The sequence below is a fragment of the Rhizobium sp. BK313 genome (genome assembly GCF_014193655.1).
Taxonomy (GTDB): Bacteria; Pseudomonadota; Alphaproteobacteria; order Rhizobiales; family Rhizobiaceae; genus Rhizobium.
Genome location: NZ_JACHZQ010000007.1, coordinates 341,234 through 427,416 on the forward strand (window position 1 = coordinate 341,234; position 86,183 = coordinate 427,416).

At 60.0% G+C, this 86,183-nt stretch carries 88 protein-coding genes, 1 tRNA gene and 1 other RNA gene (1 of these 90 cut by a window edge); 55 read left to right on the top strand and 35 right to left on the bottom strand.

The annotated features are described in order from the left end of the window. The 3 genes in view from FHT86_RS29985 to FHT86_RS29995 are tightly spaced (at most 22 nt apart) and all read left to right on the top strand, a layout consistent with a single transcriptional unit that may run on beyond the window. A protein-coding gene (locus FHT86_RS29985) for a chemotaxis protein CheW (RefSeq protein ID WP_183868963.1) crosses the window boundary here: on the top strand, window positions 1-470 show its 3' portion. It extends 28 nt beyond the left edge of the window; only the last 470 of its 498 coding nucleotides appear in the window; its start codon lies beyond the left edge, outside the window; the stop codon is at window positions 468-470. A 22-nt stretch (window positions 471-492) separates the two neighbouring features. Then, on the top strand, window positions 493-1,350 hold the full coding sequence (locus FHT86_RS29990) for a protein-glutamate O-methyltransferase CheR (protein ID WP_133710547.1): 858 nt from the start codon (window positions 493-495) through the stop codon (window positions 1,348-1,350). Between the two features lie 11 nt (window positions 1,351-1,361). Next, window positions 1,362-2,453, top strand: a complete 1,092-nt coding sequence (locus tag FHT86_RS29995) for a chemotaxis response regulator protein-glutamate methylesterase (RefSeq protein ID WP_133710548.1) — start codon at window positions 1,362-1,364, stop codon at window positions 2,451-2,453. On the opposite strand, the gene FHT86_RS30000 is transcribed toward FHT86_RS29995, so the two are convergent. From FHT86_RS30000 to FHT86_RS30010, 3 genes are all read right to left on the bottom strand, one after another. Continuing rightward, a complete protein-coding gene (locus FHT86_RS30000) occupies window positions 2,450-3,184 on the bottom strand; it encodes a 3-oxoacyl-ACP reductase family protein (protein WP_133710549.1) in 735 nt (244 codons plus the stop codon). The two genes, FHT86_RS29995 and FHT86_RS30000, sit on opposite strands and share 4 nt — an antisense overlap. Before the next feature lie 75 nt (window positions 3,185-3,259). Further along, on the bottom strand, window positions 3,260-3,838 hold the full coding sequence (locus FHT86_RS30005; RefSeq protein ID WP_133710550.1) for a TetR/AcrR family transcriptional regulator: 579 nt from the start codon (window positions 3,836-3,838) through the stop codon (window positions 3,260-3,262). Between the two features lie 143 nt (window positions 3,839-3,981). Then, the gene (locus tag FHT86_RS30010) at window positions 3,982-4,764 is read right to left on the bottom strand and encodes an alpha/beta fold hydrolase (protein ID WP_133710551.1); all 783 of its coding nucleotides are present in this window, start codon (window positions 4,762-4,764) and stop codon (window positions 3,982-3,984) included. 205 nt (window positions 4,765-4,969) lie between these two features. Here FHT86_RS30010 and FHT86_RS30015 point away from each other — a divergent pair, with 205 nt between their 5' ends. From FHT86_RS30015 to FHT86_RS30035, 5 genes are all read left to right on the top strand, one after another. Beyond that, on the top strand, window positions 4,970-5,521 hold the full coding sequence (locus tag FHT86_RS30015) for a sigma-70 family RNA polymerase sigma factor (protein WP_246779727.1): 552 nt from the start codon (window positions 4,970-4,972) through the stop codon (window positions 5,519-5,521). A 23-nt stretch (window positions 5,522-5,544) separates the two neighbouring features. Continuing rightward, window positions 5,545-6,165 carry an NrsF family protein gene (locus FHT86_RS30020; protein ID WP_246779728.1) on the top strand — a complete coding sequence of 207 codons (621 nt, stop codon included), beginning with the start codon at window positions 5,545-5,547 and terminating at the stop codon, window positions 6,163-6,165. A gap of 195 nt (window positions 6,166-6,360) precedes the next feature. Further along, complete coding sequence (locus FHT86_RS30025; protein WP_133710554.1) at window positions 6,361-7,161, top strand: inositol monophosphatase family protein; 801 nt, start codon at window positions 6,361-6,363, stop codon at window positions 7,159-7,161. 133 nt (window positions 7,162-7,294) lie between these two features. Then, window positions 7,295-8,344 (top strand): flagellar motor protein MotA, encoded by a 1,050-nt coding sequence (locus tag FHT86_RS30030; protein WP_133710555.1) that lies wholly within the window; start codon window positions 7,295-7,297, stop codon window positions 8,342-8,344. Between the two features lie 3 nt (window positions 8,345-8,347). Beyond that, window positions 8,348-9,379, top strand: coding sequence for a peptidoglycan -binding protein (locus tag FHT86_RS30035; RefSeq protein WP_133710556.1), 1,032 nt, complete (start codon window positions 8,348-8,350; stop codon window positions 9,377-9,379). Window positions 9,380-9,382: 3 nt separating this feature from the next. Here FHT86_RS30035 and FHT86_RS30040 read toward each other — a convergent pair whose 3' ends face one another. The 4 genes from FHT86_RS30040 to FHT86_RS30055 form a co-directional block, all read right to left on the bottom strand. Then, complete coding sequence (locus FHT86_RS30040; protein ID WP_133710557.1) at window positions 9,383-10,630, bottom strand: RNA polymerase sigma factor; 1,248 nt, start codon at window positions 10,628-10,630, stop codon at window positions 9,383-9,385. Between the two features lie 7 nt (window positions 10,631-10,637). Continuing rightward, window positions 10,638-10,976: a YciI family protein gene (locus FHT86_RS30045; RefSeq protein WP_133710558.1), complete on the bottom strand. Its 339-nt coding sequence runs from the start codon at window positions 10,974-10,976 to the stop codon at window positions 10,638-10,640. Between the two features lie 251 nt (window positions 10,977-11,227). Then, entirely contained in the window at window positions 11,228-11,416 is a 189-nt protein-coding gene (locus FHT86_RS30050; protein WP_133710559.1) for a YegP family protein, read from the bottom strand. Window positions 11,417-11,524: 108 nt separating this feature from the next. Next, window positions 11,525-13,345 carry an ABC transporter transmembrane domain-containing protein gene (locus tag FHT86_RS30055; protein WP_409527631.1) on the bottom strand — a complete coding sequence of 607 codons (1,821 nt, stop codon included), beginning with the start codon at window positions 13,343-13,345 and terminating at the stop codon, window positions 11,525-11,527. A 175-nt stretch (window positions 13,346-13,520) separates the two neighbouring features. Here FHT86_RS30055 and rpmE point away from each other — a divergent pair, with 175 nt between their 5' ends. After that, window positions 13,521-13,742, top strand: a complete 222-nt coding sequence (gene rpmE / locus FHT86_RS30060; RefSeq protein ID WP_104824196.1) for a 50S ribosomal protein L31 — start codon at window positions 13,521-13,523, stop codon at window positions 13,740-13,742. A 66-nt stretch (window positions 13,743-13,808) separates the two neighbouring features. On the opposite strand, the gene FHT86_RS30065 is transcribed toward rpmE, so the two are convergent. Together FHT86_RS30065 and FHT86_RS30070 are read right to left on the bottom strand one after the other, a co-directional pair. Further along, window positions 13,809-14,177 carry a nuclear transport factor 2 family protein gene (locus FHT86_RS30065; RefSeq protein ID WP_133710561.1) on the bottom strand — a complete coding sequence of 123 codons (369 nt, stop codon included), beginning with the start codon at window positions 14,175-14,177 and terminating at the stop codon, window positions 13,809-13,811. A 110-nt stretch (window positions 14,178-14,287) separates the two neighbouring features. Continuing rightward, window positions 14,288-14,803, bottom strand: a complete 516-nt coding sequence (locus FHT86_RS30070; RefSeq protein ID WP_133710562.1) for a DUF1465 family protein — start codon at window positions 14,801-14,803, stop codon at window positions 14,288-14,290. Between FHT86_RS30070 and FHT86_RS30075 the strand changes: the two genes are divergently transcribed. Then, the gene (locus FHT86_RS30075) at window positions 14,781-15,014 is read left to right on the top strand and encodes a hypothetical protein (protein ID WP_133710563.1); all 234 of its coding nucleotides are present in this window, start codon (window positions 14,781-14,783) and stop codon (window positions 15,012-15,014) included. The two genes, FHT86_RS30070 and FHT86_RS30075, sit on opposite strands and share 23 nt — an antisense overlap. A 157-nt stretch (window positions 15,015-15,171) precedes the next feature. Here FHT86_RS30075 and FHT86_RS30080 read toward each other — a convergent pair whose 3' ends face one another. Then, entirely contained in the window at window positions 15,172-15,363 is a 192-nt protein-coding gene (locus FHT86_RS30080) for a DUF1192 domain-containing protein (RefSeq protein WP_133710564.1), read from the bottom strand. A gap of 43 nt (window positions 15,364-15,406) precedes the next feature. Continuing rightward, the gene (locus tag FHT86_RS30085) at window positions 15,407-16,681 is read right to left on the bottom strand and encodes an MFS transporter (RefSeq protein WP_133710565.1); all 1,275 of its coding nucleotides are present in this window, start codon (window positions 16,679-16,681) and stop codon (window positions 15,407-15,409) included. A 154-nt stretch (window positions 16,682-16,835) separates the two neighbouring features. Between FHT86_RS30085 and FHT86_RS30090 the strand changes: the two genes are divergently transcribed. Continuing rightward, window positions 16,836-17,069: a hypothetical protein gene (locus FHT86_RS30090; protein ID WP_133710566.1), complete on the top strand. Its 234-nt coding sequence runs from the start codon at window positions 16,836-16,838 to the stop codon at window positions 17,067-17,069. A 45-nt stretch (window positions 17,070-17,114) separates the two neighbouring features. On the opposite strand, the gene FHT86_RS30095 is transcribed toward FHT86_RS30090, so the two are convergent. The 7 genes from FHT86_RS30095 to tkt all read right to left on the bottom strand — a co-directional run bounded on the left by FHT86_RS30095 (window position 17,115) and on the right by tkt (window position 26,615). After that, the gene (locus FHT86_RS30095; RefSeq protein WP_133710567.1) at window positions 17,115-18,032 is read right to left on the bottom strand and encodes a PhzF family phenazine biosynthesis protein; all 918 of its coding nucleotides are present in this window, start codon (window positions 18,030-18,032) and stop codon (window positions 17,115-17,117) included. 245 nt (window positions 18,033-18,277) lie between these two features. Continuing rightward, the gene (locus tag FHT86_RS30100; RefSeq protein WP_133710568.1) at window positions 18,278-19,300 is read right to left on the bottom strand and encodes a class I fructose-bisphosphate aldolase; all 1,023 of its coding nucleotides are present in this window, start codon (window positions 19,298-19,300) and stop codon (window positions 18,278-18,280) included. Window positions 19,301-19,509: 209 nt separating this feature from the next. After that, on the bottom strand, window positions 19,510-20,712 hold the full coding sequence (locus tag FHT86_RS30105) for a phosphoglycerate kinase (protein ID WP_133710569.1): 1,203 nt from the start codon (window positions 20,710-20,712) through the stop codon (window positions 19,510-19,512). A gap of 72 nt (window positions 20,713-20,784) precedes the next feature. Continuing rightward, the gene (locus tag FHT86_RS30110) at window positions 20,785-22,635 is read right to left on the bottom strand and encodes a potassium/proton antiporter (RefSeq protein ID WP_133710570.1); all 1,851 of its coding nucleotides are present in this window, start codon (window positions 22,633-22,635) and stop codon (window positions 20,785-20,787) included. Window positions 22,636-22,970: 335 nt separating this feature from the next. Next, a complete protein-coding gene (locus FHT86_RS30115; protein ID WP_133710571.1) occupies window positions 22,971-23,555 on the bottom strand; it encodes a putative glycolipid-binding domain-containing protein in 585 nt (194 codons plus the stop codon). A gap of 2 nt (window positions 23,556-23,557) precedes the next feature. Then, complete coding sequence (gene gap, locus FHT86_RS30120) at window positions 23,558-24,568, bottom strand: type I glyceraldehyde-3-phosphate dehydrogenase (protein ID WP_133710572.1); 1,011 nt, start codon at window positions 24,566-24,568, stop codon at window positions 23,558-23,560. Window positions 24,569-24,632: 64 nt separating this feature from the next. Beyond that, window positions 24,633-26,615, bottom strand: coding sequence for a transketolase (tkt, locus tag FHT86_RS30125; protein ID WP_133710573.1), 1,983 nt, complete (start codon window positions 26,613-26,615; stop codon window positions 24,633-24,635). 401 nt (window positions 26,616-27,016) lie between these two features. Here tkt and FHT86_RS30130 point away from each other — a divergent pair, with 401 nt between their 5' ends. The 3 genes from FHT86_RS30130 to ssrS all read left to right on the top strand — a co-directional run bounded on the left by FHT86_RS30130 (window position 27,017) and on the right by ssrS (window position 27,950). Further along, window positions 27,017-27,292 carry a DUF4164 domain-containing protein gene (locus FHT86_RS30130; RefSeq protein ID WP_104825195.1) on the top strand — a complete coding sequence of 92 codons (276 nt, stop codon included), beginning with the start codon at window positions 27,017-27,019 and terminating at the stop codon, window positions 27,290-27,292. 49 nt (window positions 27,293-27,341) lie between these two features. Beyond that, a complete protein-coding gene (locus FHT86_RS30135; RefSeq protein WP_133710574.1) occupies window positions 27,342-27,719 on the top strand; it encodes a cell division protein ZapA in 378 nt (125 codons plus the stop codon). A gap of 72 nt (window positions 27,720-27,791) precedes the next feature. Beyond that, window positions 27,792-27,950, top strand: a non-coding RNA gene (ssrS, locus tag FHT86_RS30140) — 6S RNA. Window positions 27,951-28,025: 75 nt separating this feature from the next. Here the strand turns inward: ssrS and FHT86_RS30145 are convergent. After that, window positions 28,026-29,825, bottom strand: a complete 1,800-nt coding sequence (locus FHT86_RS30145) for a chloride channel protein (protein ID WP_133710575.1) — start codon at window positions 29,823-29,825, stop codon at window positions 28,026-28,028. A gap of 122 nt (window positions 29,826-29,947) precedes the next feature. Here FHT86_RS30145 and FHT86_RS30150 point away from each other — a divergent pair, with 122 nt between their 5' ends. After that, entirely contained in the window at window positions 29,948-30,385 is a 438-nt protein-coding gene (locus FHT86_RS30150; protein ID WP_409527629.1) for a MarR family winged helix-turn-helix transcriptional regulator, read from the top strand. A 42-nt stretch (window positions 30,386-30,427) separates the two neighbouring features. Here the strand turns inward: FHT86_RS30150 and FHT86_RS30155 are convergent, their stop codons facing one another. Next, window positions 30,428-31,144, bottom strand: a complete 717-nt coding sequence (locus tag FHT86_RS30155) for an SDR family oxidoreductase (protein WP_133710576.1) — start codon at window positions 31,142-31,144, stop codon at window positions 30,428-30,430. Window positions 31,145-31,192: 48 nt separating this feature from the next. After that, entirely contained in the window at window positions 31,193-32,011 is an 819-nt protein-coding gene (locus FHT86_RS30160) for an SDR family NAD(P)-dependent oxidoreductase (protein WP_133710648.1), read from the bottom strand. Window positions 32,012-32,112: 101 nt separating this feature from the next. On the opposite strand from FHT86_RS30160, the gene FHT86_RS30165 reads away from it, so the two are divergent. Continuing rightward, window positions 32,113-32,976: a helix-turn-helix transcriptional regulator gene (locus FHT86_RS30165; protein WP_133710577.1), complete on the top strand. Its 864-nt coding sequence runs from the start codon at window positions 32,113-32,115 to the stop codon at window positions 32,974-32,976. A 9-nt stretch (window positions 32,977-32,985) separates the two neighbouring features. Here the strand turns inward: FHT86_RS30165 and FHT86_RS30170 are convergent, their stop codons facing one another. Together FHT86_RS30170 and FHT86_RS30175 are read right to left on the bottom strand one after the other, a co-directional pair. Beyond that, window positions 32,986-33,963: an NAD-dependent epimerase/dehydratase family protein gene (locus FHT86_RS30170; RefSeq protein WP_133710578.1), complete on the bottom strand. Its 978-nt coding sequence runs from the start codon at window positions 33,961-33,963 to the stop codon at window positions 32,986-32,988. Window positions 33,964-34,049: 86 nt separating this feature from the next. After that, window positions 34,050-34,373, bottom strand: coding sequence for an ArsR/SmtB family transcription factor (locus tag FHT86_RS30175; RefSeq protein ID WP_133710579.1), 324 nt, complete (start codon window positions 34,371-34,373; stop codon window positions 34,050-34,052). A gap of 73 nt (window positions 34,374-34,446) precedes the next feature. On the opposite strand from FHT86_RS30175, the gene FHT86_RS30180 reads away from it, so the two are divergent. Beyond that, window positions 34,447-34,929 (top strand): SRPBCC domain-containing protein, encoded by a 483-nt coding sequence (locus tag FHT86_RS30180; RefSeq protein WP_133710580.1) that lies wholly within the window; start codon window positions 34,447-34,449, stop codon window positions 34,927-34,929. Window positions 34,930-34,939: 10 nt separating this feature from the next. Here the strand turns inward: FHT86_RS30180 and FHT86_RS30185 are convergent, their stop codons facing one another. Next, complete coding sequence (locus tag FHT86_RS30185) at window positions 34,940-36,193, bottom strand: MFS transporter (protein ID WP_133710581.1); 1,254 nt, start codon at window positions 36,191-36,193, stop codon at window positions 34,940-34,942. A gap of 96 nt (window positions 36,194-36,289) precedes the next feature. On the opposite strand from FHT86_RS30185, the gene FHT86_RS30190 reads away from it, so the two are divergent. The 8 genes from FHT86_RS30190 (at window position 36,290) to FHT86_RS30225 (ending at window position 45,311) form a co-directional block, all read left to right on the top strand. Then, window positions 36,290-36,757: a winged helix-turn-helix transcriptional regulator gene (locus FHT86_RS30190; RefSeq protein WP_208116687.1), complete on the top strand. Its 468-nt coding sequence runs from the start codon at window positions 36,290-36,292 to the stop codon at window positions 36,755-36,757. Window positions 36,758-37,050: 293 nt separating this feature from the next. Further along, window positions 37,051-39,660, top strand: a complete 2,610-nt coding sequence (gene mprF, locus FHT86_RS30195; protein WP_133710582.1) for a bifunctional lysylphosphatidylglycerol flippase/synthetase MprF — start codon at window positions 37,051-37,053, stop codon at window positions 39,658-39,660. Continuing rightward, window positions 39,657-41,054: an AcvB/VirJ family lysyl-phosphatidylglycerol hydrolase gene (locus tag FHT86_RS30200; protein ID WP_133710583.1), complete on the top strand. Its 1,398-nt coding sequence runs from the start codon at window positions 39,657-39,659 to the stop codon at window positions 41,052-41,054. The genes mprF and FHT86_RS30200 overlap by 4 nt, the downstream gene beginning before the upstream one ends. Window positions 41,055-41,226: 172 nt before the next feature. Beyond that, window positions 41,227-41,904 (top strand): HAD-IA family hydrolase, encoded by a 678-nt coding sequence (locus tag FHT86_RS30205; protein ID WP_409527630.1) that lies wholly within the window; start codon window positions 41,227-41,229, stop codon window positions 41,902-41,904. A gap of 104 nt (window positions 41,905-42,008) precedes the next feature. Continuing rightward, on the top strand, window positions 42,009-42,596 hold the full coding sequence (locus FHT86_RS30210) for a 5-formyltetrahydrofolate cyclo-ligase (RefSeq protein ID WP_133710584.1): 588 nt from the start codon (window positions 42,009-42,011) through the stop codon (window positions 42,594-42,596). A 3-nt stretch (window positions 42,597-42,599) separates the two neighbouring features. Continuing rightward, the gene (locus tag FHT86_RS30215; RefSeq protein ID WP_133710585.1) at window positions 42,600-43,424 is read left to right on the top strand and encodes a TIGR00282 family metallophosphoesterase; all 825 of its coding nucleotides are present in this window, start codon (window positions 42,600-42,602) and stop codon (window positions 43,422-43,424) included. 126 nt (window positions 43,425-43,550) lie between these two features. Continuing rightward, window positions 43,551-44,393: an MBL fold metallo-hydrolase gene (locus FHT86_RS30220; RefSeq protein WP_133710586.1), complete on the top strand. Its 843-nt coding sequence runs from the start codon at window positions 43,551-43,553 to the stop codon at window positions 44,391-44,393. Window positions 44,394-44,564: 171 nt separating this feature from the next. Beyond that, the gene (locus tag FHT86_RS30225; RefSeq protein WP_133710587.1) at window positions 44,565-45,311 is read left to right on the top strand and encodes a YebC/PmpR family DNA-binding transcriptional regulator; all 747 of its coding nucleotides are present in this window, start codon (window positions 44,565-44,567) and stop codon (window positions 45,309-45,311) included. 66 nt (window positions 45,312-45,377) lie between these two features. Here FHT86_RS30225 and FHT86_RS30230 read toward each other — a convergent pair whose 3' ends face one another. Further along, on the bottom strand, window positions 45,378-46,376 hold the full coding sequence (locus FHT86_RS30230) for an LLM class flavin-dependent oxidoreductase (protein ID WP_133710588.1): 999 nt from the start codon (window positions 46,374-46,376) through the stop codon (window positions 45,378-45,380). Between the two features lie 192 nt (window positions 46,377-46,568). Here FHT86_RS30230 and ruvC point away from each other — a divergent pair, with 192 nt between their 5' ends. The 8 genes from ruvC to FHT86_RS30270 all read left to right on the top strand — a co-directional run bounded on the left by ruvC (window position 46,569) and on the right by FHT86_RS30270 (window position 51,634). Next, on the top strand, window positions 46,569-47,081 hold the full coding sequence (ruvC, locus tag FHT86_RS30235) for a crossover junction endodeoxyribonuclease RuvC (protein WP_133710589.1): 513 nt from the start codon (window positions 46,569-46,571) through the stop codon (window positions 47,079-47,081). Between the two features lie 55 nt (window positions 47,082-47,136). Continuing rightward, window positions 47,137-47,400, top strand: coding sequence for an AbrB/MazE/SpoVT family DNA-binding domain-containing protein (locus tag FHT86_RS30240; protein WP_133710590.1), 264 nt, complete (start codon window positions 47,137-47,139; stop codon window positions 47,398-47,400). Continuing rightward, the gene (locus FHT86_RS30245; RefSeq protein ID WP_133710591.1) at window positions 47,378-47,797 is read left to right on the top strand and encodes a type II toxin-antitoxin system VapC family toxin; all 420 of its coding nucleotides are present in this window, start codon (window positions 47,378-47,380) and stop codon (window positions 47,795-47,797) included. Before FHT86_RS30240 ends, FHT86_RS30245 begins: the two co-directional genes overlap by 23 nt. Window positions 47,798-47,809: 12 nt before the next feature. Then, window positions 47,810-48,424: a Holliday junction branch migration protein RuvA gene (gene ruvA / locus FHT86_RS30250; protein ID WP_133710592.1), complete on the top strand. Its 615-nt coding sequence runs from the start codon at window positions 47,810-47,812 to the stop codon at window positions 48,422-48,424. Window positions 48,425-48,596: 172 nt separating this feature from the next. Further along, window positions 48,597-49,640: a Holliday junction branch migration DNA helicase RuvB gene (gene ruvB / locus FHT86_RS30255; protein ID WP_133710593.1), complete on the top strand. Its 1,044-nt coding sequence runs from the start codon at window positions 48,597-48,599 to the stop codon at window positions 49,638-49,640. Continuing rightward, window positions 49,637-50,539: a metallophosphoesterase gene (locus tag FHT86_RS30260; RefSeq protein WP_133710594.1), complete on the top strand. Its 903-nt coding sequence runs from the start codon at window positions 49,637-49,639 to the stop codon at window positions 50,537-50,539. Before ruvB ends, FHT86_RS30260 begins: the two co-directional genes overlap by 4 nt. Window positions 50,540-50,543: 4 nt before the next feature. Beyond that, on the top strand, window positions 50,544-51,053 hold the full coding sequence (locus tag FHT86_RS30265) for an NUDIX hydrolase (RefSeq protein ID WP_133710595.1): 510 nt from the start codon (window positions 50,544-50,546) through the stop codon (window positions 51,051-51,053). Window positions 51,054-51,070: 17 nt separating this feature from the next. Continuing rightward, window positions 51,071-51,634: a DinB family protein gene (locus FHT86_RS30270; RefSeq protein WP_133710596.1), complete on the top strand. Its 564-nt coding sequence runs from the start codon at window positions 51,071-51,073 to the stop codon at window positions 51,632-51,634. On the opposite strand, the gene FHT86_RS30275 is transcribed toward FHT86_RS30270, so the two are convergent. Genes FHT86_RS30275 through FHT86_RS30285 form a run of 3 tightly spaced genes read right to left on the bottom strand, consistent with a single transcriptional unit; the run spans window position 51,603 to window position 54,615 of the window. Next, window positions 51,603-52,535, bottom strand: coding sequence for an NAD(P)-dependent oxidoreductase (locus tag FHT86_RS30275; RefSeq protein ID WP_133710597.1), 933 nt, complete (start codon window positions 52,533-52,535; stop codon window positions 51,603-51,605). The genes FHT86_RS30270 and FHT86_RS30275 overlap by 32 nt on opposite strands. Continuing rightward, complete coding sequence (locus tag FHT86_RS30280; RefSeq protein WP_246779734.1) at window positions 52,532-53,395, bottom strand: glycosyltransferase; 864 nt, start codon at window positions 53,393-53,395, stop codon at window positions 52,532-52,534. Before FHT86_RS30280 ends, FHT86_RS30275 begins: the two co-directional genes overlap by 4 nt. Then, the gene (locus FHT86_RS30285; RefSeq protein ID WP_133710599.1) at window positions 53,395-54,615 is read right to left on the bottom strand and encodes an NAD-dependent epimerase/dehydratase family protein; all 1,221 of its coding nucleotides are present in this window, start codon (window positions 54,613-54,615) and stop codon (window positions 53,395-53,397) included. The genes FHT86_RS30280 and FHT86_RS30285 overlap by 1 nt, the downstream gene beginning before the upstream one ends. A 137-nt stretch (window positions 54,616-54,752) precedes the next feature. On the opposite strand from FHT86_RS30285, the gene ybgC reads away from it, so the two are divergent. The 12 genes from ybgC to glmM all read left to right on the top strand — a co-directional run bounded on the left by ybgC (window position 54,753) and on the right by glmM (window position 67,504). Beyond that, window positions 54,753-55,208 carry a tol-pal system-associated acyl-CoA thioesterase gene (ybgC, locus tag FHT86_RS30290; protein WP_133710600.1) on the top strand — a complete coding sequence of 152 codons (456 nt, stop codon included), beginning with the start codon at window positions 54,753-54,755 and terminating at the stop codon, window positions 55,206-55,208. A 422-nt stretch (window positions 55,209-55,630) separates the two neighbouring features. Next, window positions 55,631-56,353: a protein TolQ gene (tolQ, locus tag FHT86_RS30295; RefSeq protein ID WP_133710601.1), complete on the top strand. Its 723-nt coding sequence runs from the start codon at window positions 55,631-55,633 to the stop codon at window positions 56,351-56,353. A gap of 27 nt (window positions 56,354-56,380) precedes the next feature. Next, window positions 56,381-56,839 carry a protein TolR gene (gene tolR / locus FHT86_RS30300; protein WP_133710602.1) on the top strand — a complete coding sequence of 153 codons (459 nt, stop codon included), beginning with the start codon at window positions 56,381-56,383 and terminating at the stop codon, window positions 56,837-56,839. Between the two features lie 9 nt (window positions 56,840-56,848). Continuing rightward, window positions 56,849-58,192 carry a hypothetical protein gene (locus tag FHT86_RS30305; protein WP_133710603.1) on the top strand — a complete coding sequence of 448 codons (1,344 nt, stop codon included), beginning with the start codon at window positions 56,849-56,851 and terminating at the stop codon, window positions 58,190-58,192. Window positions 58,193-58,209: 17 nt separating this feature from the next. Then, a complete protein-coding gene (locus FHT86_RS30310; RefSeq protein WP_133710604.1) occupies window positions 58,210-58,617 on the top strand; it encodes a hypothetical protein in 408 nt (135 codons plus the stop codon). Between the two features lie 20 nt (window positions 58,618-58,637). Next, complete coding sequence (gene tolB / locus FHT86_RS30315; RefSeq protein ID WP_133710605.1) at window positions 58,638-59,942, top strand: Tol-Pal system beta propeller repeat protein TolB; 1,305 nt, start codon at window positions 58,638-58,640, stop codon at window positions 59,940-59,942. 153 nt (window positions 59,943-60,095) lie between these two features. Next, window positions 60,096-60,629 carry a peptidoglycan-associated lipoprotein Pal gene (gene pal, locus FHT86_RS30320; RefSeq protein WP_133710606.1) on the top strand — a complete coding sequence of 178 codons (534 nt, stop codon included), beginning with the start codon at window positions 60,096-60,098 and terminating at the stop codon, window positions 60,627-60,629. A 161-nt stretch (window positions 60,630-60,790) separates the two neighbouring features. Continuing rightward, window positions 60,791-61,858, top strand: a complete 1,068-nt coding sequence (gene ybgF, locus FHT86_RS30325) for a tol-pal system protein YbgF (RefSeq protein WP_133710607.1) — start codon at window positions 60,791-60,793, stop codon at window positions 61,856-61,858. Between the two features lie 5 nt (window positions 61,859-61,863). Then, complete coding sequence (tilS, locus tag FHT86_RS30330) at window positions 61,864-63,189, top strand: tRNA lysidine(34) synthetase TilS (protein WP_133710608.1); 1,326 nt, start codon at window positions 61,864-61,866, stop codon at window positions 63,187-63,189. Between the two features lie 124 nt (window positions 63,190-63,313). Then, the gene (gene ftsH, locus FHT86_RS30335) at window positions 63,314-65,257 is read left to right on the top strand and encodes an ATP-dependent zinc metalloprotease FtsH (protein WP_133710609.1); all 1,944 of its coding nucleotides are present in this window, start codon (window positions 63,314-63,316) and stop codon (window positions 65,255-65,257) included. A gap of 202 nt (window positions 65,258-65,459) precedes the next feature. Beyond that, window positions 65,460-65,684, top strand: a complete 225-nt coding sequence (locus FHT86_RS38235; protein WP_133710610.1) for a GDCCVxC domain-containing (seleno)protein — start codon at window positions 65,460-65,462, stop codon at window positions 65,682-65,684. A 467-nt stretch (window positions 65,685-66,151) separates the two neighbouring features. Further along, window positions 66,152-67,504: a phosphoglucosamine mutase gene (gene glmM, locus FHT86_RS30340; RefSeq protein WP_133710611.1), complete on the top strand. Its 1,353-nt coding sequence runs from the start codon at window positions 66,152-66,154 to the stop codon at window positions 67,502-67,504. A gap of 188 nt (window positions 67,505-67,692) precedes the next feature. On the opposite strand, the gene FHT86_RS30345 is transcribed toward glmM, so the two are convergent. Then, window positions 67,693-68,247 carry an SH3 domain-containing protein gene (locus FHT86_RS30345; protein ID WP_133710612.1) on the bottom strand — a complete coding sequence of 185 codons (555 nt, stop codon included), beginning with the start codon at window positions 68,245-68,247 and terminating at the stop codon, window positions 67,693-67,695. Window positions 68,248-68,569: 322 nt separating this feature from the next. Here FHT86_RS30345 and FHT86_RS30350 point away from each other — a divergent pair, with 322 nt between their 5' ends. Next, window positions 68,570-69,424, top strand: a complete 855-nt coding sequence (locus FHT86_RS30350; RefSeq protein ID WP_133710613.1) for an outer membrane protein — start codon at window positions 68,570-68,572, stop codon at window positions 69,422-69,424. A 251-nt stretch (window positions 69,425-69,675) separates the two neighbouring features. Then, window positions 69,676-70,506, top strand: a complete 831-nt coding sequence (locus FHT86_RS30355) for an outer membrane protein (RefSeq protein ID WP_183868965.1) — start codon at window positions 69,676-69,678, stop codon at window positions 70,504-70,506. 9 nt (window positions 70,507-70,515) lie between these two features. On the opposite strand, the gene FHT86_RS30360 is transcribed toward FHT86_RS30355, so the two are convergent. After that, window positions 70,516-71,310 (bottom strand): glycosyltransferase family 25 protein, encoded by a 795-nt coding sequence (locus FHT86_RS30360; RefSeq protein WP_246779729.1) that lies wholly within the window; start codon window positions 71,308-71,310, stop codon window positions 70,516-70,518. A 259-nt stretch (window positions 71,311-71,569) separates the two neighbouring features. Here FHT86_RS30360 and FHT86_RS30365 point away from each other — a divergent pair, with 259 nt between their 5' ends. The 8 genes from FHT86_RS30365 to FHT86_RS30400 all read left to right on the top strand — a co-directional run bounded on the left by FHT86_RS30365 (window position 71,570) and on the right by FHT86_RS30400 (window position 79,001). Continuing rightward, the gene (locus tag FHT86_RS30365) at window positions 71,570-72,748 is read left to right on the top strand and encodes a phosphoserine transaminase (protein WP_133710615.1); all 1,179 of its coding nucleotides are present in this window, start codon (window positions 71,570-71,572) and stop codon (window positions 72,746-72,748) included. Between the two features lie 147 nt (window positions 72,749-72,895). Next, on the top strand, window positions 72,896-74,491 hold the full coding sequence (gene serA, locus FHT86_RS30370; RefSeq protein ID WP_133710616.1) for a phosphoglycerate dehydrogenase: 1,596 nt from the start codon (window positions 72,896-72,898) through the stop codon (window positions 74,489-74,491). Window positions 74,492-74,717: 226 nt separating this feature from the next. Beyond that, entirely contained in the window at window positions 74,718-75,362 is a 645-nt protein-coding gene (locus FHT86_RS30375; protein ID WP_133710652.1) for a lysophospholipid acyltransferase family protein, read from the top strand. Beyond that, window positions 75,359-76,306 carry a phosphatidate cytidylyltransferase gene (locus tag FHT86_RS30380; protein ID WP_133710617.1) on the top strand — a complete coding sequence of 316 codons (948 nt, stop codon included), beginning with the start codon at window positions 75,359-75,361 and terminating at the stop codon, window positions 76,304-76,306. Before FHT86_RS30375 ends, FHT86_RS30380 begins: the two co-directional genes overlap by 4 nt. After that, complete coding sequence (locus tag FHT86_RS30385) at window positions 76,306-76,692, top strand: hypothetical protein (RefSeq protein WP_133710618.1); 387 nt, start codon at window positions 76,306-76,308, stop codon at window positions 76,690-76,692. The genes FHT86_RS30380 and FHT86_RS30385 overlap by 1 nt, the downstream gene beginning before the upstream one ends. Before the next feature lie 4 nt (window positions 76,693-76,696). Continuing rightward, window positions 76,697-77,347, top strand: coding sequence for a CDP-alcohol phosphatidyltransferase family protein (locus FHT86_RS30390; RefSeq protein WP_133710619.1), 651 nt, complete (start codon window positions 76,697-76,699; stop codon window positions 77,345-77,347). A 212-nt stretch (window positions 77,348-77,559) separates the two neighbouring features. Next, entirely contained in the window at window positions 77,560-78,759 is a 1,200-nt protein-coding gene (gene mnmA, locus FHT86_RS30395; RefSeq protein WP_133710620.1) for a tRNA 2-thiouridine(34) synthase MnmA, read from the top strand. Between the two features lie 165 nt (window positions 78,760-78,924). Further along, window positions 78,925-79,001, top strand: a tRNA-Met gene (locus FHT86_RS30400). A 198-nt stretch (window positions 79,002-79,199) separates the two neighbouring features. Here FHT86_RS30400 and FHT86_RS30405 read toward each other — a convergent pair. From FHT86_RS30405 to FHT86_RS30425, 5 genes are all read right to left on the bottom strand, one after another. Continuing rightward, window positions 79,200-80,885, bottom strand: a complete 1,686-nt coding sequence (locus FHT86_RS30405; protein WP_133710621.1) for an arylsulfatase — start codon at window positions 80,883-80,885, stop codon at window positions 79,200-79,202. 589 nt (window positions 80,886-81,474) lie between these two features. Then, window positions 81,475-81,705 carry a hypothetical protein gene (locus tag FHT86_RS30410; protein WP_133710622.1) on the bottom strand — a complete coding sequence of 77 codons (231 nt, stop codon included), beginning with the start codon at window positions 81,703-81,705 and terminating at the stop codon, window positions 81,475-81,477. 458 nt (window positions 81,706-82,163) lie between these two features. Continuing rightward, the gene (locus FHT86_RS30415; protein ID WP_133710623.1) at window positions 82,164-83,414 is read right to left on the bottom strand and encodes a hypothetical protein; all 1,251 of its coding nucleotides are present in this window, start codon (window positions 83,412-83,414) and stop codon (window positions 82,164-82,166) included. 34 nt (window positions 83,415-83,448) lie between these two features. After that, the gene (locus FHT86_RS30420) at window positions 83,449-85,503 is read right to left on the bottom strand and encodes a glycosyl transferase (RefSeq protein WP_133710624.1); all 2,055 of its coding nucleotides are present in this window, start codon (window positions 85,501-85,503) and stop codon (window positions 83,449-83,451) included. Window positions 85,504-85,835: 332 nt separating this feature from the next. Then, window positions 85,836-86,183: hypothetical protein (locus FHT86_RS30425; RefSeq protein WP_166656958.1), on the bottom strand; the 348-nt coding region annotated here is incomplete at its 5' end.

An 86,183-nucleotide genomic window follows, 5' to 3' on the forward strand; every position in this document is an offset into this window, starting at 1 on the left:
CGCAATTCGTCACTTTCAGCCTCGGCGAGGAGGTCTTCGCCGTACCGGTCGAAGTGGTTCGAGAAATCCTCGACTACGCCGAGGCTTTCAAGATCCCAAACGGGCCGGATTACCTGCTCGGCCTGCGCGATGTGCGCGGGCAGGGTGTGCCGACCATCGATCTCAGGCTGAAGCTCGGTCTCTCCAAGACTGTGCCGACCTCGCACACCCGCGTGTTGGTGCTGGATATTCCGATCGAGGCCAAGGTGTTGACGCTCGGCCTCGTCGCCGATCGCGTCTTCGAAGTCACGCCCTTCCGGCGTGACCAGATCGAAGCGGCGCCCGATATCGGCGTTCGCTGGCGTTCCGACTACATCGCCGGCGTCGTGCGCCGGGAGAACGGTTTCGTCGTGATCGTCGATCTCGCTCGCCTGCTGTCGCGGGAAGACACTGTCGCGCTCGATCCGCATCGCGCCGGTTATGCTGCATAGAAATTCGTAAGGGAGTGGATGAATGGGAACTGCTGCCGTTCAGGAGAGTCAAAGCATCGGTGACCGCATCAGCAAGCGGAATTTCGAGAAGCTGTCGCGCTTCATCTATGATTACAGCGGCATCAAGATGCCGTCGACAAAGCTGACGATGTTGGAGGGGCGGCTGCGCCGCCGCCTGCGCGCCACCAGCATTACATCATTCGACGACTATTGCGATTTCCTGTTCAACCATGGCGGCCTCGAGCAGGAGTCCGTTTATCTCATCGATGCGGTCACCACCAACAAGACCGATTTCTTCCGCGAGGCCAAACACTTCGAATTCATGCAAGCCGTGGCCTTGCCGGTGCTGATGCGCGCCGGCCATCGTCGCCTGCGCGCCTGGAGCGCTGCCTGCTCGACCGGAGCGGAGCCCTATTCGATGGCGATGGTGATGGAGGAGTTTTCCGAGAGTGAAGGCGGTATCGATTATGCGATCCTGGCTACCGATCTCAGTACCGACGTGCTGCAATCGGCCAGGAACGGCATCTATACAGACGAGATGGTCTCGCCGGTCCCCGCCGAGCTCAAGCGCAAATATGTGATGACCGCCAAAGTCCCAGGTAAACGCGAGGTGCGCATCACGCCGCGGCTGCGCTCGAAGATCGGCTTCGGCCGGATGAACCTGATGGATGAGAAATATCAGGTGGGCGATGCCATGCACATCATCTTCTGCCGTAACGTCCTCATTTATTTCGACAAGCAGACGCAAGCCGGCGTCCTTTCGCGTCTCTGCGATTGTCTGGTATCCGGCGGCTATATGTTCATCGGCCACTCGGAATCGATCACCGGTTTCGACTTACCGCTGAAACAGGTTTCCAACACTGTCTTCCAGCGACTCTAGGGCAGGTAATCATGCCAAAGAAAATCCGCGTCTTGATCATCGATGACTCCGCTAGCGTGCGTCAGACGCTCGCCGCGCTGTTGTCGGATGACCCCGAAATCGAAGTGATGGGGGTGGCGACCGACCCCTTCATGGCCGCCCGCAAGATCCAGGAGGAGATACCCGACGTCATTACGCTGGATGTCGAGATGCCGCGCATGGACGGCATCACTTTCCTGCGCAAGCTGATGTCGCAGCGGCCTATCCCTGTCGTCATGTGCTCGTCGCTGACGGAGGCAGGTTCGGAGACACTACTGCAGGCGCTGGAGGCCGGCGCAGTGGATATAATCCAGAAGCCGCGGATCGGTGCTGCCGATTATCTGGCCGATGAGGCGATGCGCATCCGCGAAGTGGTCAAGAGTGCATCACATGCTCGGCTGCCGAATATCCGGCGCGCTGAAGCGCGCTCTGCATCCGCTTCGGGACCGGCCAAGAAGCTGACAGCGGATGCGATGCTGCCGCCGCCGACCGGCCGTGCCATGGCGAAGACGACGGAGATGGTGGTCTGCGTCGGCGCCTCGACAGGCGGCACCGAGGCGCTGCGCGAGATGCTGGAAGCGCTGCCCGCCAACGCGCCGGGCATGGTCATCGTCCAGCATATGCCGGAAAAGTTCACCGCTGCCTTTGCCAAGCGGCTCAACAGCCTTTGCGAAGTGGAAGTGAAGGAAGCGGCCGACGGCGACCCGGTTTTGCGCGGCCACGTGCTGATCGCCCCCGGTGACAACCACATGCTGCTGGAGCGGCAGGGTGCCCGTTACCATGTGGCTGTTAAGACCGGGCCGTTGGTATCGCGCCACCGGCCCTCCGTCGATGTGCTCTTCCGCTCGGCGGCGCGGGCGGCAGGATCGAATGCCATGGGTGTCATCATGACCGGCATGGGCGATGACGGCGCACGCGGCATGTTCGAGATGAAGCAGGCCGGCGCTTTTACGGTTGCCCAGGACGAGGCGACCTCCGTCGTTTTCGGCATGCCGAAGGAGGCGATCGCCCGCGGCGGCGTCGATCGTGTCGTACCTCTCGAACAGATCGCCCGCGAGATCCTGATGGCGCAGCAGAAATTCTAGGCCAGATAACCGCCGTCGATTGTCAGGGCTGAGCCAGTAATGAAGGCGGCCTCCGGGCTACAGAGATAGGCGACAAGGGCGGCAATTTCGGTGTCCTTGCCCAGCCGACCAACAGGCAAGAGCGGCTTCAACATCTCGCCTCCACCGACAGTCATACCGCTCTCGGTCGGACCGGGTTGGATAGTGTTGGCGGTGATGCCGCGCGGGCTCAAGTCGCGGGCAAGGCCACGGGTCATGGCGGCGACGGCGCCCTTGGTGGCGCTGTAAACCGATGCTCCCGGAAAACCGCTGCGGTCGCCGGCGACGCTGCCAATGGTGATGATGCGCCCGCCCTCGCTCATATGCTTGGTGGCCGCCTGTGCGGCGACAAAGACGGCGCGGACGTTGACGGCGAACATGCGGTCGAAATCGGCGAGATCGTAGTTCTCGACCGTCTCGCGGATCAGAATTCCGGCATTGTTGACGAGGATATCGAGGCCGCCGAAATGCTCGGCAGTCCTGGCGACGGCGGAGCGCACGGCATCCGGATCGGCGCTGTCGGCCTTGATGGCGATGACTTCGCCACCGGACGCCTCGAGATCACGCGCCAGCGCTTCCGCCTTATCCGGCGAAGCCGAATAGGTGAAGGCCACTTTGGCCCCATCGGCGCTCAGGCGGCGGACGATGGCGGCTCCGATGCTGCGTGAGCCGCCGGTGACGAGGGCAACCTGGTTGCTGAGGGATTGGGACATGATATTCCTTTCACTATTTTGGACTGACTAATCTAGAATTTGGCATGCTAAAAACCGGAGAAGCGGCGAGCAGCTTCACGTCAGGCTTTTTAGAGCCATATGGGCAATGGCGGTGAGCGTTTCGGGGGAGGCGCCGTTGCGGGCGCTGACTTTCATGCCGGAAAGCGTAGCGCCAAGGAAATGGACGGCAGCCATAATGTCGAGGTCGGCGGCAAAGTCACCGCTGGCGATGCCGGCCTTGATGACACTTTCGAGAGAAGAGGAGAGGATGCGCGAGGCTTCGTCGGTCAGTGTTGCAACCTCGGCGTCGGCGCGGCCGAATTCGCAGATGGCGCTAACACCGAGGCAACCACGGCTCGCTTCGCTCTCCGGACGAGCCGCAAAGGCGACGAGCGCGGCTTCGATGCTCCCTAATGCCGAACGGTCTCCCTTGAGGTCCGCCACGATGCGGGCGAGGCTATCGGCATTGTATCGCCTAAGCGCTTCGAGATAGAGGCTGCGCTTGTCGCCGAAGGTGTCATACATGCTCTGCCGGCTGATCTTCATGGCCTTCAGCAGGTGGTCCGTCGACGTGCCTTCGTATCCATGGTCGGAGAAGACCCGGATAGCGGCGCCCAGCGCCTCGTCGCGTTCGAATTCCTTGTGTCGTGCCATACGGGCGTTGTAGCGATTTCGGACTGATCAGTCCAGAAAAAGTTTGAGGCTGTTTCAGAAGATGGATTTGAAGGTGACATCCGATGGCCGAAGCTTTGCCGACCATCGGATTGTCAAAATACGCCTACGAAAACCGCTGCGGTTCACTTCTTCACGGAGTAACCCGCGGCTGCGAGGATCATGTTGGCGATTTCGCGCGGGTGAGAGATCAGCGAGACGTGGCTCGAGTTGAGTTCCTCGGTCGTCGCGTTCATGCGCTTGGCGAGGAAATGCTCCAGCTCGGGTGATGTCGTGCGGTCGTTCTTGGAGATGGCGTACCAGCTCGGCTTGGTCTTCCATGCGGCCTGAGTGGTGCGCGAGGCAAACAGCGTGTCCGAGATCCGTCCCTGCACGGCATAAAGCGCCCGAGCCTTTGCGGGTTTGAGATCGCCGGCGAAGTCATGAACGAACGCGTCTTCGCTGAGTTGTGCGAAGCCGCCGGAATGAACGAGACCCTTGCTGGCCGGCGGGGTCGGGAATTTGGCGGCGAGCGCGGTATAGTCCTCGCCGGCATCAGGTGCGCGGGCTGCGACATAAACGAGAGCGCTGACCTTGGGATCGACACCGGTCTCGCTGATGACCATGCCGGCATAGGAGTGGCCGACGAGCACGGTCGGGCCGTCCTGCAGCGCCAGGACACGCTTCGTGGCAGCGACATCATCGGCAAAGGAGGTCAGCGGGTTCTGCACCGAGGTGACATGCAGGCCGGCGCGCTGCAGGATCGGGATCACTTCGGACCAGCTCGATCCATCGGCATAGGCGCCATGGACGAGGACGACATTGTGTGCTTTGACCGGTGCGGCGGTTGCGGCGAAGCTTGTTTGGGCGGCGAAGGTCGCTGCGAACAAGGCAGCTGCGGCGACGGCAAATCTCTGTAGCGTTTTCATGGGTCGGTTTCCGTGGTCGAGTTTCGGGAGGAAGCATGGTGCTTCTAAGGCTCAATTCGACCGGCTCTGGTGCAGCGCAACATCATCACGGAAACGTGTTCGCGTTTCGCGCGCAATGATAAAAATCTGCGTTGGACTGTAACAAATGCGTTTTGGCGGCGAATAGACACGTATGGAATCGCGCGAAGATATTTGGGCCAATGCCATGAAGGCCGAGCGTCGAGGAGACGCCGCCGCCTATGAATGGCTGCTGGGCGATATTGCGAAATTGCTGCGCGTGCTGGTCCGCGGGCGGCTGTCACGGCTCGGCATGAGCGCGCATGAGACGGAAGATATCGTCCAGGAAGTATTGATCGGCCTGCACACGATGCGGCACCGATGGGACGCAGATCGTGCCTTTATGCCCTGGCTCCATGCCATCGTGCGTTACAAGCTGACCGATGCGATGCGACGTCGGCGGCGGGAAGCACGTTATCGCTACGACCTGACGCTGGAAGAATGGTCCAATGTAGTCGAAGCGCCGCGCGAAGATGCCGACCGTGCGCTTATCGATCTGGATCGTCATTTGGGCGGCCTCTCCTCCGGTCAACGCACCGTCGTCCAGGCGCTGACGATTGAAGGCGCATCGGTGCGCGAGACAGCCGAGAAACTCCAGACCAGTGAAGGCGCGGTGCGGGTGACGCTGCACCGGGCACTGCAACGCCTGGCCTCTGTCGCCGGCGTTGCTCCACCCAAACCAAGCAAGGGCAAGCTATGAAAACGGCAGGCGATACGGACCTCATGATCCGAAATCTGGCTGGTGAGGCCGGGGCAGGGCAGGCACGTTCCTCTCCCTCCTTTGAAAGCACTCTGTTGCTTGCGACGATCCTTTCCCTTGCCTGCGCGATAGCCTTGGTGTTCGCCACGTTCGGCTTTCAGCCTGAACTCCAGGCGACTTTGGTCAGCGCGCCGTTTCACCACAAGATCGTCAGCATGCTGACGCTTGCCGGCGGCGGCATCTTTGTCGTGCGCTATGCCGGCAAGCCCGGCTCCGGCGCGCTTGCGCTTGCCACAGTATTGCCGGGACTGGCGCTGCTGTTGATCGGTGCGATCTCGGATACGTCGGGTTTCCCGTTGATGGGCCGGTCCGATATCTCCGTCCCAAGCTGCGTGACGGCCATGGTTTTGCTGTCGCTTGCGCCGCTGGCGCTGATCATCGGCGTCCTGAAGACTGGTGTTACGACACGTCCGGCCATGGCTGGTGCTACGGCCGGTGTCCTTGCCGGCGCGCTTGGCGCCGCCGCCTATGCCTTTGTCTGTAAGAATGACGGTGGGTTATTCGTGGCGGTCTGGTACAGCGTCGCGATTGCGATCGTGATGGGTTTCGGCGCGCTTGTCGGCAGACGCGTACTGGCGTGGTGATGGGTTTGTCCCTCAACGAAGTGAGCCAAACACTTCGGCTTGATGAGAAAACTAGGCCTTCCGGCTCACTGTACTTGAAATTCCCCTGATTTTGTGGTCTTGAGGCCGCCAATCTTTATTGCGCTGCCGATCCCGCTCCGCCGGGGCCTATTTTCGGGTCCGGTCAGCGCCTCCTATTTTACCCAAGGAAGCCCGATGGCCCGTTCTGCTCTTCTCAATGTCATGGTTCAGGCTGCCCTCAAGGCAGGCAAGTCGCTCAGCCGCGATTTCGGCGAAGTGCAGAACCTGCAGGTTTCGGTGAAGGGACCGGGCGATTTCGTCAGCCAGGCCGATCTCAAGGCGCAGAAGATCATCCATGACGAGCTGCTGAAAGCGCGGCCGACCTATGGCTTCCTTGGTGAAGAGAGCGAAGAGATCAAGGGCACCGACGGCGCGCATCGCTGGATCGTCGATCCGCTCGATGGCACGACCAACTTCCTGCACGGTATTCCGATGTTCTCCGTGTCGATCGCGTTGGAGCGCAATGGCGAGATCGTCGCCGGCGTCGTCTTCAATCCGGCAACGGATGAGCTCTATACTGCCGAGCGCGGCGGTGGCGCCTTCCTAAACGACCGCCGCCTGCGTGTTGCCTCGCGCCGCGTGCTGTCGGATTGCGTCATCGGCTGCGGCGTTCCGCATCTCGGACGCGGCAATCACGGCAAGTTCCTGGTCGAGCTGCGCCATGTCATGGGCGAAGTCGCCGGCATCCGCCGTGTCGGTTCGGCGGCACTCGATCTTGCCTATGTCGCCGCCGGCCGTTTCGACGGCTTCTGGGAATTGGGCCTGTCGCCGTGGGACATGGCGGCGGGTATCCTGCTGGTGCGCGAAGCCGGCGGTTTCGTCTCGGATTTCGACGGCGGCACCGATATGCTCGGCACCAGTTCGATCATCTGCGGCAATGAGCATATTCAAAAGGCGCTTGCCGAGGTCATCAAGCGGCCGATCCCGACGAAATAAGGATCGTCTTTTGCCGATTACCCAGCGGCGAAACAGGCTGTTGCCAAAGGGTGTTTTGTGTTTTCCGTCTCTTCAATTCGGCACAATGTTGCTCTAGTCTCCGCCTACGGAAAATCCGGAGGCTAAGCGTGCGATGGAAAATGTAAACCTGGGGGATCTGGGGTCGACCGACAATGTGTCGGGCAGCTATACCTACAAGCTCTCCAGCCCAATGGCCTTCTTTTGGACGATGATTCTTTTCCTCGTCATCGTCGGTTTTATCGTGGCGATCCTGTTTCGCCAGGCTCAAGTCGCCTTCTTGCACAATCCCGGCCTCAATGGATTGATCCTTGGCGTGCTGGCCGTCGGCATTCTGCTGGTCTTCAATCATGTCCTGATGCTCAGGCCGGAAGTCCGCTGGTTCAACCATTTCCGCGCTGTCGGCAATGCTGCCGACAAGGTCGGGCGCAATCCGCGGCTTCTGGCACCGATGCGGGCGCTGATCGGCAACCGTCGCGGCATGCAACTGTCGACGGCGACGCTGCGCTCGATCCTCGATTCCATCGCCACCCGTCTCGACGAGTCGCGCGACACTTCGCGTTATCTCATCGGCCTGCTCGTCTTCCTCGGCCTGCTTGGCACTTTCTGGGGTCTGATCGGCACGATCGGATCGATCAACGACGTCATCCAGAGCCTCGACGTCGGTTCCGGCGATACTGGCGACATTCTTGGTGCGCTTAAAACCGGCCTGTCCGGTCCGCTGGTCGGCATGGGCACGGCATTCTCGTCCTCACTGCTCGGCCTCTCCGGCTCGTTGATTCTCGGTTTTCTCGATCTGCAGGCCGGCCGCGCACAGAACCGCTTCTACACCGAACTGGAAAACTGGCTTTCCTCCGTTACCGATGTCGGTTCGGATATCGCTCCCGTCATGGAAGGTGCCAGCGGCGCATCCTCCGAGGATGTGCGTGTGCTTTCGGAATATCTGCGCAAGATTGCTGAAGAGGGCGGTGGCGGCCAACGCTCGGTGACGGCAATGGCGAACCTCGCCGAGGGCATTCAGGGCCTGGTCAAGAACATGCGCAACGAACAACAGATGCTGCGCGATTGGATCGAAGCGCAGCAGGAAGAGGCGAAATCGATGCGCCGGACGCTCGATCGCCTCGCCGACCGCATCAGCCATACCGAGAAGACCGGGAGCAAGTAAATCATGGCGCTCGCACGAAACAGTCGCCATAAGAGAACGGTCGACTATTGGCCGGGATTCGTCGATGCGCTCTCCACGCTGTTGATGGCCATCATGTTCCTGCTGACGGTGTTCGTCGTCGGCCAGTTCATCCTAAGCCGCGAAATTTCCGGCCGCGACGAGGTACTGAATCGCCTCAACAGCCAGATCAACGAATTGACGCAGGCATTGGCACTCGAAAAGAGCGGCAAGCAGGATTTGGAGGATTCCGTCGCCAACCTGCAGGCGTCGCTTTCGGTGGCAGAGGGCGACCGCTCGCGTCTGCAGGCGCTGCTCGACGCCGGTTCCGGCAACAGTCAGGCCGCGCAACAGCGGGTCGGCACGCTGACGCAGCAGCTTGACGAGCAGAAGCAGGCGAGCGCCCGCGCCCTCAGCCAGGTCGATCTTCTCAACCAGCAGATTGCCGCGCTCCGCAGCCAGATCGCTGCTGTCGAGGCCGCTTTGCAGGCGTCGGAGGAAAAGGATCAGACATCGCAGGTGAAGATCGCTGATCTTGGCCGGCGGCTGAATGTGGCATTGGCGCAGCGCGTGCAGGAGCTGAACCGTTATCGTTCCGACTTCTTCGGGCGACTGCGCGAAATCCTTTCCGACCGCGACAATATCCGCATCGTCGGCGACCGCTTCGTCTTCCAGTCGGAAGTGCTGTTCCCTTCCGGTGCGGCTGATCTCAATCCGGACGGTCAGGCGGAGATGGCCAAGCTTGCCGCCGCGCTGATCGATCTTTCCAAGGAAATTCCGCCCGAGATCAACTGGGTGCTGCGCGTCGACGGGCACACGGACAATGTGCCGCTTTCGGGCAATGGCCGCTATCCTGACAACTGGGCGCTGTCGTCCGCCCGCGCCATTGCCGTCGTCAAGTTCCTGATTGCCCACGGCGTTCCTGCCGACCGGCTCGTCGCTGCCGGATTCGGCGAGTTCCAGCCGATTGCTCCCGGCGACACGCCGGAAGCGCGTGCCACCAACCGTCGCATCGAGCTGAAGCTGACGGAGAAATAATCCTCAGCTTCTATCGGCCAGAACCGTATCGAGGCGGGCCTGCAGGAATTCGCGGACGACGGAACTGTCGCTGAGCCCGATCGCCGTCCGATAAGCCGTGACGGCGCTCTCCGCTTCTCCGGCTTCTGCCAGCAGATGAGCGCGAACGGCCCAATAAGGCTGATAGCTGAGGATATCGCGCTCGACCATCTGGTTCAGATGGTGCAATCCGGCGGTTGCCCCTTGCGCCCGCCCGATAACGGCGGCTTGGCTGACGCGCGCCCCGACTGTTGGCTTCATCAGCACGAGTGCATCGTAGAGTGTCACGAGCGCCGTCCAGTCGGTAGCTCCGGAGCGCCGCCGCTCGGTGTGAACGGACTGGATCGCGGCCTGACATTGGAATGAGCCGAAGCGGTCGAAAGCGCCCGCCTGCCGCAGCAGGCCGTCAGCTTCAGCGATCATGATGGCGTTCCAGCGCGCAGTGTCCTGCTCGTCGAGCGGCACATACCGTCCATCTGCATTCCGGCGGGCGGTGCGGCGGGCTTCGCAGTAAAGCATCAAAGACAGCAATCCGATCGCCTCCGGCTCCTGTGGCATGGTGGCGTGCAGGGCGCGGCCGAGCCAGATGGCTTCGTCTGCCAGTGAATTGCGCTTGCCATCTTCACCATCGAGACCGTCCCAGCCGAGGCCATAGGCCGCATAGACCGCTGAGAGCACGCTGGTCAGCCGCTCCGGCAGCACCGAACGGTCGGGAACGGTGAAGGGAATATGCGCCTCGCGGATCTTGATCTTAGCCCGAACCAGTCGCTGGCTCATGGTCTCCGGCGAAACAATGAAAGCTTGCGATATGGTCCTGGCATCAATGCCGAGAACCGTCTGCAGCATCAGCGGCGTATGCACGGACTTGTCGATGGCCGGATGGGTGCAGGTGAACAGCAGCTTCAGTCGCTCGTCGGGGAAAGCGGGGCCATCCGCATTCATGCGCTCCTCCGCCTCCTCGAATGCGAGGGCGATCGTATCGCGGGCGGCTGCCTTGACGTTTGCATGTCTTGCGGCGCTGTAAAGATTTCGCCGCGCCGCGACCAATAACCAGGCCTCCGGATTATCAGGAATGCCCCGCTCCGGCCAAGCATTCAGCGCGGTCGCAAGTGCCTCGGACAGCGCATCCTCGGCTGCCGGGACGTCGCCCGAGCGCGCTGCGAGAAAGGCGATCAACTTGCCGTAGGATTGGCGCGCCACGCGTTCGGTGGCGCGTCCAACGTCATGGTTCATGGCCATCTCACATTTGCAGGCGTGGCCGCACTTCGACTGAGCCATCCTTGGAAACCGGCACGCGCACGGCCCATTCCAGAGCCGCATCGAGATTCGGCACATCGATCAGATAGAAACCGCCGAGTTGCTCCTTGCCTTCCGGAAAGGGACCGTCTTGCACATCGTGGTCTTCGCCGCGACGGCGGACGACTGTTGCGGTTTCCGGTGGGGTCAGTCCGGCGCCGCCGGTCATGATGCCGGCCTGGACGAGCGCCTGCGTATAGGCGATCCAGCTGTTCTTGTAGGTGGGATCCTCGCGCCGCTTAAAGTCGTCGGCCGATTCACGGATGATCAAGGCATACTGCATGGGATAACTCCTGCTGGCTTGTTGGCGGTAATCCGGGCCGGACGCTGCATCTAAAGAGCAAACGCTAAAATGTGCAACGCCGCCGGCGAAGCGGCTTCATGCCGTTCCGATACAATGAGCCGCGAGCGAGGCCGATTTCGACAGGCTGGTGCAGATTTTTCGAATTTTTTTGACGTGCAAACTAAAACGGCCAGCACGCCAGAGGGCGGCCGGCCGTAGAAGGCTGTGCAACAGACGCTCGACGCGAAGTCTTAGGCGGTAGCGGTGGTCTGGTCGTCGATGGCGGCGCCGCCAACGTGAGCTTTGATCGATTCAATGGCATGCAGCGCCGAAGCCTTCGCCTTGTAGCCTTCGGAGGCGAACATGGTTTCGCCGTTCGAGGCCTTGAACCGGAAGCGGAATTCGCCACCCTTGTCCTTATAGACTTCAAATTTATACATGGTTCCCGTCTCCTAGAATCGCGTCAGTGCGAGATAACGTCGGAAATCTAGCTCAACTTTAAAGTTATTTCCACCTGTTGTATTCCGCATGTCTTGGTCAATCTGTCGTTATTTGACGGCAAGCATACGATCCTCGATACCGGCGTCGAATTGCAGCCGCGCCAGCTTGGCGTAGATGCCGCCGTGATGGATCAGGCTCTGATGCGTGCCTTCTTCGACGATACGGCCCTGATCGAGTACCAGGATGCGGTCGGCCTTCAACACGGTCGCCAGACGATGGGCGATGACGAGGGTGGTGCGCGTTTCCATGAGACCATCGAGTGCCTTCTGCACCAAGGTCTCGCTCTCGGCGTCGAGCGCCGATGTCGCTTCGTCGAGCAGCAGGATCGGCGCGTTCTTCAAGATGGCGCGGGCGATGGCGATCCGCTGACGCTGGCCGCCGGAAAGGGTGATGCCACGCTCGCCGACGTGCGTGTCGTAACCCTGATCCAGGCGCGAAATGAACTCATCCGCCTGAGCGGCGATAGCGGCGGCGCGAACCTCGTCACGCGAGGCTCCGGGACGACCAAAACCAATATTGTCGTGGATTGAGGCGGCAAAAATCGTCGTGTCCTGCGGCACGATGGCGATGCGGTCGCGCAATGCCTCTGGTGACACACGGCGGGCGTCGATGCCATCGATGGCGACGCTACCCTGTTGCGGATCGTAGAAGCGCAAGAGCAGCGAAAAGACCGTGCTCTTGCCGGCACCGGAAGGGCCGACGATCGCCACCGTCTCGCCCGGCTTGACGGAAAGCGACAGGCCATGCAGTGCGGATCTTCCAGGTCGCGACGGATAGGAAAAATGCACGTCGGAGAATTCCACCCGACCCTGCGACGGCTGGGGAAGGGGCAACGGATCGGAGGGAGCGGCGATCGGCGAGACCTCAGCCAGAAGTTCGCTCAAGCGATCGGCCGCGCCGGCGGCTTGCGATAGCTCGCCCCAGACTTCCGACAGCGAACCGAGCGACGTGCCGGCGATCACGGAGTAAAGGAGGAATTGACCGAGCGTTCCCGCCGACATCGTACCGGCGAGCACATTCTGTGCACCGACCCAGAGCACCGCGACGATACTGCCGAAAACCATGGTGATGGCAAAGCCGGTCAGGAGCGAGCGGGATTTGATCGCGGCGCGCGCAGCCTGATAGGCATCCTCGACCGCGGCGCCATAACGCTGCGCGGCGGCGGCCTCGCCATTATAGGCCTGGATGGTGCGGCTGGCAGCGATGGTTTCATTGGCATAGGCGGACGCGTTGGCGAGTGTATCCTGCGCTGCGCGTGAGCGCTTACGCACCGAGCGGCCGAAGCTGACGAGCGGCAGCACGATGATCGGGATGGCGATCAGCACGATGCTCGACAGCTTGGGGCTGGTGAAGATCATCATAACCACGGCGCCGAGACAGAGGATGAGATTGCGCAGCGCCACCGAAGCCGTCGCGCCGACGGCGGACTTGATCTGCGTGGTATCGGCCGTCAGCCGCGACACGATCTCGCCGGATTGATTGACATCGAAGAAGGAAGGCGACAGCCGCGTCACATGGTCGAAGACCTCGCGGCGCATGTCCGAGACGATGCGCTCGCCAATGGTGATGACAAAATAATAGCGTAACGCGCTCGCCGCCGCGAGGACGACGGCCATGACCATGATCGCGGCGAAATAGCTGTCAATGAGCCCACGATCGGACTGATCGAAGCCGTGGTCGATCATGCGCCGGACGGCAAGCGGCAAGGCGAGCGAGGTGGCGGCGGCAATCACCAAGGCGATAAGCGCGCCCAACACCATGCCGCGATAACGCCTGAGATAGGGTGCCAGCCGCCCAAGCGGCCGAATGGATCTGCGTTTTTTGTCGTCTGCCTGGTCCGTCTCTGACAAGTCGTCTCCAATCCCCATATCAGCAAGGGACTTCGCTTTTTCGCCCCTTGTTATCCTTGCTGCCTTCATGTATAGGCACGCCATCTTAATTGGAAGCCGTGGCCTCAATCGGACTGCGGCTTCATTTATTCAATCGGTTCGGTTGCCGCAATGGCTTGCGACAAATGGACCCTGGCATGACAGGAAGATTGTTATGAAGGCCAACATCCATCCCGACTACCACACCATCAAGGTGGTCATGACCGACGGCACCGAATACGAAACCCGCTCGACCTGGGGTTCGGAAGGCGCCGTCATGAACCTCGAAATCGACAGCAAGTCGCATCCGGCCTGGACCGGCGGCAATCAGCAGCTCATGGACCGCGGCGGCCGCGTTTCCAAGTTCAACAAGCGCTTCGGTGGTCTCGGCATCTAATCGCTTCGCGATCTGGTGTTTTGAAAGAGCCCGGTTTTGCCGGGCTTTTTGTTGTCTTATCTCCGCCTATTGCGGGAAGTGGCTTAGATGCTCGTGGACGATCTTCCACTTGTCTGCTTCCCTCCGGAGAACCGTCGTTCCCCGGCCTTTGCCTTCGAATGCCTTGCCATCCCATAGACCCTTCCAATGGAAGGCGTAGATGCAGCTGGCGGCATCATCGCTCACAGCAACCCATCGAAGGTTCTCGAGCCAATAGACTTCGTCTTGAACTTTTCGCCAGGTTCTTTCGAATGCAGCTCTGATTTCGTCCATGCCGTAGTGGCTACCATCGGAAAACCAGAACACAGCGTCGTCCGCTATGAGCGGCGCCAACTCGTCGAAACTACGCAATTTGATCTTAGTTTCGTAAAGATCCAGCACATCTTCAGGACGCATCATCACCTCGCAAAGATGGGGTCACCACAATAGTTGTTTTTCTGTGCAAACACAAAACCGGCCGTACAGGATACGACCGGTTCAGCGCGTCAGCCGTCAGGCTATCGAATTCAGTTGTTCCCAAACGCCGTCTGCAGCAGGCTGAGCTGCGCTTTGACGCTGTTCTGGTTGTCTGGAACGATCGAGGCTTCCGTCGGGCGATAAATTTCGCGGTCGAGCAGGGCGACGCGGTTCTGAAGGCGCAGCGAGCGCTCGACGAGGTCGCGGAAGGCTTCCGGCAGGTCGTTCCAGCCGGGTGCTGTGCGGTCGACGGTGAAGCCGTCGAGGCGAACCTTGTTCTTTTCGGCCAATACCTGATCGCGCGACATTTCGCCGTTGTTGACGGCGCGCTGCAGCAGCAGCCACGATGCCATCTGCATTAGGCGAGTGGTCAGCCGCATGGATTCGGCGGCATAGAGTACGGAGGCCATGCGCGGCAAAACCTTGGATGCTGCCCGGCCCTGGCCGTCGAGATAACCCGCGGTTTCCTCGACCAGCGACATACCTTCGGAGTAGAGCGTCCTGAACTGGGCCGACGAAGCTGCGTGGCCAGCAAAGCTGATCGTGTTCAATCCAAGTTCCGACATCGAAGAAATCCCTGCTTCACGCAACACTTTTGTTCAGGAAAAGCCGGTCAAGTCCAGAAGAACTCTCGGCGTCCGTTCTTATGACTTCAAGATGGTGGTTTTAACTGAAATTCGCAAGGCGATTCTTAAGAAAGGGTTAATCTCCACAGTTTCCTCGGAAGCGCCACATCAGGGCGAAAAAGAAGAGCCGCAAAAGCGGCTCTCAAGGTAAAACAGGGAGAAAAATCAGACCAATTCGCCAAGTGGAGGAACTGTCTGAGTCCAGAGCGAATCTGGATGCTCGTAGTAATATGTCGTAAAGCTTAATATTCTGTTGAGCGCGCCTCAATCTGTACTTCAATCGCACAAAATTTGCGCTGATGGCAGGCTCAGGAGCGGAACAGGTTTTCGGCGGCCTTGCGGCCGGATGCCTTGGTGGCGATCTCAGCCTCCAGCCGGGCGATCTCTGCCTGCATCAACGCGATGCGCGCCTTCAGTTCGTCTACCGAAAGCAGTGACAAGTCGCTGCCGATCTCATGGGCGGACGGCTTCTTGGGGCGGTCGTCGTCGAAAATGCTCATTTTGTCTCCTCCTTGTCACCCCCGGCCCGTCGCTCCTTGGGGCTCATGTTCCGTAATTTACCGTTGCATCGTCTTTTTTCGAAGTCTCGCTGCGCGCCAGCGACATGCTTTCCGGCGTGATCATCTGCGCATTGGCCGACGGCATCGTCGTGTAGGCATCGCGATCGCTCGCGGGCTTGGCGGCGCGCTGGCGGCTGCGGAAGATCGCGTAGGTCGTGATCAGTACATGGGCGACCGCAGTGACGAAGAACAGCGAGTAGGGCCCGATGGCCGACATGACCGGACCGCCGAGCGTCGGACCAATGATCGTGCCGATACCATAAAGCAGCAACAAGCCACCGGAGACTTTGACGTAATCCTCGGGTGCAGCGAAGTCGTTGGCGTGGGCGACGGTGATCGGATAGAGCGTGTTGGCGACTGCACCATAGATGATCACCATGCCGATCAGGAAATAGGGGCCGCTCGGCTGCAGCAGGAAGAGCAGCAGGCCGTCGAAGGCAGCGATCGCGGCCATGCCGGCCAGCACATAGCGGCGGTCGATACGGTCGGAAAGGCGGCCGGCCGGAAACTGCATCACGGCGCCGGCGAAGATGGTCGAGCTCATCATAAGGGCGATATTGCCGTCAGAGAGACCGGCATTGGCGCCGAAGACAGCGCCGAGCGTGCCATAGGCGCCGTTGGCGATGCCGACCAAGAGGATCCCGATGGAGGCGACCGGCGAATTGCGATAGAGCGCCTTTAGATCCAGGCGAACGGCCTTCAGCGGCTGCGGCGAAGCGGCGGTCGACAACGTCGTCGGCAGCATGGCGATGCAATAGCAGATGCCGCAGCACATGAAGAGGATGGGGGTGTGGATGTCGGCGAAGGGGATCATCATCTGGCCGGCGACGGCGCCGATCAGTGTGATACCGATATAGAGCGAGAAGATCGCGCCACGGCTTTCATTCGTCGCACGCTCGTTGAGCCAGCTTTCAATGATCATCGAGGTGCCGGCGGTGCAGAAGCCCGTAACGGCGCGCAGCAGCACCCACCAGGTGGCGTCGACGACGATGCCGGTCAGAAGCGCGATGACGGCGATGACGGAGATGAATCCGGAAAAGGCGCGGACATGGCCGATGCGCCGGACCAGTTTCGGCGCCGTCAGGCAGCCGAGCACGAAACCTGTCGCCCAGGTCGTGCCAAGCAGGCCGAGTGTCGTCGTGGCATAGCCTTCGGCTGTGCCACGCACCGGTAGAAGCAGGCTGTGCAGGCCATTGCCTGTGAATAGGAAGAGCGTACCGAAAAGCAGGGCAAGAACGGGTAATATATTTCTTCTCATGATCCCCACTTTCATTCGGCTCTGCTTAAAGAACCGATAAGGCAGGAACGAGTCCTGCCAGTTTTCGCTATTGATTGTGCCCCGGATTGCCGTTATCGGCGTGTAGAAACAGTCTGTTGGCGCGGAAAAATGTCCGTCCTATGACGATTAGAGCATGATCGCGAAAACTGCGCAGTGGTTTTTGAATGAGGTCATGCTCACTCTTGCGCAAACGGGGAAAAATACCGTGACAAAAGTGATCGCGGTGCTGCTGTTGCTTGCCATGGCGGTGCAAATCATCAAGCCGCTGGGGCTGCCCGGCCTGAAACGGCGTGCTGATTTCTGGAAGATCGCCGTCATTGCTTTCGCAATCTGGACGATCGCGCTTGTCATCAATGAGACATTTTAGCAAACGACGCCGAAGGCGAACTTTTCGGAAAGCCCTACGTGTCGTCTAAAATGTGACTTCGCCGCGCATGACGCTGACGCAACGGCCGGAAAGGAAGACGTCGGTGACGGAGCCGGCGGACTTCTTGACTTCGAGGCCGATCAGGCTGCGCCGGCCCATTTCGACACCCTGTTCGATGGTGACCTCTACCTCTGTGTCGGCTGCGGGCAGCAGTGAGGTGAGGTAGGCGCCGAGAGCGGCGGAGGCGCTGCCGGTTGCCGGATCTTCATTGATATTGTCCAGCGGCGCGAACATGCGGGCGCGGATGTGCCGGGGTTTTTCGGCCGAGCGCGTGTAGAGGAACAGCGAAAAGCCGGTCTTGTCTTCCTTATGGTGAGCGGCCGCCTCCGCGAAGACGGCGGCATTCGGCCGGGCTTTGCCCAGTGTTTCGAGACCGTCCACTTCAGCGAAGGCGAAGGGCAGACCGACGGAGGCGAATGTCGGGGCATGCGTCGTGTGAAGGATGGAAACGGGATCGATCTGAACGCAGCCGGCGACAAGCTTGTCGGCGATGGTGCCGCCGACTTGCAACTTGCCGGGTACTCGTATCTTCGCACCGCTGACTTCATTGCCATCGCGCAGAAGCTGCGCATCTACCAGCCCAGCCTGCTCTTCGAAGATCAGTCTGTCGCCCGGTGTCGTTCCGAAGATATCCGTTTGCCGGCCAAGCACGAAAGCCGTGCCGACATTGGGATGGCCGGCAAACGGGATTTCCGTGGTCGGAGTGAAGATGCGAACGCGCGCCGTATTGTCGGGATTTTCCGGCGGAAGAACGAAGGTCACCTCGGAATAATTGAACTCCGTCGCGATCTTCTGCATCGCTGCGTCACTTAAACCGCGGGCATCGGGAATAACGGCGAGCGGGTTGCCGGCGAAGCGTTCGGTGGTGAAGACATCGGTGGTGATGTAGGCAACGGTGCTCATGGCGGCTCCTGCGAATTTGGAGAAAACGATCAGGATATAGCCGGAGGATGCTCACGGCCGGAAGCTCGAACTTGTGCGGGTGACAAGTTGGAAGTGGCCGCATATGCGAGGTCTTCCTGCCCTTGGCGCGGCGAACCGCATCCGTCGCCTTTCACAAACAACAACCACAGCAGACAGACTCTAAATACAAAAAAGCCCCGACCATATCGTGATCGGGGCTTGCAATTAACTCAAGCTACCAGAAATCAGGCGGCCTTTTCGCTGTCCTTGGTCCAGCTACCCTTGGCGGCGAGGTAGTTCATCTCGGCGCGGTGGGCGAAGGCGCGCTGGCCGGCGGCGACGTTTTCCGCCTTACCGCCCCACGCCTTCAGCGAAGCGTCCTGCAGGGCGCGGCCGTAGGAGAAGGTAACATGCCAGGGGAGGTCATAGCCGTTGATGGCGGAGAGATGCGCGGTCGCTTCCTCCGGCGTCTGGCCGCCGGAGAGGAAGGCGATGCCGGGAACGGCGGAAGGAACGGTTTCCTTCAACACCTTGACGGTGTACTCGGCGACCTGCTCGACCGATGCCTTGCGCACCTTTTTGCCGTCGATGACCATGCTCGGCTTCAGTATCATGCCTTCGAGGTTGATGCGGGCTTCCGCGAGCTCCTGGAAGACGATCTGCAGCGTCCAGCGGGTCACTTCCTCGCTGCGGGCGAGGTCATGCGTGCCGGGTTCGCCATCCATCAGCACTTCGGGTTCGACGATCGGTACGATCTTCGCCTGCTGGCAAAGCGCGGCGTAGCGGGCCAGCGCATGGGCGTTGGCCTTCACTGAGCCAAAGGTCGGCAGCTTGTCGGAGACGGCGATGACGCCGCGCCACTTGGCGAAGCGGGCGCCGGCGTCATAATATTTCGCCAAGCGGTCAGCGAGGCCGTCGAGGCCCTCGGTGACGGTTTCACCCGGGAAGCCGGCCATCGGCTTGGCGCCGGTGTCGACCTTGATGCCGGGAATACCGCCGGCGGCTCGGATAATGTCGACCAAGGGGGTACCGTCGACAGCCTTCTGGAAAAGGGTTTCCTCATAAAGGATCGCGCCGGAGATATACTTCTTCATCGCGTCGTCCGAACGGAAGAGCATTTCGCGATAGTCGCGCCGGCTCTCTTCGGTGGAAGCGAGACCGATCGTGTCGAAGCGCTTCTTGATCGTGGCGGTGGATTCATCAGCCGCCAGCAGGCCCTTGCCATCGGCAACCATCTTTACGGCAATGTCTTCAAGTCGTTCGCTCATTTTTGTTCTCCAAGGCGATTTTGGTCAGCGAGAGGATGATATAGATCGGCGATAACAGAAGTGTATAAAGACGGAAATGGCCAGCTAAATTATTGAAACGATTGAAATGATTTCAACCGTTTGAAAGTTTGGACTATCATTTTACCATTCAGTGGAAAGCTGCGAAAGTCCGGTCGTCGCAGCTCTCCCATTGTGTCTGACGCGACTTCCTACTTCCCTGCATGGAGAACGGCGACGCCCGGCAGAACCTTGCCTTCCATCCATTCAAGGAAGGCACCGCCAGCCGTCGAGACGTAGGTGAAATCGTCCGCCACGCCGGCATGGTTAAGCGCGGAAACGGTGTCGCCACCACCGGCAACCGAAGTCAGCTTGCCGGCCTTGGTGCATTCGGCGGCGTATTTTGCGGCTGCCACGGTAGCGGCGTCGAAGGGCGTGATTTCGAAGGCGCCGAGCGGGCCGTTCCAGACCAGCGTCGTCGCACGGCCGATCCAGGCCTTGACGGCTTCAACCGATTTCGGTCCGACATCAAGGACCATGGCGTCGGCCGGAATGGAGTCGATCAAAACGACTTCATTGTGAGCGCCCGCCTTGAATTCGCGGGCGATAACGCCGTCTTCCGGTAATACGATGGCGCAGCCCGAGGTGGCGGCTTCGATCATGATCTGCTTGGCCGTGTCGGCGAGATCATGTTCGCAGAGCGACTTGCCGACATTGGTGCCACGGGCCGCCAGGAAGGTGTTGGCCATGCCGCCACCGATGACCAGCGCATCTACCTTCTTCACCAGGTTCATCAGCAGATCGATCTTGGTGGAGACCTTGGCGCCGCCGACAATGGCGACGACCGGGCGGGCCGGGTTGCCGAGGCCCTTTTCCAGCGCCTCCAGCTCAGCCTGCATGGTGCGGCCGGCATAGGCGGGGAGGTGGTTGGCAAGGCCCTCGGTCGAGGAATGGGCGCGGTGGGCAGCCGAGAAGGCGTCGTTGACGTAGATATCGCCGTTGGCGGCCAGTGCTTCGGTAAAGGCGGCGTCGTTCTTCTCTTCCGCCTTGTGGAAACGGGTGTTTTCGAGCAGCAGGATATCGCCATTGTTCATCTTGGCGATGGCATCGGCTGCCGGCGCGCCGATGCAGTCGGAGGCGAAGAGGACGGCGTGATCGAGCACTTCTTCGACCGACGGAACGATGTGGGAGAGGGACAGATCTGGTGACGGGCCATCTTTCGGGCGACCGAAATGGGCGAGGAGGATGACTTTGGCGCCCTTGCCGGACAATTCGAGTATCGTCGGCGCCACGCGCTCGATACGGGTCGTGTCGGTAACCTTGCCGTCTTTGACCGGCACATTGAGGTCGACGCGCACGAGCACGCGCTTGCCGGTGATGTCGGTGAGATCGTCGAGGGTTTTGAAGGCTGCCATGGGGAGTATCCAATATTGTTCGTGCCGCAAAGTGCGCCGACCATACTACGGATGATACGAGACGCAAGGCGGTCAGGCGTCGTTTTTGCCGGTATTGGAATCGGTTGAAACGACCTCCCCGGCGTGTTGACGGCGCTTGCGCAGGAAGCCGCGGATACCATTCAGGATGTCGTGCAGATTGATGAAAATCGGCAAGATAGTCGCCGGTTCCAGCGCCTCCAGCGACATGCCGACGGCCTGGATATGGTCGTTTTCATCGAGATCGCGGACGATCAGGATGATCTCGCCGAGACGAACGCGGTCGGCATAATCGGCCTTGCCTCCGAGGCGCTGACGCATCAGCTCGGCGATCGTCAGACCTTTCTCCGCCTCGCTCAGAAGCCCTGGCCCATAGGCCGCATCGAGGTCGGCGGCGGGACGCAGCGGCGAGATCGAGAATGCGCCGAAGAAATCCGCATCATCCGGATCGACCGGGGCGCGGCTGGCAAAGAGACGGTCGAGCAGCCGTGAATAGCTGGGAACGATGAAGAGATAGACGAGATCGTTTTCGCGCAAGCGGCCGGCATATTGATAACGCATCGACTTGCCATCACGCACGACGAGCGACGGCATGGCCCAGCGCGGAATGCGCTCACCGCGCAGGACCGGGCTATCCTTGACGACGCGGTAGGAGAGCAGTTCATGGTTGACTGCGCCCGGCAGGTCGACCTCGACCTTATCGACCGCGCCCATGCGCGGCGGGACGATGAGGCCCAGCCGACGCGCCATTGGCTTGATCGTCCAGCCTTGAACGAGCAACGACACAAGCACGACGATGAAAGCGACGTTGAAATAGGTCTGGCTGCTCTCGAGATTGCCGAGGATCGGCATGATGGCGAGCAGGATGGAGACGGCGCCGCGCAGGCCGACCCAGGCGACGAAACCCGTCTCCCGCTGCGTGTAATCGAAAGGCAGCAGGCAGAGCCAGACGGCGATCGGCCGGGCGATGAAGATCAGGAACAGCGCCAGCGCCACGGCGGGGAGGGCAATTGCCGGAAATTGCGACGGCGTGGCAAGCAGGCCGAGGACGAGGAACATGATGATCTGCGCCAGCCACGTCATGCCGTCCTGGAAGCGCTTGATGCTGGCCGAGGCGGGCATCTTGCGATTGCCGGCGTAAATGCCGGCAACATAGACGGCGAGAAAGCCGCTGCCGCCGACGGCGCCCGTGAAGGAGAAGACGAGGAGGGCGAGCGCCAGTACGAAGATCGGCGTCAGGCCGCGATCGGTCTCCAGATGGCTGACGATCAGCACGATCATCATGCCGCCAAGCAGGCCGAGGATGACGCCGAGACCCATCTCCTGGACGAAGGTCGCGAGCATGACGAGATTGAGGCCGTGATAGCCTTCGCCGCTTGCCAGCAGTTCGACCAGCGCCAGCGTCAGGAAGATCGCCATCGGATCATTGGTGCCGGATTCGACTTCCAGCGTCGAGCGCACCTTGTCGCGGATGTTGATGCCGCCGATGCGCAGCAGGAAGAAGACCGCGGCCGCATCGGTCGACGCGACGATCGAGCCGAGGAGCAGGCCCTGCAGCCAGGTAAAGCCAAGGAGCCAGGTGGCGGCGAGGCCGAACAATGCTGCCGTGACGAGAACGCCGGCAGACGCGATGGTCAAGGCTGGCGCGGCTGCCAGTTTGAAGGCCTGTATCGGAGTGCCGTATCCGGAATCAAAAAGGATGATAGCGAGGGCGAGCGAGCCGAGAATATAGGCAAGATAGTTGTTGCTGAATTCGATGCCGAGACCATCCGTGCCGGCTATCAGCCCGATTATCAGAAAGAGCAGCAGCAGCGGTGCGCCGAAACGGAAAGCGAGCAGGCTCGAAAAAGCCGCCATTAGGATCAGGACCGTGCACACCAGCACGACGACGTAAAATGCCTCCACTCCTTCTTCCCCTTTCCCGCGCGTCTTTGCCCGGTCCGAAGCCCGGACCGTTCGCAATTCTCCCGTCGTCCACTATGCTGCCGCGCGCTTTAAATTAGTAAATACAAATATTATTCGGAGAGGGTGCTGGATCGATGCCCGCTCCGACGATTGCGACTTCATGATGTGATGCATGTCGCCAGAACGGCGAAATGGCCCCGGAACGCCTTGGGAGAATTCCTATCAAAAATTTATTTGTAAATCTGGACCATAGCAGGGCAGGGAGAGGAAAGATTCAGGCGGATCGGAGGAATAATGCGGGCGGTGGGCCGTTGCCCGCGAGGTCTGCGACTGTATCAAACATCCACACGTTTGAAATAGGTCGGATAGTCGATCACCAGGCCATCGGCATCGACGGGTAGGTCGACGGTAAAAGCCCTATCTTCCGCAGCATATCGATAGAGCTTTTCCGGCGTGATGCAGGTGTAGCGCTGGTCGTCGCGCACGGGCACGAAGCTATCGAACGGAATGTAAAGCATGGAGAGCTTGGCAGTTCCGGCTTCCGGCTTCAGCTCAAGCCGGCGGATCGGCAGGCTATTGGTGAAGGGCGAACCATAGAGATCGATATCGACGCAGCCGTCGAATTGCGGCAGGGCAACGCCATGCTCGGTGCGCCAATGTCCTTTGCCGTCAGAAAACAAGGCAAGACGCCGGCCATCTGTGTTTTCGATCGAGAAGGAGAGAACGGCCCAGTCGGCTGCGCAATCGATGCGGTAGAAGACGCCGTAGGGAGAGCCGCCACGGCCGCCGATAACGGTTCCACTGGCGCGAATTGCTACGCCAGTGGTCGTGTCAATTGGAGCGATCGTCAAATGTTCCAGCCCGTCTCCTTCCAGCGGACGCCAGCGAACTGTCGTCGGAAGGAGAGGGCGGAAAGCCATGATCAGATCAGCTTGGCAAACGCGACGGCCGTGTCAGCCATGCGGTTCGAGAAGCCCCATTCATTGTCGTACCAAGTGAGGATACGCACGAAGGTGCCTTCCATGACCTTGGTCTGGTCGAGAGCGAAGATCGACGAATGGCTATCGTGGTTGAAGTCGCGGGAAACCAGCGGCTCGTCGGTGTAGCCGAGAATACCCTTCAGGGCACCGTTTGAGGCCGACTTGATGGCTTCATTGATTTCCTGAACGCTCGTGGCGCGCTTGGCGACGAACTTGAGGTCGACGACCGAAACGTTCGGGGTCGGGACGCGAATTGAGGAACCATCGAGCTTGCCCTTCAATTCCGGCAGCACGAGACCGACGGCCTTCGCGGCGCCGGTGGAGGTCGGGATCATCGACAGGGCGGCAGCACGGGCGCGATACAGATCCTTGTGCATCTGGTCGAGCGACGGCTGGTCGTTGGTGTAGGAGTGGATCGTGGTCATGAAGCCATGATCGACGCCGATCAGGTCGTTCAGAACCTTGACGACCGGAACCAGGCAGTTCGTCGTGCAGGATGCGTTGGAGATGACCTGATGTTCCTTGGTCAGCTTGTCATGGTTGACGCCGTAGACGACCGTGAGGTCGGCGCCATCGGCAGGAGCCGAGACGATGACGCGCTTGGCGCCAGCCGTCAGGTGCAAGGCAGCCTTGTCGCGGGCGGTGAAAATGCCGGTGCATTCCATCGCGATATCGACACCGAGGTCACGGTGCGGCAGCGTCGCTGGATCCTTGATCGCGGTGACCTTGATCGGCTTGCCGTTGTTGACGATGAGGCTGTCGCCTTCGACCTTCACCTCTGCAGGGAAACGGCCATGGATCGAATCGTAACGCAGAAGATGGGCGTTGGTCTCGACCGGGCCGAGGTCGTTGATGGCAACCACTTCGATGTCGCTGCGGCCGGATTCGACGATCGCGCGCAGAACGTTACGGCCGATACGGCCAAAGCCGTTGATGGCTACTTTTACAGTCATTGAAATTCACTCCCGTTCACTCAGGGTGTTTATCTATTGGATTTGAGAGCGCTTGTCAGCGCCCTCAGGAAAGCTTTGCCTCGGCGGCGGCGACGACAGCTTCCGTAGTGATGCCGAAATGCTTGTAGACGTCCTTGTAAGGAGCGGAAGCGCCGAAGCTCTTCATGCCGATGAAGGCGCCTTCCGGACCGATGAACGCGTCCCAGCCTTCGCGAACGGCGGCTTCGACGGCAATCTTGACCGGCGAGTTGCCGAGCACTTCCTTGCGATAGGCATCCGGCTGCTCGAAGAACAGCTCCGTGCAGGGAACCGAAACGACGCGGGTGGAAATGCCCTTGCCTTCGAGTACCGTGCGGGCGGCAACGGCGATTTCGACTTCGGAACCGGAAGCGAAGATCGTCACTTTGGCATCGGCACTGCCAGCCAGCGTGTAGGCGCCCTGTTCGCAGAGGTTCTTTTCGCTGTATTCGGTGCGCGCGGCAAGCAGGTTCTGGCGGGTAAGAGCAAGACCTGACGGACGATTGTGCGTCTTGACCGCGATCTGCCAGCATTCCGCCGTTTCAGTGGCGTCAGCCGGACGGAACATCAGGAAGTTCGGAATGGCGCGCAGGCCCGCGATCTGCTCGACGGGCTGGTGCGTCGGGCCGTCTTCGCCGACGCCGATCGAGTCATGCGTCAGAACGTGGATGGCGCGGATGCCCATCAGCGCAGCGAGACGGAGCGGCGGACGGCAATAGTCCGTGAAGATCAAGAAGCCGCCGGAATAGGGTATCAGGCCGCCGTGCAACGCAATGCCGTTCATGGCCGAGGCCATGCCATGCTCGCGAATGCCCCAATGGACGTACCGGCCGGAGAAATCGGTCGGGGTGATCGACTTCATCTGGCTGGTCTTGGTGTTGTTCGACGGCGTCAGGTCGGCCGAGCCGCCGACGATTTCCGGCACGAAGCCGTTGATGACCTCGAGAGCGTCTTCCGAAGCCTTGCGGGTTGCGACCGTCGGCTTGGTTTCGGCGAGCTTCTTCTTGTAGTCGCTGATGGCGGCATCGAAGCCGGCCGGCAGTTCGCCGGAGAAGCGGCGGTTGAACTCGTCCTTCTTGGCGGCGTCGGCAGCAGCGAGGCGGCCTTCCCAGTCGGTGCGAGTGGCGACCGAGCGCTCACCGGCGGCACGCCATTCCCCGAGGATATCGTTCGGGATGACGAAGGGCTCGTAGGGCCAGTTCAGGGCGACGCGGGTTGCTGCGATCTCCTCGGCGCCGAGCGGCGAACCGTGGACCTTGTGGGTGCCCTGCTTATTCGGTGCACCGAAGCCGATGATGGTCTTGCAGGCGATCAGCGTCGGGCGGTCAGATTTCTGAGCGGCTTCGATGGCAGCGCCGATGGCGGCCTGGTCATGGCCGTCGACTTCGATCGTGTTCCAGTGAACGGCCTTGAAGCGGGCGACCTGATCGGTCGAGTCCGAGAGCGAAATCGCGCCGTCGATGGTGATCGAGTTGTTGTCCCAAAAGAGGATGAGCTTGTTCAGCTTCAGATGGCCGGCCAACGCAATCGCTTCGTGGCTGATGCCTTCCATCAGGCAGCCGTCGCCGCACATGACATAGGTATAGTGATCCATCAGATCGGCGCCGAATTCTTCGCGCAGCTTGCGCTCGGCGATCGCCATGCCGACCGAGTTGGCAATGCCCTGGCCAAGCGGGCCGGTGGTGGTTTCGATGCCGGTGGCGTGACCATATTCCGGATGGCCGGCGGTCTTGGAGCCGAGCTGACGGAATTGCTTGAGGTCCTCGACCGACATGTCGGGATAACCGGTCAAGTACAGCAGCGAATAAAGCAGCATGGAGCCATGGCCGGCCGACAGCACGAAGCGGTCGCGGTTCGGCCAGTGTGGCTGTTTCGGATCAAAACGCAGATATTTGCTAAAGAGAACGGTGGCGACATCCGCCATCCCCATCGGCAGACCGGGGTGACCGGAATTGGCCTTCTCGACAGCATCCATGGCAAGGAAACGGATCGCATTTGCCATCCGGTCGTGTTGTTCGCGAGAGATCATGGGTTTTTCCGCAATGTTCCGGGTTCGGGGGATGGCCACACGCTTGGGAGGCAGGACCACCGGTTGAAAGGCGGCCGAAACGGAGAAGTCCTTATAAACTCCGTTTTAGCGCTGCCTCAGGCGGCTGAGACATAGCAGTTGGGGCGCGCAAGTCAATAAATCCGGAGGCCGATCGGGGGGTGGTGCGGCAATTTTTCGACATTTGCCTGCTGACTTGTACAAAAGACGACAAGAGCAAGACAAAGCCCGCATAAGCCATAAAGTCGACCTTCATCCACAGATTAGGCCCCCTGCCGCATGACAGCCTTTATTGACGTGCAGTTGCCGAGTTGAATATTGTTGCGAAATCAGACAAGTGGCCGGATGTTTTGATTCGGGCCTTGCGCGGGGAATCGAAAGGCATGACACCCTCAGGCAAAACGGTGGATGTGGCGCTCGCTCAGTTGCGCCAGGCGCTTTCGACTTTGGAGAGCGCCGTCGACGTGCGGTTTGAACGTGAACGCGCGCAAAGCGATGTCGAAGGCGAGGTTCGCCGGGTGCATGCCGATCGCTCGCGGCTCGCCCAGGAACTCGATCAGGCTGAGTTCCGCGCGAACCGGCTCGAAGAAGTCAATCGCGAAGTGTCGCGCCGGCTTGTGACGGCGATGGAAACCATAAGAGCCGTGCTCGACCGCTGATCCCTCGGGGCGCAGCCGTCGCGATCAGCGGCAATGATCGGATAGTCGAATGGCGCAGGTAACGGTAACGATCGACGGCAAGGCCTATCGCATGGCCTGCGAAGAAGGGCAGGAGGTGCATCTGACGGATCTCGCCACCCGCTTCGACCAGTATGTCATGCATCTGAAGAGCCAGTTCGGCGAAATCGGCGATCTGCGCGTCACTGTCATGGCTGGCATCATGATCATGGACGAGGTGGCGGAGCTGACCCGCCGCGTTTCGGGGTTGGAAGCCGAACTCGAAGGCTTGCGCAGCAACCGTGACACTGTGCTTGCCGCCAATGCCCGCAGCGAAGAGACATTGGCGACCGTCATCGACGAAGTGACGATGCGCATCCGCGGCATCACCGAGAAGCTGACGGTTCGTCCGAGCGGCGAGCCGAACTGAGGCTTTCTTTTATTTCTCGAACTGGACTTGGCACCCTCTGGTGCTAGCTGAAAATCCTCTTTATATAAGAAGTGCGGTCTGCGCTTCCCGACAGGAACCACAATCCCTGGGGCCATACTCGATCCAAAGGGAGCTGTCCCTGACCAGGCCCGTGGGCTTGGACACACGGCGCCCACCTACGTTTGTAGGCGCCCAGGATCGTAAACATCCATCGGTCGTTGTGGATCGCTCTTCCTTTCTCAGCCTTGGAAACAAAGGCAGCGTCGCGGGATTCTCATTGCCCCGCTGACGCCGTTCCTCCTCCTTTTAACGTCTTGCTCCCAGATAGGCGCCACGTTCGAATTCCGAACGGTTGGCGGCACTCCGCAGGCGCAACAGGTCTTTGCGGGCGATGAGGCCGACAAGCACGCCGGTCCGCTCGTCGACAACGGGAACACGGCCGGTATCGGCCTGGATCATGATATCGGCGACGCGGCCGACAGTGTCTTCCGGATGAGCGAGCGGAATGGATGTGTCCGAGATCAAATCATAGAGTGTCTGGCCGGCGAGATCGGGCTCGCTCTGCCAGCGTAGCGCATCGGCGCGAGAGATCATGCCGACCAGACGCCCGTCGGTCTCGACGACGGGATAGAAGCGATGGGAATCCGGCTGCTCGGCCAATTGCGCCAACGCCTGTGCGGCCGGCATGGCAGCGGGCAGCGTATTCACCTTCGCGATCATGATATCGGCGGCGCGGGTGAGTTCGAACGGATCGATGCCGTATTCGCGGGTGATGTGCTGGCCGCGGCGCGCGATCTTTTCCGTCAGGATCGAGCGCTTCAAGAGCAGTACCGTGACAGCGTAAGCCGCGACGGTGGCGGCAAGCAGCGGCACCAGCGCGTGCATGTCGCCGGTGAGTTCGATAGCGAAGAAGGTACCGGTCAGCGGCGCGCGCATCGTGCCGCCCATCATCGCGGCCATGCCGAGCAGCGCCCAGAAACCGGGATCGCCGGGCAAAACAAGGCCGACAAGCCAGCCGAGCGTGCCGCCGAGGATAAGAAGCGGCGCGAGTACGCCGCCGGACGTTCCCGACGACAATGCCACCAGCCAGATACCGGCCTTGACCAAAAGGATGGCGAGCACCGCGCCTGCTACGACGTGGTCGTTCAGCAGATCGGAGATGATGTCATAGCCGACGCCAAGCGCGCGTGGCTCGATCAGTCCGCCGAGACCGACAACGAGGCCGCCGAGCGCGGGCCACCACATCCAATGAATTGGCAACTTCTCGAAGGCATCTTCGATGCGGTAGAGCAGCGTCGTCAAAAGGCCGGATTGCAGGCCGGACAGGATTCCGAGGCCGGCCGCCAGCAGGATGCCCCACCAGCTTGGCTGCATGTCGAAATGCGCCGGGAAGAGCGGGCCGCTGCCGATCAGCAGCGGTCGCCAGGTGATGGAGACGCAGGACGCGATCACGACCGGGATGAAGCTGCGCGGCTTCCATTCGAACAGCAGCAGTTCGACGGCCAGCATGACGGCGGCGATGGGGGAGCCGAAGATCGCGGTCATGCCGGCGGCGGCACCGGCGACCAGCAGGGTTTTGCGCTCGGCGGCGCTCAGATGAAAGAACTGTGCGAACAGCGAGCCGATGGCGCCGCCGGTCATGATGATCGGTCCTTCTGCGCCGAACGGGCCACCAGTGCCGATCGAGATGGCGGAAGAGAGCGGTTTCAGCACCGCTACTTTCGGCGACATACGGCTGCCGCCGATCAGGATCGCTTCGATTGCCTCCGGAATGCCGTGGCCGCGGATCTTTTCCGAACCGTAGCGTGCCATGAGGCCGATGACGATGCCGCCGATGATGGGAGCCGCGACCATCCAGGGCGAGCGCGCAACAGTGCCCAACGACAGCGGTTCGACACTGATCTTGAACAACCAGACGGCGTTGGTCACGAGCGCGATCAGGTTGATCAGCACCCAGGCGGACAGGGCGCCGCCGGTACCCACGACCAGCGCCATGGCCGCGAGCACCAGCACCCGCTTGTCCGTGGTAAAATCTCCATTGTCTTTCCGTGAAGCACCGCCCGAGAAATCATGGGCGTGCCGATGATGTGCGTTGATATCCTGCATGGAATGCTTTCTGTGCTAAAGCGCGGCGGCAAGTGGCCGAGATTGCGTTGCAGTGGCAATTATATCGTAATGCGATATAAATCAACGACCGAAAACAAAATGTGTTCATGAGGACGATGAGAGTGGCGCGGGATTTGGATGAGACGCTATCGCAGGCGGACTATGAGGCTTTGGCGACGCTGCGCTATACGCTCCGGAAATTTATGGATTTCAGTACCTCTGCTGCCCATCAGGAGGGATTGCCGCCGCAGCAGCATCAAGCGCTGCTGGCGATCAAGGGCAATCCGCAAGGTGAGGCAATGACCATCGGCATGTTGGCGGAACGCCTGATGATCGCGCCGCATACGGCGACCGAACTGGCCGGCCGTCTGATCGACGCCGGCTATGTCACCCGCCATCCCGATCCGGTCGACAAACGCCGGCAAACGCTGCGGTTGACGGAAAAATCCGAAGAGATACTGCGCCGGCTCAGCGCCATCCACCTTCGAGAGATCCGGGATATGGCGCCGGAGTTGATCGACATTCTGACGCATCTGCAGGCGGATGTCGGCGGCAAATGAAGAGGCCATTGCCGGGGCTAACCGGCAATGGCGCGTTGCAAATTATTGGCCGAGCCGAATGCCGCCGTCACAGATCAGCGTATGGCCGCTGGTAAAGCCGTTGCCGATCAGGAAAGCAATGGTCTCAGCGATCTCCTCTGGGCGGCCGACACGTCCGACCGGTGTGCGCGCGGCAAAGCTGGCAAAGGCCGGCCCCTTCTGTTCTTCGCCCAGGAAATCCCACCAGGGCGTGTCGACGACGCCGGGCGAAACGCAGTTCACTCGGATCGGCTTGAGCTCGACGGCGAGAATGGGCGCCAAAGCGGCTATTGCGGCGTTGATGGCTCCAAGCCCCGCCGTTCCCGGTAAGGCCGCCTGTGCCGAGACGGCGGAGACGAAGGTGATGCTGCCTTCTTTCGAGAGATAGGGAAGACAAGCCTGGGCGCAGGCAAAATGCGCGATCGTCTTCTGCTCGAAACCTTTTTTGACATCGGCAAGATCGACAGTAGCGAAGGGGCCGCCGCCATTGCCGCCGCCCAGTGCCAGAACGAGATGATCGAACGGCCCGATCGCCTGGAAGGTTTTGGCGAGACTGGTGAGGTCGGCGGCATCCATGGCGATTGCAGCGACTTCGCCGGTGAGGCCTTGTGCCGCCGCCTTCAGCTTCGCTTCGTCGCGACCTGTAATGGTAACCCGATATCCTTTTTCTAAGAGATGAGCGGCGCTCGCGAGGCCGATGCCAGAGGAGCCGCCAATGATGACGGCGTGTTGGGATGACATGATTTGTCTCCTTGTTGTGTGGTCGATGATAGGAATATCGGACTGCTTTCAGGCGAGGCCGGTGAGCTCGCGGCTGAGGATGCGAAGCTGCTTACGCGCGGCCGCGTCATAGGCTTGGGCATTGGCGCGGGAAGGGCGCTGCCCGTCGTAATAGAGGCCGGTGTGTCCTTCGAGGTTGGCACCCACAGCCAGGTTGAGAATGGCGTCGGCGCCTTGATCGACCGTGCTCATAGGAGCGACGCCGGCCTGGCGCACCATGGTAGTGTTCATGTAGGTCGCGGGGTGCAGGCAGTTGACGGTAACGCCGGTATCAGCCAGTTCCTCGGCGAGATCGAAAGTGAACATGATCTGCGCCAGCTTGCTCTGGCAATAGGCGCGCACGCCGCTATAGCCGCGTGTCAGCATGACATCGGAGAAGTCGATGGGCTGCTGACCGACGGAGGAAACGTTGACGATGCGGGCGGGGCTGCTCGCCTTCAATAGCGGCAGCAGGCGGTGCGTGAGCAGGAAGCCGGCAAGATAGTTCACCGCAAAACGCAGTTCGTGCCCGTCGCGGCTGACCTGGCGGTTCGCGTCATGGCCGCTGGTGCCGATACCGGCATTGTTGATCAGAATGTCGAGGTGATCATGATCGCCCTTGATTGCGTCGGCCAGGCCGCGGACCTCGTCCAGCGATGAAAGATCGGCGGGGTAAAAGGTCGCTTTCCCACCCGCGCCATGAATGCTGGAAAGCAGGCTCTCAGCGCGCGCTTTGTCCCGTCCATGCACCTGCACTATCGCGCCCGACACGGCAAGCCTTTCCGCAACCCTGCGGCCGACGCCGTCCGTCGAGCCGGTGACTAGGATCGTCTTGTCGCGCATGTCCATCGTAATCGCCTCCATTTCGTCTCTGCCGTGATATTTGGCAGTTTGCGAAAGCGACAAACAGTTCTTGCTTTATCCTAGTATTCATCCTGCTATGGTAGCCCATGACCATCAATCAGCATCAAACCATTCTCGAAGCCAGGCGCCGTGAGTTTGGCGCTTTCCTGCGGTCTCGCCGGGAGAAGCTGATGCCGGCAAGCGTGGGGCTGCCGGAAGGATTTCGCCGGCGGACGCCGGGCCTACGACGCGAGGAAGTGGCGCTTCTCGCCGGTGTCGGGGCCACCTGGTACACCTGGCTGGAGCAGGGGCGGGATGTGCGTGCCTCAGCGGAGGTGCTATCGGCGCTCGCCGATGCGTTGCGGCTCGACCCGGCGGAACGACGCCATCTTTTCACCCTGAGCGATCGGCCATCGGCGGAAATCCCGTCGCGCGGGCCGGAGGAAGTGTCGGAATCGCTGCGACGGATGCTTGCGAGCCTCACCGGCCAACCCGCCTACGTCCTCGGCCGGCGCTGGGATGTGCTTGCCTGGAACGCGGCGGCGGTGGCTCTTTTCGGCGATTACGGCCTGTTGCAGGGCGATGCGCGCAACAGCGTCCATCGGGTGTTCACCGATCCCGCCCACCGTGAGCTATTGGTCGATTGGGAGATAGTGGCGGCGAATTCGCTAGCCATGTTCCGCGCCGAAAGCGCCCGCTACGCCGGCGATCCCGACTTCGAGCGGCTGATCGCCACGTTGACGCAGGCAAGCCCGGAATTTCGCGCCTGGTGGCCGAAACAGGAAGTGCTGCGGCCGCTCGCGGGTCACAAGCGCTTGCGCCATCCTCAAGGTGGGTTGATGACGTTCGAATATACCGCTCTCGCCGTCATAGACCGGCCGGATATGAAGCTGGTCGTCTATACGCCTCTGGATGAGGACGGAACCGGCGAGAAGCTGAAAGCACTGCTGAGCCATAACGCCAAAATCTGATTGCCCGGCTCACGCTTTAGGATACGTCCCTTCCTCAAAGACCTCGTCACGATAGCCCCTGACGCCGATATCTACGGCGAGTTGACTGCGGAAATCCCTGCCTGTCCGGAGGCAATCGAGAACATGACGGAAATCATATTCCGGTCGCCAGCCGAGTTCCGATGTCGCCAGCCGATTGACGTAAACGCGGTCGAGTTCCGGAAACAGTCTCCAATTGCGTTCGGCGTAAAGTGACGCGCAGTCGGGGAACAGGCGCTCCACGACGGCAGCCGCGTCGCGGCGTAGCGCTGCCATATCGGCTTGTTCGAAAGGCGTCGTTGCCGAGATTATGAAGCGGCCGAAGCCGATCGCCTTTGCTTTTTCCGCTGCCAGCAAATGCGCGGAAACCACGTCGGCAATATCGACGCGGCGGTTGAGCAGCTCGTTGGCCTGGACATTGTCCTGGGTGAACTTACCTCGAACCGCATCGTCGGTTTCGGGGAAGAAGCGCGAGGTGCGCAGCAAGATCACGGACAGCTTATGGCGGCGATGGAAGAGTTCGCAAAGGCTTTCGGCGGCAACCTTTGAGAAGCCGTAGATGTTCCTCGAAATGGGCGCGACCCCTTCGGTGATCCATGCTGCCGGCTCCCCAGCGGCAGGTGTCAGCGCCGCGCCGAAAGCGCTTGTCGTGCTGGTGAAGACAAAGCGCTCAATGCCTTGTGATACCGCCTCTTCCAGAAGATTCAGCGTGCCCGTCAGGTTGGTGTCGAGGAAATCCTGGTTGCTATGGGTTGCTATATGCGGCTTGTGCAGGGTGGCGGTGTGCAGCACCGCGTGAACGCCGGCCATCGTTTCGCGGACAAAACCACGGTCGGCGATGGAGCCGATTTGGTCAGTGAATGCAGAGGGTTTGATGTCGATACCACGTACCATCTGTCCGCCCGACCTCAACGTTCGCATCAATGCTTCACCGAGATGGCCTGAACTGCCTGTCACCAATATTGCCATGCGATCACACTCCCCGGTTTTCGCCGAGGAACTATAAGTGTGCAACAGATCCGGGCAATCTGGAAAATCTGCAGGGTCCTATAGTCTCAACCCTCCAGATCATTCCTCAGCCGATCGAGGATAGACAGAGCACGGCCGGCATAGGCGCTGATCCAGCGGTCGTGAATCTGCTTGATCGGCAGGCTGTTGAGATGATTCCAGCGTTCCCGGCCTTCCTTCCTGGCGATCACCAGGTCAGCCTCCTCCAGCACCTTCAGATGCTGCATCACCGTGCAACGGTCCATATCCGCAAAGGTCTCGCAGAGCATGCCGGTCGTCCTCGGCGCCTCTTTGAGCATATCGAGGATTTCGCGCCGGCGGCGATGCGCCAGGGCCTTGAAAATGAGGTCGCTATCCGATTCGCTTGACATGTTATATTTTTATAACATAATTCCTTCGATCGCAATGGAGAGACAGCCACGATCGGAAAGCGGAGGAGAGACCATGACATTGAATGTTCGCATCTCGGGACGCATCGGCCGCAAGGTGGAAGAGGTCTTTGATGCAGTCGTCAATCCGAAGAAGCTCTCGAGCTATTTCACCACCGTCGGCGGCGCCAGCGCGCCGCTCGTGGCGGGGACGACCGTAATCTGGTGGAAGAACGCGCCGGTGGAGGTCAACGAGGTGGAGACCGACCGACGTATCGTCTTTCATTGGGACAGCGGTACCGGCGAAGACGGCGCGCGCTACAGGACAAAGGTGGAGATGACATTCGAACCGCTCGACGATGGCGGCACCCTGGTGACGATCGAAGAGTCCGGCTGGCGCGAGGACGCGGCCGGCCGCCGCGGCACCTATCTCAATTGCGAGGGCTGGACTCAAATGCTTTGCTGCATGAAGGCCTTCGTCGAATACGGCATCAATCTGCGCGAAGGGTTCTTCCTGAGCGAAATGCGCGGCGTGCCCGCGGAGGCGCCGGATCGGTGACAGGCACCGCTCACGTGCTGCTCGAGACCGCAGCCTGACACTCTTCTCGGCGGCGCGTGGCCGCCCAGAAGACCAGTGCAAGCGTGCTGACCCCGGCGCCAAGCATGCAGACGCCGGACCAGCCCCCATGGCCGTAGACAGTTGTCGAGGCGATTGCGCCGGTCGCACTTCCAACCGAATAGAACACCATATAACCGGCCACCAGTCTGCTACGCGCTTCCGGACGCCGGGCAAAGATCATGCTCTGATTGGTGACGTGAACCGCCTGGATTGCCAGATCCAGAGCCACGACGCCGATGATCGCCGGCCAGATCGACCATTGCATCAGGGCGATCGGCAGCCAGGCGACCAGCATTAGGGCGAGAGCAAGGCCGGTGGTCCGCTCGCCGAGCCCGCGGTCAGCAAGCCGCCCCGCGCCGCTTGCCGCGATTGCGCCGGCCATGCCTGCGAGGCCGAAGAGGCCGATTTCCGTATGCGTGAGAGACATGGGCGCGGCGCTCAGCGGCAGCACCATTGCGGTCCAGAAGATGCTGAAGGTCATGAAGATCAGCAGTGCCAAAACGGCGCGCACACGAAGAAGCGGCTCGCGGACAAACAGGAACGGTATCGACCACAACAGCTTGGCATAGGATTGCGGCGCTTCGTTGCGTGAGTGTCGTGGCAACGACCAGGCAAGTAGTACCGTCATCGACAAGGTCAGTGCTGCCGAGCTCAGATAGACCAGCCGCCAGCCGCCGACATCGGCAAGCACGCCGGAAACGAAGCGCGCCAACAGGATGCCGATCACCACGCCGCTCGTCACGGTGCCCACAGCCCTTCCGCGATGGGCCGCGTGGGCCAACGTCGCCGTCAGGGCGACCAGACTTTGCACGACGACCGCCAGCATACCGACCGCCGCCATCCCTGTGAGCAGCACCGCAAAGTCCGACGCGGATGCAACGATTGCCAGCGCTATTGCCGAGAGCGCTGCCTGACCAAGGATCAGGCGGCGGCGATCGATGCTGTCGCCCAGCGGAACCAGAAAAATGAGGCCGAGTGCATAGCCGATTTGCGTCACCGTCACGACGATGCCGATGGATGCGGCATCGACACCGAAATCGCCGGCCATGGCATCCAGCAACGGCTGTGCGACATAGACGTTGGCGACACTGAGACCGCAGGCGATGGCAAAAAGCAGTGTGGTGGCCGGTGTCAGCCCCCGCTCGGCGCCGATCTTAGTCTCAAGGATAACTCCGTCCTCGCCGAAGCGGCCATTTTCACTCATACGACTCTCCATCTTCGCAAGTGGTTCTATAATAAGACCAGTTGCGAAGGTGTTTGTCTAGTCCTATGTTGGAACCGGCTGCGGATCGGTAGTGAGATGGAGGAGCCCTTGGTTAAACGCACCAGTTTGAAGGCAGCAGATTGTCCGGTGGCGCGGGCGTTGGATGCGATCGGCGACTGGTGGTCGCTTCTGATTATCCGCGACGCCCTCGACGGCATGCGGCGTTTCGGGGAGTTTCAGAAGAGCCTGGGTGTGGCCAAGGGCATCTTGTCGGGTCGTCTGCATAACCTGGTGGATGTCGGCGTGCTGGAACTCGTCCCGGCGTCTGACGGAAGTGCCTATCAGGAATATCGGTTGACCGAGAGAGGGCGCGGGCTTTTTCATGTCGTCGTTGGGCTGCGGCAATGGGGGGAGACGCACCTGTTTTCTCCCGAAGAAGCTCACTCGGAACTGGTGGATATCGCCAAAGAGGAGCCGGTCGAAAAACTCGAACTGCGATCAGGAACGGGACGCTTGCTCGGCTGGGAAGATACGATCGTTCGAAAGGTGCATCGGAAGGTGTGACCCGGCCGGCATTTCCTGATAGAGAGCTGCGTTGACGGCAGGTCACACAGTTCACTTTTCTGTGTGGATAAGCTCAAATTCCGGATGAATGACAAATTCCTTTAAATAATAACAGATTCATTGCTGGGGGAACGAGTCCTGCGCCAAAATTGCCCAAATTCAGAATGATGGGAGCGCTCGAGAAGAAGAGCCCGTCGAAAGAAGTGCAGGCGGTAACACAGAGATGCAAGATTAGCGTTACTGCACATCCGAGCAAACGGGACCGGCGAAAGCCAATTCAAAACAGGTAGAGTATGTCGACCCCAATCGATCTGGAAAAAGCCGATGAGGAACTGGAGGCGCGCGGCGGCATAAGCGGGTTCCTGAACCGCAATCGCACGCTGATCGTCACTATCCTCACGGTCGCCGTCTTCTGTATCGCCGCCTATGCGATCTTCGATCTGACGAACGAAGTCCGCTATGACGATGTCGTGCATGCGCTGGCGACGACGAAAATCTCGTCAATCCTGCTTGCCCTGTTCTTTACGGGCCTCAGCTTCTTCTCGCTGATCTTCTACGATCAGAACGCGCTGGAATATATCGGCAAGCGGCTGCCGTTCCCGCATGTGGCGTTGACCTCCTTCAGCGCCTATGCGGTCGGTAACACTGCCGGCTTTGGCGCACTCAGCGCCGGCGCCATCCGCTATCGCGCCTATACCCGGCTCGGCCTGTCGCCGGACGACATTACCCGTGTCATCGCTTTCGTAACGCTTGCCTTCGGTCTCGGCCTTGCCGCAGTCGGCGCCATTGCGCTGCTGATCATCGCCGATGAGATTGGCCCGCTGATCAACGTCAACGGCCTATGGCTGCGTCTGATCGCGGGCGCCATTCTCGCGGCGCTAGCCGTGGTGATCGTCGTGGGCCGCAATGGCCGCGAGGTGCAGATCGGCCCGATCGCCATTCGCCTGCCGGATTCGCGTACGTGGTCGCGGCAATTTCTGGTGACTGCGCTCGACATCGCCGCCTCAGCCTCCGTGCTCTATGTGCTGCTGCCGGACACCGCCATCGGCTGGCCAGGCTTCTTTGCCATTTATGCGATCGCCGTTGGCCTCGGCGTTCTCAGCCACGTTCCGGCCGGTTTCGGCGTTTTCGAGACGATCATCATCGCGTGGCTCGGCAGTTCGGTGAATGCCGACGCGGTTCTCGGCTCGCTGGTACTTTATCGCGTCATTTACAACGTCATCCCGCTGGCAATCGCGATCCTCGCGGTCTCGGCGGCGGAACTGCGTCGTTTCGTTGACCACCCGGCTGCGTCCAGCATGCGGCGCGTCGGCGGCCGCCTGATGCCGCAGCTGCTGTCGACCTTCGCGCTGCTGCTCGGCATGATGCTGGTGTTTTCGAGCGTGACGCCGACGCCGGACAGGAACCTCGAATTCCTCTCCGACTATCTGCCGCTGCCGCTCGTCGAAGGCGCGCATTTTCTCTCCAGCCTTCTCGGCCTGGCGATGATCGTTGCTGCTCGTGGGCTCGGCCAGCGTCTCGACGGTGCCTGGTGGGTTTCGATCGTCTCGGCGGTCCTCGCGCTGCTGTTCTCGCTGCTGAAGGCCATCGCCGTCGTCGAGGCCGCATTGCTCGCCTTCCTCATTTTCGGTCTTGTTGTCAGCCGCCGGCTGTTCACTCGTCCGGCATCGTTGCTCAATCAAGCTTTGACCGGAGGATGGCTGACGGCAATCGCGGTGATTTGTATCGGTGCGGTCGTCATTCTGTTTTTCGTTTATCGCGACGTTGAATACAGCAACCAGCTCTGGTGGCAGTTCGAATTCACCGAAGAAGCGCCGCGCGGGCTTCGCGCCGTGCTCGGCATCTCCATCGTTTCGTCGGCGATCGCGATCTTCAGCCTGCTGCGTCCGGCAACGGCGCGGCTGGAGCCGGTTTCCGAACATGCGGTGGAGCGGGCGGTCGAAATTGTTCGCAAGCAAGGGATTGCCGACGCCAATCTCGTGCGCATGGGCGATAAAAGCATCATGTTCTCGGAAAAGGGCGATGCCTTCATCATGTATGGCAAGCAGGGCCGTTCCTGGATTGCGCTTTTCGATCCGATCGGACCTCGACACGCGCTGCCGGATCTTGTCTGGCGGTTTGTCGAAACTGCCCGTTCGGCCGGCTGTCGTTCGGTCTTCTACCAGATATCGCCAGCGCTTTTGTCCTATTGCGCCGACGCCGGTTTGCGTGCTTTCAAGCTCGGCGAGCTGGCAGTTGTCAATCTCTCCAATTTCGAGCTGAAGGGCGGCAAATGGGCCAATCTTCGCCAGACGGCGAGCCGCGCCGTCCGCGACGGACTAGAATTTGCCGTTATCGAGCCGCAGCATGTGGCTGATGTGATCGATCAGCTTGCTGAAGTTTCGGAATCATGGCTTGCCGATCACAATGCCAAGGAAAAAGGTTTTTCGCTGGGCGCCTTCGATCCCGACTATGTCGCTTCGCAGCCCGTCGGCGTGTTGAAAAAGGATGGCAAGATCGTTGCTTTCGCTAACATCCTGATGACGGAGACCAAGGAAGAGGGCTCCGTCGATCTGATGCGTTTTTCGCCCGATGCGCCGAAGGGCTCGATGGATTTTCTGTTCGTGCAGATACTTGAGCATCTCAGGCAATCCGGCTTTCAGCGCTTCAACCTTGGCATGGCGCCGCTATCGGGGATGTCGAGACGGGAATCGGCACCGGTTTGGGACAGGGTCGGGGGAACCGTCTTCGAACACGGCGAGCGCTTCTACAATTTCAAAGGGCTTCGTGCCTTCAAATCCAAATTTCATCCCGAATGGCAGCCGCGCTACCTGGCGGTCTCGGGAGGTGTCAGTCCAATGATCGCGTTGATGGATGCCACATTCCTCATCGGGGGCGGACTTAAGGGGGTCGTGAGGAAATGATCTTGAAATACGCAATGTCGTTGGCTTTCGCATTCATGTTGACAACGGGTCTACTGGCATCAGGCGTGGCAAACGCGGACGAGGACGATGCCAAATACGAACTCGGCATGATCTCGCCTCCACACATCATGCGGCCGCAGGGCAAGGTAACGAGCGAAGTTGTTCTGATCTCCGATGCGGCCGGGTGGGGAGACAAGGAAAAGGGCGTTGCCGACAAGCTGGTCGCCAACGGCACGCTTGTCATCGGCATCGACTACCCCTCGTTCCTAGCATCGCTGAACGCTTATGATGTCAGCAAGAATGACGGCTGCATCTACATGGTCTCCGATTTGGAGTCGTTGAGCCAGCAGGTTCAGCGTTCCTTTGCAGATAGCACCTACCAATTGCCAATCGTTGCCGGCGTGGGGGCTGGCGGCGCAATGGCGCTGACGATTGCCGCGCAGACACCGGATGCGACGGTGGCCGGTACGCTCGCCGTCGATCCGACCTTCGGCATCGCGTTGAAGCAGGAGCTTTGCACGCCGGCGGAAAAGAAAACCGATGGCGACATGGTTTCCTTCGGCTTGCAGGACGGCACCTTGCCGAACCCGATCGTTGCGACCTTCACCGAAAATGCGCCGAAGGATGGCCGAGACCATGTCGAGGAGATCCAGAAGATCCATACGGACGTCGAAATCAATGATTCCGATGACAACGACGCCTATGCGACGCTCAGCACCGGCCTGACCGATCTGATGAAGGAGATCGACGCCAACAAGTCGCCGCTCAATCTGCCGATCGACGTTATGGCCGCCAAGCCGACCGAGGACACGCTGGCGATCGTTTATTCCGGCGACGGCGGCTGGCGCGATATCGACAAGGAAGTCGGCAGCTATCTGCAGGACCAAGGCATTCCCGTGGTCGGCGTCGATACGCTGCATTATTTCTGGTCGGAACGGGCTCCGCAGCAAACCGCCGACGATCTTGGCCGCATCATCGAGTACTACACCAAGCGTTTCAAGGTGCAGCATGTGGTGCTGGTCGGCTATTCCTTCGGCGCGGACGTCCTGCCGGCGAGCTATAACCGGCTGAAGCCGCAGGACAAGAACAAGGTCGTGCAATTGTCGCTGTTGTCGCTCTCGAACAAGGTCGACTATGTGATCTCGGTCATGGGCTGGCTCGGTGCCGAAAGCGAAGGCAAGGGCGGCGATCCGGTCAACGACCTGAAGTCCGTCAATCCGAAGCTGGTGCAATGCATCTACGGCAAGGATGACGATGAGGATGTAGCCTGCCCGAAACTAAATGGGACCGGCGCCGAAGTCATCGCCATGGATGGCGGTCATCATTTTGACGACGACTATGAAGCGCTGGCCAATCACATCATCGACGGGTTGAAGAGCCGGCTCGGCGAGTAATGTAACGGCGTGCGCGGCGGTCTGCTCCGCGGCGCATTCCGGCGTTTTTCCTCGCCCCACCATCCAGCATTCATTTGCTTCTTGCCGCCGCTATCGGTAGTCGGAGGAAAGATATCGCGAGTCAGCCTTGGCTCGCGCCGACCGATCCCGCCAAACCGAAAGGGACTAAATCTTGTCTGCCGCATCGTCTTCCGCCTTCGATAAAAGCTATTCCGGATTCCTGTTCGACATGGATGGCACGATCATCAACTCGATCGCCGCCGCCGAGCGTGTTTGGGGCGATTGGGCGCGCAGCAAGGGGCTGGATGTCGCGGCATTTATGCCGACCATGCACGGTTCGCGCGGTGTCGATACGATCGGTCGGCTGAATCTGCCGGGCGTCGATCCGGTGGCGGAGTCGCTGTTGATCACGGAAGCCGAAATCGCCGATGTGGAAGGCGTGGTGCCGCTACCGGGGGCCATCGAATTCCTGGCCTCGCTGCCGCCGGAGCGTTGGGCGATCGTCACCTCCTCGCCGTACCGGCTCGCCCAGGCCCGCCTTGCCGCCGCCGGCGTTCCGGTCCCACGCTTCATCGTCACCGCCGAAGACGTCAAGATCGGCAAGCCCGATCCGCAATGCTACATTCTCGGTGCCGAGCGTCTCGGTCTACGGCCATCCGATTGCCTGGTTTTCGAAGACGTGATGGCCGGCATCAAGGCCGGCGAAGCCGCTGGCGCCGACGTCATGGTGATCACGGCCACGCATTCCCATCCGGTTGAGACCAGTCATTCGACGCTGCTGAACTACGAGAATGTTCGCGCCCATATCGATGGAGATGGCCGGATTTCGGTGGTGCGTCGGGACGGTTGACGTCAGTCGGCCAACATACAATCACCGCATGTCGCTTTCACGCATTGCAATAGGCCGCCGGCTCATTATGTTTTCGTGATATTGTCGAAATCCGCGAAAGCCTGATGACCCCCAAAGAACTGAAAAACCGATACCGCAACGAGCGCCTGGCGGCGCGCGACGCCATTCCGCCCGACGAGCGTATCGAAAAGGGGCTGGCGATGCTTGCGCACGCCGGCGATGCGATCGACCTCCAGCCGGGAGAGATCGTGTCCGGCTTTTTACCGATCCGATCCGAAGTCGATATACGGCCGCTGATGGTGCGGCTGCGCGAGCGTGGTGCGCGGCTTTGCGTGCCGGTCATTCTCGACAAACTCACCATCGTTTTTCGCGAACTCGTTCCCGGTGCCACGCTCGTCCCCAGCGGTTTCGGCACGGCGGGGCCGGGACCTGAGGCTGCAGTATTGGACCCACAGATCATGCTGGTGCCGCTTTCGGCTTTCGACAGCACTGGCCATCGTATCGGCTACGGCGCCGGTCATTACGACCGGGCCATCGCCCGGCTGCACAAAAAAGGGTTGAATCCACGGTTGATCGGCATTGCCTTTGACTGCCAGGAAGTGCCATCAGTACCGGCTGAGCCGCATGATGTCCGTCTTGACGCGATTTTGACCGAGAGCGGACTCAATTTCGTTTCCGTGGAGATTGGATAGGGAATGCGGCTGCTTTTTCTGGGTGACATGGTCGGTAAGACTGGACGGGTTGCGGTATGGGATCGCCTGCCGGGCCTCATTTCCGATCTGAAGCTCGACTTCGTCATCGTCAATGGCGAGAACGCCGCCGGCGGCTTCGGCATTACCGAGGACATCTTTCTGGAAACAATCAATGCCGGCGCCGATGTGGTGACGACGGGCAATCATGTCTGGGATCAAAAGGAAGCGGTGGTATTCTGCGAGCGCCACGACCAGTTTCTGCGTCCCGCCAACTATCCTGCCGGCACGCCCGGTCGCGGTTCCAGCATCTATTATGCTCGAAACGGTGCCCGTGTGCTCGTCGCAAACATCATGGGCCGCGTCTTCATGCATCCGGAGCTGGACGATCCGTTCAAGTCGGCGGAAGCCATCCTCGATGCCTGCCCGCTGAAGGAGCAAGCGGATGCCATCGTCTTCGATTTCCATGCGGAAGCGACCAGCGAAAAGCAGTGTTTCGGCCATTTCGTCGATGGCCGCGCCAGCTTCGTTGTCGGAACTCACACGCATGTTCCGACCGCGGACGCACAGATCCTGAACGGCGGCACCGCCTACATGTCGGATGCCGGCATGTGTGGTGATTACGACTCGTCGCTCGGCATGGACAAGGAAGAACCGCTCAATCGTTTCATCTCGAAGATGCCGAAGGGCCGTTTCGAGGCGGCTTCCGGCCCGGCTACCATCTGCGGCGTCGGCGTCGAGATATCCGATGCGACCGGACTTGCTGAAAAGATCGCGCCGCTCAGGCTCGGACCGCGCCTGGCCGAGACCATTCCGGAATTCTGGCGCTAACTATTGCCCAGCCGTTAATCACCGGGCTGCGATGACGCGATTGTGAGCAATCCGATCGGGATTGTCGCTGGACGTACCTCAGGCCATGCCGCATCTTTTAGCCCTCTGTGGAGCTGAAGGGATGGCATGATGCTGCGATTTCCCGTCTTCGCTGTGATCTTCTTGCTGGCCATGGCAGGTTGGAGTCTCGCAGACGCCCAGGAGAGGCCTTCCCGCCCACAAGTCAGCCAATGTCAGGCGATCGCGCAATCGCTGCCGAAGGCGACGTTCGCCAGCTTTTCCGATCCAGGCCCGACGCTTGCCAACGATCCCGTCGACGGCGATGTGAAAATCACCTTCCTCGGTCATGCCACCCTGTTCATCGAGACCCCCGGCGGTGTTTCGATCGCGACCGATTTCAGCGGCGCCTTTGCACCGCCTTATACGCCGACCGTCGTTACGATGAACAAGGCGCATCCGAGCCATTATACGCTGACCCCGGACCCGGCGATCAAATATGTGTTGCATGGCTGGAGCGATACGCCTGGCGAACCGGCAAAGATCAATATGACCGTCGGCGATACGCTGATCCGCAATGTGGTGACCGATATCCGCTCCTGGTCGGGAGGCATCGAAGCGAACGGCAATTCGATCTTCATCTTCGAGGTCGCAGGCCTCTGTATTGGCCACCTTGGTCATCTGCATTTCGAACTCAACGACAAGCAATATGCTGAGATCGGCCGGCTCGATGTCGTCATGGTGCCGGTCGACGGTGGCCTGACCATGGGCGCGGACAGCATGAGCCGGGTGGTGAAGCGGCTGCGCTCGTCGCTCATCCTGCCGATGCACCGCTGGGGGCCGCCGATACAACAATTCCTGGCGATGTTCGGCCCGGATTTCGACATCGCCTACGCGCCAACCGCAAGCACTACGGTTTCGCTGAAAACCCTGCCGCGGAAGCCGTTGATTTACGTGCTGAAGGGGCTTTGAGCCGATCAGTACGATGCCCGGGCGGCTCTCTCCCTCCGCCCGGGCATACCTCTTGAGGGGGCACCGCCGGGCGTCTCGTCCCGGCGTCTTTACGGGCTTTTTGCTTGAATGAAAGCCGCTTCGCTCTTATAAGGCGGCCCATTCCCAACAAAAGACGTGAACAGGGGTGCCATGGCTGGCCATTCACAGTTTAAAAACATCATGCATCGCAAGGGTCGTCAGGACTCGGTGCGTTCGAAAATGTTCTCCAAGCTGGCGCGTGAAATCACCGTCGCCGCCAAGGCGGGTCTGCCCGATCCGACCATGAACTCCCGCCTGCGTCTGGCGATCCAGAACGCCAAGGCGCAGTCGATGCCGAAGGACAACATTGACCGTGCCATCAAGAAGGCGGCCGGCAATGACGGGGAAAACTACGACGAAGTGCGTTACGAGGGCTACGGCCCGGGCGGCACGGCGATCATCGTCGAGGCGCTGACCGACAACCGCAACCGTACCGCCTCGAATGTCCGTTCGATCTTCACCAAGGCCGGCGGCGCACTCGGCGAAACCGGCTCCGTCTCCTTCTCCTTCGACCATGTCGGCGAAATCACCTACAAGCCTGAAGTTGGCGATGCCGACAAGGTGATGGAAGCCGCGATCGAAGCCGGCGCCGACGATGTCGAGAGCGATGAAGAAGGCCACACCATCATCTGCGGCTTTGAAGCGATGAACGAAGTCGCCAAAGCGCTGGAAGCAACGCTCGGTGAAGCCGAAACCGTCAAGGCGATCTGGCGTGCCCAGAACAATGTGCCGGTCGATGAAGAAAAGGCGCAATCGCTGATGAAGCTCATCGACAGCCTGGAAGACGATGACGACGTGCAGAACGTCTATTCAAACTTCGAAGTCTCCGAAGAGGTCATGGCCAAGCTTTCGGCCTGATTCTTCCCCCGAAAATGGACCCCATTCTCCCAAGGCTTGCCGAAGGGAGAATGGGGTTTTCTGTCATTAGGCCGCCTTCTTGAAGGACGGCAATTGCGCGAATAGCTCCACCGACCTCAGCCGCGCCTCGATGTCGTGGATCGGCATCGAAATGATCACTTCGTCCGCTTCCGTATCCTTAGTGAACTGCGAGAGCTTGGCCTCTGCGGTCGCGGGTGAGCCGACGACGGCGTAGCGCAGTGTGTGCTCGACGTTCAGTTTTTCCATCGGCGTCCAGAAATCGTCCATGTCCCTGCGCGGGCGCGGGAAGGGACCGCGGACATTGCGGCGCAGATTGACGAATTGCTGTTGCGCAGAGGTGAAGTGATATTGCGCCTCTTCGTCGGTATCTGCCGCCGAGCCCATGACGCCGACCATGACATAGGGCTTTTCGAGCGTTGCCGAGGGCGTGAAGCGATCGCGATAGATGGCGACGGCGTCAAGCAAAGCTTCCGGAGCGAAATGCGACGCGAAGGCATAGGGCAGCCCGAGCATGGCGGCGAGATGGGCGCTGTAGAGGCTTGAACCGAGCAACCAGATCGGCACCTTGGCGCCGTTGCCGGGGACGGCAAGGATCGATTGGTTCTCGTCCGCTGGGCTGAACAGATGCTGCAGCTCGACAATATCATTTGGGAAGCTCTGGGCGCCGGCATCAAGGTTGCGACGCAACGCCTGCGCGGTGCGCATGTCCGTACCCGGTGCGCGGCCGAGGCCGAGATCGACGCGGCCGGGGAACAGGGCTTCGAGGGTACCGAACTGCTCGGCGATCACCAATGGCGAATGGTTCGGCAGCATGACGCCGCCCGAGCCGATGCGGATACGTGAGGTCGCTGCCCCGACATGGCCGATCACGACCGCCGTCGCGGCGCTGGCGACGCCGGGCATGCCATGATGTTCCGCTAGCCAGAACCTGGTGTAGCCGAGCTCTTCCGCCTTCTGCGCCATGCGCTTTGAGCCTTCAAAGGATTGACTGACAGTACTGCCTTCGGCAACGGGCGAAAGATCGAGAATGGAAAAGGGGACCATGGCAAGAAACCTGCGTGGTGAAAGGGAGGAACAATCCTCCCCATGTAGGAGTGCGGATGCTCTATTCCAAACCCGCCTCGACAATTTCGTTGCCGTGATTTCCAAGCCGCTGAAAGGGCGTTGGGTTGGGACTTGTTTTTGTTTTGTTCACATTTTGCTGGCACATCTGCCGCTCGAAAGATAGGTTGACCCATGCAAAACACGATTCGCATCATCGGCATCGATCCGGGCCTGCGTCGCACCGGCTGGGGCATCATCGAGACATCAGGCAATTCCCTGCGCTTCGTCGCCTCGGGAACGGTGACATCGGATGGCGAGATGGATCTCGCTTCGCGGCTCTGCCAGCTTCACGACGGGCTCGCCGATATCGTCCACAGCTACCAGCCGGACGAGGCAGCGGTCGAACAGACCTTCGTCAACAAGGATGCGGTGGCGACGCTGAAGCTCGGGCAGGCGCGCGGCATCGCCATGCTGGTGCCAGCGCGTGCCGGGCTGCAGGTTGCCGAATATGCGCCGAATGCCGTCAAGAAAGCCGTCATCGGCGTCGGCCATGGCGAGAAGCAGCAGATCCACATGATGCTGAAGATCCTGATGCCGAAGGTCGAGTTTAAAGGCAACGACGCCGCCGATGCGCTCGCTATCGCCATCTGCCATGCCCATAATCGCGGCGCCAGCCGGCTGCGGCAGGCGGCTCTGGCAGGGTAGTTTGTTCTTGACCTGTTCCGGTTTGGTCGCTAAGTATTACTGAAGAGGTATTACTATGCGCGTGACGGAAAAAGGCCAGGTGACCATCCCCAAGGAAATTCGAGACAGACTGGGCATCGGGCCGGGTTCGGAAGTGGATTTCGTTGCTTCCGGAAATGGGGCACTGTTGGTCAGAGTGGACAGAGGTGCGCGCGGTCCGATTCGTGATTTCGACGATTGGGCGGAGCGCGTAAAGGGAACGCTTGATCTTGGTGGCATGACCACCGACGAATATATGGAGTGGTTGAGGGGTCCGCGTGACGATATCGACCCTCGTTGATACCAATATTTTCATCGATGTCCTCGGTCCAGCAACTGTACATCGGCGGTGGTCTCTTCAGTCTCTGAAACAATGCGCAGGCGAGGGGGAACTGGTTATGAACCCCGTTGTGTGGTCGGAGTTGGCTGCTTCTGTGCTGACCGAGGAAGACATGGTTGCAGCGTTGTCGTGGCTGAATGTCAAGCGGGAGCATATGCCCTACGAGGCCGCTTTTCGAGCCGGCAAGGCCCATCGCCTTTATCGGCTTGCCGGTGGTCAGCGGGAGAGAACGCTTCCGGATTTCCTTATCGGTGCCCATGCCGAGTGGCGAAGACACAGATTGCTGACGCGGGATGCCTCTCGCTACCGCTCCTACTTTCCTTCACTTGACCTCATCTCCCCCGAAACCCATCCCTGACGGACATCATTCATGATCGGCAAGTTGAAAGGCACAATCGAAGAGATCGGCGAGGACTATGCGCTCGTGGATGTGCATGGTGTCTGCTACGTCGCCTATTGCTCGGCACGCACGCTTTCGAAGCTCGGCTCCGTCGGCGAAGCCTGTGTTCTCTTCATCGAGACTTATGTCCGCGAGGATCAGATCCGCCTTTTCGGCTTCACGGCGGCGCTGGAGCGGGAGTGGTTCAACCTTCTGCAGACCGTGCAGGGCGTCGGCGCGAAGGTGGCGCTCGCGCTGTTGTCGACGCTGACGCCGGCGGAGCTTGCCAATGCCATAGCGCTGCAGGACCGTAGTGCCGTGTCGCGGGCGCCAGGCGTCGGGCCGAAGGTTGCGATGCGCATCGTCACGGAACTGAAGAACAAGGCGCCGGCCTTTGCCGGCGAGGCGATCAATATCGGCCTCAAGCAGGAATTGGGCGAGGGTATCGCCTCGGCCCCCGTCGCCGATGCCGTCTCTGCGCTCACCAACCTCGGCTATTCCCGCGACCAGGCTGCGAATGCAGTTGCGGCTGCGATGAAAGCGGCCGGAGATGGGGCGGATAGCGCCAAGCTGATCCGGCTCGGCCTTAAGGAACTGGCGCGGTGATCCTTTGATCCTTTGCACCTTTTCCTATTCCTCACTATTGTCTCAAAGTAAGGAGATCGACTCATGACGCTCCGCCAGGGAACGATGATCTCAGAGGGGGAAACCTTGGTGCCGCCGCCATGGCCCTCAATACCAAAGCCGCGAAACGCATACCGGGAATGGAACTTCTGACATGAGTGAAGCCGCACGCCTGATATCGCCGGAAAAGCGGGGCGAAGACCTGGACGTGACGCTGCGGCCGCAGTCCCTGGACGAATTCACCGGCCAGGCGGAGGCACGCGCCAATCTCAAGGTGTTCATCGAAGCGGCGAAAGGACGAGGGGAGGCGCTGGACCATGTGCTGTTCGTTGGGCCGCCCGGTCTTGGCAAGACGACGCTGGCACAGATCATGGCGAAGGAACTCGGCGTCAATTTCCGTTCGACCTCCGGCCCGGTCATCGCCAAGGCCGGCGATCTCGCCGCACTTCTGACCAATCTCGAAGAGCGCGATGTGCTCTTCATCGATGAAATCCATCGCCTCAATCCGGCCGTGGAAGAAATCCTCTATCCGGCCATGGAGGATTTCCAGCTTGATTTGATTATCGGCGAGGGTCCGGCGGCGCGCTCGGTGAAAATCGACCTCGCCAAATTCACGTTGGTTGCCGCCACCACGCGTCTCGGCCTGCTGACGACGCCGCTGCGCGACCGTTTCGGCATTCCGGTTCGCCTGAGTTTCTATACTGTCGAGGAGTTGGAGCTGATCGTACGGCGCGGTGCGCGACTGATGGGGCTTGGCATAACCGAAGAAGGGGCGCGAGAGATTGCCAGGCGCGCCCGCGGCACGCCGCGCATAGCCGGCCGCCTATTGCGCCGGGTGCGTGATTTTGCGGAGGTCGCAAAGGCTGAGGCCGTAACCCGCGAAATAGCCGACGAAGCATTGACGCGGCTGCTGGTCGACAATGTCGGCTTCGATCAGCTCGATAAACGCTATCTCAACATGATTGCCGTCAATTTCGGCGGTGGTCCGGTCGGCATCGAAACCATCGCTGCGGGTCTCTCCGAACCGCGCGACGCGATCGAGGATATCATCGAGCCCTACATGATCCAGCAGGGTTTCATCCAGCGCACGCCGCGCGGCCGCGTGCTGACGGCAATTGCCTGGAGGCATCTTGGGATGCAGCCGCCGAAGGACCTGGAGGCAGCGCAGTTCAGGCTGTTCCAGGAGGAAGATGAGTGATCGGCCGTCGCGGTTTCCTGAAGCTTTTCGGCAGCAGCATTGCCGGATTGACGATGCTCGGCGGCTATGCCTTCGGGTACGAGCCGGTCGTGCGGTTGAATATAGCCCGTTACCAGTTGGCGCCGCCGGGCTGGACGCCGGGGCTGAAACTGAGGATCGTCGCGCTTGCCGATTTTCATGCGTGCAGGCCGTGGATGACGGCCGATCGCATTGCGTCCATTTGCACCCGTGCCAACGATCTTGGCGGCGATATCATCGTTCTCTTGGGCGACTACACGTCGGGAACGGATTTCGTGACCGGTCGTGTCGATCATCGGGTGTGGGCGGCGGAGCTCGCTGCCCTGAAGGCGCCGCTCGGTGTTCACGCGATCATCGGTAATCACGATTGGTGGCACGATGCGGCTGCGCAAAAGAGCGGCCGCGGCCCGACATTCAGCCATAAGGCGTTGGCCGATGTCGGAATTCCGGTTTATTCCAATCGCTCGGCTCGCTTGGAAAAGGATGGACACGGCTTTTGGCTGGCGGGTGTCGAGGATCAGCTTGCTCTGCGCAGGAGCATCCGCTGGAAACGTCAGTTCGCGAAGGGGCTGGACGATCTCGAGGGCACGCTGGCACAGGTGAATGACAAGGCGCCGGTCATCCTACTTGCCCATGAGCCCGATATCTTTCCGACCGTGCCGTCGCGTGTGTCTCTTACCTTGTCCGGTCATACGCATGGCGGGCAGATCAGGATTCTCGGCTGGTCGCCCTATCTGCCCTCGCGCTACGGCGACCGGTATGTGTATGGTCACATCGTCGAAGAAGACCGTCATATCATCGTCTCCGGTGGCCTGGGCTGTTCGGTCGCGCCCGTTCGTGTCGGTGTCCCGCCGGAAATCGTTGTGATCGATCTGGGATAAGACGATGTCGAAACGCAGGATCATCCGGGTGAATGCCGGTCACTCGCGCTATCAGATGCGCATCGCGGGCCTCGGCTTTCGCGAGGGGCATGTGCTCGTCCATCGTGCTGTCCATGAACCGTTCTGGACTTTTCCGGGCGGCCGGGCGGAAATCGGCGAGACGTCGGACGAGACGTTGCGGCGGGAGATGATCGAGGAACTGGGCGTCGAGGTGGCCGTGGGCCGACTGCTCTGGGTAGTCGAGAATTTCTTTCATTACGAGCGGCGTGATTGGCACGAGCTGGGGCTCTATTATCTGATGGATATCCCGCAGAGTTTCCCGTTCCGACCCGATGAGATCGTCCATCGCCTCAAGGACGGCGACAATCACCTCGAATTCAAATGGGTTCAGGCCACGCGAGAAGCGCTGGTCGCGCTCGATATTCCGCCCTATTTCATCGCCGAAGAGATCGAAAGCTTGCCGCTGATAGCACGCCATCTGGTTTGGCAGGACGGCGATCTCGATAAAGCCTAGCCGAGAGGGAACGCAACATGTCCGCTTTCGATCCGATCCGCGTGTACCGCAAGCTCGCTTACAACAACGCCTTGGCGAATACCCGATTGCATCGGGCTTGTGCTGCGCTTCGGCCCGGTGAGTTCGAGGCGGTGCGGGTGAGTTTCTTTCCGTCGATCAAGTCGACGCTCAATCATATCCTGACCGTCGACTGGTTTTACGTCGACGCGCTGGAAGGCGGTACGCTCGGTTTCAAGGCTTTCGACATCGAAGAGCCATTCGACACGCTGGATGCATTGTCGGTGGAGCAGAACAAAGTCGATCGGCGGATCGTAATTCTATGTGAAAATCTGAATCCCGAAGCACTGGTGCGGGTGATCGATCTTCACCGCGGCAACCGCATCCAGAGGGAGCAGGCTGAGGATGTGCTGAGCCATCTTTTCCAGCACCAGACCCATCATCGGGGGCAGGTGCATGCCATGCTCTCCGGCAGCAGCGTTGCGCCGCCACAGTTGGATGAATTCATCGTTGCCGACGATGCCAGATTTCGAGGCGAAGAACTGGGCACGCTCAGCTGGGACGAGACGATGCTGATGCGCTGAAGGTCGTGGGGCGCAGCGGCATGGTTTCCGCCAATCTCGCGATTGTCTCTTCCAACAACGCCGTGCCGCCGCCGTGCCAGCCGAGTGCACGGATTTTCGACGTATCCATCGCGCTGACAATGCCTTGCGGGGCAGGCGAGGGGAGGGGGTGCGGGCAGCCGGTTACTCGCTGGAGGTGCTCAAGGATCTCATGCGTGTCGGTCACGACGTCGGAGAGGTTGAACGCTTCGCCGCTGATGCGGCTCGTCTCAGTCTCCAACAGCAGGCGGACGGCGCGGCCGACGTCGCGGCCGTGGACCTCGGTTCCGGCGCGCGAGAGAACCGGCTTTCCGGCAAGGTAATCCGCGAAGAGATCATCCCATTTGTTCGGACAGAGGTCGCCGTAGACGCCCGTTGCTCTTAGGCTTGCCGTCGCGAAACCAGGAGCGGAAAGCGAGAAGAGGGCATGTTCCGCATCGCGCTTCACCTCGCCGTAGAGCGTATTCGGCGTCGGCATGGTGTCCTCCGTCACCGTCTCACCGGCCAGCCGGTCGCCATAAACGGCGCGCGACGAGAGAAAGACGCAGCGGCGGATGCCGGCACGTTTTGCCGTCTCGAACAGCCTCACCGTGCCATCCAGGTTGAACCGGCGAAAGCTCGCGGGATCATCGCCTTCGCCGCCGCGATATTTACCGGGTACATGCGCAAAAGCCGCATGCACGAAGAAATAGGCGTCGTCGAAGGCGTTGCTCTGGTCTTCGGAAGGGTCGAGACGCAATGGGACAAAGGTGACAGGTTGTGAGAAAAGGTCGAGTTGCGGTGCATTGCGACCGCCGACGGCAACTTGATATCCGGCGGACAGCAGTTCCTCGACGATATAGCGGCCGACGAGACCTGTTCCGCCCGATACGAGAACTTTCATGCTGCCTCTTTTGGATTGGCGAACGCGGCGATGTCGGGCACGTCGCGCCCAGCGTGGAAATGGTGCCAGAGATCGATCAGCGGTTTCAGTTCGTCGGACTTGGGATGATTCTTTTCCCAAGGCTTCTCATATTGGTAGTGCAGGATCGAAATGCTGTTCCAGTCCCAAAGCGCGGGCATGGTGAACCATACATATTGCAGCATATTCATATAGACCGGCAGGCCGTGCCAATCCGGGAAGTATGTCTCAAGGAAGGTCTGGTCGGTGCGCCGCCAGAAAACACCGGGACGATCGAGCAGCTTCAGCATGTCCTTGAAGGTCGCAAGTGATGGCTTGGCGACGAAGACGCCGGAATTCATCCGATGAAAATCCGCCAGACTTTCATAGACATTGGGTGCGGCGGAAAATTCCGGATAGTCGAAGAGCTTGTCGATGTTCTTCAGCATCAGCGCATCCGCATCGATGAAGACACAGGTGTCGTAGTCGATAAGCTGCCAAAGCCTGAGCTTGCAGAAATTATCAAGCGGCGAGTGGAAGGACGGCTTGCGGCCTTTGGTGAAGGGAGCGTTGGCGTGGAGATTGCCGCGCGCGTGACGCTCGTTGAATTCATCGGAAAGCGGCAGATGTTCCACCTCCACCAGCCGGCAGCCGAGTGCTTCCAACGGCGCAATATCGCTTTCGTCAACGCCGGCCGTATGCAGCACGACGATATCCGCTCTGGTGCCGGTGTGCGAAATCGAGCGTGCCAACGCCACTGCGCCCATCGCGTAGTCGGCGTTGGTGACGAGGGTGACAAAGGCTTGCCGCGCCTGCGGGCTCGAGCGTGGTCGCACCCCCTGCAGCATTTCGCTTCCGAACATCATGAGACGGACTTCAATCGCTTGCCTTCGGGATCGTGGTTGACCGTCGCCGCGAGATCCTTGGTCCAGGCGGAAATCGCCGGGACGCGCGAACGATCGACCCGGTAGGCATATTTCTTGGCGACATCGACGATTTCGCCCAGAAGACCTGCCTGGAGAGTGATCGGCGCCAGACCGAGATTGAGGAATTTGTCGTTCTTGACGATCAGATCGTTTTCCGGGGCTTCCTTGCGCGGGTTGGGCAAACGAATAACCTCCGCGCCGCTCATCTTCGCGATCATCTCGGCGAGATCGCGGATACGATGAGTCTCCGTCATCTGGTTGAAAATCTCGACGCGGGCATTGCGCGGTGGCGGGTTCTTCAGCGCCAGCTCGATGCAGCGCACGGAATCCTGAATGTGGATGAAGGCGCGGGTCTGGCCGCCGGTTCCGTGTACGGTCAAGGGATAGCCGATCGCCGCCTGGATGAGGAAGCGGTTGAGCACCGTGCCGTAGTCGCCATCATAGTCGAAACGGTTGATGATCTGTTCGTGGCGGCGCGTCTGTTCGGTATGTGTGCCCCAGACGATGCCCTGATGCAGGTCGGTGATCCTCAGGCCGTCGTTCTTGGCATAGAACTGGAAGAGAAGCTGATCCAGGCATTTAGTCATATGGTAGATCGAGCCAGGATTAGCCGGATAAAGAATGTCCTGGTTGACCGTATGGCCATCGGCGGTCTCGATGCCGACAGGCAGGTAGCCTTCCGGAATGGCGGCGCCGATGGTCGAATAGCCATAGACCCCCATGGTCCCGAGATGGACGAGATGTGCGTCGAGATTGAGCTCGACCAACGCATTCAGGAGATTATGCGTGGCGCTGACATTGTTGTTGACGGTGTAATTCTTGTGACGGTCGCTCTTCATCGAATAGGGTGCGGCGCGCTGCTCCGCAAAGTGCACGATCGCGTCCGGGCGATGCTCGGCGAGCCACTTCTTCAAAAGCTCATAGTCTTTTGCGAGATCAATGAGGTTGAAGTGGATGCGGCGACCGGTTTCGGCATGCCAGATGCGGGTGCGCTCCTGGATCGAATCCATCGGCGTCAGCGATTGCACACCGAGTTCGGTGTCGATCCAGCGGCGGGAGAGATTGTCGAGAATATGGACCTCATGACCGGCATCGGAGAGATGCAGCGAGGTAGGCCAACCAATGAAACCGTCGCCGCCCATTACCGCTATTTTCATGAGATCACTTCCTTCTGCGTCGATCGCTGTCCGGCACCATTCCGGATAGTCAGTATTTATGACAATTGTTCAAAGCTTGCTTGATGGCGGAACTTCGGCCAAAGAGGGTCCCCAGATTTTTTGGAGATGCGGCGACGATGAACAGCCCCTTTCTGATTGCCGGGGAACTGGAAGCCGGTGGCCACCGGCTGGTGCAGCGAGTCTACTACGAGGATACGGATTTTTCCGGCCTCGTCTATCATGCGCGCTACCTCCACTTCCTCGAACGCGGCCGTACGGATTATCTGCGCTGTCTCGGCGTGGAACAGCGCGAACTCTTGAATGCCGACGAGGAGGGGCTGGTTTTCGTCGTTCACCGTATGGAAATCGACTTCAAGGGACCGGCGCGGATGGACGACCTGCTGGTGATTCGCACGACGACCGAGAAGGCCGGCGGCGCGAAGATGGTGCTTTCCCAGGAAATCCGGCGCGACGACACGCTGCTGATCGCAGCCAAGGTCATCATCGCCGTGATCAACGGCAAGGGAAGACCGCGGCGATTGCCGGAGAAGTTGGCCGCGCAGATGCTGGTGGCATCCGAGGCTGCGGTCTAGTGTCACATTAGAGACTTCCCGTGAGGCTGAGAAGGCCGCACGCGGCGATGCGGCGGCCTCCAAAAGTCCCCTTGCTAAAACTTGAGTTCTATGGGAAGGAATTTCCGCGCGCAAGATTTGTTTTGTGCCCGCCGCCGGTCTCGTCCGGCCAGTTCTTTCCAGGAGACAGAATAGCCTTCGTCACTGTCAAATCTTTCATGCTCCGGCGCTAACATTCTTTTAACCATAATAGTGTCTTACTCGTTATGTCGGAGTTTGTGCGGTGCACGCCTTCCTTTGACCAAATTTGACGGCAAGAAGGCAATTGTAAGCTTGGAAGGCTTGACCAGGGCGTTCAGCGGCGGCTGCCAAATATTTCTTGTGAGATCACTTTTAGCCGCCCGGTCTAGCGCCGGGCGTTTGGATTCGGGGATTTTGGATCAATGGAACAAGTAGCATTGGCAGCGGCCACCACACCGGACATCACCCTCTGGTCGCTTTTTATGCAGGCAGGCTTGGTGGTCAAGCTCGTCATGCTCGGACTGCTCGCGGCATCCGTGTGGACCTGGGCGATCGTCATCGACAAGTATCTGAGCTACGCCCGGGCACGCCGGCAGTTCGATCATTTCGAACAGGTGTTCTGGTCGGGTCAGTCGCTCGAGGAACTCTACCGCACCCTTTCTGAGCGTACCAATACGGGCCTCAGCGCCATCTTCGTCGCCGCGATGCGCGAATGGAAGAAGTCGTTCGAGCGCGGCGCACGTTCGCCGATCGGCCTGCAGATGCGTATCGACCGTGCCATGGACGTCACGCTGGCGCGTGAATCGGAACATCTGATCGCCCGTCTCGGATCGCTCGCGACCATCGGCTCGGCCGGTCCGTTCATCGGTCTGTTCGGCACCGTCGTCGGTATCATGACCTCGTTCCAGGCCATCGCCGGTTCGAAGTCGACCAACCTCGCGGTCGTCGCCCCGGGTATCGCCGAAGCCTTGCTCGCGACCGCCATCGGCCTCGTTGCCGCTATCCCGGCGGTTATTGCCTACAACAAGTTCTCGGCCGATGCCGGCAAGCTGTCGGCGCGCATGGAAGGTTTCGCGGATGAATTCTCCGCCATCCTGTCGCGCCAGATCGATGAGAAGCTGCAGCCGCGCCAGGCAGCGCAGTAAACCGCAGACGGAACCGGAGTAAGTCACATGGCAATGTCTGTTGGAGGCAAAGGTGGCGGCGGTGGCCGCCGGGGCAGTCGTCGTGGCGGAGGCCGGGGCGGCCCGATCTCCGAAATCAACGTGACGCCGCTGGTCGACGTCATGCTCGTGCTCCTGATCATCTTCATGGTGGCCGCACCAATGATGACGTCGGGCGTGCCGATTGACCTGCCGCAAACGCAGGCTGGCGCACTCAATGCTCAGACCCAGCCGATCACCATTTCCATCAAGCAGGACGGCCAGGTCTTCCTGCAGGAAACGCAGATCGAAGCGGCTGACATTGCCGCCAAGCTGCAGGCGATCGCTACCACCGGCTACAATGAACGCATTTTCGTGCGCGGCGACGGAAAAGCGCCCTATGGCGTCATCGCCGACGTCATGTCGCGCATCCAGGAGGCCGGCTACAAGAATATCGGCCTGGTGACGCAGCAGATAACGGACCACTGACGGATCGACATGAAGCGTAGCATCGCCACATCTGCGGTCATTCACATCTTGGTGCTGATCGGCGCCATGTTGACGCTGAGTGCGCCTGCGCCGCTGGAGACGCCGGAAAGCACCGCCATGGATGTGGATATCGTCCCTGCTGAGCAACTTCAGCAGGGCGAAAAGAATGCGCCGGTGACCGATCACGCCGCGCACAAGCAGACGACGAAGCAGACGCAGGTCGCGAATGCACAGAATGTCGGCGACAACGATGTCGATCTGAAGAACCCTGCGGTTCCGACTCAGCGGCCGCAAGATGAGAACGCTACGGCTGCGCCGAAGAAGTCCGCTGTTCCCGTGCCGCAGAACGATCCGCGGCCAAATGACGTCAAAACGATCGAGCAGCAGGATACGGAGGCCGCGCCGAAGGAAGTGGCTGCCGTTCCGCAGCAGAAGCCGGATGTGACGCCCACACCGACTCCTACGCCGACCCCGCAGAAGACGGAGCCGACCCCGCAGAAGAGCGAGGTCACGCCGACCCCAACACCCACGCCGACACCCACTCCCACTCCCACTCCGCAAAAAGCTGATCCGCAGCCCGTAACCGAAAACCCGACCGAGCAGGCTGCACAGCCACCGGCGGACAAAGTTCCCGTTCCCGACGTGAAGCCGCAGCCAGTGCAGCCGCCGAAGACTGCGGAGACGAAGCCTGACCCGAAACCGGAGCACAAGCCCGTTACGAAGCCTCAACAGGTGGCAGACGCAAAGCCGACGACCAAGCCCACGGACAAGACGACGACGCAGAGCACGAGCAAGACCACATCGTCCGACAACGGGCAGGGCGACAGCGATAAGAATCGCAAGACCGCGAAAGGTTCCAACAATGACGGCGATTTCAACGAGGGTGATATCGCTGCGATGTTGAACAGAACCTCCTCGGCCGGCGGCGCCAAGCGCTCCAACCAGTCGGCATCCGCCGGTGCGCAGACACAGGTCGCGTCGCTTGGAGGCAGCAAGTCGCTCGGCGGCGGCAAGCTTAGTCAGAGCCAAAAAGACGGTCTGCGCGATCTGATTGCCAAGAACTGGAATGTCCTTCCTGGCCTGGAGGGAGCGGGCGATGTGAAGATCAAAGTTCATATTCGCCTCGACAAGTCAGGCCAGATCATCGGTGAACCGGAAGCGGTCGCCAGCGGCGGCCCGGCTCCGACACAGGAAGCCCTGAGGGGCGCGGCGGAGCGTGCCGTACTGCGAAGCCAGGCCGATTTCCAGAAGGAAGTGGACGCCGGGAAACTGTTGCCGCCCGATAAATATGGCGGCGCCGATGGTTGGAACGAACTAGTGCTGAACTTCGATGCGAGCGACTTGGGGCTGTGATGCGAGGAATGGCGCACATGCTTACATCTAGTCGCTGTCGGCTGGCGGCCGTCGCTTTTGCAACCGCTTTAGCTGGACCCGCTTTTGCTGCGGAACCGCCTGCGAAACACCCAGATCACAAGCACGACGCCGCCTTTACCGAAATACGCGATCAGGTTGCCAGCAAATGGCTTGTCGTTCCCGGACTGGACGGCGCGGACCAGGTGCACGTTCGGGTGAGGCTGAAGCTCGACCAATCCGGTCGGATCCTCGGACAGCCAGATGTGACAGCGTCCGGCGGCCCCGTGGCGACCCGCACCGCACTTGCAAACAGCGCTTACCGCGCGGTTGTCAATGCGGCTCCCTTCAAGAACCTGCCACTCGATAAATATGCCGACTGGAAAGAAGTGACGATGCACTTCGAAGCCGGCGACCTAGGGCTTTAATGCTGAAAGGCTTGGCACATATGATCAGAACATCCCTCATTCGCCTCCTGTTGGTGCTGACGGGCATGATGGCGGCCTTTATCACGCCCGCCTACGCCGTAGTCGAACTCAACATCAACAAGGGCAACGTCCAGCCCATGCCGATCGCCATCACCGATCTTCTGTCGAACGATGGCGTGGGCGCGCAGATTTCGGGCGTCATTGCTGCCGACCTGCAACGGTCCGGTCTGTTCGCTCCGGTCAACAAGCAGGCCTTCATCGAGAAGATCAGCAATCCGGATGCCACGCCGCGCTTTCAGGACTGGACGGCGATCAACGCACAGGCGCTCGTGACCGGCCGGGTGACACAGGAGGGTGGCCGCCTTCGCGCCGAGTTCCGCCTGTGGGACACCTATGGCAACAGCCAGATGATCGGACAGCAGTTCTATGCGCAGCCGGACAACTGGCGGCGCGTTGCCCACATCATCGCCGACGCGATCTATGAGAAGATCACCGGCGAGAAGGGCTATTTCGACACCCGTGTCGTCTTCGTCGCCGAAAGCGGCCCGAAGACAGCCCGCAAGACTCAGCTCGGCATCATGGACCAAGACGGCTTCAACGTCCGCATGCTTACGGACGGCAGCGACCTCGTGCTGACACCGCGCTTCTCGCCGAACCGGCAGGAAGTCACCTACATGTCTTTCGCCAACCAGCAGCCGCGCGTCTACTTGTTGCAGCTGGAAACCGGACAGCGCGAAGTGGTCGGCAACTTCCCCGGCATGACCTTCTCGCCGCGCTTCTCGCCGGACGGCCAGCGCGTGATCATGAGCCTGCAGCAGGAAGGCAACGCCAACATCTATACGATGGACCTGCGTTCGCGCACCACGACCCGCCTGACCTCGACGGCGGCTATCGATACCTCGCCGTCCTATTCGCCTGACGGTACGCAGATCGCCTTCGAAAGCGACCGCGGCGGCAAGCAGCAGATCTACGTCATGAATGCCGATGGTTCCAACCAGCACCGCGTCTCGTTCGGCGACGGTTCGTACTCCACGCCGGTCTGGTCGCCGCGCGGCGATCTCATCGCCTTCACCAAGCAGGCTGGCCAGACATTCTCGATCGGCGTCATGAAGCCGGACGGTTCGGGCGAACGCCTGCTGACGTCGGGCTTTCACAATGAAGGCCCGACCTGGGCGCCGAATGGCCGCGTCATCATGTTCTTCCGCGAACCGGCCGGTTCCAGCGGTCCGCAGCTCTTTTCGATCGATCTGACGGGCTATAACGAGCAGAAGATCCCGACCCCGGGCTTCGCCTCCGACCCGGCCTGGTCGCCCCTCCTCGAGTAGTGCGGGGCGCGTCACTTTATCGCCCCAAAGTCCTGTGACTGAGCCAGTTTGGGACAATTTTAGGACATCATTAACCATATTTGTTGGAATCGGATTAACCGAACCCGGTTACAGTCTGGCAACCCTGATAGAGACTTTAAGGAGAGACCGGCAATGAGCCGCATCGCAACCCCGGCCGTTGGCCATATGCAAAACCTCGCTCGCAACCCGATCATGATCGCGCTTTTCGTCGGCCTTTCGCTTGCCGGCTGCGCCTCCAAAAAGGGCTTGCCGAACGATGCCAATGGCCTTGGCCTCAATGGTGCCGGCAATGCCGCTCCGGGCTCGCCGCAGGATTTCACGGTTAACGTTGGCGACCGCATCTTCTTCGATACCGATAGCTCGTCGATCCGCGCCGATGCCTCCCAGACGCTCGATCGTCAGGCTCAGTGGCTTGCTCGTTATCCGAATTATTCGATCACCGTCGAAGGTCATGCCGACGAACGCGGTACGCGCGAATACAACCTGGCTCTCGGTGCTCGTCGCGCTTCCGCCGCCAAGGACTACCTCGCTTCGCGTGGCGTTCCGGCTCAGCGCATGAAGACGATTTCCTATGGCAAGGAACGCCCGGTCGCCACTTGCGACGATATTTCCTGCTGGTCGCAGAACCGTCGCGCCGTCACCGTGCTCAACGGCGCAGGTTCCTGATAAGCCGGAATTCCGGTCAAAATGCACAAAGGCGGCCCTTGTGGCCGCCTTTACTTTTTTGACCACACTTTGGCCGAACTCCGTTGCTTTTTGAGATCAATTGTAAAAATCTCCTGTTCGTGCCCAAGTGCGCGAAGAATCAATGGGACAGGATGATCCATATGAGAAAACTTGTCGTGGCGAGCTTGCTTTGTCTCGCCGCCGTCGCCGGTAGTGAGCGTGACGCCTCTGCCTTATCGCTTTTCGGACTTCATCTGGGTGGTCGCAGCGCTCCGGAACAGGCCGTTCCGAACAATACGGTTCCCCAGAGTCAGGGACAGTTCGAACAAGCACCTGTCGTCAACGTTCAAAGCAGCGATGCCGAAGTCCGTTTGCAGCAGCTTGAAGACCAGATGCGCCAGTTGAACGGCCGCGTCGAAGAGATGAGCTACCAGTTGCTGCAGATGCAGGAGCAGATACGCAAGACGCAGGAGGACAATGAATTCCGCTTCCAGCAGCTGGAAAAACGCGGCGGTGGAGGCGGCAGCGGTGCGGGCAGCACCGGCGGTGGCGGCACGACGACGATCGGCGGCGGTTCGATGAAGAAGAGCGAAGCCGACGTCCCGGCCCAGGGCGCAGGTGGCGGTCAACAACAGGACGACATCGCCGGCGTCATCAGCGATTCGCAAGGCAGCGATACACCGGATACCGCGCAACAGAGCGGTGGCCCCGGCAAGCCGCCGACCCAGCTCGGCTCGATCCAGTTCGATCAGAGCGGCAAACAGGTGGGCGCAACCGCGACGCGCACCAACAATGGTTCGGGAGCTGCGCCCGCCGCAGGCTCTTCAACGCAGACCGCCTCGCTTGGCAGCGAAGGCGATCAATATAAAGCGGCTTACGGCCACGTCCTGTCCGGCGACTACGGTGTCGCCGAACAGGAGTTTCGCCAATATATCGACAGCTATCCGAATAGCGCCCGGGCGGCCGATGCCAACTTCTGGCTTGGTGAAGCGCTTTATTCGCAGGGCAAATACAATGATGCTGCCAAGACTTTCCTGAACGCACATCAGAAATACGGCACCTCCGAAAAGGCGCCGGAGATGCTTTTGAAGCTTGGTATGTCGCTCGCCGCCCTCGACAACAAGGACACCGCCTGCGCGACGCTGCGCGAAGTGACCAAGCGTTATCCGAAGGCTTCGAAGGCCGTTTCCAACAAGGTGGCCAGTGAACAGAAGCGCCTTGCCTGCTGATTCCGATGTCCAATGACGCTGTGACTGGCGCTGCCACAGCCCAAATGCCAGAGGTTGCAGCGGCCGATTTTATTCATTCCCTTTTCAAGCCCGCCCATATTCTGGTCGCCATTTCCGGCGGTAGCGATTCCACCGGCCTTCTGGCCGCTCTTGCCGAACAGCTGAAACTCTTCCCGATTACAAACGTCTCCCTTTTCGCCGCCACCATCGATCATGGATTGCGGGCAGAGTCTGCCGATGAAACGCGCCATGTCGCCGCCGTCTGCGCATCGCTTGGCGTGCCCCATATCGTTCGTCGCTGGCAGGGTGAGAAGCCGAAAAACGGCATCATGGCCGCCGCCCGCGAGGCGCGTTATGGGCTGCTTGCCGATATCGCGGCGGAGGTCTCTGCCAGCGCTGTCGTCACCGCTCATACCTTTGATGACCAGCGCGAGACGTTGGCGATGCGCGCTGCACGTTTGAGCGAAGGTGAGGGCGGAGCCGGCACCGGCATTGCCGATGCCATGCTCTTCGACCGGCGCCTGTGGATCGTCAGACCGTTTCTCGCCTGCCGGCGGGCGGATATTCGCGCCTATCTCACGCGGCGCGGCATGTCCTGGCTGGACGATCCGAGCAATGAGGATGTCCGCTACGAGCGCGTGCGTACGCGAAAGAGCTTGGCGCAGGATGCCGCGTCGCCCTCCGCGCCGGATGGTGGTGGTACGGCTCGCGCGGCGCTCTCGACGGAAGCCGCTGCGTGGCTCGATAGATATGTGACTGTTCATGCGAACGTACTCTGCGCCGTCAGCCGGGATGCGCTGGCCGCCGATGAGGTTGTGCGCTCCTATGCGCTGTCCTATCTCGCTGCCGTATTCGGCGGTGAACCCTACGGGCCGGGCCGCGAACGGATGCGCCGCATCCTGGATTTCATCGGCGAGGGCAGGCCGGGGCGGCGCACGGCAGGCGGGGTCCTTTTCGACCTGCGCCGGGACGGGCTTTATCTCATGCGCGAAAGCCGTGATATCCAGCCGCTTGTGCTTGCCTCAGGAGCCGATGGTGTATGGGACGGCCGCTTTCGGATCGTCAATCACCGTCCGACAGGCATCCGCATCGAGGCGGCGGGGTCGAGCGGTATGGCGGAGTTTCCGGAGGGGTTGCCGAAAGGTGCCTTGCAGCGCGCACGGGCGGTGCTGCCGCGCGTGGTCGGCGGAGATGAGGGGAACGCCGTATCTGCCACGATTGCGCCTTATCTCGCGCCTTTCGACCGCTTTTTGACACGATTCGATCTCACATATGCGGATCGGTTGGCGGCTTGCTTTGGCCGGGAACCCTATATGCGGCCGCCGCTTTGAGACTAATTGACGGAAAAAGCGTGTGACGATGCGGTTTGCCTTGGCAAGGGCTTGGCGCAACCCTATGTTAGGGATCAAGTAATGCCGCCGTTCGACGGCGGAAGTTTCAGTGCTGGGGAGTTCGATGAACCCTAATTTTCGTAATTTCGCTCTGTGGGCAATCATAGCTCTGCTATTGATTGCCCTGTTCAGTATGTTCCAGAACGCGCCGGCACAAACAGGCTCCAGGGAAATTCCATATTCGCAGTTCCTCCGGGAAGTTGATTCAGGCCGCGTCCGTGACGTCACCGTCACCGGCAATCGCGTGGTCGGCAGCTATGTCGAAAATGGGACACCCTTCCAGACCTATGCTCCGGTCGTGGACGACAGCCTGCTTGAACGCCTGCAAAGCAAGAACGTCAACATTGTCGGCCGCCCGGAATCGGATGGGTCCTCGAGCTTCCTGAGCTATCTCGGCACGCTGCTGCCGATGCTCCTGATCCTCGGTGTCTGGCTGTTCTTCATGCGACAAATGCAGGGTGGCTCGCGCGGTGCGATGGGCTTCGGCAAGTCCAAGGCCAAGCTTTTGACCGAGGCGCATGGCCGCGTCACCTTCGATGACGTCGCCGGTGTCGACGAAGCCAAGCAGGATCTAGAGGAAATCGTTGAATTCCTGCGTGATCCGCAGAAGTTCCAGCGTCTCGGTGGTCGTATCCCACGCGGTGTTCTGCTTGTCGGCCCTCCCGGCACCGGCAAGACGCTGCTGGCGCGCGCCATTGCCGGCGAAGCCAATGTGCCGTTCTTCACCATTTCCGGTTCCGACTTCGTTGAAATGTTTGTCGGTGTCGGCGCAAGCCGCGTCCGCGATATGTTCGAACAGGCCAAGAAGAATGCGCCCTGCATCATCTTCATCGACGAAATCGACGCCGTCGGCCGCCATCGTGGCGCCGGTCTCGGCGGCGGTAACGATGAACGCGAGCAGACGCTGAACCAGTTGCTGGTCGAGATGGACGGTTTCGAGGCCAATGAGGGCATCATCCTCATTGCAGCCACCAACCGCCCTGACGTTCTCGACCCGGCGCTCTTGCGTCCAGGCCGCTTCGACCGCCAGGTCGTCGTGCCGAACCCGGACATCGTCGGCCGCGAGCGCATCCTCAAGGTGCATGCGCGCAACGTTCCGCTGGCTCCGAACGTCGATCTCAAGGTTCTGGCACGCGGTACGCCGGGTTTTTCGGGCGCCGACCTGATGAACCTCGTCAACGAAGCAGCGTTGATGGCGGCACGGCGCAACAAGCGCCTGGTCACTATGCAGGAGTTCGAGGACGCCAAGGACAAGATCATGATGGGCGCCGAGCGCCGCTCTTCGGCCATGACCGAAGCGGAAAAGAAGCTCACCGCCTATCACGAAGCAGGCCATGCGATCACGGCTCTCAATGTTGCCGTCGCCGATCCGCTGCACAAGGCGACCATCATTCCGCGCGGCCGCGCGCTCGGCATGGTCATGCAGCTTCCCGAGGGCGACCGCTATTCGATGAGCTACAAGTGGATGGTGTCGCGCCTCTGCATCATGATGGGCGGCCGCGTCGCGGAAGAGCTGACCTTCGGCAAGGAGAACATCACCTCCGGCGCCTCCTCGGATATCGAGCAGGCTACCAAGCTTGCCCGCGCCATGGTCACGCAATGGGGCTTCTCCGACGAACTCGGTCAGGTGGCCTATGGTGAAAACCAACAGGAAGTCTTCCTCGGCCACTCCGTATCGCAGTCGAAGAATGTTTCTGAGGCGACCGCCCAGAAGATCGACAACGAAGTCCGCCGTCTGATCGACCAGGCTTACAGACAGGCCATGGACATCATCACCACCAAGCACGACGAGTTCGTGGCACTGGCCGAAGGCCTGCTCGAATACGAAACGCTGACCGGTGAAGAAATCAAGGCACTGATTCGCGGCGAAAAGCCTGCCCGCGATCTCGGAGACGATACGCCTCCTAGCCGGGGCTCGGCCGTGCCGAAGACCGGCGCCAAGAAGGACGGCTCGCTTGGCACCAAGGGTGACGAGCCCGAAGGCGGTTTCGAACCGCAGCCACGCTGAGGCAGGGAGCCGATTGACCATGTAGGCGAAGAGGCCAGTTCTCCTTTCAACAGGGAGCTGGCCTTTTTCTTGATGGTTGGGGTAACGAACAGAAGCCGAGGTCGGTACTGTTGATGGCCCGAACATCGAAATTGAGTGGTCGCTATGTATGGCTTGCGATGTCGATGACGGGGCATTGCCCTACTGCTGATCGGATATTTCCATGAGTGAAGCATCCGTGATCCTCAGCTCAACGATTACCTGTCCGATCTGCCGCTTCAAGGCGACCGAAACGATGCCAACCGACGCCTGCCTGTATTTCTATGAGTGCAAGAGCTGCGGTGCCATCCTTCGGCCGAAGGCGGGCGATTGTTGTGTGTTTTGCTCGTTCGGAACCGTTCCTTGCCCGCCGATCCAGGCTCAAGGCGGGCAAGGCAGCTGCTGTTGATCGGCGTGACGCCACGTTGATCAAGGGTGCTTCGGTCGGGAAGGGCCTGGCGCCAAGCCTGTGGGCTCTGCTGCACGATGGTTGGAGTAAAGACTGGTTCAAGGCCGCCGATCTTGGAATCCTGTGCGCCGGCTGTTGGGACCTGGCTTAGGAGTGTTTCTGGATCTGGCAAAGTGTGAGCAAGGACGCTTGAGAATGGTCAGGACTTCCACCGCCGCCGTACCAACGGCTAACGTATTTACGCCGATAGACTAGGAGGCCAGTTCCGTTTCATTGGGAAGTTGGCCTTTTTTAGTGCTTATTAACGGTAACGCGTTGTAATACGCTTTCTTGGTAATTTAAGTGCCGAGTCTTGCAATCTATGGCATGAGCCTCAAGCATCGATGTTCGCGCCGCCCATGGAATTCTGGGGAGGTGAACGGGATGCCGCAGTCCCTCAGAGGGACGCCGCAATCACGGGAGTGCATATGAAACGTCGCTATTTCGGTACGGACGGAATCCGCGGGCAATCCAATATCTATCCGATGACGCCGGATCTCGCCATGCGCGTGGGCATCGCCGCCGGCACGATCTTCCATCGGGGCAGCCACCGCCATCGGGTGGTCATCGGCAAGGATACGCGTCTCTCCGGCTATATGCTGGAAAACGCCATGGTGGCGGGCTTCACCGCAGCCGGTGTCGATGCCTTCGTTCTCGGCCCTATCCCGACGCCCGCTGTCGCTATGCTGACACGGTCGCTACGCGCCGATATCGGCGTGATGATCTCCGCTTCGCATAATCCTTACGAAGACAACGGCATCAAGCTTTTCGGCCCCGATGGCTACAAGCTGTCCGATGATCTCGAAACGAAAATCGAGGATCTGCTGGAAAAGGACATGACGGCGCATCTCGCCAAGTCCGAGAACATCGGCCGTGCCAAGCGCGTCGACGGCGTGCATGACCGCTATATCGAACATGCCAAGCGTACATTGCCGCGCGATGTGACGCTGCAGGGCCTGCGCATCGCCATCGACTGCGCCAATGGTGCCGCTTACAAGGTCGCGCCGGCTGTGCTGTGGGAACTCGGCGCCGATGTCGTTACCATCGGCAACGAGCCGAACGGCACCAATATCAATCTCAATTGCGGCTCCACCAGCCCGGTAGCGCTGCAGAAGAAGGTGGACGAGGTACGCGCCGATATCGGTATTGCGCTCGACGGCGACGCAGATCGCGTCATCATCGTCGACGAAACCGGCACGATCATCGATGGCGACCAACTGATGGCCGTCATTGCCGAGAGCTGGGCCGAAAGCCAAATGCTGCGCGGCAACGGCATCGTCGCCACCGTGATGTCCAATCTCGGTCTGGAACGCTTCCTGGAAGACAAGGGCATGGCACTTGCCCGCACAGCGGTCGGCGACCGCTATGTCGTCGAGCATATGCGTCAGCACAATTACAATGTCGGCGGGGAGCAGTCCGGCCATATCGTGCTCTCCGACTACGGCACGACTGGCGACGGCCTCGTGGCGGCGCTGCAGATTCTGGCTGCGGTCAAGCGCACCGGCAAGCCAGTCAGCGAAGTCTGCCGCCGTTTCGAACCGGTGCCGCAACTGCTGCGCAATGTCCGCATTTCCGGCGGCAAGCCGTTGGAGGACAATCATGTGCGCAAGGCGATCGCTGATGCCGAAAATGAGCTGGCCCGCAACGGCCGCCTTGTCATCCGCCCTTCCGGCACCGAGCCGCTGATCCGCGTCATGGCGGAGGGAGACGACCGCGGCCAGATAGAACGCATCGTCGGCGGCCTGATCGATGTGATCTCGAACGTTCGCAACGCTGCCTGATTAGCGCTTCCGGCTATCAGAATATTGGCATGAGATCTCTGCCGCCTCATCGAGGCGGCTACATTGTTGAGGGAAACGACCTGCAGTATCACTCCTGGCGATCGGCAAGGGAGGTCTTCGGCAAGGTTTGTCTGCTATAAGATGCGGATTGCGGGCCTCGGCGCCAGCATCACGACGCCGCGTGAAGATCACCGAAACATTTCGCCGGGATAGGCGCCCCAGAGCATGTTCTGCCTGATATAGCCGCTTGCGGAATGTTTCTGTACCGAGACGCTACACCAGGCACCGGTGCAAGAGCGTAGCGACAGCAATACGCCGGGTTGCAGTTCGGCGATGAGTGCGGCCGTTGTTTCCGGGCTGCCGCGCAGCATCGCATTTGTCTTCAGCCACGGTGCGACAACCGCCGTACGCAATCCTGAAAGAAGTGCGCTGTGCATCCACCCGGTGGTGCCGACATCATCGCGCACTTGTCGCCAATGGCCGTATTCATCGATGATCTCCAGCGGCAGGCCGGGTTTCATATAGATCCATTTGGTAGGGTAGATTGTTGACGGGCCGACGCGCATACGCGCTTTATACGCTTTCAGAGACACGTAGCGAGGAATCGGCAGTCCCGTCTCCCGTCCCTTATCCCAGCTCGTAGCTGCGACGGGCTTTATCGGCAATGGTCCGGCAAGGGCGGCGGTTGTCAGAAAGATAAGCGCGAGGCATAGGCCGGCACCCAGATTGCGAAAGTAAGTCAATGACTTCCTCCATATTTTACGCCCCGGCTGCGGTCATGGTAACGGCCCGGTCATTGCCAATTGGTTTATGAGCTGGGAACAGTTTGACTTGTGAGTCCTCTTCCGTCCCCGTGACGCGAAAAGCCAAATCGGCTAAGGCATTCCCATTTTATAAACTTAGTTTTATGAATTACTAATGTATAAAACAAGTATAGCCAGCAACTAAACAGAGTAAATATTCGTAGTTAATCGGGTTTTAACCCTTATCATTCATTATCCATGTCATGTCTTTCGATTGGCAGGCGTTTGTCGTGCCAATGGCAATAAATTTGGAGCCAAAGCCATGATGAAAACTTTGATTGGGGCCGCTGCAGCTCTGCTTTTCGGCACATCCGCTTTTTCAGCCGATCTCTATACGCCGGAGCCGGTGCAGCCGGCGCCGGAAGTGGCCGTCAGCCAGTCGAGCGGCTGGTACCTGCGCGGCGATGTGGGTTATGCCTTCACCAATCTGCGCGGCGCCAACTACTTCCAGGGCTCGAACTCCAACATGCAGGATTTCGATAGTGCCAACCTCGATGACAATCTGACGCTCGGCGGCGGTGTCGGTTACCAGGTTAACAACTATCTGCGCACGGACGTGACGCTGGATTATCTCTTCAAGTCTGATTTCAAGGGCTCGACGCGCGGCGATTGCGGCGGCTGCGGCCCTGGTTTCACCGCGGTGCCTGCGACCTCCCGCGATGTGGCGTCGTTGACCGCCTATAGCTTGCTCGCCAACGCCTATGTCGATATCGGCACCTACGGCATCTTCACGCCTTATGTGGGCGGTGGTCTCGGCGGCACCTACGTTAAATGGAGCAACCTGAAGAACACCTCTTGCTCCGACGCGAATCCGGACTCCTGCGACGAGTCGGTGTCGCATAATGGCCGTGGTAGCTGGCGCTTCACCTACGCGTTGATGGCCGGTACCTCCATCGACCTCTCGTGCAATCTGAAGGCCGATGTCGGCTATCGCTTCCGCCATGTCGAAGGCGGCGATATGTTCGGTTATGCCGAGAACGGCGGTCCCGGTTACGACAAGGGCCTCAACCTGCATGAAGCCCGTATCGGCGCGCGCTACACCTTCGGTGGCTGCCAGACCGCCAGCTACATGCCGCCGGCCGATATTCCGGTCCAGCCGCAGCCGGTCTACAAGTAAGCATCCTCACGTCCAAGCCATTGAAAAGCCGTCCGGTTCGCCCGGACGGCTTTTGCTTTTTTTACCGTCGCCGTTAAGCAATTCAACCGCGTCTTAAACCTTCATTAACCACAAATTCCCTATGGTTAATGAAATGACAATGGCTGTGGACCGACCCGGTCTCTCTTCTCGGAGAGTCGGAGCGGTGGGTACGATAAGGGCCGGCCGGCTTGGAATGCGGGCACCTGCCCGAGGTTGGAAGGCGAGGGGTAATGATCCGTTTCGACGCTTTGGCGCTGGCCGCGATGATGGCGAGCGCGTTTGCGGGCACTGCCTTTGCGGGCGGTCTGCCGCCGGAGATCAAGATGCCCGAAGTCAGCGTCAAGGATGCCCGGGGCTGGTACTTGCGCGGCGATGTCGGCTATGCCGTCAACGCCAGCCACGATGACACGACCTTCCGCACTTACGATCCCATCGGCGGCGACTACAGCGCCGGGCGTTTCGATTCAGATCGTTTCAGCGGCGATTTTTCGGGTGGTCTCGGCGTTGGCTATCAGTTCAACGACCTGTTCCGTGCCGATCTAACCGGCGACTATTTCAGCGGCGATTTCGATGGCCGCATATCAAGCGCTTCGCCGTGCTCCGGCGGAGCAGGCGGCACGGGTTGCTCCACAAAGGCGCGCTCCTCTTTTAAAGCCGGCAGCCTGATGGTGAACGGTTATGTCGATCTCGGCACGCTCGCGGGCTTCACGCCGTATGTCGGTGCCGGCCTCGGCGCGACCAGGGTCTCCTGGAACAGCGTCAATACGATCGGCTCCTGCGTCGACGGCGTCTCCGGTTGCGGTGGCGCTGCTTCGGTCAGTACGCGTTATCCCGGCGAAAGCGACTGGCGCATGACCTATGCTTTGATGGCTGGTGTCGGCTATGAAGTGACCCCGAATGTGAAGCTGGATCTTGGTTATCGCTTCTCGCATATCGCTGGGGGCGACATGTTCGGCTATTCCGCTGCGGATGCGGCGGCCGGCGCCGGCGGCACGATGGGCCGCGACGGCGCCCTGTCGCGACACGAGATCCGCATCGGTTTGCGAATCACCATGTGGTAGGATCGCTGCTTACGGCGTCGTGAGCACGTAGGCGATGCGGCGGAAGAAATCCAGGGTGCGGAAGAGATGCGCGGGGATGCGCCGCCACGCGGCGGATTTCGCGGCGCGGTAATCGCGGCGCCAGCCAATCATCGTGGTCCTCTGTAGCGGGCTGAAGCCAACGATGTTTGCGCGTGTGGTGACGATGGATGTGCGCATATCCCAACCGCGCTCGACGGCGACGTCCCAAGGGAGAGACATGACCGCGAGCGACTTGACGATCTTTTCCGCACCGCTGCGCGTCACGAGATAGCAAGCTGTCGAGCCCTGGGGGCCGAAGAGGCAGCGGCCAATCACATCTCCCGTGCGGCTGCGGGTCGCAGCGCGGAAGCCGCCCCAGCGATGATTGATGAGCTTGATGACCTCGGCATTCGGGGCAGCTTCTTTTGCCGCCATGGCGCGGGCAAGAAAATCGCCGTCCAGCGCTATGTCGTCTTCGATGATGACAGCCGAGTCGCCGCCGTCAGCCAGAAATTGACGCAGCGCCATCAGGTGGCTGCGGTAGCAGCCATATTCGCCAGGCAGGATGACCCTGCCGTGCCGGCGTTGGAAACGATCGTGATCGACGTCGATCCATTGCTCCTGCGGCAAAAGAGCGCCGTCGACGCCGCCGACGCGCTCGACCTTGATGCCGAATTGATCGCTCTGCCGCTGGATTTCCGCCAATCTGTCCGCCGCTCGATCAATGTTGATGAGATAGACGGGCAGTGGCTGCACGGGCGTGCGAAGGCTTTCGGACAATATGGTCTGATACATTAAAGACATTTGTTCTTCATCTGTCGGCGCAGATCCGTTCAGCGCTCTTAACATATGGTGGGTGTCCGCAAAGAAGCCAACTTTTGTGTGGCTAACATAGCGTAATTATGCTGTGCGAGGCTTATCTGCCAGGATCATTCCTGCACGAATTCGTGAAGCGTTGTCCATCGGGTCATTTTGCCTATTGCGCTGGCGGGCGGCTTCCAATATATCCGACGGCGGGACACTCCTCCCCAACGAGGAGCTTTCTATCTGAGAGGATAGCATCATGACTAAGCTCGCCAAGCCGGACATCCGTCCGCAAAATACCCATTTTTCTTCTGGCCCCTGCTCGAAGCGCCCCGGTTGGACGCTCGATGCTCTTTCCGACGCGGCTCTTGGCCGTTCGCACCGCGCGAAGGTCGGTAAGGCTAAGCTGAAGCAGGCCATCGATCTTACCCGAGACATTCTGGAAGTGCCTGCGGATTATCGCATTGGCATCGTTCCGGCTTCTGATACCGGCGCCGTCGAAATGGCGCTCTGGTCGCTGCTCGGAGAGCGCGGTGTCGATATGCTCGCCTGGGAAAGCTTCGGCGCCGGCTGGGTGACCGATGTCGTCAAGCAGCTCAAGCTTAAGGACGTCCGTAAGCTTGAGGCGGGCTACGGCGAGCTTCCCGACCTTTCCACCGTCGATTTCGACCGTGACGTGGTCTTTACCTGGAACGGCACCACCTCCGGCGTCCGCGTTCCGAACGCCGATTTCATTCCGGCTGACCGCAAGGGCCTGACGATCTGCGACGCCACCTCGGCCGCTTTCGCGCAGAACCTCGATTTTGCCAAGCTCGATGTCGTCACCTTCTCCTGGCAGAAGGTCTTGGGCGGCGAGGGCGCGCATGGCGTCATCATCCTTTCGCCGCGCGCCGTCGAGCGCCTGCTGACCTATACGCCGGCCTGGCCGCTGCCGAAGATTTTCCGTATGACGAGCGGCGGCAAGCTGACGGAAGGTATCTTCCAGGGCGAGACGATCAATACGCCGTCGATGCTTTGCGTCGAGGACTATCTCGACGCTCTTCTCTGGGCCAAGGAACTCGGTGGCCTGACGGCGCTGATCGGCCGAGCCGATGCCAACGCCAAGGTCATCAACGACTTCGTCGCCGCCAACGATTGGATCGCCAATCTTGCAGCCAAGGTGGAAACGCAATCCAATACCTCCGTCTGCCTGAAGATCGTAGACAGCCAGGTCGCTGCTCTCGATGAGGATGGCCAGGCGAACTTCGCCAAGGGTCTGGTCGCGCTCCTCGAAAAGGAAGGCGTTGCCTATGACGTCGGCCACTACCGTGACGCGCCGTCGGGCCTGCGCATCTGGGCGGGTGCGACGATCGAAACCGCCGATATGCAGAAGCTGATGCCCTGGCTTTCCTGGGCCTTCGAAACGCAGAAGGCGACGCTCTCCCAGGCCGCAGCCTGAGATCATAGCGTCCACAGGCTCCGCCAAGAGGGCGGAGCCCAGCATCCCGAATTATCTTTTTGCTTTCATGCAATTCCGGACGGAAAACCGCTCCGCACTTTTCCTGGAATTGCTCATCGTCGCTGACCCCATTCTCAGGAGGCCTCCATGGCACCTCGCGTTCTCGTATCCGACGAATTGTCGGAAACCGCCGTCCAGATCTTTCGCGATCGCGGCGTCGAAGTCGATTTCCAGCCGCAGCTCGGCAAGGATAAGGACAAACTGCTCGAAATCATCGGCAATTATGACGGCCTCGCCATCCGTTCCGCCACCAAGGTGACGGAGAAGATCATCGAAGCGGCTGCCAATCTCAAGGTCGTCGGCCGCGCCGGCATCGGTGTCGACAATGTTGATATTCCGGCAGCCTCGCGTCGCGGTATCATCGTCATGAATACGCCCTTCGGCAACTCGATCACGACCGCCGAACACGCCATCGCACTGATGTTCGCCGTCGCCCGCCAGCTTCCGTCCGCCGACGCTTCGACCCAGGCCGGCAAGTGGGAAAAATCGAAGTTCATGGGTGTCGAAATCACCGGCAAGACGCTCGGCGTCATTGGCGCGGGAAACATCGGCTCCATCGTCATTGCCCGTGCCATCGGCCTGAAGATGCATGTCGTTGCCTATGACCCGTTCCTCTCCAAGGAACGCGCCGAGGAAATGGGCGTCGTCAAGGTCGAGCTCGATGAACTCTTCGCCCGCGCCGATTTCATCACGCTGCACGTCCCGCTGACCGACAAGACGCGCAACATCATTGACGCCGACGCTCTCGCCAAGACGAAGCCGGGCGTGCGCATCATCAACTGCGCCCGCGGCGGCCTGGTGGATGAGGCGGCCCTTGCCGGCGCCATCAAGTCCGGCCATGTCGCCGGTGCTGCCTTCGACGTGTTCGAAGTCGAGCCCGCCAAGGAAAGCCCGCTATTCGGCCTGCCGAACGTCGTCTGCACGCCGCATCTCGGCGCTTCGACCACGGAAGCGCAGGAGAATGTCGCTCTGCAGGTGGCCGAGCAGATGTCGGACTATCTCGTCAAGGGTGCGGTATCCAACGCCATCAACATGCCCTCGATCACCGCTGAGGAAGCGCCGATCCTGAAGCCATTCATCAAGCTCTCCGACGTTCTCGGCGCCTTCGTGGGCCAGGTAACGGAAGATCCGATCAAGGAAATCGAGATCCTCTATGACGGCGTTACCGCCGGTATGAACACTAAGGCGCTGACGAGCGCGCTGCTGGCTGGCCTCATCCGCACCCAGGTTGCCGACGTCAACATGGTTTCGGCGCCGATCATGATCAAGGAAAAGGGCATCGTGCTCGCCGAGGTCAAGCGCGACAAGACCGGCGTCTATGACGGCTACATCAAGCTGACGGTCACCACCGACAGCATGACGCGCTCGATTGCAGGCACCGTCTTCTCCGACGGCAAGCCGCGCTTCATCCAGATCAAGGGCATCAATCTCGACGCCGACGTGGGCAGCCACATGGTCTACATCGCCAATACCGACGTTCCCGGCATGATCGGCTTCATCGGCACGACGCTCGGTGCGGCCGACGTCAACATCGCCAACTTCCAGCTCGGCCGGGACAAGCAGGGCGGCGATGCCATCGCGCTCCTTTACGTCGACGGTCCGATCAATGATGAGGTTCTGGCCAAGCTGACCGCTCATCAGGCGATCCGCCAGGCAAAGCCGCTGGTGTTCAACGTCGACTAAACATTGCTCCTCCCAAGAGCGACATGCGAGCCCGGTGCAGGAAACTGCGCCGGGTTTTTCGTTGCCAACTGGCTTTTCGCCGAAACGTGCACCACCTGGGCTATCACCTTCCATCGGCCTGTGGATAAGTCCGAACCTCAGGCTATCGGCCCTCTTCAAACATGCCTATCTCTTTGTCATGGGGGCGTCACAAGGGAACAGTTTTGAGGGAATTATGGCCAAGCCTATGACGGCTTGGCTCGCGAAACCGGCCGCGGTTGCGATCGTGCTGTTTGCGCGTGCCATCACCGCCGTGAGGGCGATCTGGCCGGAAAGCGGCGTACCGTCGGGACGGTGCATCTATTTCGCCAATCACTCCAGCCATGGTGATTTCATCCTTATCTGGGCGGTGCTTCCGCCGCGGCTGCGACAGCGAACACGTCCGGTCGCCGGCGCCGACTATTGGCTGAAATCGAAGCTGAACAGCTTCATTGGCCGCGACGTATTCAACGCCGTGCTTATCGAACGGGATCGCGAGGCGCGGACGGAAGATCCGATCGCGCAGATGGCCGCCGCCATCGATGCCGGCTCTTCATTGATCCTGTTTCCGGAAGGCACGCGAAATTTGACGGACGCGCCCCTGCAACCATTCAAGAGCGGGCTGTTTCATCTGGCGAAGATGCGCCCCGATATCGATCTCGTTCCCGTCTGGATCAACAATCTCAACCGTGTCATGCCCAAGGGCGAGTTCGTGCCCATTCCGTTGATCTGTACAGTGACCTTCGGCAGCGCACTGCGTATCGGCCCAGACGAAGAGAAGGCGGATTTTCTCGCGCGGACGCAATCGGCACTGCTAGCTCTCTCTCCCAAACAAGTGGGGAATGGCGAATGAGTGCGGCGAGCTCCGATCTGATTCACCTTGTCCTCGGCATCTTTGGCGTCCTGATCGTCGCATCCGTCATCGGGTATGTTCTGCAGCGCCGCCTGTCGCCGGATGGGTCCAACGCAGCGATCGAAAACCTCAATGCCCGCATCAAGGCGTGGTGGGCGATGGTGATCCTGATCGGCATCGCCTTTCTGGCGGGCCGTACCGGCGTCATCCTGCTCTTCGCCTTCTGCTCCTTTGCGGCGCTGCGCGAATTCATCACGCTCACCAACACCAGGCGCGCCGACCATTGGGCGCTCGCCGCCGCATTCTTCGTCGCGCTGCCGCTGCAATATTATCTGCTCTGGGCCGAGGAATACGGCATCTTCTCGATCTTTATCCCGGTCTATGCATTCCTCTTCATGCCGATCATTGCGGTCTTGCGCGGCGATACCGAGCGCTTCCTGATCCGCATCGCCGAGGTGCAGTGGGCGCTGATGATCTGCGTCTTCTGCGCCTCGCATGTGCCTGCATTGCTTACCCTGCATATACCCGGCTATGAGGGACGCAACGTCCTCTTGATCGCGTTCCTCGTCATCGTCGTGCAGCTCAGCGATGTCCTGCAATATGTCTGGGGCAAGCTGTTCGGCCGCCACAAGATTGCGCCAAAGCTGTCACCATCGAAGACAGTCGAGGGGTTTGTCGGCGGAGTCGTCAGCGCGACGTTGATTGGCGCAGCGCTTTGGTGGATCACCCCGTTCACTCCGCTGCAGGCAGGCCTGCTTGCTTTCGTGATTACCCTTATGGGCTTCTTCGGCGGGCTGGTGATGTCGGCCATCAAAAGGGATCGCGGTGTCAAGGACTGGGGGCACCTGATCGAAGGTCATGGCGGACTGATCGACCGGCTGGATTCCGTCGTCTTCTCCGCACCGATTTTCTTCCATCTCGTCCGCTACTGGTGGTCGCAGTGATGACGGCGCGGGTGAGGTCGCTTGCCGGCAGCAGCATCGTGCACGTGCTTTTCGCCTTCCTCGCCATGGGCGGCTGGGCCGTCTTTGCCAACCGCCTGCATCCGATGCCGAGGCCGTTGGTCGCCGGTGTCGTTCAGGGCATTCTGTCGGCCTGCCTGACGCTGTTTCTGAAATCGGTGGTCGAAGCGCTGTCGAAACGGTTCAGCGGCTTTACGGCTCTCTGGGCGCCGCCATTGATCGCTTGTCTCGGCTCTACCGGCATATTGGTGACGATCCATGCCCTCAGCGGCACGCCGGAGATATTGAAGACCATCGCGGTGCCGCTGCTGGTCTCGACCAGCTATGCGGCGATCTACAATTATTCGATTTCCGGCGGGAGGCGTTAGGTAGATGGCGGGCGAGGGAGCGGGCGACAGGCGGCCATTGGCCAGCCGCAATACGCGCTGGGCACAGGCATTGGCGCGGCGTATGACGGCGCTGTCGGTGACGCCCAACCGGATATCGCAGGCGAGCATGGTCATGGCGGCGCTGGCCGGCAGTTCTTTCTGGCTGTCGGGGCAGGGCAGTGGTGGGCTGCGCGCCATATTTCTCATCCTTGCGGCACTCTTCTGCCAGCTTCGGCTGCTCTGCAATCTGCTTGACGGCATGGTCGCCGTCGAGGGCGGCAAGGGCGAGGCGGATGGGCCGTTCTGGAATGAATTCCCGGACCGCGTCGCCGATATCCTGATCTTTGCCGGCGTCGGCTATGGTATCGCCGCACCCGGCCTCGGCTGGGCCGCTGCCGCCTTTGCCGTTCTCACCGCCTATGTCCGCGAGCTCGGCCGCGCTACGGGCAATCCCAGCGATTTCGGCGGGCCGATGGCCAAACAGCACCGCATGGCAACGATTACGGTTGCTGCCTTGTTGTCGGTCGTCGAAGTGCTATGGAGCGGCGGCTCCTGGGTGTTGACCATCGCACTCTGGATCATCGCCGCCGGTGCAGCGGTAACGGCTCTTCGCCGCGGTCTCAATCTTATACGGCAGTTGAAAGCCAGAGGTTGAGAGGCAGTCTCATCCTATGAGGAGCTGCTGTCGCCATGCTGGTGATTCGCCGCCTCTTGCGCCGGGCGGCAATCCTTTCTATATCCCTGGTCCATCGAGGCTGGGCGGCCAAGTCGCCGCGTGCCCGCAGATGATAAAAATCCGCCGCTTTTGCATGGCAACCGGTGGACAGAAGACAGCACCGAAGATCGACTGAGATTGGCGGCAAGACCGTGAACACACTGGATTTTGACAAGAGGCCGGAAGATACGCGCGTCGTCGTCGCCATGTCTGGCGGCGTCGATAGTTCCGTCGTTGCCGGCATCCTGAAGCGCCAAGGCTATGACGTGCTCGGGATCACGCTGCAGCTTTATGATCACGGCGCCGCCGTGCACCGCGCCGGCTCTTGCTGTGCCGGCCAGGATATCGACGACGCCCGCCGCGTCTGCGAGACGCTCGGCATTCCGCATTATGTGCTCGACTACGAAAAGCGTTTCCGAGAGACGGTGATCAATCCCTTCGCTGAAAGCTACGTTGCCGGCGAGACGCCGATCCCTTGTGTTGCCTGCAACCAGACCGTCAAGTTCGCCGATCTTCTGGCGACGGCCAAGGAACTGGGCGCCGATGCGCTGGCGACCGGCCACTACATCCGCTCCCGCCCGAACCCGTCCGCCGACAATCCCGGCCGCCGCGCGCTCTACCGCCCGGCCGATGCCGATCGCGACCAGAGCTATTTCCTCTTTGCGACCACGCAGGAGCAGATCGACTATCTGCGCTTTCCGCTCGGCGGCATGCCGAAGTCGGAGACGCGTGCGCTTGCCGAGGAGATGGGTCTCGTCGTTGCCAAGAAGGCCGACAGCCAGGACATCTGTTTCGTGCCGCAGGGCAAATATTCCGACGTGATCGCCAAACTGAAGCCGAATGCGGCGCTCGCCGGCGAGATCGTCCATCTCGACGGTCGCGTGCTCGGCCATCACGAGGGCATCCTGCACTACACGATCGGCCAGCGCCGCGGCATCGGGATCGCTACCGGCGAACCGCTTTATGTCGTCTATCTTGACGCCCGCTCGCGCCGCGTCATTGTCGGCCCGAAAGAAGCGCTGGAGACGCACCGCGTCTACCTCCGCGACGTCAACTGGCTCGGCGACGAGCCGCTGGCGAAGGCGGCTTCCGGCGAGGGCATTGCCTGTTACGCCAAGGTCCGCTCGACCCGCGCGCCAGCCCCTGCCGTGCTGCATGCCGATTCCACGGGCATCTATGTCGACCTGACGATCGGCGAAGCCGGCGTCGCTCCTGGCCAGGCCTGCGCGCTCTATTCCGCCCCCGGTGACGATGCCCGCGTCTACGGCGGTGGCTTCATCGAACGCTCCGAGCGCGAGCCGATGGCGGAAGCCTCTCTGAAGGCTCTTCTGGCCAGCCCGGTCGCCGCATGAAGCCAGGCGGTTGTCGGGCAGGGGAAAGCATTGATTTTTCCAAATCATCCGCTTGACACAAAGCCGAACCGCACCTTATAAGCCGCTCAACCGACGAGCCCACGCTCCTCGAGCGCCGGTTTCGTTTGGCCCTTGCGTGTAAAACTATAGATTATGCGCAGAAGTGGCGGAGTAGCTCAGTAGGTCAGAGCAGAGGAATCATAATCCTTGTGTCGGGGGTTCAAATCCCTCCTCCGCTACCAAAATCTTCAAGAAAATCAGATGTATGTTGCGAACGATCCAAAGTGATTGCGGTGCTGTTGTTGCAGCCGGATACCGAATTCCGGAATTTTGCTAGCAGGATCGGGAATTTTGATTTTTGAATCGGCACGGTTTCGGCCGTTCCGGGTTGTTGCAAACGGGCAGCCCTTGCGAACCGCCCGTTATCTTGACTGTCTTGACTAGTTGCCTGGCTTGTTCTTGATCGCTGCGTCGATCTGCCTCTTCACAGCATCAAGGTTGAAGGAGGCCGGATCCTGCATCGGTGGGTAATCAACCGCTGTGAGGGCCAGTTTGGCGACCAACTCCTGGACACTGACGAAGCGCCAGAACTCGCGAGCAAAGAAGTCGTTCATGTATCCTCCACCCTGGTCATTGAGGCTTTGCTCGCCGATCGACGGTGTCCGCTCGAAGGGATCCTGACGGATATTGACCATTGTGGGCATGTCCGTTGTTACCTTCGCGCCAGGCCAACCCTGAGGCTGTTGAAAGAACTGGAACTTGAAGTTATCGATGCGAACTGCACCCAGATGAGGGCCACCGAAGTAGAAAAATTCATGACGCGCGGACGGCGAATTGCCCTCCAATAGGTCCAACTGGTTGTAGCCATCAAGGTGGTTCTTGTAGGTCTGATCACCCAACTTCGTGCCCTTCAGAAGTTCATCGGTGATGTTAGGATTACCAGCAGCCGCCGCGAGTGTAGGGAACCAATCCAAGGCCGAGAAGATTCCGTTCTCGACCGTACCTGGCTTGACCTTGCCCGGCCAGCGGATGATGGCCGGTGCACGGAAGCCACCCTCCATCACGGTACCCTTGGTGCCCTTGAATGGCGTCATGCCGCCGTCAGGCCAAGTAAATACTTCTGCGCCATTGTCGGTCGTGAAAATGACGATGGTGTTGTCGGTCTCGCCCGCATCCTCGATGCATTTCATGATGGCACCGACGCTGTCGTCCAATTGCGCCATGCCGGCTTCTTCAAGGCCATAATTGCTCTGGCTGTTCATCAAGCTCTGATACTTAGGAGACAGGAATGTCCAGACGTGCATGCGCGTCGTGTTGTGCCAGACGAAAAACGGCTTGCCGTCGGTTTTGGCTTTATCCATGAAGTCGCACGAAGCTTTGACCAGCACTTCGTCGAATGTGCCCATATCGTACTTGGCCTTGGGTGTGATGTCGTGCATGTTCGGCACGTTGGACATATCGGGGTACGGCGCCAAGGGGCCTTCATCGATGATCTTCTGCTTGCCGATCTTGCCCCAGCGCGGCTGCTGGGTCGCGTCGTCCGTGTCCGTAGCAAAGCTGTGCACCAAATTGCGCGGCCCGACTTTGTCACGATACGACTGGTCATCCGGGAACGAATACCAATAGGGGTCTGACATTGCGTCAAGGTGGTACAGGTACCCGAAGAACTCATCGAAACCATGGAGAGTTGGCAGAAACTTGTTCAAATCGCCGAGATGATTCTTGCCAAACTGGCCGGTGGCGTAACCCTCGGTCTTGAGGACGGCGGCGATAGTTGCCGCCTTGTCCGGCATGCCCACATCAGCGCCGGCCTGACCGACGGTCGTCAGGCCAGTGCGCAGCGGGATTTCACCGGTAATGAAACTCGCGCGGCCCGCGGTGCAACTCGCCTCGGCATAATAGTCGGTGAACATCATGCCTTCAGACGCCAGCTTGTCGAGGTTCGGCGTCTTGCCGGACATGATGCCCCGGTGATAGGCACCAATGTTGAACCAGCCGACATCGTCACCCATGATGACAACGATGTTGGGTTTTGGCTGCTGTTGCTGCGCGACTGCCGGTGCACCTAGTGTGGCTGCGAATGCGGAAGCCAGCAGACAGAAATAAAGATTTCTCATGCTACTCATGGCCTACATCCTCCGTTTGAGTTTGCGCGTGGCTCGGCCCAATCGGGATTGCTCTCTCAAAAGAGCAGGATCTCCCATCCTCTCGGTTGGGACGCCTTGTGTGTGACACTACGCGCCAAGGTGCCACAGGAAGGTCGGCTATGGTGGATTTCTGAATGCAGCTCAGACTACTCGCCATAAGGCGGCGATAGGCGTACCCGTCATCGAGCGTCGACGGCTGGCAACGAGATGCTTGCTGTGGCTATTGCCCCTATCAGTATTTTCATATTTGCTAATATAGTGTATTTGCGGCTTCGCGTCTAGATTGAAAGCTTCTCAAGAGAGCACTTCTAGTGCGGCACGGTCACTGACTTTTCCCGCGTGCTCCCGTAATTCCCATATTTTCCGATACTCGGTGGCAGACAATACCGGTTGCTGTATCGTGGATCACGACCCGGAAACTACTTGCCGGAATGTCTTGCCAGTCGATCTACGGTTCAGCGCCTCCGCTCTTGAGAGTTTCGGCCAGGCTCCCTCCGCAACGCCGTCCTCTTCGAGCCTGCTGCGCGCCAGGGTTAGCCACCTCAACGCTGGCGGAAATCGGGCCAACTCAGCTTTCACCCTTATCGATGCGACGTCTCAAATCCTCGGCAAAATATTTATAGTCCTCAAGCAGACGCTCATAGTGAGCAAGGACGATTGCCGTAACATCCTCCCAAGGGCCATCACCGAACCTGGCTTGATGATGGATCTCTCCGGCCTGAATACGAGAGATGCGCTGTGAGAGCTCCTCAATCTGTCCGACGCATTCTGTTAAACGTTCGACAAGCGATGTACCCATCTTCCCCTCCATCCCGCTGACGTGACGACTGAATGCGGAAGTCAACAATGATAGGCGCTGAAAGACAAGCTATCCAAGAGGGGCATATGCCCGTTAGCTAGCCTTTGGGCAACGACAACGTGAAACGGTGGAAGCTGCTGGCCGCCCATGATGGCCGAAACACTTCACGATAACGGCATGAGTCCAGGCGACAGAAAAAGTGCGGAGCGAGTTCATTCCTCCGTCTTTTTTGTGAACATTATGACTCCTTACCGCGTTGGTGCGGAAAAGGGGATTGAATATGGATTACTATGTGACACTCGCAGTATGCGTTACCGCCGGGTCGTTCGTCTTTGCCGTTATGAATATTCGCTAGGATCAGCAGGCAGGGCGCAAACCAACACAGGTCAGGCGCGAGTCAAGACGAAACGCGCACCTGTATCGGTCGAGCAATGCCCGAGCTTCCATTTCTGTGTGGCCTAGAGTCGCGAAGAGCTCAGTGCGTCATACGCATCGATCAAACGATCCACATCCAGTCCCTGTTCTTGCGGCCCAAAACTTAAATGGCTGACAGTGAAATCGGCATAAATCGCAGTCGGCCGATTAAGGAAGGTCGGCAGATCGACCGTCAGCGCGTATTCATCGTCACCTTTGGGGAGAGCCATGTGCAACAGGTCTTTTCCGAGCCAGGATATGAAGTTGATCGATTGACGCTCCGTCCATTCGACGACTTTATCCGGCAAGGGCAGATACTTGTCATTCTTTTCCAGGAAGAAGTCGTGAAGCTGAGTTGCGCGCTCGGCGCTTAGCCACAAACTTCCTCCGAACCCTCCTGGGGGTCGTTCAAAATGACCCAACTCGTCAGGAAGTGCTCCGCCTAATTGTTGGAAATAGGCACACACACCATTGTTCACGACATTCGCGGAGACGACGAAGTAGTTCGGGTTGGCCCTTCTGAACTCGATGAATTCGCTGAGTTTTTCCAGGTCCAGATAGACGATGTCGTCATCGCACTTCAGGAATACCGCGCTGGAAAAATTCTGCAGTCGTTTCGCGTAATAGTCATAGGCTTGCCAATACGGCAGCTTTTCATTTGGATTTCCGACATAACGCCGCACGGGGGCGTTTACATCGCAGAGTTCCAAATCCGCGCTCCATCCTCCACGGACCATAACCGATGCACCTGAACTCAAATTCAGTTCGGGCCATTTGCCGACGGTCACACCATTGACCTGAAGTGCGGGAACTCCTGCAGAATCGAGGCTGAGGACGACCTGATTCGGCAGGCTTGGCGAGAGAACGCCGGGAGTCGATTTGCTCCAAATGATCGCCGCTTCATTCCTGCGTGCGAAATTATTCAGGTCATTGGGCTTGATGCTGCGGAGAACAGAATGCGTATTCATCCAACCGCCAACAACAATTTCGAAATAGTCGTCGACCTCACCATGCGGAAGAATGGCAATATGAAGGTCGTGATCAATTTTCGCATTTGCGCGGAACGAGGAACGAGGTGTAACGGCTCCCTTTAATTGGTAAGGCGCCTCGGACCCCATATATCGCGCCGGGCCGAACTCACGCGTGACCCACTCGTTATCTTGAGCGGAACGCGTAAAATCCCATATGTGCCATTCATCGATTATCCCGTCATTGATTGCCTTGCGGATATACTTTGTCAGAATCTCCATTCGCTTTTGCCGCCCGGCAAACGTCACAAGTATAACAGGAGTCATAGCGCCCTCTTGAATTGCATCTTTTTGCCGGAAATCAATTTTGAAGTGACATCGGCTCTTTCAACAGACGGGAGTCGCGCGCAAGCGGCGCATAATCGTTCCATTGGGCCAGTTTCTCGAGGTAGCGCTTCCGGTAGGCGAGTTCGTCCTCGAATTCGACATTCTCCAGGACAATCTCGGCGCCGATCTCGTAATAGACGTCAAGATTTCGCAGGTCGGGCACCGGCGTTTCTCCGCGCTCGATTTCACCCTGCATCTGCCAAAACAAGTATTCGAGGCGCCGCGCGAGAGCCGGTATATCGCGCAGGGTGCTGGTCTCACGCTGGCGCTGCAGAGAGTCCCTGATCGTCGCGAGACTTTCGCGGTCGTGCGCGAAGGCGATGGCTCGGCTTTCGTAGTCATCGGGTCCGCTGCAGATCAGCTCCGGAACGCCGGCGGCAGAGACGATGCTGCCGCAGAACCGCGAGGCAAAGCTCTTTCCGGGGAGCGTCAGAACTGGCAATCCGACGGTGATCGCGTCCGCCGCAGTGGAATGCGCTCCATAGGGAAAGGTGTCCAGGAAGAGATCGGCGAGAGCGATCCGCGCGAGATGGTTCGGATTGGCGGCCTTTGGCGCAAAGATGAGGCGCTCGGGATCTACGCCCCTTTGCGCGGCCAACTGGCGCAGGCGTTCGTTGACGTCCTCCGCTTCCGCAAGCAACCACAGCACGCTGCCGGGCGTCGCGGAAAGGATTGTCATCCAGCGCTTAAAGCAATTGGCGGTGATCTTCTGCATCCCGTTGAGGCAGGCATAGACGAAAGCATCCTCCGGCAGGCCGGCCTCCGCGCGGGTCGGCCGTGCGGCGATCTGCCGTTTGCGGTCGATTGGCTGGTCGCAGGCAATCCGCAGCACCTTTTCCGAATAGTAGATTTCGTTTGCCGGCGGGATAATGTGCTCGTCCGCGATTATGTATTGATGGAACGGGCTGCCCATCGAGCCGGGATAGCCGCAGAAATTGACGATGACCGGCGCCGGCCGGTAGGCGAAGATCTTTGTCCGCGCGAGTTTCGTGTAGCCATTGACGTCGACGAGAACGTCGATTTCGTCGGCGCGGATTTGCTTTGCCGCTTCGATATCGCTGAGCGCATAGATGTCGCGCCAGCAATCCACGGCATTCTTGATCCGCATTTGCGTTGCGTCGTTGGCACGCGGTTCGCCGCAATAATAAGCGAAGACCTCGACACTGCGCTTGTCATGCAACTCCAGAACTTCCCTGAGGGCAAAACCGACCGCGTGATCACGCAAATCCGATGAGACATAGCCGACGCGCAGACGCTCTCCGGTTCCCGATTTCTGCTTCGGCGTCGGGCGTGGGAAGCCGCTGAGATCGGGCCGTCCGATCAGGGATTTGTTGTAGCGATAGGCTTTCGCGAGCTGAAATAGCGGATCGTCTGCATAGCAGCCAAGTATCAAAGGCGACATCGCGTCCAGCAATTGTCGGGCTGAGACATGCTCGGACGTAACGAGGGTCGGCCACTTGCACTGGCGCTGCCGCAATGACGTCCAATGTTGGCCCGCCTCGGTCTTGCCGGGCTGCAGCTCGATCGCCTGCCACAAAGCTGCTTCCGCCTCTTCCAGCAAGCCGGCGCCTTCGAGAACGCGGCCTATGTGCTGGAGCGTCATCAGACGATAGCCAATCCGGTCAGGCGAAATTTCGGCAGTTGCCTTCGCGAAGCTTCGCCATTGTTCGACGGCCCGATGGTTCAGGCCGCAATCTTCCAGCACACGGCCGAGATTGATGTGCGCCGGCCCGAACAGCGGATCGAGTTTCAAACACGCGCGCAAAGCGTGGATCGCGCCCGCGGCGTCGCCAGTCTGGTTGGCGGAGACCGCGTAGTTGAAATAGACGAGATGCAGCAGAGGATTGGTGTCGTTGAACGCGATCCAGGTCTTGTAAAGCTCGGTTGCCTGCGGCTGCTTTCCGGCGCCGCTCAGGACTTCGGCAATCTGGAACAACTCGCCAAGCGGCAGTTGCTGATTCCGCGCCCGCTCCAACGCAGCGACGAAAGGCGATACTTGGGTCGAGACAGATGCAATATTGACGGTCATGGACATCCTACGACAAGACGGCCTTGCGGCCGGGGTGTGAACTGACGAGCGAAAGCATCACGCCTTCTATCGTAGCTAGCTTGCGTCGGACTGGTTGTTTTTCGGCGGGAGGCTTCCCGGCAAGGAGTGTGGCGTCTTCCGGCCGTGAGACATGGCGGTCAGTTAAACGGCGGGGGTAGTGCGCCCGCCGCCGGCAGCCCGTGACCGATTTCGATTGAATCGCAAATGATTCCGGATTCTCAGCGCGATTCACGAAAAACGCCGCGCAATTTCTCGCGCGGCGCCGAAGTCTTTTTGCGGCGCGGGTGAAGCCGCGCCGCAAACCGTCAGGTTTAGTCGTAGGCCGCATAGGCCGAGATGACCGCTGCGACTTGTCCCGCATCCAGTGCCTGCACCTGCGTCGTGGTGAAGGCGTACAGTTGGTCGCTGGACAGCGATGCGATGTCGTCTGTGGACAGTCCTCTTAGACCCGCCGTGCTGATCGCTGCGATCTCGTCGGTGGAGAAGGTGGCGATATCGTCGGTGGAGAGGGCGCCAACTTCGGTTGCCGTCAGGGCACCGATCTGCGAGCTCGTCAGAGCGGCGACCTGATCGGTGGAGAGAGCGGCGATCTGCGTCGACTTCAGCGCGGCGACCTGGGCGGTCTTCAGCACACCGATCTGATCGGTGGAGAGGGCGGC

Bases quoted from the DNA above. Each gene is read 5' to 3' on its own strand.
- FHT86_RS29990 (WP_133710547.1), top strand. From the start codon at position 493: ATGGGAACTGCTGCCGTTCAGGAGAGTCAAAGCATCGGTGACCGCATC.
- FHT86_RS29995 (WP_133710548.1), top strand. From the start codon at position 1,362: ATGCCAAAGAAAATCCGCGTCTTGATCATCGATGACTCCGCTAGCGTG.
- FHT86_RS30000 (WP_133710549.1), bottom strand. From the start codon at position 3,184: ATGTCCCAATCCCTCAGCAACCAGGTTGCCCTCGTCACCGGCGGCTCA.
- FHT86_RS30005 (WP_133710550.1), bottom strand. From the start codon at position 3,838: ATGGCACGACACAAGGAATTCGAACGCGACGAGGCGCTGGGCGCCGCT.
- FHT86_RS30010 (WP_133710551.1), bottom strand. From the start codon at position 4,764: ATGAAAACGCTACAGAGATTTGCCGTCGCCGCAGCTGCCTTGTTCGCA.
- FHT86_RS30015 (WP_246779727.1), top strand. From the start codon at position 4,970: ATGAAGGCCGAGCGTCGAGGAGACGCCGCCGCCTATGAATGGCTGCTG.
- FHT86_RS30020 (WP_246779728.1), top strand. From the start codon at position 5,545: ATGATCCGAAATCTGGCTGGTGAGGCCGGGGCAGGGCAGGCACGTTCC.
- FHT86_RS30025 (WP_133710554.1), top strand. From the start codon at position 6,361: ATGGCCCGTTCTGCTCTTCTCAATGTCATGGTTCAGGCTGCCCTCAAG.
- FHT86_RS30030 (WP_133710555.1), top strand. From the start codon at position 7,295: ATGGAAAATGTAAACCTGGGGGATCTGGGGTCGACCGACAATGTGTCG.
- FHT86_RS30035 (WP_133710556.1), top strand. From the start codon at position 8,348: ATGGCGCTCGCACGAAACAGTCGCCATAAGAGAACGGTCGACTATTGG.
- FHT86_RS30040 (WP_133710557.1), bottom strand. From the start codon at position 10,630: ATGAACCATGACGTTGGACGCGCCACCGAACGCGTGGCGCGCCAATCC.
- FHT86_RS30045 (WP_133710558.1), bottom strand. From the start codon at position 10,976: ATGCAGTATGCCTTGATCATCCGTGAATCGGCCGACGACTTTAAGCGG.
- FHT86_RS30050 (WP_133710559.1), bottom strand. From the start codon at position 11,416: ATGTATAAATTTGAAGTCTATAAGGACAAGGGTGGCGAATTCCGCTTC.
- FHT86_RS30055 (WP_409527631.1), bottom strand. From the start codon at position 13,345: ATGGGGATTGGAGACGACTTGTCAGAGACGGACCAGGCAGACGACAAA.
- rpmE (WP_104824196.1), top strand. From the start codon at position 13,521: ATGAAGGCCAACATCCATCCCGACTACCACACCATCAAGGTGGTCATG.
- FHT86_RS30065 (WP_133710561.1), bottom strand. From the start codon at position 14,177: ATGCGTCCTGAAGATGTGCTGGATCTTTACGAAACTAAGATCAAATTG.
- FHT86_RS30070 (WP_133710562.1), bottom strand. From the start codon at position 14,803: ATGTCGGAACTTGGATTGAACACGATCAGCTTTGCTGGCCACGCAGCT.
- FHT86_RS30080 (WP_133710564.1), bottom strand. From the start codon at position 15,363: ATGAGCATTTTCGACGACGACCGCCCCAAGAAGCCGTCCGCCCATGAG.
- FHT86_RS30085 (WP_133710565.1), bottom strand. From the start codon at position 16,681: ATGAGAAGAAATATATTACCCGTTCTTGCCCTGCTTTTCGGTACGCTC.
- FHT86_RS30090 (WP_133710566.1), top strand. From the start codon at position 16,836: ATGATCGCGAAAACTGCGCAGTGGTTTTTGAATGAGGTCATGCTCACT.
- FHT86_RS30095 (WP_133710567.1), bottom strand. From the start codon at position 18,032: ATGAGCACCGTTGCCTACATCACCACCGATGTCTTCACCACCGAACGC.
- FHT86_RS30100 (WP_133710568.1), bottom strand. From the start codon at position 19,300: ATGAGCGAACGACTTGAAGACATTGCCGTAAAGATGGTTGCCGATGGC.
- FHT86_RS30105 (WP_133710569.1), bottom strand. From the start codon at position 20,712: ATGGCAGCCTTCAAAACCCTCGACGATCTCACCGACATCACCGGCAAG.
- FHT86_RS30115 (WP_133710571.1), bottom strand. From the start codon at position 23,555: ATGGCTTTCCGCCCTCTCCTTCCGACGACAGTTCGCTGGCGTCCGCTG.
- gap (WP_133710572.1), bottom strand. From the start codon at position 24,568: ATGACTGTAAAAGTAGCCATCAACGGCTTTGGCCGTATCGGCCGTAAC.
- tkt (WP_133710573.1), bottom strand. From the start codon at position 26,615: ATGATCTCTCGCGAACAACACGACCGGATGGCAAATGCGATCCGTTTC.
- FHT86_RS30130 (WP_104825195.1), top strand. From the start codon at position 27,017: ATGACACCCTCAGGCAAAACGGTGGATGTGGCGCTCGCTCAGTTGCGC.
- FHT86_RS30135 (WP_133710574.1), top strand. From the start codon at position 27,342: ATGGCGCAGGTAACGGTAACGATCGACGGCAAGGCCTATCGCATGGCC.
- FHT86_RS30145 (WP_133710575.1), bottom strand. From the start codon at position 29,825: ATGCAGGATATCAACGCACATCATCGGCACGCCCATGATTTCTCGGGC.
- FHT86_RS30155 (WP_133710576.1), bottom strand. From the start codon at position 31,144: ATGTCATCCCAACACGCCGTCATCATTGGCGGCTCCTCTGGCATCGGC.
- FHT86_RS30160 (WP_133710648.1), bottom strand. From the start codon at position 32,011: ATGGACATGCGCGACAAGACGATCCTAGTCACCGGCTCGACGGACGGC.
- FHT86_RS30165 (WP_133710577.1), top strand. From the start codon at position 32,113: ATGACCATCAATCAGCATCAAACCATTCTCGAAGCCAGGCGCCGTGAG.
- FHT86_RS30170 (WP_133710578.1), bottom strand. From the start codon at position 33,963: ATGGCAATATTGGTGACAGGCAGTTCAGGCCATCTCGGTGAAGCATTG.
- FHT86_RS30175 (WP_133710579.1), bottom strand. From the start codon at position 34,373: ATGTCAAGCGAATCGGATAGCGACCTCATTTTCAAGGCCCTGGCGCAT.
- FHT86_RS30180 (WP_133710580.1), top strand. From the start codon at position 34,447: ATGACATTGAATGTTCGCATCTCGGGACGCATCGGCCGCAAGGTGGAA.
- FHT86_RS30185 (WP_133710581.1), bottom strand. From the start codon at position 36,193: ATGAGTGAAAATGGCCGCTTCGGCGAGGACGGAGTTATCCTTGAGACT.
- FHT86_RS30190 (WP_208116687.1), top strand. From the start codon at position 36,290: ATGGAGGAGCCCTTGGTTAAACGCACCAGTTTGAAGGCAGCAGATTGT.
- mprF (WP_133710582.1), top strand. From the start codon at position 37,051: ATGTCGACCCCAATCGATCTGGAAAAAGCCGATGAGGAACTGGAGGCG.
- FHT86_RS30200 (WP_133710583.1), top strand. From the start codon at position 39,657: ATGATCTTGAAATACGCAATGTCGTTGGCTTTCGCATTCATGTTGACA.
- FHT86_RS30210 (WP_133710584.1), top strand. From the start codon at position 42,009: ATGACCCCCAAAGAACTGAAAAACCGATACCGCAACGAGCGCCTGGCG.
- FHT86_RS30215 (WP_133710585.1), top strand. From the start codon at position 42,600: ATGCGGCTGCTTTTTCTGGGTGACATGGTCGGTAAGACTGGACGGGTT.
- FHT86_RS30220 (WP_133710586.1), top strand. From the start codon at position 43,551: ATGATGCTGCGATTTCCCGTCTTCGCTGTGATCTTCTTGCTGGCCATG.
- FHT86_RS30225 (WP_133710587.1), top strand. From the start codon at position 44,565: ATGGCTGGCCATTCACAGTTTAAAAACATCATGCATCGCAAGGGTCGT.
- FHT86_RS30230 (WP_133710588.1), bottom strand. From the start codon at position 46,376: ATGGTCCCCTTTTCCATTCTCGATCTTTCGCCCGTTGCCGAAGGCAGT.
- ruvC (WP_133710589.1), top strand. From the start codon at position 46,569: ATGCAAAACACGATTCGCATCATCGGCATCGATCCGGGCCTGCGTCGC.
- FHT86_RS30240 (WP_133710590.1), top strand. From the start codon at position 47,137: ATGCGCGTGACGGAAAAAGGCCAGGTGACCATCCCCAAGGAAATTCGA.
- ruvA (WP_133710592.1), top strand. From the start codon at position 47,810: ATGATCGGCAAGTTGAAAGGCACAATCGAAGAGATCGGCGAGGACTAT.
- ruvB (WP_133710593.1), top strand. From the start codon at position 48,597: ATGAGTGAAGCCGCACGCCTGATATCGCCGGAAAAGCGGGGCGAAGAC.
- FHT86_RS30265 (WP_133710595.1), top strand. From the start codon at position 50,544: ATGTCGAAACGCAGGATCATCCGGGTGAATGCCGGTCACTCGCGCTAT.
- FHT86_RS30270 (WP_133710596.1), top strand. From the start codon at position 51,071: ATGTCCGCTTTCGATCCGATCCGCGTGTACCGCAAGCTCGCTTACAAC.
- FHT86_RS30275 (WP_133710597.1), bottom strand. From the start codon at position 52,535: ATGAAAGTTCTCGTATCGGGCGGAACAGGTCTCGTCGGCCGCTATATC.
- FHT86_RS30280 (WP_246779734.1), bottom strand. From the start codon at position 53,395: ATGTTCGGAAGCGAAATGCTGCAGGGGGTGCGACCACGCTCGAGCCCG.
- FHT86_RS30285 (WP_133710599.1), bottom strand. From the start codon at position 54,615: ATGAAAATAGCGGTAATGGGCGGCGACGGTTTCATTGGTTGGCCTACC.
- ybgC (WP_133710600.1), top strand. From the start codon at position 54,753: ATGAACAGCCCCTTTCTGATTGCCGGGGAACTGGAAGCCGGTGGCCAC.
- tolQ (WP_133710601.1), top strand. From the start codon at position 55,631: ATGGAACAAGTAGCATTGGCAGCGGCCACCACACCGGACATCACCCTC.
- tolR (WP_133710602.1), top strand. From the start codon at position 56,381: ATGGCAATGTCTGTTGGAGGCAAAGGTGGCGGCGGTGGCCGCCGGGGC.
- FHT86_RS30305 (WP_133710603.1), top strand. From the start codon at position 56,849: ATGAAGCGTAGCATCGCCACATCTGCGGTCATTCACATCTTGGTGCTG.
- FHT86_RS30310 (WP_133710604.1), top strand. From the start codon at position 58,210: ATGCTTACATCTAGTCGCTGTCGGCTGGCGGCCGTCGCTTTTGCAACC.
- tolB (WP_133710605.1), top strand. From the start codon at position 58,638: ATGATCAGAACATCCCTCATTCGCCTCCTGTTGGTGCTGACGGGCATG.
- pal (WP_133710606.1), top strand. From the start codon at position 60,096: ATGAGCCGCATCGCAACCCCGGCCGTTGGCCATATGCAAAACCTCGCT.
- ybgF (WP_133710607.1), top strand. From the start codon at position 60,791: ATGAGAAAACTTGTCGTGGCGAGCTTGCTTTGTCTCGCCGCCGTCGCC.
- tilS (WP_133710608.1), top strand. From the start codon at position 61,864: ATGTCCAATGACGCTGTGACTGGCGCTGCCACAGCCCAAATGCCAGAG.
- ftsH (WP_133710609.1), top strand. From the start codon at position 63,314: ATGAACCCTAATTTTCGTAATTTCGCTCTGTGGGCAATCATAGCTCTG.
- FHT86_RS38235 (WP_133710610.1), top strand. From the start codon at position 65,460: ATGAGTGAAGCATCCGTGATCCTCAGCTCAACGATTACCTGTCCGATC.
- glmM (WP_133710611.1), top strand. From the start codon at position 66,152: ATGAAACGTCGCTATTTCGGTACGGACGGAATCCGCGGGCAATCCAAT.
- FHT86_RS30350 (WP_133710613.1), top strand. From the start codon at position 68,570: ATGATGAAAACTTTGATTGGGGCCGCTGCAGCTCTGCTTTTCGGCACA.
- FHT86_RS30355 (WP_183868965.1), top strand. From the start codon at position 69,676: ATGATCCGTTTCGACGCTTTGGCGCTGGCCGCGATGATGGCGAGCGCG.
- FHT86_RS30360 (WP_246779729.1), bottom strand. From the start codon at position 71,310: ATGTCTTTAATGTATCAGACCATATTGTCCGAAAGCCTTCGCACGCCC.
- FHT86_RS30365 (WP_133710615.1), top strand. From the start codon at position 71,570: ATGACTAAGCTCGCCAAGCCGGACATCCGTCCGCAAAATACCCATTTT.
- serA (WP_133710616.1), top strand. From the start codon at position 72,896: ATGGCACCTCGCGTTCTCGTATCCGACGAATTGTCGGAAACCGCCGTC.
- FHT86_RS30375 (WP_133710652.1), top strand. From the start codon at position 74,718: ATGACGGCTTGGCTCGCGAAACCGGCCGCGGTTGCGATCGTGCTGTTT.
- FHT86_RS30380 (WP_133710617.1), top strand. From the start codon at position 75,359: ATGAGTGCGGCGAGCTCCGATCTGATTCACCTTGTCCTCGGCATCTTT.
- FHT86_RS30385 (WP_133710618.1), top strand. From the start codon at position 76,306: ATGACGGCGCGGGTGAGGTCGCTTGCCGGCAGCAGCATCGTGCACGTG.
- FHT86_RS30390 (WP_133710619.1), top strand. From the start codon at position 76,697: ATGGCGGGCGAGGGAGCGGGCGACAGGCGGCCATTGGCCAGCCGCAAT.
- FHT86_RS30405 (WP_133710621.1), bottom strand. From the start codon at position 80,885: ATGAGTAGCATGAGAAATCTTTATTTCTGTCTGCTGGCTTCCGCATTC.
- FHT86_RS30410 (WP_133710622.1), bottom strand. From the start codon at position 81,705: ATGGGTACATCGCTTGTCGAACGTTTAACAGAATGCGTCGGACAGATT.
- FHT86_RS30415 (WP_133710623.1), bottom strand. From the start codon at position 83,414: ATGACTCCTGTTATACTTGTGACGTTTGCCGGGCGGCAAAAGCGAATG.
- FHT86_RS30420 (WP_133710624.1), bottom strand. From the start codon at position 85,503: ATGACCGTCAATATTGCATCTGTCTCGACCCAAGTATCGCCTTTCGTC.